Annotated in this window: 66 protein-coding genes (2 of these 66 running past the window's edge); 16 read left to right on the top strand and 50 right to left on the bottom strand. The window is 49.0% G+C overall.

Annotated elements, in window-relative coordinates; all coding sequences use genetic code 11:
* The 12 genes in view from ACWJJ4_RS08180 to fabD are tightly spaced (at most 51 nt apart) and all read right to left on the bottom strand, a layout consistent with a single transcriptional unit that may run on beyond the window.
* On the bottom strand, nt 1-4,084 hold the 5' portion of the coding sequence (locus ACWJJ4_RS08180; protein WP_454021569.1) for a beta-ketoacyl synthase N-terminal-like domain-containing protein. 2,132 nt of this gene lie to the left of the window's left edge; the window shows 4,084 of its 6,216 coding nt (coding positions 1-4,084); it begins with the start codon at nt 4,082-4,084; its stop codon lies off the left edge, out of view.
* Nucleotides 4,081-10,236, bottom strand: a complete 6,156-nt coding sequence (locus ACWJJ4_RS08175) for an SDR family NAD(P)-dependent oxidoreductase (protein WP_454021568.1) — start codon at nt 10,234-10,236, stop codon at nt 4,081-4,083. Before ACWJJ4_RS08175 ends, ACWJJ4_RS08180 begins: the two co-directional genes overlap by 4 nt.
* 22 nt (nt 10,237-10,258) lie before the next feature.
* Nucleotides 10,259-17,974 (bottom strand): SDR family NAD(P)-dependent oxidoreductase, encoded by a 7,716-nt coding sequence (locus ACWJJ4_RS08170; protein ID WP_454021567.1) that lies wholly within the window; start codon nt 17,972-17,974, stop codon nt 10,259-10,261.
* Between the two features lie 4 nt (nt 17,975-17,978).
* Nucleotides 17,979-33,590, bottom strand: coding sequence for an SDR family NAD(P)-dependent oxidoreductase (locus ACWJJ4_RS08165; RefSeq protein WP_454021566.1), 15,612 nt, complete (start codon nt 33,588-33,590; stop codon nt 17,979-17,981).
* Between the two features lie 51 nt (nt 33,591-33,641).
* The gene (locus ACWJJ4_RS08160; RefSeq protein ID WP_454021565.1) at nt 33,642-39,344 is read right to left on the bottom strand and encodes an SDR family NAD(P)-dependent oxidoreductase; all 5,703 of its coding nucleotides are present in this window, start codon (nt 39,342-39,344) and stop codon (nt 33,642-33,644) included.
* 39 nt (nt 39,345-39,383) lie between these two features.
* Nucleotides 39,384-45,680: a beta-ketoacyl synthase N-terminal-like domain-containing protein gene (locus ACWJJ4_RS08155; RefSeq protein ID WP_454021564.1), complete on the bottom strand. Its 6,297-nt coding sequence runs from the start codon at nt 45,678-45,680 to the stop codon at nt 39,384-39,386.
* A gap of 18 nt (nt 45,681-45,698) precedes the next feature.
* Nucleotides 45,699-58,277, bottom strand: a complete 12,579-nt coding sequence (locus tag ACWJJ4_RS08150) for an SDR family NAD(P)-dependent oxidoreductase (protein WP_454021563.1) — start codon at nt 58,275-58,277, stop codon at nt 45,699-45,701.
* A 39-nt stretch (nt 58,278-58,316) separates the two neighbouring features.
* On the bottom strand, nt 58,317-59,054 hold the full coding sequence (locus ACWJJ4_RS08145; RefSeq protein ID WP_003153268.1) for an SDR family oxidoreductase: 738 nt from the start codon (nt 59,052-59,054) through the stop codon (nt 58,317-58,319).
* Nucleotides 59,055-59,068: 14 nt separating this feature from the next.
* The gene (locus tag ACWJJ4_RS08140; RefSeq protein ID WP_077722568.1) at nt 59,069-60,433 is read right to left on the bottom strand and encodes a long-chain fatty acid--CoA ligase; all 1,365 of its coding nucleotides are present in this window, start codon (nt 60,431-60,433) and stop codon (nt 59,069-59,071) included.
* Nucleotides 60,430-60,702 carry an acyl carrier protein gene (locus ACWJJ4_RS08135; protein ID WP_003153264.1) on the bottom strand — a complete coding sequence of 91 codons (273 nt, stop codon included), beginning with the start codon at nt 60,700-60,702 and terminating at the stop codon, nt 60,430-60,432. The genes ACWJJ4_RS08140 and ACWJJ4_RS08135 overlap by 4 nt, the downstream gene beginning before the upstream one ends.
* Nucleotides 60,703-60,726: 24 nt before the next feature.
* Nucleotides 60,727-61,707: an LnmK family bifunctional acyltransferase/decarboxylase gene (locus tag ACWJJ4_RS08130; protein WP_014418317.1), complete on the bottom strand. Its 981-nt coding sequence runs from the start codon at nt 61,705-61,707 to the stop codon at nt 60,727-60,729.
* A gap of 39 nt (nt 61,708-61,746) precedes the next feature.
* Nucleotides 61,747-64,005 (bottom strand): ACP S-malonyltransferase, encoded by a 2,259-nt coding sequence (fabD, locus tag ACWJJ4_RS08125; RefSeq protein WP_454021562.1) that lies wholly within the window; start codon nt 64,003-64,005, stop codon nt 61,747-61,749.
* A 734-nt stretch (nt 64,006-64,739) separates the two neighbouring features.
* Here fabD and loaP point away from each other — a divergent pair.
* Complete coding sequence (gene loaP, locus ACWJJ4_RS08120) at nt 64,740-65,270, top strand: antiterminator LoaP (protein WP_003153257.1); 531 nt, start codon at nt 64,740-64,742, stop codon at nt 65,268-65,270.
* A 342-nt stretch (nt 65,271-65,612) separates the two neighbouring features.
* On the opposite strand, the gene ACWJJ4_RS08115 is transcribed toward loaP, so the two are convergent.
* On the bottom strand, nt 65,613-66,491 hold the full coding sequence (locus ACWJJ4_RS08115; protein ID WP_102422725.1) for a LysR family transcriptional regulator: 879 nt from the start codon (nt 66,489-66,491) through the stop codon (nt 65,613-65,615).
* Between the two features lie 138 nt (nt 66,492-66,629).
* Between ACWJJ4_RS08115 and ACWJJ4_RS08110 the strand changes: the two genes are divergently transcribed.
* From ACWJJ4_RS08110 to ACWJJ4_RS08100, 3 genes are all read left to right on the top strand, one after another.
* Complete coding sequence (locus ACWJJ4_RS08110) at nt 66,630-66,953, top strand: GlpM family protein (protein ID WP_015240166.1); 324 nt, start codon at nt 66,630-66,632, stop codon at nt 66,951-66,953.
* 138 nt (nt 66,954-67,091) lie between these two features.
* Nucleotides 67,092-68,108: an NADPH dehydrogenase NamA gene (namA, locus tag ACWJJ4_RS08105; protein WP_102422724.1), complete on the top strand. Its 1,017-nt coding sequence runs from the start codon at nt 67,092-67,094 to the stop codon at nt 68,106-68,108.
* A gap of 113 nt (nt 68,109-68,221) precedes the next feature.
* Entirely contained in the window at nt 68,222-68,995 is a 774-nt protein-coding gene (locus tag ACWJJ4_RS08100) for an alpha/beta fold hydrolase (RefSeq protein ID WP_102422723.1), read from the top strand.
* A gap of 49 nt (nt 68,996-69,044) precedes the next feature.
* Here the strand turns inward: ACWJJ4_RS08100 and rpmG are convergent, their stop codons facing one another.
* Nucleotides 69,045-69,194, bottom strand: a complete 150-nt coding sequence (rpmG, locus tag ACWJJ4_RS08095) for a 50S ribosomal protein L33 (protein ID WP_003153246.1) — start codon at nt 69,192-69,194, stop codon at nt 69,045-69,047.
* Nucleotides 69,195-69,272: 78 nt separating this feature from the next.
* The gene (rnz, locus tag ACWJJ4_RS08090; protein WP_146277145.1) at nt 69,273-70,199 is read right to left on the bottom strand and encodes a ribonuclease Z; all 927 of its coding nucleotides are present in this window, start codon (nt 70,197-70,199) and stop codon (nt 69,273-69,275) included.
* A gap of 208 nt (nt 70,200-70,407) precedes the next feature.
* On the opposite strand from rnz, the gene zwf reads away from it, so the two are divergent.
* The gene (gene zwf, locus ACWJJ4_RS08085) at nt 70,408-71,877 is read left to right on the top strand and encodes a glucose-6-phosphate dehydrogenase (RefSeq protein ID WP_454021561.1); all 1,470 of its coding nucleotides are present in this window, start codon (nt 70,408-70,410) and stop codon (nt 71,875-71,877) included.
* A 91-nt stretch (nt 71,878-71,968) separates the two neighbouring features.
* Here zwf and gndA read toward each other — a convergent pair whose 3' ends face one another.
* Both gndA and ACWJJ4_RS08075 read right to left on the bottom strand, forming a co-directional pair.
* The gene (gene gndA / locus ACWJJ4_RS08080) at nt 71,969-73,378 is read right to left on the bottom strand and encodes an NADP-dependent phosphogluconate dehydrogenase (protein ID WP_003153241.1); all 1,410 of its coding nucleotides are present in this window, start codon (nt 73,376-73,378) and stop codon (nt 71,969-71,971) included.
* Nucleotides 73,379-73,486: 108 nt separating this feature from the next.
* Nucleotides 73,487-74,731: a DNA polymerase IV gene (locus ACWJJ4_RS08075; protein ID WP_003153240.1), complete on the bottom strand. Its 1,245-nt coding sequence runs from the start codon at nt 74,729-74,731 to the stop codon at nt 73,487-73,489.
* A gap of 75 nt (nt 74,732-74,806) precedes the next feature.
* Here ACWJJ4_RS08075 and ACWJJ4_RS08070 point away from each other — a divergent pair, with 75 nt between their 5' ends.
* Both ACWJJ4_RS08070 and ACWJJ4_RS08065 read left to right on the top strand, forming a co-directional pair.
* On the top strand, nt 74,807-75,088 hold the full coding sequence (locus tag ACWJJ4_RS08070) for a hypothetical protein (RefSeq protein WP_003153239.1): 282 nt from the start codon (nt 74,807-74,809) through the stop codon (nt 75,086-75,088).
* A gap of 32 nt (nt 75,089-75,120) precedes the next feature.
* Nucleotides 75,121-75,957 carry a membrane protein insertase YidC gene (locus ACWJJ4_RS08065; protein ID WP_070082081.1) on the top strand — a complete coding sequence of 279 codons (837 nt, stop codon included), beginning with the start codon at nt 75,121-75,123 and terminating at the stop codon, nt 75,955-75,957.
* Between the two features lie 119 nt (nt 75,958-76,076).
* Here ACWJJ4_RS08065 and ACWJJ4_RS08060 read toward each other — a convergent pair whose 3' ends face one another.
* Genes ACWJJ4_RS08060 through mce form a run of 3 tightly spaced genes read right to left on the bottom strand, consistent with a single transcriptional unit; the run spans nt 76,077 to nt 79,147 of the window.
* Complete coding sequence (locus tag ACWJJ4_RS08060; protein ID WP_003153237.1) at nt 76,077-77,192, bottom strand: tripeptidase T; 1,116 nt, start codon at nt 77,190-77,192, stop codon at nt 76,077-76,079.
* A 16-nt stretch (nt 77,193-77,208) separates the two neighbouring features.
* Entirely contained in the window at nt 77,209-78,732 is a 1,524-nt protein-coding gene (locus tag ACWJJ4_RS08055; RefSeq protein WP_077722572.1) for an acyl-CoA carboxylase subunit beta, read from the bottom strand.
* Nucleotides 78,719-79,147: a methylmalonyl-CoA epimerase gene (mce, locus tag ACWJJ4_RS08050; RefSeq protein ID WP_069473494.1), complete on the bottom strand. Its 429-nt coding sequence runs from the start codon at nt 79,145-79,147 to the stop codon at nt 78,719-78,721. Before mce ends, ACWJJ4_RS08055 begins: the two co-directional genes overlap by 14 nt.
* 93 nt (nt 79,148-79,240) lie before the next feature.
* Here mce and prli42 point away from each other — a divergent pair, with 93 nt between their 5' ends.
* Entirely contained in the window at nt 79,241-79,336 is a 96-nt protein-coding gene (prli42, locus tag ACWJJ4_RS08045) for a stressosome-associated protein Prli42 (RefSeq protein ID WP_007408390.1), read from the top strand.
* 13 nt (nt 79,337-79,349) lie between these two features.
* Here prli42 and ACWJJ4_RS08040 read toward each other — a convergent pair whose 3' ends face one another.
* The 6 genes from ACWJJ4_RS08040 to brxB form a co-directional block, all read right to left on the bottom strand.
* On the bottom strand, nt 79,350-79,880 hold the full coding sequence (locus ACWJJ4_RS08040; protein ID WP_003153233.1) for a L,D-transpeptidase: 531 nt from the start codon (nt 79,878-79,880) through the stop codon (nt 79,350-79,352).
* Between the two features lie 70 nt (nt 79,881-79,950).
* Nucleotides 79,951-80,904, bottom strand: coding sequence for an aromatic acid exporter family protein (locus tag ACWJJ4_RS08035; RefSeq protein WP_454021560.1), 954 nt, complete (start codon nt 80,902-80,904; stop codon nt 79,951-79,953).
* 76 nt (nt 80,905-80,980) lie between these two features.
* A complete protein-coding gene (locus ACWJJ4_RS08030) occupies nt 80,981-81,703 on the bottom strand; it encodes an amino acid ABC transporter ATP-binding protein (RefSeq protein ID WP_003153229.1) in 723 nt (240 codons plus the stop codon).
* Complete coding sequence (locus ACWJJ4_RS08025; protein ID WP_454021559.1) at nt 81,696-82,355, bottom strand: amino acid ABC transporter permease; 660 nt, start codon at nt 82,353-82,355, stop codon at nt 81,696-81,698. Before ACWJJ4_RS08025 ends, ACWJJ4_RS08030 begins: the two co-directional genes overlap by 8 nt.
* A gap of 61 nt (nt 82,356-82,416) precedes the next feature.
* Nucleotides 82,417-83,184, bottom strand: a complete 768-nt coding sequence (locus tag ACWJJ4_RS08020) for a transporter substrate-binding domain-containing protein (RefSeq protein ID WP_003153224.1) — start codon at nt 83,182-83,184, stop codon at nt 82,417-82,419.
* 244 nt (nt 83,185-83,428) lie between these two features.
* Nucleotides 83,429-83,866: a bacilliredoxin BrxB gene (gene brxB, locus ACWJJ4_RS08015; protein ID WP_003153223.1), complete on the bottom strand. Its 438-nt coding sequence runs from the start codon at nt 83,864-83,866 to the stop codon at nt 83,429-83,431.
* 177 nt (nt 83,867-84,043) lie between these two features.
* Between brxB and ACWJJ4_RS08010 the strand changes: the two genes are divergently transcribed.
* Nucleotides 84,044-84,946: a YegS/Rv2252/BmrU family lipid kinase gene (locus tag ACWJJ4_RS08010; protein ID WP_339075768.1), complete on the top strand. Its 903-nt coding sequence runs from the start codon at nt 84,044-84,046 to the stop codon at nt 84,944-84,946.
* A 37-nt stretch (nt 84,947-84,983) separates the two neighbouring features.
* Here ACWJJ4_RS08010 and ACWJJ4_RS08005 read toward each other — a convergent pair whose 3' ends face one another.
* The 8 genes from ACWJJ4_RS08005 to ACWJJ4_RS07970 form a co-directional block, all read right to left on the bottom strand.
* Nucleotides 84,984-86,246 (bottom strand): dihydrolipoamide acetyltransferase family protein, encoded by a 1,263-nt coding sequence (locus tag ACWJJ4_RS08005; RefSeq protein ID WP_454021558.1) that lies wholly within the window; start codon nt 86,244-86,246, stop codon nt 84,984-84,986.
* A 21-nt stretch (nt 86,247-86,267) separates the two neighbouring features.
* On the bottom strand, nt 86,268-87,251 hold the full coding sequence (gene bfmBAB / locus ACWJJ4_RS08000; RefSeq protein WP_003153216.1) for a 3-methyl-2-oxobutanoate dehydrogenase subunit beta: 984 nt from the start codon (nt 87,249-87,251) through the stop codon (nt 86,268-86,270).
* 12 nt (nt 87,252-87,263) lie between these two features.
* Entirely contained in the window at nt 87,264-88,256 is a 993-nt protein-coding gene (locus tag ACWJJ4_RS07995; protein WP_454021557.1) for a thiamine pyrophosphate-dependent dehydrogenase E1 component subunit alpha, read from the bottom strand.
* Nucleotides 88,257-88,278: 22 nt separating this feature from the next.
* Entirely contained in the window at nt 88,279-89,700 is a 1,422-nt protein-coding gene (gene lpdA / locus ACWJJ4_RS07990; protein WP_070082090.1) for a dihydrolipoyl dehydrogenase, read from the bottom strand.
* Nucleotides 89,690-90,805, bottom strand: coding sequence for a butyrate kinase (gene buk, locus ACWJJ4_RS07985; protein WP_094247799.1), 1,116 nt, complete (start codon nt 90,803-90,805; stop codon nt 89,690-89,692). Before buk ends, lpdA begins: the two co-directional genes overlap by 11 nt.
* A gap of 17 nt (nt 90,806-90,822) precedes the next feature.
* The gene (bcd, locus tag ACWJJ4_RS07980; protein ID WP_003153209.1) at nt 90,823-91,917 is read right to left on the bottom strand and encodes a branched-chain amino acid dehydrogenase; all 1,095 of its coding nucleotides are present in this window, start codon (nt 91,915-91,917) and stop codon (nt 90,823-90,825) included.
* A gap of 13 nt (nt 91,918-91,930) precedes the next feature.
* Entirely contained in the window at nt 91,931-92,824 is an 894-nt protein-coding gene (yqiS, locus tag ACWJJ4_RS07975; RefSeq protein WP_025649863.1) for a phosphate butyryltransferase, read from the bottom strand.
* Between the two features lie 122 nt (nt 92,825-92,946).
* Complete coding sequence (locus tag ACWJJ4_RS07970; RefSeq protein WP_007612462.1) at nt 92,947-95,016, bottom strand: sigma-54 interaction domain-containing protein; 2,070 nt, start codon at nt 95,014-95,016, stop codon at nt 92,947-92,949.
* Nucleotides 95,017-95,169: 153 nt separating this feature from the next.
* Here ACWJJ4_RS07970 and ACWJJ4_RS07965 point away from each other — a divergent pair, with 153 nt between their 5' ends.
* Nucleotides 95,170-95,412 (top strand): DUF2627 domain-containing protein, encoded by a 243-nt coding sequence (locus ACWJJ4_RS07965; RefSeq protein ID WP_007408378.1) that lies wholly within the window; start codon nt 95,170-95,172, stop codon nt 95,410-95,412.
* A 27-nt stretch (nt 95,413-95,439) separates the two neighbouring features.
* Here the strand turns inward: ACWJJ4_RS07965 and prpB are convergent, their stop codons facing one another.
* The 10 genes from prpB to ytaF form a co-directional block, all read right to left on the bottom strand.
* Nucleotides 95,440-96,345 (bottom strand): methylisocitrate lyase, encoded by a 906-nt coding sequence (gene prpB, locus ACWJJ4_RS07960; RefSeq protein WP_060674589.1) that lies wholly within the window; start codon nt 96,343-96,345, stop codon nt 95,440-95,442.
* An 18-nt stretch (nt 96,346-96,363) separates the two neighbouring features.
* Nucleotides 96,364-97,791 carry a bifunctional 2-methylcitrate dehydratase/aconitate hydratase gene (locus ACWJJ4_RS07955; protein WP_454021556.1) on the bottom strand — a complete coding sequence of 476 codons (1,428 nt, stop codon included), beginning with the start codon at nt 97,789-97,791 and terminating at the stop codon, nt 96,364-96,366.
* A 25-nt stretch (nt 97,792-97,816) separates the two neighbouring features.
* Nucleotides 97,817-98,914 (bottom strand): citrate synthase, encoded by a 1,098-nt coding sequence (mmgD, locus tag ACWJJ4_RS07950; protein WP_003153198.1) that lies wholly within the window; start codon nt 98,912-98,914, stop codon nt 97,817-97,819.
* A gap of 23 nt (nt 98,915-98,937) precedes the next feature.
* Nucleotides 98,938-100,071 (bottom strand): acyl-CoA dehydrogenase, encoded by a 1,134-nt coding sequence (locus ACWJJ4_RS07945; RefSeq protein WP_060674592.1) that lies wholly within the window; start codon nt 100,069-100,071, stop codon nt 98,938-98,940.
* A 29-nt stretch (nt 100,072-100,100) separates the two neighbouring features.
* A complete protein-coding gene (locus tag ACWJJ4_RS07940; RefSeq protein WP_024085587.1) occupies nt 100,101-100,952 on the bottom strand; it encodes a 3-hydroxybutyryl-CoA dehydrogenase in 852 nt (283 codons plus the stop codon).
* A gap of 19 nt (nt 100,953-100,971) precedes the next feature.
* The gene (locus ACWJJ4_RS07935; RefSeq protein WP_070082092.1) at nt 100,972-102,153 is read right to left on the bottom strand and encodes an acetyl-CoA C-acetyltransferase; all 1,182 of its coding nucleotides are present in this window, start codon (nt 102,151-102,153) and stop codon (nt 100,972-100,974) included.
* A gap of 140 nt (nt 102,154-102,293) precedes the next feature.
* Complete coding sequence (locus ACWJJ4_RS07930; RefSeq protein WP_454021555.1) at nt 102,294-103,031, bottom strand: glycerophosphodiester phosphodiesterase; 738 nt, start codon at nt 103,029-103,031, stop codon at nt 102,294-102,296.
* Nucleotides 103,032-103,118: 87 nt separating this feature from the next.
* On the bottom strand, nt 103,119-103,745 hold the full coding sequence (locus tag ACWJJ4_RS07925) for an N-acetylmuramoyl-L-alanine amidase family protein (protein ID WP_007612483.1): 627 nt from the start codon (nt 103,743-103,745) through the stop codon (nt 103,119-103,121).
* Nucleotides 103,746-103,764: 19 nt separating this feature from the next.
* Complete coding sequence (locus ACWJJ4_RS07920) at nt 103,765-104,082, bottom strand: hypothetical protein (protein ID WP_454021554.1); 318 nt, start codon at nt 104,080-104,082, stop codon at nt 103,765-103,767.
* 308 nt (nt 104,083-104,390) lie between these two features.
* Entirely contained in the window at nt 104,391-105,014 is a 624-nt protein-coding gene (gene ytaF / locus ACWJJ4_RS07915; protein ID WP_070082095.1) for a sporulation membrane protein YtaF, read from the bottom strand.
* Nucleotides 105,015-105,160: 146 nt separating this feature from the next.
* Between ytaF and ACWJJ4_RS07910 the strand changes: the two genes are divergently transcribed.
* The 6 genes from ACWJJ4_RS07910 (at nt 105,161) to alr (ending at nt 109,467) form a co-directional block, all read left to right on the top strand.
* Nucleotides 105,161-105,793, top strand: coding sequence for a helix-turn-helix domain-containing protein (locus ACWJJ4_RS07910; RefSeq protein ID WP_014418348.1), 633 nt, complete (start codon nt 105,161-105,163; stop codon nt 105,791-105,793).
* Between the two features lie 290 nt (nt 105,794-106,083).
* Complete coding sequence (locus ACWJJ4_RS07905) at nt 106,084-106,221, top strand: hypothetical protein (protein ID WP_014470646.1); 138 nt, start codon at nt 106,084-106,086, stop codon at nt 106,219-106,221.
* 93 nt (nt 106,222-106,314) lie between these two features.
* Nucleotides 106,315-107,433 carry an NADH-dependent flavin oxidoreductase gene (locus ACWJJ4_RS07900; RefSeq protein ID WP_003153184.1) on the top strand — a complete coding sequence of 373 codons (1,119 nt, stop codon included), beginning with the start codon at nt 106,315-106,317 and terminating at the stop codon, nt 107,431-107,433.
* A 126-nt stretch (nt 107,434-107,559) separates the two neighbouring features.
* Nucleotides 107,560-107,772 carry a spore germination protein gene (locus ACWJJ4_RS07895; RefSeq protein WP_223883535.1) on the top strand — a complete coding sequence of 71 codons (213 nt, stop codon included), beginning with the start codon at nt 107,560-107,562 and terminating at the stop codon, nt 107,770-107,772.
* Between the two features lie 125 nt (nt 107,773-107,897).
* A complete protein-coding gene (locus ACWJJ4_RS07890) occupies nt 107,898-108,110 on the top strand; it encodes a spore germination protein (RefSeq protein ID WP_003153181.1) in 213 nt (70 codons plus the stop codon).
* Between the two features lie 175 nt (nt 108,111-108,285).
* Nucleotides 108,286-109,467, top strand: a complete 1,182-nt coding sequence (alr, locus tag ACWJJ4_RS07885) for an alanine racemase (protein ID WP_454021553.1) — start codon at nt 108,286-108,288, stop codon at nt 109,465-109,467.
* A 147-nt stretch (nt 109,468-109,614) separates the two neighbouring features.
* Here alr and spo0A read toward each other — a convergent pair whose 3' ends face one another.
* From spo0A to dxs, 6 genes are all read right to left on the bottom strand, one after another.
* Nucleotides 109,615-110,415: a sporulation transcription factor Spo0A gene (gene spo0A / locus ACWJJ4_RS07880; protein WP_015417798.1), complete on the bottom strand. Its 801-nt coding sequence runs from the start codon at nt 110,413-110,415 to the stop codon at nt 109,615-109,617.
* 280 nt (nt 110,416-110,695) lie between these two features.
* Entirely contained in the window at nt 110,696-111,976 is a 1,281-nt protein-coding gene (gene spoIVB, locus ACWJJ4_RS07875; protein WP_007408360.1) for a SpoIVB peptidase, read from the bottom strand.
* 163 nt (nt 111,977-112,139) lie between these two features.
* Nucleotides 112,140-113,870, bottom strand: a complete 1,731-nt coding sequence (gene recN, locus ACWJJ4_RS07870) for a DNA repair protein RecN (protein WP_454021552.1) — start codon at nt 113,868-113,870, stop codon at nt 112,140-112,142.
* Between the two features lie 31 nt (nt 113,871-113,901).
* Nucleotides 113,902-114,351, bottom strand: a complete 450-nt coding sequence (gene ahrC, locus ACWJJ4_RS07865; RefSeq protein WP_003153173.1) for a transcriptional regulator AhrC/ArgR — start codon at nt 114,349-114,351, stop codon at nt 113,902-113,904.
* Between the two features lie 94 nt (nt 114,352-114,445).
* On the bottom strand, nt 114,446-115,291 hold the full coding sequence (locus ACWJJ4_RS07860) for a TlyA family RNA methyltransferase (protein WP_454021551.1): 846 nt from the start codon (nt 115,289-115,291) through the stop codon (nt 114,446-114,448).
* Nucleotides 115,288-115,343: the end of a 1-deoxy-D-xylulose-5-phosphate synthase gene (dxs, locus tag ACWJJ4_RS07855; RefSeq protein WP_353575131.1), read on the bottom strand. Its footprint extends 1,846 nt past the window's final position; 56 of the gene's 1,902 nt are visible here — the last part of the coding sequence; the start codon falls outside the window, past its right edge — the gene reads right to left on this strand; the stop codon is at nt 115,288-115,290. Before dxs ends, ACWJJ4_RS07860 begins: the two co-directional genes overlap by 4 nt.

The following is a 115,343-nucleotide window of genomic DNA, read 5'->3' as shown; positions in this document are numbered from 1 at the left end:
CGTCCGCACTGCTTACGATACAGGCAAACCGGTGATGCAGATGCTTTCTGCCGAGCAGGAGCGTATAACTTATATTTCCCAGATCGCTGTCTTTGTTCTTGCTGAGTGAATCCAGCAGGCGTTCTGCCTGAATTTCCAGCTGACGCTCCGTCCGCGCAGATAAAGGAATGAGGCAGGCCGGTTTTGCCGGTGACCGGCGCACGGTTTGCGGCGCCTCTTCAATCACAAGATGGGCATTTGTTCCGCTGAATCCGAATGAACTGATGGCGGCTCTGCGCGGTGCATCCGAATTCCGTTCCCACGGTATCAGCTTTTCATTCACAAAAAACGGGCTGTCCGCAAATTGAATATGCTGATTGGCTTGATGAAAATGCAGGGAAGCCGGAATCTGCCGATGCTTCAGTGACAGCAGGATTTTAAACAGTCCGGCCATCCCCGCGGCCGCAGCGGCATGCCCGAGATTGGTTTTCACAGAGCCGATGGCGCAATATCCTTTTTTATCCGTATAACGGCGGAAAGCGCGCGTTAAGGCGCTGAATTCGATCGGGTCTCCCAGTGCAGTGCCCGTTCCGTGAGCTTCCACCATTTGAATGGTTTCCGGATTAATGTGAAAAGTATCATAGACATGCCGTTCCAATCTTTCTTGAGAAAGCGCGCTTGGAGCGGTTATTCCGTTTGTAGCGCCGTCCTGATTCATTGCAGAGCCTTTTATGACGCCGTACACATGATCTCCGTCACTGACGGCGTCGCTAAGACGTTTCAGCACCACGGCTCCCACGCCTTCACCCGGCACGAAGCCGTCCGCGCTTTGATCAAACGTATGGCAGCGCCCGGTCGGTGACAGCATATTCGCCTTATTTGACGACTGATAAAAAGCGGGAGTGGATTGAATGAAAACCCCGCCCGCCACCGCCATTTCGGTTTCTTTCGTCCAGAGTCCCTGACATGCCAAATGAATGGCTGTCAGCGAACTGGAACATGCTGTATCAACAGTGATCGCCGGCCCTTGTAAATTAAGGTGATAGGCGATCCTTGCCGGAGTGACGGAATTGTGATTGCCCCAAAAAGCCTGCGCGGGCCCCTGCTGTTTAAAAATAGCCTGGTAATCTCCGCCGCAGGAGCCGGCATACACGCCGCATTCCCGGCCTCTTACCGAGTCTCCCGCATATCCCGCATCTTCAAGCGCTTTCCATGATTCTTCCAAAAACAGCCTCTGCTGAGGGTCCATATAGGTCGCTTCACGTCCCGATATATGAAAGAAAACGGGATCAAAACATTCAATGTCCTCTATAAAACTGCCATACTGGCATTGGCTGTCAGAGACATCCCATCTGTCTGCTTTTTTAATCAGATCCCGTCCGGCGGCTAAGTTTTCCCAAAACTCATGGACATTCTCCGATTCAGCAAACCGCCCGCTCATCCCGATAATCGCGATCGGTTCTTTTTCAGGTAACACAGCTGCTGATTTTACTGTTTCGGCCGGATCCTTTTGTTCGGGGCGGTACGTCATTTGATACGGCTCAGAAACGCTGATGACGATTTTCCCGATATTTCCGCGGTCATCCAGACAGTGATACGCTTCTTTTATATCTTCAAAGGAAAAGATTTTTGAGATGACAGGCTGAATGACTCCCTCTTCCGCCAGCCGCTGCAGTTCCAATTGATAGTCCTTGACCTGATCCGGATTTTGAAGGGAGAGCTTCCGCAAATCCACGCTGTGAAACGATTGATTGTTATGAAGGACGGACAAGTCGACTGATTTAGCGGATTTCAGCGCAGTCATGGCAATTTCGATATATCTTCCGCCCGGCGCCAGGCAATTCATTCCTTTTTGCATGGCATCACCGGCCAGGGTATTAATGACAACATCCACCCCACGGCCGCCGGTCATTCGCATGATTTCCGTTTCAAAATCTTCTTCCAAATAGCAAATGGTATTGTGGATCCCGAGCGAATGCAGATACTCAATTTTTTTCTGTGATCCGGCCGTGGCATATATTTCCGCGCCGATATGCCGGGCCATTTGCACCGCGATCAGCCCCGTTCCTCCCGTCGCGGTCTGAATTAATATTTTTTCGCCTTTTTTAAGTCCGGCTTTCCGGAAGGCGTCTATCATTGTCACCGCCACGGTGGGAAGAGCGCATGCTTCTTCAAAGGTCAGCCGGGCCGGTTTATGATAGACTTGATGTTCTTTACATGTGATGAGATTCGCCTGAGATCCAAATTCCTCTCCCATGCCGACAATCACTTCATCACCCGGAATGACGGATGTTACATGCCTCCCTGTCTTGATCACGACGCCGCTTGCTTCAAATCCCGGAGTGAACGGATAAGGCGGCATCGTCGGATACAGCCCTCTGACACAAAGCAAGTCTCCGAAGTTTAAAGAAAAGGCGCGGACGGCTATTTGAACTTCGTCATCTTTTGTCTCGGGCACTTCACTGCGGGCAATCGTCAGATCTTCAATGCCGCCCGGACGGTCAATCACAACCCGGAATATTCCCGAGTCATCGGACTTTGCGAAAGAAGGCGGCATACGTTCTTGTTTCGGTTTCTGATAACCGTTTTCCTTTCTTTCCGTCTGCAAAGGTTTTTCATTAGGCCATTCTTCCTGAAGCGCCGGGCGGATTTTCGCTCTTTCGGTCTCCAGAGATGAGGCTATGATGGTTTCGTATTCTTCCGAGATATAACCGGTCAGCAGTTTCACATGATAGTAATCAAATAAAATCGTTGTCTGCAGTGTAAGATTCAATCGCTTATTAATCTCGTTAATCACATTGACGGCCAAAATGGAATCAATGCCGTATTCAGAGAAATTCAGTTCTTCCTGAATATCCTCTTCTTTCATTTTTAATACATCGGCAATACTTGTTTTGATGACAGAGCGGACATGGGAAGCGACCGATTCCCCATCATCCTTAACAGCTTGATGCTCCTCTGGCGCGCGGCTGCGGGAAACAGGCTGTGCGGGCTTTCGGAAAACTTCGGCCGGGGCGGCGTATGGCTTTCTGCCGTCTCTGATCCCTTGCATCCGGACGAGTCCGTCACTCTCAGCTGCGATAATCTGCTGGCCTAAATCATGAGCCGTTTCAGCAGGGAAACAAACCGCTCTGTATCCTTCCGAATGCAGCACACGCTCCCACGATTTTGGATATAGGCCGGGACTTCCCGGAATCCGAAGCTCAGCATCCTCATAGGACCACCAGCCGTCAAGCAGCCCGAAGGTTAAATGGGTAAAAACAGAACGATCGCTGATTTCGTTTATCAGAATCATTCCGTTGTATTTCAGGAGCGCTTTCAGACGGCGCAGTGTCAAACCGATATTTTTTGTGGCGTGAAGCACATTGGCGGCGATGACAATATCGTAAACACCCGTTTTGATATTTTGTGATTCGCAAGGCTCCTCCGCATTAAACAAGGCTGTTGTCAAATACGGCACATCAGGTCCGTATTCCTGTTCGGCATGCATTAAAAAAGCTTTAGAAACATCCGTATAACAATATTCCGCAATCTGTTTTGCAAATGGTTTCAGTTTTGTAAACAGCATGGCGCTCGTTCCGCCCGTCCCGGCCCCTACTTCTATCAGCCTGATACGGGCATCGGGATGTTCTGTAAGATAGGCTTTCAGGTAAGCGGCCGCGGAATCTGCTAACACTTCATTAAAATAATCCGCAACGGGATTATGCTTATAAACACCTTCAACGAGCCGCATTGATGAATCGGGAAATACGATATCCGTAGCCGGACGTTCTCCTTTTAAAATTGAAGGCATCGCTTTTATCGTCGCCTCGGCCAATTCAGCTTGCGCAAGCTCCCCCTTGGAAAGCAGGCGTTTATGGGCATTCCACTCATTCCAGACTGTGCGGCCGTCCGGGCGCTGATCCGCGAGAAGAGTGATCGTGTATCCGTCATACGCGATATATCCGTTTTCTTTTAATAGATTCAGGCTTTCTTCCAGCCATCTGCCGTATGTGCCGATCACGCCGGCGCTCCCCATGGATGCTGCAGGTGTGGTGACAGGCTCGCTGAAAAACCCGATTGACTGTAATTGGTAAAAGAGCAGTTTGCAAAGAAGGCTGTTCATATGCGCAACTCCATTTCTCGTTTTAAAGTCTCAAGCCGTTCATTCCGATCCGGATTTTGCCGCTTGACGCTTTCCATAAATGAAGGCTCCGGGCCGGATACAACCGATATTGCATCTTGATCCGTCAGTGCGGCTAAGCCGTGCGGAGCAGCTTTGATGAATGCCGCTTGGCTGAACGGTTCTGATAGTAAGACTTCCAGCGCCTCCATTGCTTCATCGGGTTCAATAGAACCGATCCCTGACGCCTCCATCCGTTTTCTGTAAGACGGGTCTGATACAACGCCCAGACTGCCCCAATATCCCCAATTCATGACTTTCACTTCACAATCAAGCAAGGAAGCGATATGGCGGGCAAAGGCGTCTTGAAATGTACATCCTGCCGCATAGTTGCTTTGCCCGGCATTTTTTGTGAAAGAATTAACGGATGAGAAAAACAGCACAAAATCAAGCGGTTCTCCCTTAAAAGCTTCGATCATTCGGACGCTCGTATTCACCTTAGCTGAAAAAGCGTTTCTGAAAGAAGCTTCATCCATATTCGCCATACTTTTGTCGGCAAGCGTTATCGCGGAATGAATGACTCCCGTTATATTGCCGTATTGCTCTCTTACGGAACGGACGGCCGCTTTAAGCGCTGCGGCATCTTGAGCATCAGCCTGTATATAATGCGGCGCGGGGCCTGATAGCGCCAGCCTGTCTATTTTGCTCTGAATCTCCTGATCCTTCGGCCGCCTGCCGATCCATATCATCCGTGCCTTGTAACGGGTGATCATGTATTTGCTCCATGCTTCTCCGATGCCGCCCGCTCCGCCGATGACAGCATAAACGCCGCCTTCTCTGTACGACATACGCGGAGCGGAACTTGTCAGCACCCGGACTGTTTTTTGCTTATGCCAAGCTCCGTTACGGTACACGGCAGCATTTCCGTCCGGATCTGGAGGAAGGCGCCAGATGTTTTTCATCTCAGACGAATCACTGCCTTCTTCTGCATCAATCAGCCTGATGTCCCAGTTCGGATATTCTTTTGCCAATGAGCCGATCAAACCGTGTACGCCTGCATGCTCAGGCTGCGGCAGATCACCCGGATACACGGACTGTGTCTGCCGGGTGACCGCTGTAAAGCTGATGTTTCGGTTTCCATACCCGAGTGACAGCAGCGCTTTGATGAAACGGAAACATTGAATCACCCCATTCTCCTGCTCATCAAGCATTTCCTGACTGACAGATGCGGGTGCGAAACGATCCGGCGCAATCCATAAGAAATGGCGGATATCTTGATACCCGGCTGTCAATTCACGTAATGTTTGCTCGCTTGAATGATCCGGCGTCTCCGCCAGATGGGCGCGGGGCCACATTTTTGCCGCGGCCTTTATGGTATTTCCCGGCTTTCCGATGATCAGCAATTGTTCCTGATCAACCGCTCGATTTTCTTCCAGGGAAAAGAAAGTTTTGTCCCAAACAGGGGCTAGCATCGCCGTCTGAACTTCCTGCCGTTTGCTTTCGGTTTGGTTTGTCTGCCGGACAGCCCGGCAGGAGAACCCTGTCAATCTCATACAAACAGCGCCGTTTTCATCACATAAATCAATATCCAGCGTCAGCGCTCCGTTATCTGACCGATCGCTCTGTTTGCGGACAAGCGCCCACATCGTTTTCTGAGTCGGCTGAAATATTTCTGCCTGCCGCAGGGAAAACGGCAGCATCGGAGTGTCTCCGGCAGTATCTGAACCGGCCCCCAGTGACGCCTGAAACGCGGCATCCAGAAGGCCAGGATGGATGACAAACTGATCGGCGGTACTGTCTGCCGTTTCCGGCAGCGACAGCCGAGCTGCAGCCCCCCTCTCTCCGATCATCAGCTGATCAATGCCTTGATGGCTCGGCCCGTATATCATACCCGCATGCCGGAAAGCCTGATAAACCTCATCAGACGTCATAACCGATTGGCTGCAGCCGGACAGCCAGCCCTCTAAATGAACAGATGGAACCGCTGCTATCTCTCCTGATACCGCGGTGCCTTTACTGTATAAAATCCGTTCTCCCCCAGGTTCTTCCGATAGACTGTAAATCGTAAATTCAATGTCTTCATTTTCCTTAAGAATAAGGCTGATATGGACTTCTACATCCGTCCCCTTATGAACAACGGGCCTCATCCATATGAGATCTTTCAAATACATTCCTTTACGTCCGTCCGGCACAGCGTATGCGGCACGCTCAACGGCCGCTCTGGCCATTTCGATCACGGCGGCTCCCGGGAGCACCTTCTGTCCATTGACTGTGTGATCAGTGAAAAAGAATTCCCGTCCGGTAAAAACAGAGGTGAATTTCAGCTCCCAAAGATCGGATGTGTTTTCATGAAGGAGCGGATGGATCACCGTTTTGCCGTCATCCCTTTTTGAAACCGCCTCGGCTTCATCTTGAATCCAGCATCTGACCTTTGCAAACGGATAGGCGGGAAGACTGATTCTCCGGGGTTTTTGTCCCGAATATAGCAAGTTCCAGTCCACATCGACTCCCTGCACCCACATTTTCAGCAAATGACCGTACTTTCTCTTTTTCAGCCATTTGACCATGGCTTCCTGCAGATCTTCATCAGATTCAAACACAGCCACTGTCTCATGGTTTCGCTTCGCCCGCCCCCTGTAAAGATGCGGTGCGTTTTCATTTCCCAAGTACGATCTGAGCTTGTCCTCCAGCTCCTTAAGGGAGCCCGCAATAAGAGCCAGCCGCTCATCCATCGCTTCCCGCCCCGCTTGTAAAGTGTACGCGACATCAAATAAGTCCGGCTTATCAATATGCTTCTTTTGAAGAAAAGCAAGAAGGCGCTCCGCATATTCTGTCAGACGCTCCCCATTTTTCGCAGACAGCAGAATGACAGCCGGCTCTTGGCTGCTGATTGCTTGTTTTACAGGAGCCTCATATTCTTCAATAATGATATGCGCGTTAGAACCGCCCGCACCAAAGCTGCTGATCCCCGCCCTGAGCGGCTGTTCTTCTCCGTCTGCTGAAATCCGTTTCCAATCTGTTAATTCACGGCAGACGGAAAACGGCCCTTCATCAAATTGGATATTCGGATTTAAAACATCAGCATGCAAGGATGGGGCGATTTGTCTGTGCTTCATCTGCAGCAGCACTTTTGTGACAGCGGCGATGCCTGCTGCCGATTCCCCATGTCCGATATTTGATTTGACAGACCCGATGAGACATGTTTCAGAAACATCACCGAATGCATCGGTTAAAGCCCGGATTTCAATCGGATCGCCTAATTTTGTCCCCGTCCCGTGCGCTTCCACATAGCTGATCCGGCCCGGAGATACCCCCGCTTCCTGTAAAGCTTGAGAAATGACTTCGCTTTGCGCCTTGGGGTTCGGTACGGTGTAACCGCTCGCTCTCCCGCCGTGATTAATGGCAGCTCCTTTAATGACGCCGTAAATCCGATCTCCGTCTTGTACGGCGTCTTCTAAACGTTTAAGAAGCAGCACCCCGACCCCTTCTGCCGGAATATAGCCGTCACCCCCGGCGCCGAAACTCCCGCAGTGTCCTTTAGATGAGATGAACTGCCCCTGGCTCAGCATGAAGTACTTGTTAGGATGAACGGTGAGATTCACTCCGCCGGCAAGCGCCGCGCGAATCCGATGATCCCGCAGATCCCGGCACGCCATGTACAATGAAGTCAGCGAACCCGAACACATCGTATCGACCGAAATGCTCGGCCCTTGAAAGTCACAAAAATAGGAGACACGGTTAGCAATGGATGAAATCCCGCCGGGGAGCCCGATATGCCGTCCTTTCACTCCCGCTTCAGCCGCGAATAGCGGGTATTCCTGATACATGACACCGGCATACACGCCTACCTGACGGCCCAGTTCAGGTGATGTCCTCGTATATCCCGCATCCTCCATGGCCATCCAAGCATGCATTAAAAACAGCCGCTCCTGGGGATCAAGGTGTTCCGCTTCCCGGGGGGAAATCTTAAAAAACTCAGGATCAAAATCGGCGATCCCGTCAATGAACCCGCCCCATTTGCTGTAGATCGCTCCCGGCGCCGTCCGGTCCTCGGAAAAGTAATGTTCCCATTTCCAGCGGTCTTTCGGAATTTCGGTAATACAATCCTTGCCTTGTTTGAGATTATCCCAAAACGCATCGATATCATCGGCCTGCGGATACTTGCCGGAAATCCCGACAACGGCAATATCCAGCGGTTTTCCTTTCGTTTCCTGACGGCTTTGATTCCCGGACGGGGCAAAAGACGCATTTTCAAGCCGATTTGGCTGAAGCACTTCTTTCACAGACGCATTTTTCAATTCCGCCAGCTGTTCCCCGGTATGACTGAGGATTGCGGCATCAAATGAGAGAAACCCGTCTTTTTTATGTTTGATTGTATTCACCACATAGACGGTATCAGACATGACAGGTCCGTAAAGCGTCAGCCTCTCAATCATGAGCGGGACGTGAATCCGCTTTTTCAGCTGCAATTCTTCTTCACCGAGCGACATATAACATGAATTCAATATAAGCGGGTCAAATGCAAAGTGATGCAGATCGCCTTTTTCTTTTTTTCCTGATAAGTCCAGCTGCAATAAAAAGGAACTCTCACTCATTTTGTATCCCGCCGTTACCGTTTTCAGCATCGGGCCTATCGTGAAGTCGGCAACCGAATCGTACAGACGGGAAATGACATCCGGCCCCACCTTTTGTGCATGCGACTTCATTTGTTCAACGTCATATGATTTTTTTATGGGTGCCTCTGTATATCTGTTTATTTCTCCTTCGGCACATGTCTTCCGGCTTTCTTTACCGGAGACAGTGCAGCTTGCGGTAAAGCGTTCGGCACTCTTTTCTGCCGCAAATGAAATGTCAATCTGCGCGGCCTCACCAGGCTCCAGCGTGACGGGCCCGCCCGTAAAGCGGATATCTTTCAGCTCGGCGGGACACGTGCCGGGACGAGACGCTCCGGAGGCTTCAAGCACCAGACACGGATACACTACACCCATCAGTGCCGGTTTGCCGAAAACCAGATGATCCTGAAGGAATGCTTCATGTTCATAGAAAGTAAATGTCTGACTGCCTGATTGTGTTTCAGAGACCGGTGCTGCATCCGCGACAAGACCGGAAGATTCATCTGTTCCTTTTGTTTTTATGTCTTCAAGCAGTTCGGATATGCTGCTGCACTCAAATAAAAGAGTCGGATTCAGACGCAGATCAAACGCCCCTTCGATGTCTTTAATAATGGCCAGAAGCTGTGACGATTCAAGACCTAATTCAAAAAACACGGTGTGCGCATCATTTCTTGTGACAGGACGGCCTACGTATGTCGAGAAAATGCGGTATAAGGTTTCTTCCATCTGCTGAACGCCTGGTATCAGCTGCCGGTCCGTCCGCACCTTTTTGGCTGTCAGGCCGAGCAGTGAAGCAATATGCACGCCGCTGGGGTTGTAAAAGTCAATATCCATTTTCACCATTTCAGAAGGCGTGCCGGACTTTTTCGAAATCACCGCGTAACAGCGCTCCGTAACGGTCTCAGCGGCAATAAACGAATCATAATAAATCGGTAAAAACAACTCGGCGCCTGCAGCTGTCTGCAATACGCCGGAGGCCATAGCGGCACCGTCCATCAGCGCGGGATGAAAGAGCGCGCCGGGGAGATTTTCCCGGCATGAATCAGACTGCCGAATATCAAGGAAACATTCCTCTTCATAAGCATAGATCTCTCCCTCCGGCTTCATCAGCCCGTCATGCGACAGTCCGCGGCTTCTCGCGTCTTCGTAAACCGTATGCAAGGAGACTGATGGAAGTGCGGCTTGTTGTTTTTTCTCCCCTGCGTCAAGACGCCTGTCTGATGAGAAGACTCCTTCATGCATCTCCGCGGATAAGAAAACCGTCCCGGAATCCGCCCCGCAAATCGAGGCAGTCCAGAACTCCTTTTCTTTACTGAATATGACACTCACATCAAGCCGCTCTGACCGCTTCACTGATAAAGGATGATAAATGGTCACCCGTTTCAGACAGATGGAACGGAATGAAAGATCAAGGCTTTGCTTTGCCAGCTGATACAGCATATCAATATAGGCCAGACCGGGCATGACAGATTCTCCGTGAACAAGATGGTTTTTCATAATGGGATGTTCTGCCGTCAGGCGCAGATTCACTGTTTTTTTCATGGTTAGTCCCCTTTTAAAAACGTCACGTTGTCACCTGCCAAAACGAGTCTGCAGGTGCAGTGCTTGTCTCTGCTTTTTTCTCATATTTCTTTAAAAGATCCGCAATGTCCGTTTTTTCATTACTTGTTTTTTCCGGTTCACTTTCCGTGCTGTTCCAGCCGCCCAAAAGCGGGTAGTGTTTTTTTCTGAATTCCGGCGGCTGGGGCGACCGGTGATGTTCCCGCTGCCTTGCACCTCTGTATTCTTCAACGAGGATATGAGCATTTGTCCCGCCGTCAGGAAATGAACTCTGAGCTGCGACGCGGGGTTTCTTCTCTGAATGCCAATCAACGGGTTCACGATTAAAATGAATACGCGACGCTTCAAAGTCATAATGTTCAAATGGCTCACGCGCTGATAAGAAAGGCGGAATCCGCTTATGATAGACGCTCAGCACACATCGGATGAAGCCCGCAAGACCTGAAGACAGAAGCAAATGCCCTACATTCGGTTTCACCGATCCGATCCGGCAGGGCAGAAGCGTTTTCCGGTTCAGCTGATAGACATCTGAGAGCGCCTTGATTTCCACCGAATCAACGATTGGGGAACCGCCTCCGTTCACTTCTATATATCCGATGTCTTCGGGCGACTTTTCCGCCATATTAAGCGCAGTTTGAATGACGTCTCTCTGCGCCCTTATATTCGGTGAACCGGGACCGAGCGTCCGGCCGTCATTGTTTACCGAGACGGCTTTTATGACGCCGTAAATACGGTCTCCGTCCCGCACCGCATCGCTCAATCGCTTGATAAAAACCGCCCCCGCTCCTTCTCCGAGCACTTCTCCCGCTGATTCACGGTCGAATATATGAAACACGCCGTTCTCATTTAAAATATGGCGCGCTCCGAATAACCGGTGCGCGGACGGAGATAAGAGCAGACTCACCGAACCGACTAAGGCCGCGTCAATCCTTCCGGCCAAAAGGGCGTCTTTTGCAAAGGACAGCCCGATCAGCCCTGAGGAACATGCTGTATCCACGACAAGGCTCGGCCCTGTGACATTAAAAAATCGTGAAATGTTGGCCGCCAAATAGTTTTGCCCCGCCCCCAAAATCGGATTAGGCGCCTGCAGGATATGTTCCATACCGGCTGAAGGCTGCGCCCTGCCGCCGATGTATACGCCGACTTTCCGGCCCGACAAATCCTTTTGTCCGTACCCGGCATCATAAACGGAATGAACCGCTTCTTCTAATATGATCCGCGCCTGCGGGTCCATAATTGCCGCGTCTTTTTCAGAGATGCCGAAAAAGCCCGCATCAAACATGTCGATATCATCAATCCACCCCGCATAATCCTTTGCATGTGCTGTTGCATGCCAGCGCGATGCGGGGACAGGCCGGATGGCGGTGTTCCCTTTCATCAGCAGCTCCCAAAAAGCATCCGTTCCGCCCGCCCCCGGAAAACGGCAGGACATGCCGACGACGGCAATATCGTCTTCGGTATCCGCTTTCGGCTTCATGGATGTTCTCTCTTCAGCGGCGGTTACATCAGGCTGGACGTCCATGTCTTGAACGAAACCATTTTCTTTTGTCATAAAATCGGTTTCATGATGCGCTGCGAAATAGTCAACCATTTCTGTAATCGTTTGATATTGAAGCATTAAGGACGGTGTTAACTTTATGCTGATCCGTTTTTGCAATGATTGAACCAATTCCGCAAAGAGTATTGAGTCAATCCCGTATTCATCAAACGGCATATCATCTTTTATCTGCTCATCCGTCATTTTCAGTTCTTCGCTGAAAACGGTGCGCACCCATTGACGAATCATATCCTTCACCTTTTGGTCACTGGCAGTGCTTTTTTTCATGGGAGCTTCAGTTTTCTTCACCTTCAGAAGATCACCAAAATCAGCCTCACTGTCTTCGGGAACACAAGGAATTCCGCAGCTTTGTCCGTTTAATATGATGTAATCTAAAAACTTCAGTCCGTCTTCGGCAGACAGCCTGGAAAGTCCTGATTTTTGATAAGCAGGTGTTTCCGGCAGGCCTTCAGCCATGCCGGTTTCTTTCCAGACGGGCCATTGAACGGCTTTAACAAACACGTTTCCTTTACCTGCCTGATGATTTGCAAAAGAGTCCATAAATGAATTAGCCATCGCGTAGTCACTTTGCCCCGCAGCAAGCGAAGGGATCAGACCCGAAACGGATGAGAACAAAATAAAAAACGACAGCGGCTCATTCTGAACGGCTTCATAGAGACCGCCAAGCCCTGTTACTTTCGGCGTGCAAACGCTTTCGATCTCAGTTTCGGTTTTGTTATAAAAAGCGGGGTGTTCTCCCATTGCACCCGCGCAATGAAAAACGCCGGTAATCGGTCCCAACGTGCCGCGGATGCTGTCCGTCATGTTCCGGAGCCCCTTTTGATCCGTAAGGGAAACGCTGTAATAACGGATCTCCGCGCCCCGCTCGGCTAACCTCTGCATCCGCTCGGCTTTTTCCGGGAGAATGCCGTCCTTTTTCATGTCTGCCCACTCCGAGGAATCGGGAAGCGGCTCCCGCCCCATGATGACCAGTTTTCTGCACCCGCGTGAAACGGCATGCTCCGCCGCAATTGCGCCGATCCCGCGCGATCCGCCCGTTATTAACAACACATCATCAGACGAATAGGAAAGCTCAGGCACCGCAGACACATTCGTACCCGGCTTCAGAAACGGCACATAACGGCGATTCAGCCTGTAGCAGCATTCACTGCCGCTTTTGGCCCGCGGCTGTAAAAATTCAGTTTCAATCTGTCTGCTTAATTCTTCTGTATGCTCAATCGCACAATCGCTATCTATCGTAAAAGAATGAATGTTGGCATACTCAGCGCCCAGCATCCGGTACAGCCCCGCCGTTTTCGCCCCCTGCATCAGAGGTTTACTTTCCTTGAAAGGCTGGAGGCGGTGTGTCACTTGGCTGAGCACAGCGCCGCTATGACGGAATGATTCCAGAACCTGCTGTAAAAAGGCAAGCTTTCCGTATTCTATATCTTCCCGCCGTTCATATTCCGCATCATATGCGGTTATGTCGACGACCCCGAGTATCTGTTTGTTTTGAAGAGACTCCCGCACTCTGCCGTAAAGGTTTCGCCCCGATGCGGCAACGTAATAATCGGCGCCGTCTTTTGCCTGATGGATGAAACAGATCGTTTCAATATGGTCGTTTCCTTTAAATAGAGCATCGGCCAATCGGCTCGTCTTATCAGTTGCAAGTATCATTACTGTTCCTGATAATGCTTCAGACTCCGCCGGATCTTGCTGCTTCCAGTCTTTTTGAAGAATGATCTTTTGGTTTTCCGCCGGTTCGTCTGTCTGTTTCCGGATATCCGCAGGCACAGGCACCCAATACCGCTCCTTCGCGAACGGATATACAGGAAGGCTGACCCGTTTCGGCTTCTCTCCTTCGTATAACTGGTTCCAGTCAACGGCGGCTCCTTTTGCCCACTCCGTGAGCAATCTGGAATATTGCTTGTCTTTCAAAAGTTCGGCCATTCCACTTGTTGAAATATCATCTTGAGCACGTCCGCGGAAACACCCTTCAATTTCCGTTTTCCGTTCAAGCACATCCTTCAGTTTCGCTTGCAGGCCGCAAACGGATGTAACGATCAATGCCAGCCGTTCAGGCATCGCTTCTCTGCCCGCTTGAAGCGTGTAGGCCAGGTCTTTAAGGTTGACTTCTTTTTCCCGTAAAAAGCGGTCATACCGTTTGACATATTCCAATAGCCGTTCTTCATTTTTTGCCGAAAGCAGAAACAGAACCGGCTCGTCTTCCCGTATATTCACCGATTTCTTTTCAGCCTGCGGCGGCAGATATTCTTCTATGACAAAATGGGCATTGCTCCCGCTGGCGCCAAAAGAACTTAAACCCGCTCTTCTCGGCTGGTCAGAATGTGACGGCCGTTCCCATTCTTCCAGCCGGTCCGCCACATAAAACGGCGTATCCGGAAATGGAATATGGGGATTCAGCGTGTCCGCGTGCAATGACGGAAAGATTTCTCCATGCTTCAGCTGCAAAAGCACCTTTGTTAATCCGGCGATTCCGGCGGCTCCTTCTAAATGGCCGATATTTGATTTGGCAGAGCCGATGGCGCAAAACCGCTTCTTGTTTGTCCATTTGCGGAAAGCGCGGCTCAGCCCTTCAATTTCAATCGGATCACCCAGAGACGTACCCGTTCCGTGAGCTTCAATATAACTCAATGTCTCCGGATCAATGCCGGCACTCTGAAAGGAATCTGTAATGACTTCCGCCTGTGATGCCGGATCAGGCACGGTCAAACCGGATGTTTTTCCGACATGGTTTAAAGCGGAGCCTTTTATGACGCCATATATCGGACAGCCCATCTTTTCCGCTTCTTGAACGGTTGTCAGTAACACCGCGCCGACGCCTTCTCCCGGCACATAGCCGTCACCGCCGTCGGCGAAGCTTTTGCAGACGCCTTCTGAAGACAGAAATCCGGCATTCGCCAAAAACGCATATTTATGCGGATGTGTGACCGCATTAACACCGCCGGCAATGGCGAATTCGCACTCCCCCCTTTTAATGCTTTCACATGCCAAATGTATGGATGTGAGCGAAGAAGAGCACATCGTATCAACAGCCATTGACGGCCCTGTAAAGTTCAGGCAGTGAGACACGATATTCGGAACGGAGGCAGGCGTCACGCCCATAGACAGCGGTGTGCCCCGCTGTGTGATTTCAGCGCCGAACAGCTCATAATGGCTCCAAAACACACCTGCGAATACCCCGACGCGTTTTCTTTTTTGTGAAGATGGCCCGCGCGCCGTTCTGTCCTGATAAAAACCGGCATCTTCACAAGCTTCCCAAGCCGTCTCTAAAAACAGCCGCGCCTGCGGATCCATCATTTCAGCCTGGCGGGGAGTCAGATTGAAAAACAGCGGATCAAAGCTGTCTATGCGATCTAAAAATCCTCCGTAACGGTAGAACTGATCTGCTTCATATGAGAAAGGATAACCTTCCCATCTGTCTTTCGGCATTGTTGTGATGCAGTCTTTACCTGAGCGCAGATTTTGGTAAAATTCATCGATGCTTCCCGCCTGCGGATATCTTCCCGCCAATCCGATTACCGCAATATCGTGCTCTTCTGTGTGTCTCTCTTGTTTTCGGCTTCTTCTCTTGACAGCTGCATGGGATAATGAAGAGCGGTTCTTGTCTGCCATCGGAACCAATCGGGCCATGCTTTCAGTTACAGCAGGCTCCTTCCCGTATAAAATAACGGATTGCAGCTTGCCGAGACGCAGCATATATTCTAGTGAAGCCATCCCTTCCCCGGCCGGAAGCGGGCTGGTGCCGGTTGCATCATTCATGATCTCTTTCATCAAACTGTCAACCTGCATGCCCCCATCTTCCCAAAGCGGCCAGTTGATCGTCATAGAAGCCCCGGTCCGTTCGCCTTTTTCCGCTTTGCAATCGCGATATTTCATATATTCATCCATAAAAGCGTTCGCTGCGGCATAATCTGTCTGGCCCGCATTTCCGGTCAACGCCGAGAATGAGGAAAATGCGGCGAAAAATTCAAGCGGTTCATGCCGTGAAGCTTCGTCCGCATGAATCAGGCCGCTGATTTTCGGCAGGAACACCCGCTTCAAGTCAGAACTGTCTTTATGGATGATAAATTGATCTTTTAAAACACCGGCGCAATGAAAAATGCCCGTCAGCCGGCCGAAAGTTTCTGTAATCTGAGCAAATGCCCGCTCTGTTTCGGCTTTGCTGCCGATGTCCGCTTGAACATAAAGAACTTCTGCTCCCAATGCTTTCAGTCTGCTGATCTTCTCAGACTGTTCCGGCGAACGGCCGATGAGTGCGAGCTTCACCTTTTCTTTTTCTGCAAGGTGACGGGCAAGCAGAAATCCAAGACCGCCGAGGCCTCCTGTAATGACATATACGCCGTTTTGTTTCCAAGGAGACTGTGTCTGTCCGTCCGGTTTCTCAATACGTTCGAACAATCTGATCTGCCGCATATCGTCTTTATACCGAATGTCTGTGCAGCCTGCATGAGAGCAGTCTGCTTCTGTTCTAATGATTGCGGCCGTCTCACTTGGCAATCTCTCATTCTTGTCACAGAAGGTGATCACCTGAGTGCGAAGAGCCGGATTTTCCAGATGGGCCGTTTTCAGCATAGCCCCGAGAGCGGAAGACAATGCCGCTCCATTCTCAACGGCGCATACAAGCTGAATCAATGTATGTTCTTTCGGATGGTCTGTCAGTTCCCGTTTGAGCATACGAAATATGCGCTCGGCATCTGCTTCAAACTGCTCATCTGCAACCTCATGCTCCCTTTTCAGTTCTATCACTTCCGCTTCCGGGCAATATGTGCCGAGTTCACCGGTGAGACGGGCTCCTGCATCGGCAGCGATAATGAGATGACGGGTGTGTTTTTGCCCGTTCTGCACCGCCGTTTCCAGCGGCTGATCTTTCCAGGCGGGTTCAAAAAACAGAACCTCATCAGCAGTGTCAGCGTCTGATGTATGCCGTTCTTCGGCCGAATCTTTCAGCACACAGCCCGCTTCATTGATAAGGTAATCCGCAAGGCGGCGGACAGATGAATATTCAAAAAGCAGTGTCGGATAAAACTGCTGCTGAAAAGTCTGCTCTAATATCTTTACAAGCTTCAGCAAATGCGCCGAGTCAAGCCCCATATCATAAAAGCCTTTCCGCACATCAATAGCCTGTGCCGGACGATTGATCAGCCCGGCGATTTCCGACTTTATGTAAGTCACCATGTTTTGTTCCGGCGTTTGCTGTTCAGACACGTCTTCTGCGGCCACAGGACTTTCGGGTTCTCCACGGCCGCTTCTGTTCTGCTGAGGCGGCTTCTCTTTGTCTATCAGATGGGTAATCATATTCGCTTGTCTGACCCTTTTTACTGTCAGTTTCTCACATTCGGCCAATACGTTCCCTGCCCTGTCGTAAATCGTGAAGTCGGCCGAATAAAAATCAGGTTCGCTATCTGATGCGCCGCTTTCAGTGCGGCTGTTTTTCGCAGAATAAGTGTAAATCGTTTTCGGAAACGGCTGATATATGCAAAAACGATTAATCATAAAAGGAATATAAGGTGTGTCATTCTGCTTTTGGGCCGACAATGCAAAGGAAGAGCCGGCAAGGGTGGACGCATCTAAAAAAGCCGGATGCGCCTTAAATTTCTCCCGGAATCCTTCAGCCAAATCACTCAGAGTGAGCTCCATTAATTCTTCTTTATCCTGAAGCTGATAAACGGCCCCTTCATTTTTCATAAACTCGCCATGCTCAATATGGCTTCTTCTTGCAATTCCGTAAATGTCATGCATGTCCCATTTTCGGCTTGCGTTTTTCATGAATGCTTCAATATTCAGTTCTTTTGCCCGGGGCGTGTCTTTTTGCAAATAAAGCTGACATTCCATATTCTCATCCCGTTTTCCGCCAAGCGGTGTGCCGTTTTTTGCTTTTTCGCTAGTGATCTCAACTTTCCAGCTGTCACGCGCCGGCGTAAAGGTGACATACAGGTGTTTATCAAACTCTTCAGATGTTACAACAGGCTGCTTAAAAATAATCTGTCTTAATTCTATAGGCCTTTCACCGAGATAACCGGCGGCGAGCCGATACAGCATATCTATTAAAGTCACGCCCGGGAGGACGCGGATTTGATGAACGCGATGATCCCGGACGATATAATTCGTATGGCTGATTTTCTGCAGGAACGTTTTGACTTGATCGGTGGCAACTGCCAATCTATCACACCTCGCTTATTTCAAACATTGCTTCTGTGCCCGCCTCATTTTCTTCCGCTTCGGACAACTGTGCTTTTTCAGGCCAATACCGCTGTTTTCGGTATACTGTCTGGCCGCCTTTCGGTTCCATGGTCGCTTTTCGTTCTTTCGGAATTCCTTCGTTGCTGACAATGATATGGGCGTTATTCCCGCCCAAACCGAACGCGCTGACCCCGGCCCTGAGTATCTCTTTTTTTCCGTCCCACCGCTTCAGCTCAAGCACAGGATAAAGCGGCGAATCATGAAATTGAAAGCGGGGGTTCGGTTTATGGCAATGCAAAGTCGGCGGCAGTTCTTCATTGGCAATCGCCAGCAAAACTTTGATGATTCCCGCCGCGCCCGCCGCACTCAGCAAGTGGCCGATATTGCTTTTGACGCTCCCTACACCGCAAAATTGCTTTTCATCGGAATAAGCAGACAAGACATTGGTTAATCCTTTTAATTCAATCGGGTCGCCGATCAAAGTACCGGTTCCGTGCATCTCTACGTATGTCATGGTGTCCGGCTCGATTTCCGCTGATTGAACCGCCTGCTCAATCAAGTCCTGCTGCGCTCGAGGATTCGGCGTCGTCACCCCCATTGTGCTGCCGTCATTATTTATCGCAGAGCCGTCAATAACGCCGTATATTTTATCTTCGTCTTCTATCGCTTTTTCGAGCGGCTTCAGCATCAGCACACCGCAGCCCTCTCCGATTCCTGTTCCGTCCGCATCGGCATCGAAAGATTTTGAACGGCCATTTGGCGATAAGATTCTCGCCGCGCTCATTGTGAGAAAAGGTTTTTCATCAAGCAAAATGTCAACCCCGCCCGCAAAGGCCGCCTCCGCTTCTCCATTTTGAATAGCCTGCACGGCCAAATGAATTGCCGTAAGCGAACTGGAGCAGGCCGTATCCACGACCAGGTTGGGCCCTGTAAAGTTATAAATGTGCGCCATATGTGCGGTAATAAAATTTTGCCCCGCGCCAATAATCGCGTCTTTTTGCAAATATTGAAATTTCTGATGAAACGCACCTGCCCTTGCACCGGCAAAAACGCCGATACGGCGGCCCCAGAGATCCTCTTTTTGATAACCGGCATCGGCCAAAGCTTCCGCGCTCACTTCGAGCCACTGCCTTTGCAGCGGGTCTATCATCGGTGCCAGCGTTTCTGAAATATTAAAATACTCCGGGTCAAAATGATCAATATCGTGAATAAAACCGCCCCATTTACTGATGCTTTTTCCTTCTTGATATTCACCCGGCTGATAGTGTTCTCCGGCGTTCCATCTGTCCGGCGGAACTTCAGTGACGGCATCCGTTCCGCTGCGGAGATTCTTCCAATATTCTTTTATATCCCCCGCTTTCGGAAAATGACAGGCCATGCCGATGATCGCAACCTTTCCCCGTTTCCCGGGCTTATCTGCCGTTTTTTTGCTCTGTTTCGGCGTCTTCTGCAAAGGGATCTTCTCCGCGGGAACCGCTGCATCTGCCGAAAAAGCTTCCGGACAATGTGCGGCTAAATAATCCGCGAGCTGTTCTATGGTAGGGTGTTCCAGAAGGACAGTCGGATCAATTGAAACGGACGGCAGTTTTTGATCGATCTTTGTCAGCACTTGCGCCAGAAAGATAGAATCCATTCCGTATTCCTGAAAAGGCACATCGATATCCATATGCGTTTCATCGATACTCAGCTCTTTTGCCAAAAGCGACTTCAGCCAAGATTGAATATCAGTCCGGTTATGGACCCGTTTTTTTGTTTCAGGAGGTTTGGAAGCTGTTCTCATTCCTTTATGGGCGGCTGGCTTGGCGTTTTCAAGCGCTTTGATGTCCCAATCATGTTTCACTTGTGCCGGCAGCACGACAGCTCCGGGTCTTTCTCTTAAAATGTAATCAAGCATCTTGAGACCTTCCGCGTCAGAGTGCCGCAGCAATCCCGTTTGCTGATACACCCCGCTTTTTGTATCCCTGCTCATGCCCGTCTCATCCCATGCCGGCCATTGTATGCTCATGATGCCGCTCTCATTGTTTTCTGCAAAATAGTCCATATAAGAATTTGCCATCGCATAATCGCTCTGACCCGCCGCAAGAATCGGGACGGCTGCCGAGACAGATGAAAACAGGACGAAAAATGCCGGCGCATCATCCTTTACACTCTCATACAGACTGTGAAGGCCGTCTGCTTTCGGTGCGAGCACCCGCGCGATACTGTCTTTGGATTTGCGGAGAAAAGCAGGGTTTTCACGGTCCGTAATTCCCGCGCAATGCAGAATGCCTCCGATAGGTCCGAGCGTTGTGGTTACCTCTTTTATAAGCCGTCCGACGGCCTGCTTATCCGTCAGATCAACTGCTGAGACGCACACTTTTACGCCTTGTGATTCCAGCTTTCGGATAAGCTGTATTTTTTCCGAAACGACAGGGTCTGTTTGCTCAAGATCCCACTCGGTTTTCGGCGGCAGCTCCTTTCTGCCTGTCAGAAGCAGTTTCTTCACACCGTATGCGGAAACGAAATGCTTGGCGCATAAAGCGCCGAGACCGCTTGTTCCTCCGGTTATCATCAGGACGGCGTCTTTTGGAAACACAGTCCGGTCTGTTTGCACGGCTTCTGGTTCAATCTGATCAGTCTGCCGAAGAACATAGCTGAAGCGCATGCCGTCCCTGTAGCAAACAGCAGATTCCGTTAAGTCTGATTCAATTTCTTGTTTAATAAAAGCGGCTGTCTGCTCCAGCGGCTCTTCAGGATCAATATCGGCGTGACAGGTGAGAATATGGCTGTATTCGTGCCGCAGCATGCGATAAAGCCCCGCTTTTTCAATACCGCGCATAGCGGCCGCATTATTTTTGAAGGATTCAAGCCCTTTTGTAAGATAAAGCATTTTTATGTTTTCTTGTCCGCGGCCGTATTCAATCAGCTGCTGCAGCGATGCCACCCAACTGATGTCCTGCCGCTTTTGTCGGGAGCCGCAGCCGGTGAAGTCAATAAACCCCGAATAGATGGCCGCATTCGGATCCTGTAAGAAAGAGATGAGCTGATTTTCCTGCACAATGTCAGCCTCATTCAGCTGTTTTTTCACCTCGGCGGCAAGGTCTTTTGTATCCTCGGAGACGATGAGCGCTATTTTGCTGAATGGCTCGGATGAAGACACTGCCTCGCAAGGCTCCCATGTTTTCTGCAATACTACTGTTTTTTGATTCGAAAGCGGCAGCTGCTCCCGTTTCGGCACCCAATAGCGGTCGGCTCTGAACGGATAGGAGGGCAGGCTGATGCGGCGCGGCTTACTGTCCGTATACAGCTGCTCCCAATCTGTGTCAAATCCGTTTACCCAGAGCCGCAGCACTTTCTTGTATTTCTTTTTCTCAATCCAGGCGCTGACGAGGTCAGCAGCGTCTTCATCGTCTGAGAACATGGAGATCGTGTTATTCTCGCGTTTTTTGCGCCCGCTGATGATATCTTCGCTGTTTTTTCCCATCAGAAACGCGTTCAGTTTTTCAGTCAGTTCCTCTGCGGAGCCTGCAATGATTCCCAGCCTCGTTTCCATTGCGTCCCGTCCGGTCTGCAGTGTGTATGCAACATCTGCAAGATCGATATGGCGGGATGATCCGTTTTGGATAAAATCCCGAAGGAGACGCGCTCTTTCTTTCAGCCGCTCTTCATTTTTAGCCGACAAAACAAAAAGAGATGACGCTTTCTCACGGGTTTCCGGCTGTTCCGTCTCACTTTTGCCCATGTATTCTTCAATAACGATATGCGCATTGACACCTCCGAAACCGAATGAGCTTACACCCGCCCGGCGGGGCAGGACCCGGCCGTTTTCATCACGCAGCGCTTCCCACTCCTTTGTTTCTGTCACAATGTAAAACGGGCTGTCCTTCAATTTGATATGGGGATTGATGTTCTCGCAATGCAGACTTTTGGCGAGCGTCCGATGTTTCAGCTGCATCAATACTTTGATAACGCCCGCAATACCTGCTGCGAGCTCCAAATGTCCGATATTTGTCTTCACTGAGCCTATCCCGCAATATCCGCCCGGAGCCCCGTCTGTTTGGAAAGCTTTTTTCAATGCATTGATTTCAATCGGATCTCCGAGCGCCGTACCTGTTCCGTGCGCTTCTATATAAGTGATCGTTGACGGGTGAATACCGGCTTTTTGATAAGCGCTTTTCAGCACATCCGTCTGAGCCTGCGGGTTCGGCGCGGTAAGTGACGCTGAGCGTCCGCCGTGATTTTCCGCTGTACCGCGGATGAGGCCGTAGATGTGATCCCTGTCATGCTCAGCCTCTGAAAGCTTTTTCAAGACAATCATGCCGGCACCCTCTCCTCTGACATAACCGTCAGCCTGATCAGAAAATGTTTTGCAGCGCCCGTCTTCACTGAGCATGCCTGCTTTTTGAAAACCGATATGCCCTTCTGGCGTGACGATCGTGTTGACGCCCCCTGCGACCGCCATATCACAATCTCCCGTTTCAATGGCTTTTACCGCGCGGTGAATGGCGACTAAAGAGCTTGAACAAGCGGTTTCTACCGGCTCGCTCGGCCCGTGGATATCAAGAAAATAACTCATCCGGTTCGGCCCGACGGACGGCACGATTCCGGTCATCGTATACCCCTCGACAGGAAGACCCGCCTTATTGATTAAGGTTTGATATCCGCTTCCCAATGTGCCGGTGAAAATGCCGGTTTTTGTTCCGGCAATCCGTTTTGCTGAGTACCCCGCGTCTTCAATGGCTTTCCACACATACATCATTAATAGGCGCTGCTGAGGATCCATCATTTCAGCTTCTTTCGGAGATATCCCGAAAAACAGCGGGTCAAACCCGGCGATTCCATCTATAAAACCGCCCCATTTAATTGACGTTTTATTTGCAGCCGCTGCCGGATCGCCGTAATATTCGCGCCAATCCCAGCGATCCCGGGGAATTTCTGTGATGCAATGCTCTCCTTTTGATAAACGTGTCCAGAATTCATCTATGTCTTTCGCTTGCGGAAAAATACCGCTGATTCCGATAATGGCTATCGGTTCGGTTTTTTCTTCTGATTTTCCTTTTACGGATACGGGCGTTTCCCGTTTGACATGAACGGCCGCCGGAGTTTCAGCTTTTCTTTTTCCGGCTTTTGGAACGGTTTTAAAACGCTCTCTTTCTAAGCCGCTGAATGCTTCTTTCCATTCAGATATCAAATGGCCGCTCAGTTTGCGCAATGTCGGAAATTCAAAGAAGATAGTCGGGCTGAGCTCAAGCTGATAAGACCGATTTAATAGATTTGTAAATTCAGTGAAGATGATCGAATCAAATCCGTATTCCGTCAGTTCGCTGTCAGCCTCAATATCTTTCATGCTTACCTTTAAAAGATCTGATACATGCCTCTTTAGTTTCTCTTGAACCCGATCTTTCAGATCTGTTGCATCTGTCTCTGCCGGAGCTTGTCCGGCGGCGCTTTGTTCTTCGCCCAGATCGAAAATATGGCTGCGAATCCGTTTCTCGTCGCCTTCTGCCACCATGACCTGGTGTGCTCCGGAGGCAAAAGCGGCATAAAGCGCCTGGATGCCTGATGCCGATCGCATGGCTTTCATTCCGGTCTGTTCATACATCAGCCGTTCTGTCTCTTTGTCCACACGCATACCGCCTTCTTCCCAAAGCGGCCAGTTGACGGACAGGGTCTGCCCGCTCCGCTTGTTGTCCCGCACGAGACGGTTTCGGCGGGCTGCATATACGTCCATAAATGCGTTGGCTGCCGCATAACCGGCCTGCCCCGGATTTCCCATGCCTCCCGCCAAGGAAGAAAACAGAATGAAAAAGTCCAGCCGCATATCTTTCGCTGCTTCATCAAGATTGATAAGCCCTTTCACTTTCGGCGCCATGACGGCCTTCCGTTCGTTTTCTGTCTGGTTCAGAATGTAGTTGTCGGCGATCACGCCGGCGCCGTGAATGATCCCGTCGAGTGTTCCGTGCTCCTCCTGTATGCCGCGGACGAGGGCGATAACCGCCGCCCTGTCTGTCACGTCAACCGGTTGATACAATACGCGGGCGCCCGTCGCTTCCAAGCGCCGTAAGCGGGCGGAGCGGTCTTCATCTAGCGCTTCCACCCTTCCCGTTAATACGAGGACGGCGTTTTTGACGCGGGAGGCTATTTCTTCAGCTAAAATCAGGCCGATGCCGCCCGCTCCCCCGGTAAGGAGGTAAACCCCTTCGTCTTTCCACGGAACGGCGCCGCTTTGAGGCGCAGGCAGGTGACGCCAGTTTCTGACGAGACGTTTGCCGGCTTCATAACGGATTTCCGCTTGTTCAGGGTGCGCCCGGTTTTCTTTCAGCTTGGCAAGAAGCGATGATGCTGGCTCGTCCGGATCGGCTTGGATGACTTGGCCGTACAGCTTCGGATGTTCAAGGTGAGCCGTTTTCAGAAAAGCGGCCAGCCCCGCCAATACATTGTCTTCCCCCCTGTCGGGGACAAGAAGCTGGATCAGCGTTTTTTTCTTCTGTTTTTCTTTGATAAGACGCTTGACGATCGCTGACAGCTCCGCCGCGCAGGCGTCATAACGGTCTTCAATCGGACCTTCGCCGTCAGCCGCACATACGGCGCCGCTTATCTCCTCAGCGTTCATTCCGCCATACACCGTCACGTATCTGAAAGACTCTTCTTGTCCGCCGCCTTCATCCGGCGGTGATTCCTGCCACTTTGGCTGAAGCAAGAGCGGTTTTCCCTCCGTTTCCTCTTCCAGAAAACGGGCGGTGAGCCCCGTCAATCGGACACATACCTCGCCGTTTTCATCACACAGCTCAATATGATAGGCGCCGTCCGCTGAGGAAAGCACCGCCCACATCGTCTCACGGCACGCAGAAAACACCTGCATATCCCGGAGGGCAAACGGCAGAAACGGCCGTCCGGACGCGGAACCGTCTGAGAGCACGAGACCGATAGAAGCCTGAAGGGCGGCGTCCAGCATGCTCGGATGCAGGATGAACGGCTCCTTTTCTTCGCGGGCGGACGGCGGAAGAGTGAGCTTCGCGAGCACTTCTCCGCTTCCGGCATAGACGGCGTCAAGCGCCTGATGAGACGGTCCGTAGGTGATGCCGAGACTGTCGAATGCTTCATAGCACTCAGCCTTTGACATGCGCCGGCCGCCGCAGCGCGTCTGAACCGCTTCCACATCGAGTACAGGAGCACGCTCCGTCTCTTCGAGCACGGCCTTTCCCTGGAAAAAGACAAGCGGCTCTTCCCCTTCGGCATACGCTTCAAAAGCGATGTCTCCGTTTTCTTCCGGCTGAAGCTTTACATGAAGCGTCACTCCCTCAGAAAGCACCGTCACCGGACGGAGCCAAACGATCTGTTTGAGCCGGACACCCGCTTTCCCGCCCGGCAAGTCTTCAGCGGCAAGCGTAACGGCGGCCCGGGCCATTTCTAAAGCAGCCGCGCCCGGAAGCACCGGTTTTCCATTGACGATGTGATCAGCAAAAAACGGTTCATGCCCTGAAAAAACAGAAGTAAAGCGCTGGGCGGTAAAGGTCGATGTATTCGCATGGAGCAGCGGGTGAAGCTTTTCACGTTCAGCTGAATTCCGGCTTTCAAGCTCTCCCTGAAGACGATCGGACGCCCAATACGTCTGCCTTGCAAACGGGTAGCCCGGCAGATTGCCGATTCGCGGCAAAGGTCCGCCATAAAGCAAGTCCCCTTCGATTTCATAACCTTGACAATAAAAATCTGCCAGCACGCATAACAGTTCCTGATATTTTCTTTGGTCAGAATATGAGGCGCTGCACTTGCCGAGCACTTCTATTATGTGCTCCTGAATATACTGTCGGCCTGCAAAGTGCTGCGGTACTTTTCCCGAAAACACATAAGGATGATGTTCATTAAGCTTTGCCTGCTTCCATACATACACTGCGTCATCAGCATCTTGAACCACGATGGCGGCGCGATGGTTAAAGTGATGCCGTCCTTTTAGCAACGTATAGCTGAGCTGGGCTAGATCATTTTCTTTCAGTCCGCCATTTTCCGCCCAAGTGATCATATCTTCGATTTTTTCCTGAAGGGCCTCCTTTGTTTTTGCAGACAAAGTCAGTAAATAAGCAGGGGCATCCCGATGAGGTGAAGCGCTGCGCTTATAGCTTTCCATAACGACATGGGCGTTTGTTCCGCTCATCCCGAATGCGCTGACTGCCCCCATTCGGTTTTTATCCGGCAGAGAAGGCCACGGTTTACCCGTTTTATTCACATAAAAAGGACTCTTCTCCCAGTTGATATAGCGGTTTTCCCCGCTGCAATGCAGACTGGCGGGAATCATTTCACGGGAGAATGCCTGTAAAAGACTGATCAAACTGACAATGCCTGACGCGGCAAACGTGTGGCCGATATTGGTTTTAATTGATGTGAGCGCGCAAAATGCTTCTTCGTTTGTATAGGCAGTAAATGCGTCATAAAGCGCGTTAATTTCCACCGGATCACCGAGTTTTGTCCCCGTGCCGTGTGTGACGATATATTCGATATCTTCAGGGTTGATACGGCCCCGGTCATAAACGGAAGTAAGCAGCCGGGTCTGCGCGACGCCGCTCGGAGCGGTAATTCCGTTTGTTTTCCCATCATAATTGATGCCGCTCGCCCGAATCACCCCGTAAATCGGATCACCATCTTCTTCCGCCTCTCTCAGCGGCTTCAGAACAACCGCCGCGGCAGCTTCCCCGGGAACCATGCCGTCAGCCCTTTTATCAAACGCGAAGCATTTCCCGTTTTCCGACAGCATTCCGGCTTTATCTATCGTTTCAAAAAAGTCCGGGGTATTCATGATATTCACCCCGGCCGCAACAGCTGTTGTGCACTCTTTATTCTGCAGGCTTAATACCGCCTGATGGACAGAAACGAGCCCCGAAGAACATGCTGTATTTATCGCCATCACAGGACCTGATAAATTCAAGTGATAAGCCAGCCGCGCCGCCAAAATACCGTTATGATGAGACGTGACATTGCCTTTGTCCTGTGTTAAAAGGTGATAATCTCCTTCTTCCGCACCCACAAACATACCGATCGTCTGCTGCCTGATGTGACTGGCGCCGTAGCCGGCGTCCTCAAGGGCCCTCCACGCTTCCTGTAGAAGAAGCCGCTGCTTCGGATCCATCGTTTCAGCTTCCCTCGGCGATATTTCAAAAAATAAAGGGTCGAATTCGTCCGCCCCCGGTACAGCGCCGAGTTTCCATTTTGAACTTGTGAAGCCTTTTTTTGCGACCGGTGCGACAACGTCCTTTTCCTGAAACAGAATGTCCCACAGCTCGTCCGCCGTGCGCGCCTGAGGAAAGCGGCCGCTCATGCCGATAATGGCAATGGAATCAGCTGCCTGACTGCCCTCGGTTCCGGCGTTCAGCTTATTTCTTCCCCTCTGCTTCTTTCGCTTTTCCGTTCCTGCCTTTTCAAAGATAGATTGATCTGCGGATTCAGGTTTCTTTTCTTCATAGACATGCTCTATGACGGACTTGTGTTCCGTCAGAAAATAGCGGACGACCTTCTCCAGTGTGGAATGTCCGAAAAACAGGGTCGGGGTCACTTCAATTCCGTAGTGAGCGGACAAAGAAGAAGCGAATTCCGCCAAACTGATAGAATCAAAGCCGAAATCAGCCAAATTGTCAGCGTCCGTCAGTCTGTTCTTGTCTATTTTCAAAAGCCCCGCCACCAGTTCCTTCACATCCCAGCTTACGCATTCTTCCAGTGTAAAGCCTTTCATTTCACTCCGCCTTCCTGAAAACGGGACGTTCCTGTGTACAGAACCCGAAATCGGCCGTTCGCCTTGATCTATCTGCAGGAAGCGTTTGGCCCTCGACGGAAAGCCGGCCAGGACGAGATACTGGCTGGACGGCTGGACCAATAATGTTTCAAAAGCTTCGAGTCCTTCCTCTGTGTATAAATAACGCTGTCCGCTTGATTTTAAATACATATCGGTGCTTTCCGCCGTGCCGACATGCATCCCCCCTTCTTTCCAAAGCGGCCAATTGATGGCAAGTGACTTGCCGCTTCTGAGTCCGAGGCTCACAAGTTTATCCCGGTGACGGACAAAAGCCATTTGGAAGCGGTTCCCCATGGCGTAGTCACAAGAACCGAAGTCTCCTAAAATCGCTGAAGAAGAAGAGAAACAACAGAAGAAGTCAAGCGGCTCCCGTGACAGAACCTGATCTAACACCGCGGTGCCGTCCGCTTTTGGCGATAAGACTTGCTGAAAGGTTTGCAGATCTTTCTCCAGAATGCTTTCAGTGCCTTGAAGACCTGCAGCGTGAATGACACCGTGAATCGGCCCGCATCCTTTCTCTTTCGCTTCTTGCAAACCTTTCTCCATCTGAGCCTGATCTGCGGCATCCGCCTGCACGTAAAACACCTTGGCGCCTGATTCTTCCAATCTCTTTATCTTGTTCAGCACCGGGCCGCCTGCCGCTGATCTCCCCGTCAAAATGAGCGTAACCGGTCCTTTTTCAGCAAAATATCCGGCGAATAACAAGCCTAATCCCCCGCATCCGCCGGTAATCAAGTACGTTTTTCCGCTTTTTATCACACGCTGCTCAACAGGGGCAATATCCGTCTGCTTCATTTCCATGACGTGACGGCTTTCCCCACTGTACATGACACTGCGGAACGACTCGCTGTGAAACTCTTCACATACGTTATGGATCAGCTTTTCAAACGGTTCTTTTTGTCCAAAATAAACCGCGGCCGTATCCGTCTCCGGCAAGATCAGTTTCAGCGACCGTTCCAGCCCGATCCATGACTCGGCGTAACTGATATCGGTATCGGTCCCGCACTGAGCGGAAAGAAGGATTCGCCTCGGTTTAGAACGCAAAGAAGCCGCTGCGCGGATCACATGATAGAGAATAGAATAGTCTTTCACGGCCTTTTCATCTTCAAGCGGCCATCCATATAAAACAGCATCCGCTTTGCCAGCAGCCGTTTCAATATGCCGAAACGTTTCTTGATATGCTTGTCCGTCAGTGATTTTAATTTGATAATGCGTGTTTGAAAGCTTTTGAGTTTCCTCACCCTGTGAAACAAAAAACACGCCGGCTCCCGGATAAAGGGATTGTAAAGACTGATAAGCATGCTTTCTGGCAGCTTCTCCCGTAAGAAAACAGATGACCGTTTTCAGCTCTTCATGAATGGATTTCATCAGAGGCTGCTGCGTCCACATTTCTTCAAATATCATCATCTCGGATTGTTCATCTTGCCCGTGATCCTGCTGAGACGGCTGTCTCATTCTCATCCCTTTGATTTCTGCGCAGACAATGCCGGTTTCGTCACAAAATTGAATGTCACAGCCGGTTTGATTCTTTTTATTCATATACATCCACATGCCGGATGAGCACGGACGCATGACGCGCAGTTCTTCAACCGCTTCAGGCACGATATGGACTGACGGCTCCGTTTTTGCCAGGACATGAAAAGCTGCGTCCAGAAATTCCGGCGGCAGATGATATCCCGGATTACGGCCGCTTTCATCTGTAAGAGCAAGCTTCGCCCAAACCGTATTTTCTCCCGTATAAAGCTTTTCAACGGTGCGGAACTCCTTACTGATCGTTACACCTGATGTGCTTGGTGTTTCATAATCGAATGACAACGGGCGGCAGTCTTTTTGTAAGGAGGCAATATCAAGCACGCGGGATGGCTGTATGTTCCCTTGCCCGATGATTCCATAATGATGCAGCTTCTCTTCGTCACTGTATATTTCATAATGGATGCCTTCCTCGTCTTCAGACAGAAGGGAGAGATTGACGCCCGCACCGTGATGTCCGCTGGTAATCGGGTCAGTCCATGCCGCTGTTCGGATCCATATCTCTTTTTCTTCAGAGCTGTCTGCCGCATGATGATAAGCCGCAAGCGCCATTTCTAAATAAACGGCTGCCGACAGAACCCGCTCCCCTCTCACATCGTGGAAAACGTGTTCCCGGCCTGTAAAAGATGTATGATAGCTTTGCTCCGCCAAGGTTGACGTATTTTCATGCAGGAAAGGATGCACATATTCAGTTGTTCCTGTTTTTTGTTCTTCCCGCTTCATCCAGTAGCTTTCTTTTGCAAATGGATAAGACGGCAGACTGATACGATGCGGCAGCGCGCCTTTATATAAAGATGCCCAATCGACGGGCGCCCCGTGGACCCAGGCATTCAAAAGACTGTCAAATTGACGTTTTTCCATCCAATCACCGACTGTGCCTTCCGTCTCTGTGACAGCACTATCACTCCGGCCCGTAAACACCCCGCTTACGGAACCGGCATTATTCAGAAAAGCAGTCAGCTTCTGTTCCAATTCAGAAACAGAGTCCGCTGTCATCGCCAGCCGTTCTTCCATCGGGACCCTGCCGACTTGAAGGGTAAATGCCGCGTCAAGCAGATTTGCATCTGTAATTGTTCCGTTTCCGGCGGCATTCGACAGCAACAGAGCCCGCTCGCGCAAGCGGTCTTTATCTTTTGCCGATAAAACAAAAAGCGCCGGACGGCCGAAGTCCGCCGAAGTCATTTCAGCCGGTTCATACTCTTCTATAAGCAGGTGGGCATTTGCCCCGCCCGCTCCGAAAGAAGATGTACCCGCGATTCTCGGATATTCCCGTGTTACTCCTTCAGATTCTATGACCGGCCGTCTCCATTCCGCCGTTTCCTGCTGCACGATAAAAGGAGAAGTTTCAAAATCAATTTCCGGGTTCAGCTGCTTTGAATGCAGCGACGGCACCAGATATCCGTGTTTCATCTGAAGAAGAATTTTGGTGACCGCAGCAATGCCCGCCGCACTTTCCAGGTGTCCGATATTGGATTTAACAGAACCGATGGAACAAAATTGCTTTGCATCCGTATAGCGGCGGAAAGCCTTGGTTAACCCCGCGATTTCAATCGGGTCTCCCAAGGAAGTGCCGGTGCCGTGGGCTTCCAGATAGCTGATTGCTCTCGGATCAATCCCTGCCCGCTCCATCGCGTCTGCGATCACTTCCCCTTGTGCATTCGGGTTCGGAACGGTGAACCCGTTCGTTTTGCCGCCGGCGTTCAGAGCGCTTCCTTTAATGACACCGTATATATGATCATGATCTTCAACAGCCTTCTTCAACGGCTTTAACACGATACAGCCGACGCCCTCTCCGTCAACAAACCCGTCAGCCTTATCACCGAACGCTTTGCACGCGTTTGACGGCGACAGCATTCTCATAGAAGAAAGTCCGATATAATGAACCGGATCTGTAATCAGGTTTACGCCGCCGGCAATCGCGCATTCAGATGCACCTGTTCTGATGCTTTCTGCGGCGAGATGAATGGCGGTTAAGGATGAGGAGCATGCGGTATCGACCGCGATGCTCGGACCGTGAAAATCAAACACATAGGATACGCGGTTCGGGATAAAGTGGTAGTGGGCCCCTGTCGGATAGTTGCCGTTCATGACACCTGCAAAGACACCAACCTTTTTACCGGCGCATAGTGAATCAGGGGTATATCCGGCATCCTCAAGGGCCGCATAAGCGGTTTCCAGAAACAGTCTCTCCTGCGGGTCCATGCGCTCCGCTTCTTTCGGGGAGATTTTAAAAAACAGCGGATCAAATTTATCAATATCTGTTAAAAAGCCGCCCCACTTTGTATACATCCGGCCTTCCTTACCTTTTGTCTCATCATAGTAGTCCCGCCAATCCCAGCGGTCTTTCGGAATTTCGGTGATTCCGTGTTCACCGGTCTTTAACCGTTCCCAGAACTCATTAACATTTTCAGCTCCGGGATACTTCCCGGCAAGACCGACAATTGCCACTTCAAGGTGTTTTGAGGGCGGTTCGGAAGCGGGCGGCGCTTTTTCAGAAAAAGATGCCGCTTGGCGCTTCGTCAATCCGGCGCTTTTTTTGCGGCTTTGCTTTTTCTGTAGAGTGTGCGGCACCTTTTCGGCTTCTTTATTTGTCTTGAAAATCCCAGCCATATCTTCCTGTCTTGAGCTGACGAGATATTCCGCTAATCCGCCGATTGTCGGATACTCGAAGAACAATGTGCTGCTGATATCAGGGACGTCTTCCCGCACGCGGTTGGTCAGCTGTACGATTAAGATGGAATCGATTCCGTATTCTTCAAGGGGCGTATGGGCTTGAACGTCCTCAATCGGCATCTTTAAGATGACGCTGACGATCTGTTTCAGATACTCTGTGCTTTTTTCAAGCAAAGAGCCGGATGATACCGCTTCAGTATGAGGGAGTTCTTCTGAAAATCGCGCATGCAGTTCGCGCTCCTTCGTTTCAGCCAAGTATGCGGCAAGCTCTTCTATCGTCCGGTATTCAAAAAACAGCGTGCTGCTGATATCAGGGACGAGATCCCGCAGCTCATTCGTCAGCTGAACGATCAGAATAGAGTCAATGCCGTATTCATCCAGAGGAGCCAGCGGGTTTATCTCTTCTGCCGGCATTTTTAATACTTTTGCCGCAGCCCTTATCAGAAAAGCCGCTGTCTTTTCCGAAAGCCCCTCTCCCGCTTGTTTGATGGGGAGCTGACGATCAGAGGATGTTCGCGGTACGTTTGATTGGCGCTTTTGCGCGGTGTAAGCTTCCCTGCTCTGCCTGATAACTCCGTTGCTTTTCGCTGTGATAATCTGCTGGGTGTGCAGACGTTCGTTTTCAGCCGGAAATTGAATGGAATGAAAGCCTTCAGCCATTAAAACGGATTTCCATGTTTCCGGATAAAGACCGGGGCACCCCGGAATCCGCAGCACCTCATCTTCGTACAGCCACCAGCCCTCTAATAAGCCGAATGTAACATGTGTAAACGGCGTATGCCCGCCCAGTTCATTAACGAGCAGCAAACCGTCTTTTTTCAATACGGCTTTTGCCGTCCGTAAGGTTTTCCGGATATTTTTGGTAGCATGCAGCACGTTTGCGGCGATGGCGATATCGTAGGTTTTCAGATGTAATCCCTGGCCCGCCGCAGGCTTCTCCACATTAAACAGCTGATACGTCAAATACGGATTGTCCGCGCCGTATTCCTTTTCGGCATGCATTAAAAAAGCTTTTGACAAGTCGGTATAACAGTATTCCTGAATATGGTTTTGATAGGGGCGGAGCTTTTTAAACAGTGTGCTGCTCGTTCCGCCGGTGCCCGCTCCGATCTCCAGCAGACGGATGTTTGCCTCAGGATTGTTTTTAATTACATTTTCCACATAAATACACGCTTCATTTGCCAGCACATCGTTGTAATAATCAGCGAGAATGTTATGCTTATAGATTCCTTCAACAAGCTCCATTGAAGAATCGGGAAACATCACGTCAGTGGCTTTTATTTTGCCTGTTAAAATGTCAGGCAAAGCTTGAATGACGGTATCCGCCAGCAGAGCCTGCGCTTTCATATCCGGATCTTTCAGCCATTCGTTTTTCTTCTTATGCCACTCTTCCCACACCGCGGCCGTTTCACCGCTTTTAAAATCGCTGTCTAAAAGACGTATGCTTTCTTCCAGCCAGCGCTCATATAAAGGCAGACAGGAAGCTGCCGGCGCTTCGCCGGTCAGACCCATTGAACGCAGCGTCACCCGCAGCACTTGCAGCAAAAGCCGATTCAATTCTTTCATTTGATTGCTTATTTCTGTTCTTAAGGATAACTGTGTACGGTCTTTTTGTTTGTCTCCCTTACCCAAAACCTTATCCTCCTAAGAAAATTAAATTTGCTCCGTCATTTTGACAGGCAATCAGATAGTCACAAATTCATGAGGGTTCATTCCCTCGATCGGAATCGGCTTGGTCAGCTTCATCAGCCCCATGCGGGAGATCGGCTGCGTCAGCAGAGTTTCCAGCGCCCGCATCCCTTCCGCCCGGCTGATCAGTCCGAGACCGATTGCACTCAGTCTGTCAAACTCTTCAGAAATGTGATTGTCAGCCCGCTCCCAATACCCCCAGTTCATCACTTTGACCGGGCATGACAGCCGCCCGGAAAGCTCATGGGCAAATGCGTCTTTAAATGCGCACCCCGCCGCATAATGACTTTGATTCGGATTCTTAATATATGAAATAACCGAAGAGAAAAAGAGAATAAAGTCCAAAGACTCTTTCGCAAATACTTCGGCAATGTTGACGGAAATATCCACTTTCGCCGCAAGGCCGGCGTGAAACTGTGATTCTTCCATATCTTTTACGCTTTCATTCGCAAATACCATCGCTGAATGAACGACGCCGCTGATGGTGCCGTATGTGTTTTTAATCTGTTCATAGGCGCGCTGAAGCGATGGAAGATCAGAAGCATCTGCGGCTATATATTCGGGAGCCGGGCCTGATGGCCGGTACCGGTCTATTTTTTGGCGTATCCGGCTGTCCAGCGGCCGCCTCCCGATCCAGACGACTCGGGCTTTATACGTCGTCACCATATAATCTGTCCAAACCTCGCCGATGCCTCCCGCACCGCCGATGATGACATATACGCCTCCATATCGGTAAGGAACACTTTCAGACGGCCCGCTTTGGACCGGAAGCAATTGAGGCCGGTGCCATTCCTGATGTCTGCGCACCCATGCTTTACCCGTACGGTCGCGGGGCAGGCTGAATATGTCTTCTGCGGGGAAATCCCCCCCGTCTTCAAGATCGACCAGACGGATGTGCCAGCTCGGATGTTCTTTTGCAAGAGACCCGACGAAACCGTGCACACTGGAATGAGCGGGACGCACCTCATCATATTGGGTGATAGGCTGTGCTTGGTGCGTAATCACCGTCATCCCGAGCTGCTCTTTTCCATACCCGAGACCGATAAGAGCTTTGGCCGCTCTGAAAATTTGCAGCACCCCGCTTTTTTGATCATGGATGTAAGAATCAGCCGGCTGAGGGGCAAACCAGATCATATGCTGAATCTCACCGAGACGGCGGAGCCGATCGGATATCACTTCAACGGAAGCACTTTGGCTGCTATCAAATCGCACAGCTTTAGGAAACAATCGTAAAACCGCGTCCGCCTGCCCGTCTGTACCGCCTATGATGACAGCTTTTGCTTCAGAAATGGGGAAGCCGGTTTGGTTGTCTATCGGTTCCGCGTCCCATACCTGCATCAGTTTGACGGCTCCGGTAAGGTTACCCGGCAGATCGTATTGCTTGTCATCCGTTTCAGCCGGCGCACTTTCGGCCATCCGGGCAGAAAATCCTTTTATTCTTACACACACATTGCCGCGTTCATCACATATATCAATGTCCATTCTTCGCACGGCCGGTGTTTCATGCGTCACAAACACGGCCGCCCACATGTTTGGACTGCACGGATGAAAAACGGTCAGTTCATGCAATTCAAAAGGCATTAACGGCTGCTCCGGATAACCCGCTTTATCTTCATTCATAACGCCGATGGCCGCCTGAAAAGCGGAATCTATCAGACTCGGATGGAGCACAAACTGTTCGGCCTCATCACAAACGGAAGCAGGGAGCACCAATCTAGCCAAGGCTTCTTTTTCCCCGCAATAAATGTGATCAATTCCTTGATGTGAAGGTCCGTATACAATTTCCGCCTTTGCAAATGCCGCATAGCAGTCTTCCTTTGACAGCACTTTTTTGCGGCAGCGCGCTTTCAGCTGTTCAATATGCAAAACCGGCGCCTCAGACAGCGGCTCAATCACAGCACTGCCTTCACAATAAATGTCTGAATCGTTGTCATTGCTGTACACTTGAAATGAAACATTGCCATTATCCTCCAAGGAAAGACCTGTCGTCATACGCAGCGGCTCTTTTTTATGAACGGCCTGGCGTATCCAGCTGATATACCGCAGCGAAATGCCGGTTTTAGCCGTGTATTCAGCGGCTAACGGCGCGGCAGCCAGTTCAGCCGCGGCTCTCGCCATTTCAAGATAAGCCGCCCCGGGGAGAACACGCTTGTTTCGGACGATATGATCGGCTAAGAAGAATTCATCTCCGTTCAGTATCGTGCTGAATTTTTGTTCTAACAAATCTGATGTATTGCGGTGAAGCAGCGGGTGAAGCCTGCTTTCTGTATTTACGGAAGTAACGGGATGATCGGGCTCCGGTATCCAATAGCGTTCCTTTGCAAACGGGTACGTCGGCAGACTCATCCTGCGCGGTTTCTCCTCCTGATACAGCCGCGTCCAGTCTATCTCAAATCCTTTTGACCACAGCTCCGCAAGTTTTTTGTAAGTGCCGCTGTCCGTCCATTTTCGGATCAGCTCCTCCGTATCCTGATCATCATTCAGGAAACCCCTGATTTCCGTTCCGCTATCAGACCGCCCTTGAAAGCAGCCGTCAATCTGCCGTTTTCGTTCTGTAAATTCGGTTAATTTCCTGATCAGGTCCGCTTGATCGTTCACTAAAAAAACAAGCCGTTCTTCCATTGCCAGCCGTCCCGTTTGCAGCGTATACGCCAGTGACCGCAGGGAAAAAGGTTCATCAGGCTGCTTCTCTAAGCCGGACTGACCGAAAAGACCGGAAAGAATATTCTTATGTTTCTCATCGTTTGTCAGACATTCTGCTAAAGTCCGGACGGAAGTATGCTGTATGAGATCAGTCATGTCTATTGCCAGCCCGTATTGATCCGTCAGCCGCTCAGAAAACTGTGTCAGCTGCATGACATCCAAGCCGAATTCCTTCCAATCCTGTTCACCATCTACCGAGCCGGCCTCTACATGCAGAACTTCGGCCAGAGCACCGCGCAGCGCATTTTCCAGCTGATTTTGCATTGTATCTGTTTTGTCATGAAGCGGCCCGCTTCCTTCAACCGCTTTATCTTTGAGAAACATCAGCAGGCGGGCAGCGTATTCCTTCAGCCGCTCCGGATTTTTCGCTGACAGAGGCACGATATACGGTCTCTCTTGATTCTCCGTAATGCCGGGGTTTTTGGGCCTGTACTCTTCTAAAATGAGATGAACGTTTGAACCCGTCGCCCCGAATGAACTGATGCCTGCGCGTCTCGGACAGGAATGTTCACTGCCGTTCTCTGTATACGCCGGCTTTTTCCATGACTCGGTTTTTTGCTGCACGTAAAATGGCGAGTCCTCTAAACGGAGATACGGATTAATCGTCTCTGAGTGCAAAGAAGGGACAAGCGTTTTGTGAAACAGCTGCAAAACCGTTTTATGAAGCCCGCTGATCCCGGCGGCTGATTCCGCATGTCCGATATTCGATTTAACGGAACCGATCGCACAAAATTGCCGATCCTCCGTAAACGTGCGGTAAGCTTTAACAAGACCTTGTATTTCAATCGGATCTCCTAAAGAAGTTCCGGTTCCATGCGCTTCCACATAAGAAATCGTCCGGGGATCGATCCCCGTCTTTTCAAGACATTCAGCTATCATATCCCCCTGCGCCACGGGGCTCGGCACGGTAATCCCGCTGACGGTTCCCACGTGATTGACGGCGCTGCCTTTTATCACCGCATAAATATGATCCTTATCTTCTTCGGCTTTGTGAAGCGGCTTCAGCAGCACGGCCCCGATGCCGTCAGCTGAGACATAGCCTGTGCCGCCTTCGCCGAACGTTCGGCACAGCCCGTCACTCGAATGCATATCCATCAAGCCGTATGTGATATATTTTGTCGGGTGCAATGATAAATTGACGCCTCCGGCAAGAGCTGCTTCACATTCACCCCGTCTCAGACTTTCCGCCGCCATATGGACGGCCGTCAGAGATGACGAACACACCGTGTCAACCGCCATGCTCGGCCCGTGAAAATTGCAGAAATATGAAACCCGGTTTGCGATCGGCGCATAGTTCAAGGGATAAGGAAAGACCAGCCCTTTGGCCGCAGCTTCAGCGCCGGCGAGAGAATAATCCATATGCATCACCCCGGCAAACACACCGACGTTCATTCTCTTATTCGGCCCTTTCGGCTGAACGATTGTTTCCGGGGTGTAGCCCGCATCCTCAATCGTTTCCCAGCATGTTTCTAAAAACAATCGTTCTTGCGGATCTTTAGCTTCTGCCTCCCGCGGAGAAATCCGGAAAAATTTCGCATCAAAACAATCCGGATCGTCTATAAAACCGCCCCATTTGGAAATCGGCTTGCCGGACGGCGATCGCAAATGCTCATATTTCCTCGTATCCCAGCGGGAACGAGGCACTTCCGTTACGCTGTTTTCTCCATTTTTTAAATTTGTCCAGAATTCACGAAGATTTTTGGCGCCGGGGTACCGTCCCGCCATCCCGACGATCGCAATATCTCCATTCTGCGTTCCGGCTGACGCCGATTTTTTCACGCGGATTTGGGTCGTCCTCTTTTTTTCCCGGTGCAAAGGTTCAGCATTTGGATGCCCGCTTTGAGCACGGCCGAAACCGGCTCCGTAATGTTCGCACAAATACCCCGCCAATTCCGCGATTGTCGTGTATTCAAATAACAGCGTCGGCAGAAGCTGCGTTCCGATTTTTCGTTCAATTTCCTTTACCATGTCCAACAGCCCCGGAGAATCCAGCCCCATTTCATAGTAGCCGATATCCGGGTCGATCTCTTTCACAGGTTTGTTCAATCGGGCGGCAAGCAATTCTTTTAAATAAAGGATGCACTGTTCAGTAAGGCCGGCGGAAGGCGCCGGTTCCGCTTGCGGAGCCGGGACGGCATTCCGCCCGTCAGGTTCTTTCTTTTGCCGTTTCTGATTGATCAGTTCCGGGCCCCTCACCCGTTTATTGGCGAAGTTTTTCAGTTCGCCGACTTTTCTGCCTTCCTCATTGAAAAACTCCATTGTCACGTAAACGAGATCTTTCTTACGGGTGACGGATTCTTTTTTTATCTTGGTGATACATGTCGTCTGCAGCAATTCGGCGCAATAAAACGATTCATAAAACAGCGGCAGAAATAATTGCCCCTCCTCCCTCGTCAAAGGAGCGAGATATACATTGGAGCCGATGCTGCTCGCATCTATCAATGCGGGATGAAACATCGCCTCTCCTGCATGTTCCAGCTGATCCTTTTGCACTGACAGATCAATATAAATCTCTTTTTCAGTCTGGTAGACGCTTCCGCAGCCTTTCATCATTCCTGAATGAACCAGTTCTTGATCCCTGCATTCCGCGTAAATGTCCTCAAGCGGTATTTCTGCCGCCGTTTGTTTTACGGCATCCATCCGGACGCTCTCTTGGAAGCCGGCGGGCTTGACGGAATGCATTTGCGCCGCGGCATATATCTTTGTCTCTGCTGCTTCGTCACCTTGTTTTTGCCCTTTCACCTCTACCTTCCATTGCCCTTCGCCGTTCTCTGTACAGTCAACAGAAAGCAGGATTGTTTCTCCCTGTTCAGGAGCTAAAGGGTGAAAAATCGATAAGTGCCTGAGTTCAAGGCCGGCATGAAAAAAACCGTTTTCTCTGAAAGTCTGATAGATCAGGTCAATATAAGCCAGACCCGGCAGCAGTTCCTTTCCATAGGCTTTATGATGTTTCAGAACGGGATGCTGATTGTTAATAAGAAGCTGCTCTTGCATATGAACTTCCTCCATATCGACGTTCAATTTTCAGCGCAATCAGAAAGTCTTCATTTGTTTCCAAAACGTATTCGGGCGGGACTCATGTGCGTTTTCATGCAGGCTTTCGGTTTTGTCCGGACGGATGGGCCGGCGTTTTAATTCCTGTCTCGGCAAAGGCTTTCTAACCGGGGTGTACGCCTCTTGCTCCCAGGCTTCCACTATGACATGGGCATTCGTCCCTCCGTCAGCGAAACTGCTGACGGCGGCAATCCGCGGTGAATCCGTCCATTCACGCAGAACGTGCGAAAAATAAAACGGCGAGGCGGACAGATCGTAATGCGTCATCGGCTCTTTGCCCGAAAGGAAAGGCACACGCATTCGGCGCGAGAGCATAAGCACTGTTTTAATGAATCCGGCAATCCCTTCAGCGCATAACGGGTGTCCGATATTCGGCTTCATCGACCCCAATTCGCAAGGCGCGCTGTTTTGCATACGGTACACCGCTTCAATCGCCCTCAGTTCCAAAAGGTCTGTTACTTCAGAGCCTGAACCGTTTGCTTCAATGTAGCTGATATCCTCCGCTTTTCTGCCGCTTTTGGCAAGCGCCTTGGCCATCACTTCTTTCTGCGCCTGTATATTCGGTGTGGCAGGCCCTGCGGTTCTGCCGTCATTGTTTACGGAAATGCCTTTAATGACCGCATGAATCCGGTCCCCGTCTTTTACAGCCTGGGCCGCTGTTTTTAAATACACCATTCCGACGCCTTCTCCCAATACGATGCCGCCGGTGCGGCGGTCAAAAATATGAAACGCAGGCTCTTCGCTTAACAGATTGCGAAGTTCGAACATCCGGTGGGTTTGACCGGATTCCAGCAGACTGACTCCCCCGACCACCGCTGAGTCGATTTCACCGCAAGAAAGCGCCTGTATCGCCATATTCATACCGACAAGCGCTGAAGAACAGGCCGTATCCAAAACAAGACTCGGCCCCTTCAAATCAAAAAACTGAGAAAGATTGGCCGCCAAGTAATTCGGGCCGGCGGCGACTATCGGATTTTTTGCATGCTTCAGACGGTTTTCGTCAGGCATACTGCCGCCGCGTCCTCCTAAATAGACACCGGCTGACCTGCCTTTCATTTCTTGTAAAGAGTAACCGCTGTCTCTGAACAGATGAAGCGCCTCTTCTAATATAAGAAAGGACTGGATATCCATTGCCTTGATGTCTTCTTCGGGAATAAGGAAAAACTCCGGGTCAAAATGCGTTACATTTTTTAAAAGGCCCGCATAATCCGCCTTCTCCGTTTTCCAGCGCTCTTTCGGCACCCTTTGAATGGCCGACGTTCCTTCAGACAGCAGCTTCCAATAAGCTTCAATTGATTCAGCTCCCGGAAAACGGCAGGACATTCCGACAACAGCGATGTCTTGCGCCGCTGCAGCGCCAGAAGGCTGAATGACAGCGGCTGCTGTTTGTTTGGGAACGTCCGGGATTACAGGCTGAACCGGTTTTGAAACGGCAGCTTTGATTTCCGGATATGCTGTTTCAAGCCATCCCGCCAGCGCAGCAACCGTAGGGTATTCATACAGCACCGCCGGGTCAAGGTCAGCTTTGATCCTCTTTCCGATCGCTCTGGACACTTGGGCAAGCATGATGGAATCGGCTCCGTAATCTTGAAACGGTGTATCAGATTCAAATCTTGACGGCTCCAGTCTTAATTCCCGGCAGCAAATGCCCGTCAGCCACTCCTCTACGCTTTCTGTCTCACCCTGTACATGCTGCTTTGTTTCGGTAAGGCCGGTTGAAAGCATCAGACGGTCGGGCTCCCATTTTTCCGGGTGAATGACGGCCGGCATAATAACAGATCCGCAATCGCCTGCCATAACGGCATCAAACAGACTCAGCCCTTCTCTGTCAGTGATGCTCTTTAAACCGCTTTTCAGATAGGCCCGGCTTTTTGATTCGCCCATACCTGTTTCTTTCCAGCTCGGCCATTGGATGCTCAGCACCGGAAAACCTTTTGCGGCCGCAAAATAATCCATATAGGCGTTAGCCATGGCATAATCGCTTTGTCCCGCTCCTAATTCGGGCATCACGCCGGACACTGAAGAAAACAGCGCAAAAAATCGGAGAGGCTCCTTGTGCAGCGCTTGATACAAAAGGTCCAGTCCGTCTGTTTTAGGTTCAAGCACTGGCATCATCTGTTCTCTCGTTTTGCGGATAAAGGCTGGATGATCGAGATCTACGGCTCCCGCTGCGTGTATCACGCCTCCTATCGGCCCCATCTTCTCTTTCACCCGGCTGACGGCCTGCTCATATTCAGGACCGGAAGATACAGTCAGCACTTCCGTCCGGACACCTTTTTGTTCGAGCTCTCTGATTCTTCTCACTTTATCGGAAAACGGGGAATTCCGTTTGATATGATCATCCCACTCCGCTTTCGGAGGCATTGTTTCTTTTCCGGTAAGCACGAGTTTCGTGACTCCGTAACGTTCGGCAAAATGCCGGGCGAATAAATATCCGAGTCCCCGGGTCCCTCCGGTGATCCAGAGCACATGGTCTTTCGGAAATGAAAATTCTTTTTCAGCTAAGCTGTTTGTTTCCTTTAACCGCGCGTGATAGCGCACACCGTTTCGGTAACACACTTCGATGTCTGCAGAATCGCGAAAAAACTCCTCTGCGATCTGGTTTGCCAGCTCGGAATCTTCAGCAGTCCGTTCTGCATCCATATGCCGCGAGCGGATATCCTTATACTCACTTTGGAGCATCCGGTACAATCCGGCCTTTTTTGCACCTGAGAGATTTATCGTTTCATTTGCAAAAGGTTCAAGCCCCTTTGTCACACAAAGCAGATGAAGCTTTCGGCCGCGGTTTCTGTTGTCAACGAGAGACTGCAGACGATGAATCCAGCCGTCATCATGCTTGATTTCCGTCCCGCACCCCGTCACATCAATCAGACCGCCAAATCGGGCCGCGTCCCCGGATATTTCCGGTGATGCAGCGTCAATGATTTCAGACTCGGGGAAATAACGGGACAGCTCAACGGCCAAATTTCCTGTCTGGTGATCAGCGGCTATTCCGATGACGCCCCGCACTTCCTTAGCCGGAACACGGCTGCTTTCTGCCCAGCTTTTCTGTAAAAAGCGGAATTCACGAAATGTTTCAGAATGTGTTTCAGCATCACGAACATTGTCCGGCGCTGCATCGTCCGGCCAATAACGATTCTTTATAAATGGATAACCGGGAAGGCTGACGCGATGCGGCAGGCTGCCGTTATAAAGCTCTGACCAATCAATCTTCAGCCCTTTTACCCAAAGTTCCAGAAGCTTCGCGAATTTTTTTCTTTTCATCCATTTACGGACGGCTTCCTGCATATCTTCATCCTTAAAAACGGCTAGAATATCTTTATACTGTTTGCTTTTTCCCCTGAAGCAGCCGTCTGTTCCGCCGTCAATAAAACGCTGCAGTTTTTCCGCTAACTGCTCTGTCGACGTCACGATAAACGCCGCGCGTTCTTCCATCGCTTCTCTTCCGGTTTGAAGGGTGTAAGCCGCGTCCCGGAGGCTGCGGTCTGTGACGTCATTTTTTCTGATCGCTTGAAGAAGCTGCTGCGCCCGCTGCTTCAGGCTGGCCTCCTGTTTGGCGGATAATAAAATGACTGCGGGATCTTCATCTGTGAATGGCTCAGAAATCTCCCTATCAGGTTCAATATATTCTTCTATCAATATGTGGGCATTTGCCCCGCCCGCGCCAAAAGAAGAGATTCCCGCGATTCTCGGAATCTCTTTCTGCGCTCCGTTTTCCTCAATGACCGGCCGTTTCCAGTCTGCCAATTCACGCTGCACCGCAAACGGCGTCCGGTCGAATGCAATATTCGGATTCAATTTTCGGCAATGTAATGAAGGGGCCAGCTTTCGTTTCTGAAACTGGAGCAGCAGTTTTGTTACACCGGCAATGCCTGCCGCGGCTTCCAAATGCCCGATATTGGATTTAACTGAGCTGATGGCGCAAAAGCCTTTATCTGACGTTTTCGTTTGAAATGCGCGGGTCAAACCGTCAATTTCGATCGGATCTCCGAGTTCAGTGCCCGTGCCGTGGGCTTCGATACAGCTGATCATCCGCGGATGTATTCCTGATTTTTCAAGCGCGCCGGAAATCACGTCAGCCTGGGCGCTCGGACTCGGCACTGTATACCCGTTTGTTCTGCCGCCGTGATTGATATGAGTGCCGCGAATCACCCCGTAAATATGGTCCTTATCAGCCATCGCTTTTGACAGCGGCTTTAACAGCACGGCCCCGACGCCTTCCCCGGGAACAAATCCGTCCCCGCCTTCACCGAAACTTTTGCACGTTCCGTCTTTTGAAAGCATTCGATAGGCGCTGAGCTCCGCATAAGCCGAAGGATGCGTATACACATTCACACCGCCGGCAATCGCCATGTCACATTCGCCGCGAAGGATGTTTTCACACGCTTCATGAATTGCAGTCAGCGAAGACGAGCACATCGTGTCGACCGGCATGCTCGGCCCTTTCAGATTAAGAAAATAGGAAACTCTGTTGGCCGCTGAACTGAACGACGTTTTCGGCTGCAGGGTGCCGCCGTTTTTCCAGTACATTCCGTACCCGTTTTTCGTAATGCCAGCAAAAACGCCGACCCGGCCGTTATACAGATTCTCAAGCTGTTCCTTCGTATAACCGGCATCCTCCAGCACCTGCCAGCACATTTCAATAAAGAGACGCTCCTGCGGGTCCATATTCAAAGCATCACGGGGTGAAATTTGAAAAAACAGCGGATCAAAGAAAGCGGCATCTTTCAGAAACCCGCCCCGCTTACTGTAACTTTTCCCTGCTTTCACGGCCGCTTCGGGATCAGGGTTGTAGTACTTGTCCTTTTCCCAGCGCTCTTCGGGAATTTCGGTCACACAGTCTTTTCCGGCCGCTAAGTTATCCCAGTACTCTTCAAGTGTTTCAGCTTGCGGATAACGTCCGCTGACGCCGATAATCGCAATCCCTTCTTTTGTCTGTTTCTCATTGGAAAAAGCAGGCCGTTTCTTTCGCTTGATAAACGACGGAAGCACCGGAAAATCTTCATTTGCCAAAACCTGTTCTGATATGCCTGAACGGTGCTCATCATCATTTGTCCATTTTCGGCATTCATTCGGATAATCCGTGACAAAGTGAGCTGCCAGGGAGCCCAGTGTCTTATATTCGTAAAAAACCGTTTTGGAAAGGTCACCGAAAAGCAGAGACAATTCGCGGTTTAATTTCGTCACAGTGACTGAGTTTATTCCGTAGGTTTCCAGCGGCTCTTCAGTATCTATGTTGGAAACAGCAATTTTTGCAGTCAGGCCAAAAAGCGTTTTGAGCTGAAGAAGCGTTTGTTCATACAAACGTTCACTGCGGTGTTCGGCATTGGTTTTTCCGGGAGCGCCCGTCTTGATGACAGGCTGCAGCTTCAACCCCGACAGGGAAGCCCATATTTTTCCTTCTTCGTCACATAAATCAATATAAAAGCTCCCCGCCTTCTCTTGTATCTCGGCCCATACCTTGTCAGGACAAGATTCATAAAACAAAAGCTCGTCCAATGAAACCGGGGCGAGCGTTTTATATTCTTTGCCGCCAAGCAGCGCGCATGCCTCTGTCACACTTTGCATCACACAGGGAGGGAGGCCGAATCGGGCGGATTCTTTTTGGTTTGTCAACGGAATTGATATGTCTGCCAGCATCCGTCCTGCTGAAGCGTAAATACGCTCAATTCCTTTCATGTGCTCACTGTATTGAACGGTATCGTTCTGAGTGATGGCTTCAATTTGCTGCTTATCCATCAGGGAACCGCTGTTTTCCTTCAAGCGGCTGATATCCAGCATGCCGGGCGCAGCATCAACTGGCTGAATCGTCCCTTGGCTGTACACATCATAATGACTGTAATCGGCAGAAAATGGATTATAAATCTCAAACCTTTTGGCTTCACCCTCATCGGGTATCAGCCTGATTTCGATATGGAACGGCTCAGCCTCAGTCAAAATGGGCTTTGACCACACGATATGCGTCAGCCGGACAGCCGCAGTCTCCTTTACTGTCAAAACAGCCGCAGCTCTCGCCATTTCCAAAAGAAGTTCTCCGGGCATAAGCTTTTTATGCTGTAAAGAAACATCAGCGAGAAAAAATTCCCGGCCGCTGAAAGCTGCCGAGAATCCCTGTCCCGTTTCATCGAAAATATGCTGCTGAGCAAGCGGATGAAGGGAATCCGCTTGGCGAAGTCCCATCCGCATATCATAATCGCGCAAAATGCCGATCGCATCCTGTTTTGTCATTTTTTTATTTTTGACGTCAGAAAAAACCCGGTGCAGAAACTCTTTCATATGGTTTCCTCCATTACGCTAATCCCTGTAAAAACCGATCGTTCTTTTTACAGCGGCTTCTATGCTTATTTCGTTTTTCTCCAATTCATCAAGCAGGCGCTCATAAGTCTCAAGCGGGGACGTATCAGTCTCGTAAGTCTCCCGGTGCCTTATATGCTGCGCACTGGGCGGTATCCAGCAATGTGTTTTCGCAAAAGGATAGACGGGCAGGCTGACTTTTTTCGGTCTTTCGTCCGGATATAATTTATTCCAGTCGACATGCAAGCCTTGCACCCATAATTTTGCAAGCATTGCATACTTTCCTGCTTCAATCCATTGATCTACGGCCCCGCTCATTTCTGCGTTGTCCGTCATCTCTGTAAACAGCTGTTTCATCGCTTTGTTCCGGCCTGTAAAGAAATTCTGCCCCGTCTCCTTGCCGCTGAGGAAATCATTCAGCGCGTTCGTAAGCTCTTCTTTTGTTTCAGCAATGACGGCAAGGCGCTCTTCCATTTCATCCCGGCCAAGCTGAAGCGTATAAGCGATATCCGCAAGAGCTCCGTCAGCTGAATGTGACTTTTCCAAATATCTGCGCAGCTGTTCCGCACGTTCCTTCAGCTGTTCCGCCGTCTTTGCCGAGAGAATGAATAAGGACGGCTGAAGTTCACCGGCCGTCCATTGTTTCTCTTCAACAGGAGAAACATATTCTTCGAGCACGACATGAGCATTGACACCGCCAAATCCGAACGAGCTGACACCCGCTCTCCGCGGCAGTTCATTTCCGCTATCATCAGTCGCCGCTTTCCACGGCTGAGTGTCGCGGACGAAATAAAACGGGCTTCCGTCTAGGCTGATATACGGATTAACGGTTTCACAATGCAGACTTTTAACGAGCGTTTTGTGCTGCATCTGCAAAATAATTTTTAAAAGCCCGGCCATGCCGGCGGCAAGCTCTGTGTGGCCGATATTCGTTTTGACGGAACCGAGGCCGCAATGAGGCTGCTCGGGTGCCGTTACTCCGGCTTTCTGATAAAGCGCTGCAAAAGCCGCTTTGAGTCCGTTGATTTCTATCGGATCTCCGAGCGCCGTTCCCGTGCCGTGGGCTTCAATATAACTCACTGTACGGGGGTCGATGTTCGCTTGCTGATACGCTTTTATCATAACTTCTGTCTGTGCTTTCGGATTCGGCGATGTAAGGGAAGCCGCCCTTCCGCCATGATTTTCCGCCGTTCCGCGGATAACGGCATAAATATGGTCGCCGTCACGTTCCGCATCGGATAATGTTTTCAAAACAATCATGCCGGCACCTTCAGCTCTGACATACCCGTCCGCTTGATCAGAAAATGTTTTGCAGCGCCCGTCTTCACTGAGCATTCCTGCTTTATTAAAGCTGATATGCATATCCGGCGACACAATAGCATTGACGCCTCCTGCAATCGCGATGCCGCAGTCTCCGGCCTGAATTGCCCTGACCGCACGGTGAACAGCGACCAATGAGCTTGAACAGGCGGTTTCAATCGGTTCGCTCGGCCCATGTATATTCAGAAAATAGCTCATGCGGTTCGGACCGATTGACGGAACCGTCCCGGCGGCGGAAGAACCCTCAATCTCTATATGGAACTTTGAAGCTTCCTGGGCGTAACCGCTGTTTGCCGTGCCTGCAAAAATGCCTGTATTTGTACCTGACAGGCTTTTGGCAGAGCAGCCGGCATCTTCAATCGCTTTCCATACATGCATCATTAAAAGTCTTTGCTGAGGATCCATCATTTCGGCTTCATGCGGAGAAATACCGAAAAATAATGGATCAAATTGAGCGGTTTCATCAATGAAGCCGCCCCACTTTACATTGCTCGCATTTTTATCTTTCTGCGGGTCTCCGTAATACTGTCTCCAGTCCCAGCGCCCCGGCGGTATTTCAGAAATGCAGTCTTTTTCTCCGGCTAAATTCTCCCAAAACATTTCCGGATTTTCAGCCATTGGAAATGCACAGCTGATTCCGATTATCGCCACGGGCTCTTCAGGTGCAGCTGCGGTTTTTGTTTTAGGAAGGCGGGACGGAATCGAGAATGGCTCCGTCTTCATTTTTTTACGCTCAACCGGTTTCTCCGTTTCTGTTTCTTCCTGTGAGCCGAATGTATCCGGATGTTCCGTCAGCAAGTATTGGGCAAAACTAAAGACTGTCGGGTATTCAAAAAACACGGCCGGTGTCAGTTCAAGTCCATACATTTTATTTAGTTCATTTGCAAACTGCGTGAATGAAACCGAATCAAAGCCATAATCTCTCATCTCTGATTCAGCATCTATTTCTTCTTCTTTCACCTTCAGAATGCCTGATATCATATGTTTGAGTTCCGCTTGTACTTTATTTGGCAGATGGACGCGGGTCTTCCTTGACACATGAATGCTACGTGACGGTTCCGACGCTTCAGACATCAGGTTTTTTCGAATCCGTTTCTTATCGCCTTCTGCCACCATGACCTGGTGTTCTCCGGAGGCAAAAGCGGCGTAAAGCGCCTGGATGCCTGAGGCCGATCGCATGGCTTTCATTCCGGTCTGTTCATACATCAGCCGTTCGGTCTCTTTGTCCACGCGCATACCGCCTTCTTCCCAAAGCGGCCAGTTGACGGACAGGGTCTGCCCGCTCCGCTTGTTGTCCCGCACGAGACGATTTCGGCGGGCTGCATAAACATCCATAAATGCGTTGGCTGCCGCATAACCGGCCTGTCCCGGATTTCCCATGCCTCCCGCCAAGGAAGAAAACAGAATGAAAAAGTCCAGCCGCACATCTTTCGCTGCTTCATCAAGATTGATAAGCCCTTTCACCTTCGGCGCCATGACGGTCTTCCGTTCGTTTTCTGTCTGGTTCAGAATGTAGTTGTCGGCGATCACGCCGGCGCCGTGAATGATCCCGTCGAGTGTTCCGTGCTCCTCCTGTATGCCGCGGACGAGGGCGATAACCGCCGCCCTGTCTGTCACGTCAACCGGTTGATACAATACGCGGGCACCCGACGCTTCCAAGCGCCGTAAGCGGGCGGAGCGCTCTTCATCTAGCGCTTCCGCCCTTCCCGTTAATATGAGGACGGCGTTTTTGACGCGGGAGGCTATTTCTTCAGCGAAAATCAGTCCGATGCCGCCCGCTCCCCCGGTGAGGAGGTAAACCCCTTCGTCTTTCCACGGAACGGCGCCGCTTTGAGAGGCCGGCAGGTGACGCCAGTTTCTGACGAAACGTTTGCCGGCTTCATAACGGATTTCCGCTTGTTCAGGATGCGCCCGGTTTTCTTTCAGCTTGGCAAGAAGCGCTGATGCTGACTCGTCCGGATCGGCTTGGATGACTTGGCCGTACAGCTTCGGATGTTCAAGGTGAGCCGTTTTCAGAAAAGCGGCCAGCCCCGCCAATACATTGTCTTCCCCCCTGTCGGGGACAAGAAGCTGGATCAGCGTTTTTTCCTTCTGTTTTTCTTTGATAAGACGCTTGACGATCGCTGACAGCTCCGCCGCGCAGGCGTCATAACGATCTTCAATCGGACCTTCGCCGTCAGCCGCACATACGGCGCCGCTGTCTTCAGCGTTCATTCCGCCATACAGCGTTACGTATCTGAAAGACTCTTCTTGTCCGCCGCCTTCATCCGGCGGTGATTCCTGCCACTTTGGCTGAAGCAAGAGCGGTTTTCCCTCCGTTTCCTCCTCCAGAAAACGGGCGGTGAGCCCCGTCAATCGGACACATACCTCGCCGTTTTCATCACACAGCTCAATATGATAGGCGCCGTCCGCTGAGGAAAGCATCGCCCACATCGTCTCCCGGCACGCAGAAAACACCTGCATATCTTGGAGGGCAAACGGCAGAAACGGCCGTCCGGACGCGGAACCGTCTGAGAGCACGAGACCGATAGAAGCCTGAAGGGCGGCGTCCAGCATGCTCGGATGCAGGATGAACGGCTCCTTTTCTTCGCGGACGGACGGCGGAAGAGTGAGCTTCGCGAGCACTTCTCCGCTTCCTGCATAGACGGCGTCAATCGCCTGATGAGACGGTCCGTAGGTGATGCCGAGACTGTCGAATGCTTCATAGCACTCAGCCTTTGACATGCGCCGGCCGCCGCAGCGCGCCTGAACCGCCTCCACATCGAGTACCGGAGCACGCTCCGTCTCTTCGAGCACGGCCTTTCCCTGGAAAAAGACAAGCGGCTCTTCCCCTTCGGCATACGCTTCAAAAGCGATGTCTCCGTTTTCTTCCGGCTGAAGCTTTACATGAAGCGTCACGCCTTCAGAAAGCGCCGTCACCGGGCGAAGCCAAACGATCTGTTTGAGCCGGACACCCGCTTTCCCGCCCGGCAAGTCCTCAGCGGCAAGCGTAACGGCGGCCCGGGCCATTTCTAAAGCAGCCGCGCCCGGAAGCACCGGTTTTCCATTGACGATGTGATCGGCAAAAAACGGTTCACGCCCTGAAAAAACAGAAGTAAAGCGCTGGGCGGTAAAGATCGATGTATTCGCGTGGAGCAGCGGGTGAAGTCTGGCTGCTTTCTCACTTTGCGCTGAGCCTGTTTTGTCAAGTGACACATCAGCTTTTGTGACCCAATATCGGTCTTTGGCAAAAGGGTAAGCCGGGAGACTGATGCGGCCCGGGTTGCGCTGATAAAGAGCTGACCAATCGACGTCAAGTCCTTTAACCCAAAGGTCAAGCAGCTTTCCGTATTTCCCTTTTTTCAGCCAGGCATTTATGGTAAGCGCCATATCTTCATCAGAAGTGAGCGAAGCCGCCAATGAATGATGTTTGGCTGTCCTGCCCCGCCAGATATGAGCATGTTCGATATTATGATCGTTTGAGAAACTCCTAAGCTTCATTTTCAGTTCTTCTATCGACTCGGCCGTAAATGCAAGCCGCTCAGCCATCGGTTCTCTTCCCGCCTGAAGCGTGTAAGCGATCTTGGCCAAATCCCCGTCAGAACGTTTTTTTCTTATGACATCATCCAGAAGCTGGCGGGCGCGCTCTTTCAATTGCTGCTCATTTCGTGCTGATAAAATAATAACAGCCGGTTTTTGCGGAGAAACAGACGCGTTTTCCATTGGTTTCAGGCTGTCAGACGGCACATATTCCTGAATGATGACATGCGCGTTTGAACCTCCTGCTCCAAATGAGGAAATACCGGCAATTCTCGGATATTCTTTCATTTCACCCGTGATATTTAAGACAGGTCGTTTCCATTCCGTTTCTTTTTGCTGTACGAAAAACGGAGTGTGCTCAAACTCAATATTCGGATTCAATTCCGCCGCATGCAATGAAGGGGCAATCCTCTTATGTTTCAATTGGAGAAGCAGTTTGGTGATTCCCGCAATCCCGGCAGCGCTTTCTAAATGTCCGATATTTGATTTAATTGAACCGATGGAACAAAACTGCCGGTCTTCTGTTGTCAGGCGAAAAGCTTTCGTTAACCCGTCGATTTCAATCGGATCACCGAGCGCAGTGCCCGTTCCGTGGGCTTCCAAGTAACTGACCGTTCTCGGGTGAATGTCTGTCCGTTTCAACGTCTCTGCGATCAGATCAAACTGCGCTTTCGGATTCGGCACCATATAAGCGTTTGTCCTGCCTGCTGCGTTCAGCATGCTTCCTTTGATAACGCCGTAAATATGATCGCCGTCTTTCTCCGCTTGAGCAAGCGGCTTTAACACAATCGCCCCTACTCCTTCACCGTCAACAAAACCGTCCGCCCTGTCTCCGAAAGATTTGCATTTATCACCGGGAGACAGCATTGAAAAAGCGGACAGCCGCTCATAGTGAGCCGGATCAACGATAAGATTGACTCCGCCGGCAATCGCTGTTTCACTCATTCCGCTTCGCAGGCTTTCTGCAGCGAGATGGACAGCTGTTAAAGAAGAAGAGCAGGCTGTATCCACTGCCATACTCGGCCCTTGAAAATTGAACAAAAACGATACTCTGTTTGCGATAGACCAGTCGCTGGGAACTGTCGGGTAATTGCTGTTCATCACACCGACAAAGACTCCGATTTTCCGGCTGTCACATAGCGTGGCCGGGGTGTACCCCGCATCTTCAATGCTTGAATAAGCAGTCTGCAGAAACAACCTTTCCTGCGGGTCCATCCTTTCAGCTTCCGCGGGAGATATACGGAAAAACAGCGGATCAAATTTATCAATGTCATCGAGGAAACCGCCCCATTTTGAATAAATGGACCCCCATTTTCCGCGTTCCTCGTTATAAAACGTTTTCCAGTCCCAGCGATCTTTCGGCACTTCAGTAATAGAATGCCTGCCGGCTTTTACATTTTCCCACAGCTCATCAACGTGATCGGCGCCCGGATACCGGCCTGACAGACCGATGACAGCGATATCCTGGATATAGGGATCTCCGTTTGTCCTGCTGCCTTCCTCGTTTTGAGGAATTACATTCAGGTTATCTGTGTGATCAGACAGTTGCTCCTCACGCACACCCATTGCTTTCATAAATGCTCCCCGCTGAGAAAGAAGCAGGTAATCCGCGATTTCTTCTATCGTCTGATATTCAAAAAAGAGGGTGCTGGTCATTTGGTCAAACACGTTACGAAAAGCATTTGTGAGCCTGACGACCAGAATAGAATCCAAACCGTATGCGGTTAAGGAAACCGACGGATCCATTCTCCCGCTCGGAATCTTCAGCGTTTTTCCTATTAATTCCGTCAGATATGTGATGCCCCGTTCTCTTACGTTTGGAATCGGCGCGGCGCTTTCTGCGGGAGCCTGCATCCGTCCGGCGTTTTCAGGATGAGCCCGTCCATTCCCGAATTGCCGCTCGAGCGCTTCTTTACGGGAAGACAGAAAGTAATCAGCAAGCTCATCAATGGTTTGATATTCAAAAAACAAAGTGCTGCTGACAGAACCGAAGACGTCTTTTAACGCGTTGGTCAGTCTGACGGCCAGTATGGAATCCAATCCGTATGCGGTTAAAGGTTCATGGGATAAAAGACGATGCGCCGGCACTTTAAGCGCTTCACCGATTACCTTCTTCATCAGTTCAACGCTTTTTTCTCTCAAGCTGAAATGCAATGTATCATCCGAAAGACCATCTGCGTCATACGGACGGCGCTCCGGTTTTTCTTCTGACGCCTGCGGGAGGGCAAGCCTGACCGTTCCGTCACTTTCAGCCGCTATAATCTGCTGTCCCAAGTCGTGTGCGGCTTCAGCCGGAAACAGAGGATGGACGAATCCTTCAAGTGAAAGCGCTTCCGCCCAGCCGGCCGGCTCAACCCCCGGACAGCCCGGAATCCGTAAATCATGATCCTCATACAGCCACCAGCCTTCAAGAAGGCCGAACGTCACATGGTTGAATATGGTGCGGCTGTTGATCTCATTTATAAACAGCTGGCCGTTTTTTTGCAGCATTGCTTTCGCATGGCGCAGCGTAGAGCGGATATTTTTTGTCGCATGAAGCACATTGGTCGCGATCACCGCGTCATACGTGCCGATGTCCGGCACTTCTGTTGATACCGGCTGCTCAGCGTTGAATATTTTATAAGTGATATAAGGATATTCCGGACCGAATACGTCTTCTGCATGTAAAAGAAATGCTTTAGAAATATCCGTGAAACAATATTCGGCAATATGCGCTTCATACGGTTTCAATTTTCTCATGACCGCGGCGCTCGTCCCGCCCGTTCCGGCTCCGATTTCTAAAATGCGGATTTTCGCCTGCGGGTCTTTTTCCAGACGCTCCCGCAAAATTGCAATCAATGTGTCAGCAAGCTTGTCATTGAAAAAATCAGAAATGATATTATTGCGGTAAATGCCTTCCACAAGACGGAAGGAGGAGTCAGGGAACATCACTTCCGTTGCCGGAAGCTTACCGGTTAAAATGTCTGGAAGCACACGCAATGTCTCTTCTGCCAATCTGACATGCGCCCTCATGTCTTTCTGGCGCAGCCAAGTCACTTTTTTCCGCTCCCATTCCTCCCACACCTCCCCTAGATCCGTTTTTTCCGGAGCAAGCGCTAATTCAGTCAGGAAGACAAAGCTCTCTTTCAGCCATCTGCTGTATTGTTCCGTTATGCCGGCAGCCGATTGAAATAACGGCAAAGTCTCATCAAGCCTTGCGCCCATCTCATAAAGGGTTGATACAAGTATTTTTTCAATGAGGGATTCCATCTCTCTCATGCAGCTCATGACATTTGATGCTTTTACCCGCTCAGCTTCGTCATTCTGCGTGATGTTAACCGCTAATTGTCCGAGTGCGGAAGGAATCTTTTCCGGATAAACCGTTACTTGTTCTTTCAGATCATCTTTCATAAAAACCGGATCTGTCGTTTTGATCAGCGCCAGCTGGTCATAAGGTCCCGAAAGCAGGGTTTCCAGCGTTTTCATCGCTTCGGGCGCCTCAATAGAAGCGATTCCGTCCCGCTCCATCCGTTTCCGGTATTGTTCTGAAGCGACAACGCCGACACTTCCCCAAAAGCCCCAATTGACAACCTTTACGGCATACGGCGCTTTTTGTGAGATCCGCTTAGCAAAAGCGTCTTTAAACGTGCACCCGGCGGCATAATTGCTCTGTCCCGGCGCTTTTTGAAACGACATCATCGAAGAGAAAAACAGCAAGAAATCCAGCGGTTCCCCTTCAGCTACCCGGGCAATCTGCAAGCTGACATCAGTTTTTGCAGAAAGTGAAGCGCGGAACTGCTCCTCTTCCATATTGGCAAAACTTCGGTCTGATAACACGATGGCGGAATGAATGATTCCGCGCACCTTTCCATGTTCCTTCACAATGGTGTCATACGCCCGCTTGAGAGAATCATAATCCGCAGCATCCGCGCTGAAATATTGCGGTGCGGGGCCTAAAGCCGCAAGTCTTTTCAGCTTTCTTTCAATCTGTGTATCTTTTTTCCGTCTCCCGATCCAGACAATTTTCGCCTGATAGGTCTGAATCATATATTCAGTCCATACTTCTCCTATTCCGCCTGCTCCGCCGATAATTACATAAACCCCGCCGTGCCGGTATAATGAAGGCTCATCTGCATGAGGCCGGCAGACGGCCAATTGCTGGCGGTGCCACTGACCTGCACGTAAAACCCACGGATTTCCCTCGGGGTCCGCCGGTAAAGAGAAGATATCGGGAAGATGCCGGTCTCCCCTTTGAGATTCCAAATCAAAAAGCCGGATGCTCCAATTGCTGTATTCTTTTGCGAGCGATCCCGCTAATCCGTGTATGCTTGCATGACTCGGGTTGACCTCATCATGTTCATGAATCGGCTGTGCTTGAAACGTGCAGATTGTCAATGATAGTTGTTCCGTGTCAAAATTCAGGAGCAGAAGCGATTTTACCAGCCGGAAAAGCTGCATGACCCCGTGCTCCTGTCCGTCGGCCGTATCCGCATCATAAACGGATGGAATCGGATGATCCGGCGCCGCCCATATCATGTGTTGAAAAGAGCCTTGCGCTTTCAGTGTTTCAGCCATTTGTTCCGCGCTGTCCAAAGAAGTGATGTCCGGAAAACGGACATCGGAATACATCTCTTTCAAAGCCTGCTGAAAATCCGGCCCGCCCCCGATGACGATTATTTTTTCTTCACGCATGAAAGACATGCCGGTTTCCGGAATGGTGACGGTGTTCCAAACCGGTGTCATAAGCAATTCCTTTTCACGGCTTTTCTTCGGCGTGAAGCCGGCTTTTTGGTTAAACCCGGCGCTTTCCTGCACCTCTTTTATGATAAAATCTTTCACTGCCGCCAGCAGCACGCCGCGCTCATCACAAATATGCAAATCAAATTGGTGAACGGAGGCCGCTTTTACCTCCGCATGCACAAATACGGTTTTCGCTAACGGTTTAAGCAGCTGTATTTCTCCGAAGGAAAACGGTACGATAAGCGCAGGCTCTTTTTGAAATTGCAGCACATGCGCCATTGCGGTTTGAACAGCGCCATCCATTAAGGACGGGTGCAGGATGTACTGTTTAAAATCGGCTTCCAAGTGTGACGGGAGCGTTAATTTGGCCAGTGCTTTCCTTTCTGTATAAGAAAATTCGCGGATGACCTGAAAACTGTCCTTTTGCACGATTCCCGCCTCAGAGAACGAGTGATAGATGTCTTTCGGCTCCGTTCTCTGCGAAAATAACGCCGGGAGCTGAAAGACCTGGGCCTCAAAAGGCGCTCCTTTTTCTTTACAAATCACTTCTCCTTGCGAAAAGAGAGTGCCGGCCGCTCCTTTTTCCTTAATGACATAGCTTATACGCTCTTTTTCCGCTTCAAACTCTATCATGACGGATCTTGGGTCTGTCCCTGTCACAATCGGTTCCATGTACCACACATTTTGGAGAGAGACGGCCGGGCGTTCTCCCCACAATGCCGCGCCGTATGCCGCCATTTCCAGATGACAGACTCCGGGGAGCACATATTTTTCGTTCACTAAATGATCTTTAAAGAAATATTCATCCTTGGAAAATATCTTTTGAAACGTCCCTTTCCGGGCGGATGAAACATTCTCATCTAGCAGAGGATGCAGCGCTTCACGCCTTTTGGTATTTTGGAGCTTTTTTGTATACCGCTTTTTTTGATCGGTCAGCCAGGACGTTTCCTTTAAAAACGGATACGTAGGAAGCGGAACTTTCTGATACGGCGTCTCCGGCTTTTTGCAACCTTGAAAGCCTTTCACCCACAGCGCGGCAAATTTTTCAGGATCTGAAACGGATTGGCCTGAAACGTCCGGCCGCCCGGGTGACGCTTTTCCGAAGTAAATATGCCTGCCGCCGCTGTGACCGCTCACAAATCCGTCCAATCGCTGTTTCAGCTCAGAAAGGGATGATGCGATTACCGCAAGCCGGAAGGAGAAAGGCTCTCTGCCTGACAATAGGGTGGCAGCGATATTTTCCAGGCTGTATCCGCCGGCAGAAGGCGAGTTTTCCAATCGGGCAAGAAAGGAGCTCAATTTCCCGGCATATTCTTTCAGCTGCTGTTCGGAATGTGCGCTTAGTACGACGGCATGCGGTTGTTGCTCAGTATTCCCGTCCGCTTGCCGTTTTGGCTGATAAGCACCTACGATCAGATGGGCATTAGAGCCTCCTGCGCCGAACGAACTGATTGCGGCGATTCTCGGTTTATCTCCTTCAGCCGGCCACGGACGGTTGTTTCGAACGACATAAAATGGCGAATCAGAAAAAGAAATCTTGCGGTTCAGTTCCTCGGCGTGCAGACTGGCGGGAAGCGTTTCATGTTTCATGCTTAAAAGCACCTTGATTAAACCGGCGATCCCTGCAGCCGCTTCCAAATGTCCGATATTGGATTTCACCGAGCCGATTCCGCAGTCATTTTTCTCATCGGCCTGTTTCTCAAATGCCATAGACAGACCGCGTATCTCAATCGGATCGCCGAGTGCCGTGCCGGTACCGTGAGCTTCAATGTAGCTGATATCCGCCGGACTTACCGCGGCTCTGTTTATAGCGGATAAAATCAGGTCCCGGTGCGCTTCCGGATTCGGCACCGTATACCCGGTCGTTTTGCCGCCGTGGTTAGTGGCGGACCCCTTAATGACACCGTAGATGTGGTCGTTGTCCGCAATCGCTTTTTTCAATGGTTTTAACAAAACGGCTCCCGCGCCTTCACCGGGCACGTAACCGTCTCCGCCTTCACCGAAACTGCGGCATTTTCCTTCAGAAGACAGAAAATGCGATTGGCTTAAAAACATGTATTTTTGCGGATGTAAGCTGAGGTTGACGCCTCCGGCCAGCGCCATTTCACAGTCGCCCGACATAATGGCCTGACAAGCCTGATGGACGGCGACAAGCGATGAAGAACACGCCGTATCAACAGCGATGCTCGGTCCATGGAGATCAAGGAAATAAGAAACCCGGTTCGGAATCCCCCAATATAAGGAGCCGGGGCCTTTATACTGATCTTTGAGGAAACCTTCTTCGTGTGCAATTAATGAATATTCATTCCAGGTCACTCCGGCGAATACACCGATTTGATCCGTCGGCCTCGCCGCCGGGTTCCCGTAACCGGCATCCTCCATCGCTTCCCAGCAGCACGTGACATACAGTTTTTGCTGAGGGTCCATTAAATCAGCTTCCCACGGGGAAACAGAAAAAAACAGCGGGTCAAATCGATCCGGACGATCAATAAAACCTCCCCATTTACTGTATGACGCGTATTCTGCCGTTTTCTCTTCCGAGTAATAAGAGCTGTCCCATCTGTCCTCAGGGATTTCGGAGACACAATCTTTATTTTCCATTAAATTGTCCCAAAAATCATGCTGGTTTTCCGCTTTCGGAAACATCCCGCTCATTCCGATAACCGCAATATCAGAACTCCTGTCCGTTCCCGGTTCGGGCACCTTTTCAGCCGCCTGTACAGGAAGCACTTCTTCCTGCCGGCTTCCCATATCAGGCTCCGTTTCTTTGAATTCAAGAACGCTTTCGGGATTTCGTTTCTGCGTACTTAAAAACTCACTCAATTTCTCAATGTTCGGATATTCAAACAGCAGCGTTTCAGAAAGGCCGGTAAATTCTTTATGCAATATGGTCATGATTTCTTCACTGATGAGAGACGTCACGCCAAGAGTAAAAAAAGCGGTTTTATCTTCTGCTTCGGTCACCTCGGCACCCAGCTTTTCCGCTATTACCGTTCTTAAAAATTCGTTAATACATTTCATGAGGATACCATCCCTTGTACAAAAGAATTTTTCTGTGCTTTAACAAGTTAATCCGCCGTCTATCGCCATTGTCTGTCCGGTCATAAAGGACGATTCAGGAGAAAGCAGGAAACGAACGAGTCCGGTCATATCGTCTGTTTCGCCTAAACGCCCCATCGGCGTCCTTCTGATAATCTGCGATTTTTGTTTTTCCGGCATATTTTTCGTCATATCGGTGTCCACAAAACCGGGCGCAAGTGAATTGACACGGATTCCTTTGGACCCGAGCTCCCTGGCCAGACTTCGCGTCAAGCCGTCAAGAGCCGCTTTGGATGCGCTGTAGACTGAAGTGCCTTTAAATCCTCTTGAACCGATAATGGAGCTTATGTTAACGATTGATCCGGAATTTTGTTTCAGCATGACCCGGGAAACGTTTCGGGTCAGCTTGATGACTGAACCGATATTCAGATTGAGGATGCGGTCAATGTCTTCATCATTGGTCAGGGGCAGCAGCTGATCAAGGTTCAAACCGGCGTTATTGACCAAGCCGTCTATTCTGGAAAACTTGCGGTATACTTGAAGAACAAACTGTTTCATGGCGGCATCATCCGCCGCATCCGCCGCTTCCCAATAAAAGCGGTCACGGTACTTTTCACTCTCTCTCAATGTGTTAATAAAATCAGATTCACTGCGGCTGAAAGCGGCTACTTTGTAATTCTCATCCAAAAGCGCCTGTACAATCGCTTTTCCGAGCCCCCGGCTACCTCCGCTGACGACCGCTACTTTTCCGTTATTCATATTTGCCTCCTGTTTTACACGTTTCTTATTTTTTTAAATCGGTCATTAGACAGTTTCCGATCTGTAACAGAGATGATCTGCGGTATCTGATATGGCTGCAGCTTCTGTCTGCAATGAGCTACGGCCCGCTTTCTGAAAGATTTGATATCTTCCTCTTTTTCAAGCACGGCCTCTGCCGCGACAATCTCGCCCGTAATCGGATTTTTTCGGCCCGTTATGAGAACATCCCGGACATTCGGTATCTCCAGAAAGACGCTTTCCACCTCTGCCGGAAACACTTTCTCTCCTCCCACATTAATGATTTCACTCTTTCTTCCGAGAATTCTTATATATTCGCCGTCTGTTTCCACCTGGTCACCGGTGTCGTACCAGCCGTCTTCATCGAAAGGTGAGGGTGCGTTTAAATAGCCGAGCATCGCCGACTCAGAACGGACCCAAAGCGTGCCTCCGGTAATTTTGGTCTCTGTTCCGGCACCGCCTACTTTCATCCAAGTGGATTGGCTGTCTTTTGATTTCGTTGAGAATATACCCAGTTCAGTTAATCCGTATGTTTGTTTCAGCCGTACATCCGGAAACAGCCGGTGAATGCCGCGCAGCGTTGATTGGGGCATCGGTTCTGTGCCGTAAGTGATCAGCTGGAGTGAAGACAGGTTATAGCCGGCATCCGCCTTGGACATCAGCAGCATGTTTAAAAAGGTCGGGGTGGCGGGGAGCACTTGGACAGCATGTTTGTCGACCGCCTGATAAACGGACTCCGGCGTTCTGCTGTCTGATGTGACGATCGTCCCCCCGTTAAACAGAATCGCAAACAGCGTATTAATGCCGCCTATATGATCCAATTTCAGAAAAATGAGCGTACGCAGCGGTTTTCTCTTCGCCGTTTTGTATTTTTCAAGCAGCCGGCCGGCGCTTAACACGGATGCTTTGCTTTTGCCGGAGGTTCCCGATGTGAAAATAATAATGCCTGACTCCCCTCTCTCGCGCAGGTCATCAAGCAGAGGGTGAGAGGCGCTTTCAGAACCTTCACGAAGCGTCCAGCTGTCATTTTCATTTATTTCAATGATTTGATTCACTTTCGCGTCTTCAAACATATCGAGATGCTTCTCCCTTGATTCATTGCTGAGAGGGACAACGATATTTCGGTTTAACAAAAGCGCCATCAGCAAAAAAATGGCGTTCGGGGAATAATCCCCGATAAGCGCCACACATTCTCCTTTACGTATTCCGTTTTGTTCAAGTTCTTTCTGAAAAAAGCTAATTCGTGTCAGCAAATCATCATACGTAAAAGTCTGCCCTTTAAAAATGAGAAACTCACTGTCCTGCGTTTCCCTAAGCTTATCAGTCACCCAGCTGATATCTCCCCTGCTTTCTGTTTTCATGATTGAGCACTGTCCATATATTTTTGATAAATATCACAAATGCTGCCGACGGTTGTAATGCTGGAAATCGTTTCTCCTTGGGAAAAAGGATCTACTCCGGTTTCCATCTCCATCTGTGCGACTAATTGAGCGATATCCAGTGATGAGAAGCCCAGATCCTCTATGACTCTCACATCATCTCCCGCTTCGACGGCCCGATATGACTGCTGTTCTTGAATATCCTGAATAATTTGAGCGATGATCTGCTTCATTTCCTTGGTTTGTTCCATTTGCTTTCAGCTCCATTCTTTATTTTATAAACTTCTGATGACCCGTTTATAATCCGGAATATGATCTTGTGAAGAGGTCGGCACCGCCAGCAGCTTATCCACCTTGGAAATGGCCAGCAATGTATGATTCCTTTTCATATAGACTTCAATCTGATAGCTGATTTTCGCCACTGAGATCATACCGAGGGACTCACCGTGAAAGTCGGGATCGCATTCTTCAATGTGTCCCGTCATATAAATATCAAGCTCTTCATCTGCAAAACAATTTCCGTAATAATACGTCTCTCTTTCAAGCAAAAATAAATGCCGCGCGATTGAAACCGGAAAACCCGGCTTCGACCGGCGCGTCATCCATTCAAATTCCGCCGCATCCATTATCTTGCTGAATTTCGCAAACACCATGGCATGCCCCGGCGCAGCATCCTGATCAACAGGAACCCGATATGAAACGGGGTCCGCTGTTTTGAGGTTGCCCGGCTTCATACCGAAAGCGTCCGTTCTGATTTTCTTTGAGCGCATCAGCGCGTAAGGCGGCTTGGCTAGCTTAGAAAGTTCCGCAATGCATTCAGCCTTCGGCGCTGAGACTTTGCGGGTCGAACCTTCTGTTTGCGTGACGTCGACGACAATTAAACTATTGGCTTTCATAGAAGGAAACCGTCCGCGGTCCCACTCGCTTTTATCAGAGCTGACCGCTCCTTTCGGCCCGAACAAATAATCAGATTCTAATATGGTTTCTCCAAACCGGGAGATATCGACTCCGACGGAAACCTCGTCCCATAATCGGTACTGATCAAGAGGCTTATCTGAAGGAACTTTGAGATGTGTCATAAAATAAGCCGGATACAAAATCAGCCCTTGGTGATCGGCCATCTGATCAGGCCGGAATCCCGTTCCGTCCGTTAAATGGTGACTGTGTGCGTTGCCGAATAACAGCAGCAGCGCGTACTCATTCAAATTCCCTAACCCGACATGGCTCATCGTTAATTCATGATTTTCAATCAGCATGGTAGTCCTCCGCAGAAAAAATGTAATGTCTGGTCATACTCAGCCTGTAATCGATACCAGCCTTTGCGCAAGAAGGCCGGCTGTTTCTTCCATGAGCTGTTTGCCGATCAAGTCGACATGCCTGTTCCTCCAATTTTCAAGCGGGGTTCCTTTCACCCATTGATTAAACGCCCCGAGTGCAGGGCCGCAATGAATTTGGTAATCTATTTTACTTTCGCTTTTTCCTTCCAGAGCGAGTCTCGTCGTATGGGAAAAATACCATTTAAATACCATCGCCATTTTGTGTTTCGGATTCTGTTCGGCTTTGGCGATCTGTTCAGGAGATTTATCACGTTTCAACTGCTCATACACTTCCTCAAAACTGCGCTGGAAATACTTATCTTCAATTAATGTTTTCGTTTTTTCATCTATTTCATCTAAAGAATTGTATTGTCTGTACAAGTCAAAGAGTTTATTGGCTCTTGCCGGGAAAAACAGGCCTTTTTTCAGCACCTGCACCCTTGCCCCCGCTTCAAACATATCTCCCGCGGGAGCGTATGACGTATCCTGCACGTTCGCTTCCTGAAGCAGATCTTTCACTGAATCACTTGTCCCGGCTTCGACCGTGCATTGATTAATAGAACCGGTTCCGATAAATTCGGCGCCGAGCAGAAACGCGGCAGCAGCCGCTTCCGGAGTGCCGATGCCGCCCGCTGCGCCGATTCTTACTTTTTTCGCATACCCGTGCTTCTCCATCATGCGGTCTCTGAGTCTGATCATGGCAGGCATTAATGTATACGGAATCCCTTGGTCGGTATGCCCTCCTGAATCCGCTTCAACGCAAATGTCATCAGCCATCGGAATTTCTTTTGCAAGCGCCGCTTCCCCGGCTGTCAGCCGATTGTCAGACACAAGTCTTTCCAGCACATGAGCCGGAGCCGGATTCAGAAAGGCCTCAGCGACTTCAGGCCGGGATACTTTCGCGATGATTCTGTTTTGAACTGACACCGACCCGTCATGATTCCTGCTTAATCCCTTTGCCCTGTATATCACGAGAGCCGGGGTTATGCCCATAAATGCCGATGCTTCAATAAGATGAATGCCGTTTTTCAAATATAAATCTATCATTCTGACTTCCTTGTCAGGTGACATCATATGATGAAGAAGATTCATTCCGAATGTTTCCCCTTGCCGCAGTGCAGACCGGATGGTTCCGATGGCCTGTCCGATCCGTTCGATACTCAATCCGCCCGTTCCGAAAAAGCCCAGCATTCCCGCTTTTGCCGCTTTAATGACCATCTGTTCCGAAGCAATTCCTCTGTACATGGAGCCCGTCATGTAAGCATATTGGATGTTATAATCTTTTTTAAAATCTTCGTTCCCTAATCTCGATCCCGCCGTTTTTTGTGAATCAGCTGCCGATGCTTTAACATCAGCAGTATCAGACTCTTCTTTCGGCATTGGTAATGGGACGGCATCTTTTTTAATCTGCCGCGTCAGTTTTGTCAGCACTTCCCCGGGCCCGACTTCTGCAATTTCATTATTTTCAAGCCCCATCAGACGGCGTATCGTGTCCGTCCACTTTACCTGATTGGTCATTTGCAAAGTCAGATTTGTTTTGATTTCATCATTCTTATAAGGTGCGGCATGAAGATTTGAAATCACCGGAAAACGAAGAGGCATAAACGCCGTTTCTTCTAAATAATCCGCGAACTCTTTTTCAGCATCTTTCATATAGCGGGAATGGAAGGCGCCGCTCACATTTAAAGGAAGATACATTCTCACGCCGGCTTTTTCAAAGACGGGGCCCGCTTTTTCAATGTCTTGTTTCGTTCCGGCGATCACAATTTGCGTAGGTGAATTGTGGTTAGCGATATCAATGCCGGTCAGATGATAATCGGATAGAACCTCTTTTACTTGTTCAGCCGTAAACCCCAAAACCGCCGCCATGCCTCCGGGAGCTGCCTTGCTCATGAGCTCCCCTCTTTTTTTCACAAGCTGCAAACCGGTCTTAAAATCAAAGCAGCCGGCCGCAAATAACGCATTATATTCTCCTAAACTGTGCCCTGCGGCGTAATCGGGCTCTCTGCCGGACTCTTTAATCTTCTTTAAATAACTGAGTGCACTTACCGTATATAACGCCGGCTGGGTAAATTGCGTTTTCCCCAGCTGATGATTCGGATCCTCCAGACACAATTCTTCTATAGAGTAGCCTAATATGTCATCAGCCTGACGTGTCAGATCTTGAAATTCATCAAACAGCCCGGCTCCCATTCCTTTAAATTGAGAACCCTGCCCCGGGAACACAAACGTAAGCATCTTATCCTCATCCTTTCCGCATCGTCAATTTGAATATCACATGTGGTTCTCAATGCAAAAACGTCTCGCTCATTTCATATATTGACTGGTGTAAACACCGCCATAAAAATAAAAACACAAACGCGTTTGCGATTCAGCACAGGTTTAAAAATCGCAAACGCATTGTGTTTTCCTTTTCTAACATAATTTATATAAAGACATCTTGCTTGTTTACTGAATGTTTCGCATGACAAGCTGCAGTGCCAATATGCCCGAAAACAGCCATGACGGCACACTTCTCCCTTATCATGTATATGTAGATATATACACTGAAATCATTTTTATAATCCCTATTTCCTCTTCAACGTGCCGAAACAGCGATTGAAATTTAATAGGTGCTTTACTTTAATTTAATAAATTTAACAAATAGTTGCTATTTAAAGAGAATAATATCAATTTATAGATAATAATGTCAAGGCTTTATTTCGTTATTTTCTGACATTTATTCCACAGTTTTATGTTCGGTGGACAGTCTGCATAATTGTTTCGGGATAAATGTCAGATAATTCCCTGAACCCTTTTCATGTCAAAGAAAATTCATCACCTCTCTGTCAATTGGGTCTATACTTATTTTTCATTTTCATATATTATGTAAAAAAAAGACGAATTAGAAAATTTTTTAATCACTTTAAATACTATCCATTAAATACTTTCTTTGTATAATAATTTCTTATTATTCTAAGGAGGATCCAGTCATGAAATGGTACGCACTTTTTGTAGAGTCGGGAAAAGAAGAAGCAGTTCAAAAATTTCTGCGTCTGCAGTTTGATGAGCAGGCTCTCTACTCAATCATACCCAAGAAAAAAGTCACAGAACGAAAAGCCGGAATCAAATACGAGGCACTCAAAAAGATGTTTCCGGGATATGTTCTGTTTAAAACAAAGATGACAGAGCGGACATTTCATAAAATCAAAGAACTCCCCATTTCATGCAGAATCGTGAATAACGGCGCATATTATTCCAAAGAGCGCAAAACCTATTTCACGACAATTAAGGATGAGGAAATCCTCCCTATTATCAGGCTGATCGGAGAAGGAGACACTGTAGATTATTCAAAAGTCTATATTGAAAATTCAAAAGTAACCGTTGCCTCAGGGCCTCTTAAAGGAATGGAAGGCATTATTAAAAAGATCGATAAAAGAAAAAGACGCGCCAAAATCTGCCTGTCTTTTATGGGACTGGACAAAATGGTCAACGTCGGAATTGAAGTGCTCTCCAAGCCCTAGCATTTCAAAAAAAGCATCAACAGCATGTGCCGTTGATGCCCTTTTTATATAAACAGACGAAAGCCCGACATCAAAATAACCCCGCTCACCACCGTCACGGTCAGACTTTTTGTTTTCAAGGCATAGTTAACCTGAAGCCGGGCTGCGCCTATGAGACAATCACATTTAGGGGAAGAATCCATTTTAATCAAGAGCGGTGAATTGACGGTTTAGCTTCATGACGAAAACCATGTGCTGACTTCGGGCGGTGCCGCACAGTTATTTTCATTCCTCGGATGAACCGGTGACATATTTTATGCTGGTCTATTATCCTGAACCGGCTTAAACGCATATCAGGCTTCTTCAGACAGAAGCCTGATGGACCGCAACCCATTCTTGTATGCATTGAATCAATTTCTGGACAGAAGGTGTCTGCGTCTCCCTTGCATGAGCTGTCAAAATGCCGAGCTGCCTGGAGACATACCGGTCGAACCGTTTGATGAGCACATCACAATCATTCACCAAAAGCTGCGGCAAGATGCTGATCCCCAGATTGTTCCGCACCATTGCAATAATCGCTTCATCCCCTCTGATTTGATAAGCGACCCGCGGTGTGATCTTTTCTTCCTTCAGCACTTTCAGCACATCAAAATGTGTCTCCGGATAAGGCACGATACATTTGACGGACTCCATGACATGTAACGGAACCGTTTCACATTGCGCCAATTCATGCTGCGGGCTCATCACCGCTACAATCGGGTCCTCGGCCAACGGGTAAAAATGCCACTTCTCGCTGTGGGATGTCCCGATCGCCGCATCAATCCGGTCATCTTTCAGCCATTGTTCCAGCTCAGTAGAATTTCCTTCAAACAAATGCACCTTAATAGAAGGATACAGCTCATTAAATTCCCTCAAAATTTTCGGCAGCCATTTTACCGCCACGCTCGTAACAGTGCCGAGCCGGACTTCCCCTCTTTCTAACCCATTAATATTATCAACGGTTTGAGACAGTTTTTCATAGTTTTTTTGAATTTCCTTCATAATATGTAACACTTTCAAGCCATTTGCGGTGGGCCTCACTCCATGCCGCTGTCTGATCAAAAGCGGAAAACCGTACTCTTCCTCTAATTTACTGATCATTTGGCTGATGTTCGGCTGTGTGTAATTCAATATGGCAGCGGCTTGGGTCAGGCTGCCGCTTTCTACCGTTTTAATAAAGGCTAAATGCTTCTTTAAATCCAACCGGCTTCATCTCCCAGATATCATTCTTTATTATCCAATGCATTAGTTATATTTAGTTTACTTATACATCAATCAAAAATAAAATGGCAATGTCTCCATCATTATACTTGATAACAAACAGAAGGTGAGCGTTTCAGCATGAGTTTTCTCATTCAATTTTTTATCGGCGGCACCGTTATGGTGGCCGCCGCGTATTTAAGCAAGTCGAAATACTTATTTTTATCAGGCGTTATCACCCTGCTGCCGATCATGACGTTATTGAATATTCACTTGCAGCTGAAAAATATGAGCCCCGACGATTTCAGAGCCGCTCAAAAAAACGGAATATTCGGTGCCTTCGGCGCAGTGATCTTCATCAGCAGTATTTTCATCCTGACAAACTGGTTCAAAGGAGGCCACGCAGTCATCGGTGCGTTTCTCATCTATATTTGCTATATGATCGGCTGTAAATGCCTGTTATGAAGATACGGCCACGCTGTGTATAAAAAAATGCCCGTCCAGAACAATAAGAACGATCTGTTCAGTTGTGAGCAGTTTATATGACTGAATGATCATGAGTTGTTATAATCAATGTCTAAAACATTCCGGGAGGCGAAATAAATGGCGAGAAAATTATTCACACCATGGAGCGTTAAAGATGTAACGATCAAAAACCGTATTGTTATGGCACCGATGTGCATGTATTCCTCACATGAGAAGGACGGAAAACTGCAGCCTTTTCATATGGCGCACTACATATCGCGTGCAATCGGACAGGTCGGCCTGATTATCGTGGAAGCGACAGCCGTTAATCCTCAGGGGCGCATTTCCGATCAGGATTTGGGCATTTGGAGCGATGATCATATCGAAGGTTTTGCCAAACTGACGGAACAAGTGAAAGCGCAAGGATCTAAAATCGGCATTCAGCTTGCGCACGCCGGACGTAAAGCTGAGCTTGAGGGAGACATTTACGCTCCGTCAGCCATTCCGTTCGATGAGCAGTCCAAAACACCGGCTGAAATGACGACAGAACAAATTAAAGAAACCATTCAGGAATTCAAACAGGCAGCGGCGCGCGCGAAAGAAGCCGGCTTTGACATTATTGAACTTCATGCCGCACACGGCTACTTAATGCACGAATTTTTGTCCCCTCTGTCCAATCACCGTACAGACGAATACGGAGGCTCACATGAAAATCGCTACCGCTTCTTAGGCGAGACCATTGAAGCCGTCAAGGAAGTCTGGGACGGCCCGTTATTTGTCCGTATTTCTGCATCGGATTATACAGACAAAGGGCTGGACATTGCGGATCATATCGGTTTTGCGAAGTGGATGAAAGAACAGGGAGTCGACCTCATTGATTGCAGCTCAGGCGCACTCGTTCAAGCTGATATTAACGTCTTCCCCGGCTACCAAGTGAGCTTCGCGGAGAAAATCCGTGAACAGGCCGAAATTGCAACAGGCGCCGTCGGTTTGATAACGACGGGAACAATGGCGGAAGAAATTCTGCAAAACAACCGCGCTGACCTTATTTTTGTCGCGAGAGAACTTCTGCGCGATCCGCACTTTGCAAGGAGTGCAGCGAAGCAGCTGAATACTGAAATACCGTCACCGGTCCAATACGACAGAGCATGGTGATGAAGAGACAGCCGGAGTTTTTCGATCCGGCTGTCTCTTTTTTTATTTTTCGAGAAACGATTGCCGAAGCTTCTCCGTCTTCCCTATAGAACCAATTAGAGGAGATGACTCCAATGAAAGCAGCATGGATGGAAAGGACATATCTGATTGACGGGTGTCCGTTTTATACGAAACACCGTAAAGGCGCCGGCGAAGTGACGATCGTCTTTGAAGCCGGCTACGGCACTTCTTCTGAAACATGGACATCATTACTCGCTGACATAGATGAAGAATTTGGGGTTTTCACATATGACAGAGCCGGAATCGGCAAAAGCGGACGAAGCCGAAACAAGAGGACGGCGGACCATATGGTACAGGAATTAAACGCTCTTCTTCTGAAGGCCGGCGTCAAGCCTCCTTACCTTGTCGTCTCGCATTCATACGGCACGATTATCAGCAGACTTTGGGCGAGCCGGAACCGTCGGGATATTCTCGGGATGGTGCTGCTTGATCCGGTTTCTGAGGATCAGGAGACGAAAGTGTTTCCGCTTCTTCCTGAAGAAATGAAGGCCGCCTATTTGAAACAGTTCAAATTGGAAGGATCACACGCGGAATTTTTAACGAGCCTTAGGCAGATCAAGCATCAGCAGATTCATTTCGGCGATATGCCGCTGTTGATTTTATCATCGGGAGAGCGGGATGAGCGCTTAAAGCACGCTCATGAACAATGGGTGAAACTGCACAGAAGCATGCTTGATGTCTCTTATCAAAGCGGATGGATTCAGGCCAAAAACAGTTCTCATGCCATTCACCACGATGAACCGCACATCGTCCACCTTGCCATTTATGATGTTTGGTGCGCGGTGCGCCAGCAAATGAATGCTCCTGCCTATCAGGCGGTAAACTGATAAAACAAAAGCCATTGTGCAACGGCACAATGGCTTTTGTTATCGTGATCTATTTTGTCTCACGATGCAAAGTATACTTTTTCAACCGGGGTGAATACTTTTTCATTTCTAACCGGTCCGGATTCGTCCGTTTGTTCTTCGTCGTGATATAATTTCTGTCCCCTGTCTCTGTACAGGCCAATGTAACATTCACACGCATCATTTTCACCCCTTATATAAATCGTAATTATTACGTTTTATTATATCTCATCAGAAAAAAATGTCAAGCGTCTATTTTTTAAGACCGCTCCACAGTGACCTCCATGAAGTCAAATGCGATCTTACTGTTCTCAAATACCGCTTTCGCCTCATGTTCGAGACGCTCTATCGGCGATTCACCCTGATACCTTGCGCTGATATGAGTTAAGATCAGCTGTTTGGCGCCTGCTTTTTTTGCCGTTTGCGCAGCCTGTTCTGTCGTCGCGTGATAATAATTATGTGCGAGCTTTGCATCTTCCTTGGCAAACGTCGCTTCATGAACAAGCACATCCGCATTGCGCGCAAGCTCCGTTACCCGCTCTGATGCCCTCGTATCCCCGGAAAAAGCGACGATTCTCCCTTTTTTCGGGGATTCCAGAAAATCCTGCCCGTTAATGATTCTGCCATCGTCAAGTGTGACCGTTTCGCCTTTTTTGAGTTTCTGATAGACGGGTCCGGGCGGGATATTCATTTCTTTCAATCTGCCGGCCTGCAATGCGCCGGGAATATCTTTTTCCTGAACCCGGTAGCCGAACGCTTCCACACCGTGAATGACGGATGCTGCGGTAACAATGAATTGCTCATCTTCAAAAACCGTCCCCTCTTCGATTTCATGTACGGTAAGAGGATACGTCAGATGAGTCGCCGTCACGTTCAGGCTTGTTTCGATAAAGGCTTTAATGCCTTTTGGCCCGTAAATCGTCAGCTCTTCTTCACCGCCCTGAAATGAACGGCTCCCCAACAGACCCGGAAGACCGTAAACATGGTCGCCGTGAAGGTGGGTGATGAAAATCTTTTCAATTTTCCTCGGTTTGATTGTTGTATGTAATATCTGATGCTGAGTGGCTTCTCCGCAATCAAACAGCCATACGGAACGCCTTTCTTCAAGAAGCTTCAGCGCGACGGACATTACGTTTCTCGTCTTTGCCGGCATGCCGGCCCCCGTCCCTAAAAATAATAATTCCACAATGCTTCCTCCTAGATCTTTGTACTACTAAGGATACAGGATCAGACTGAAAATGTGAATTCACCCGGGCCTTCTCCGGCCTGATTAATTTTTTTCCGCAAACCGCAAAAAACAGGCTGAAATGTTTGCTTTCAACGAATTTTAGATTTAAAATGAAGGAAATATGCGGGGTTTTAAACCATGCTTCAGATAAAGTGAGGTACTCTAAGTGAAAACAAACGACAAACCAAAAGCAGTAATTGTAATATTTGGTGCCACAGGGGATTTGGCAAAACGAAAACTTTACCCATCCATTCACCGTTTATATAAAAATGGTCAAATTGGTGAAGAGTTTGCAGTTGTAGGTGTTGGAAGAAGACCTTGGTCAAACGAGGACCTCCGGGAAACGGTTAAAACGTCTGTTTCTTCTGCCGGGCAAAAAGACATAGACGATTTCACATCTCATTTTTATTACCATCCGTTTGATGTAACGAATCCGGGTTCCTATCAGGAGCTGAATGTCCTGCTTGATCAGCTTGAACATACATATGAAATCCCGAACAACAGAATGTTTTACTTGGCGATGGCTCCTGAGTTTTTCGGCACGATCGCAAAATCACTTAAAAACGAAGGTGTCACAGCGACAAATGGCTGGTCCCGTCTCGTCATTGAAAAACCGTTCGGCCATGATCTGCCGAGTGCGAAAGAGCTTAACAAAGAAATACGCGAAGCTTTCACGGAAGATCAAATTTACCGGATCGACCATTACTTAGGCAAACAAATGGTTCAAAATATCGAAGTTATCCGGTTTGCGAATGCGCTGTTTGAGCCGCTGTGGAATAACCGCTACATCTCAAACATCCAGATTACGTCAAGTGAGGATCTCGGCGTTGAAGACCGCGCGAGATATTATGAAAAATCAGGCGCACTCCGTGATATGGTTCAAAACCATATTTTACAAATGGTCGCTCTCTTGGCGATGGAACCGCCGATTAAACTGAACACGGAAGAAATCCGCAGCGAAAAAGTGAAGGTGCTGAGAGCTCTCCGCCCTGTTGCTCCAAACGAAGTGAGTGACTTCTTCGTCCGCGGACAATACCAAGCGGGAACGATTGACGGAAACGCTGTACCGAGCTATACAGATGAACAAAATGTAGCACCGGATTCCAATACGGAAACATTCGTGTCCGGAAAGCTGTTAATCGATAACTTCCGCTGGGCCGGCGTTCCGTTTTATATCCGCACAGGGAAACGGATGAAAGAAAAATCAACGAAAATCGTCGTTCAATTTAAAGACATTCCGATGAACCTTTATTACGGCAATGAAACGAATGTAAATCCGAACCTGCTTGTCATCCATATTCAGCCGGATGAAGGCATCACACTATATCTGAACGCTAAAAAATTAGGCGGAGCCGCTCATGCTCAGCCGATTAAGCTGGATTACTGCAGCAACTGCAGTGATGAAATGAACACACCGGAAGCCTATGAAAAATTAATCCATGACTGTCTGCTCGGTGATGCGACAAACTTTGCCCATTGGGACGAAGTGGCGCTTTCCTGGAATTTCGTCGATGCGATTTCCGAAACGTGGGCAGCCGACAAAACCCTTTCTCCGAATTATGAAGCAGGGTCAATGGGACCGAAAGCTTCGGACGAACTTCTCGAAAAAGACGGCCTCCACTGGTGGAATATATAAGAAAAAATTAAAAAACCGCGGCGCCGTTCATGACGGCCCGCGGTTTTTAATATCAGGAAAAGCCCCCGCAATCAATGCGGGGGCTTCTTCATTACTTCATCCATTCAGTATGGAAAATGCCTTCTTTATCTGTGCGTTCATACGTATGCGCGCCGAAGTAATCACGCTGCGCTTGAATCAAGTTTGCAGGAAGCACTGCCGTACGGTAGCTGTCGTAATACGCAAGTGCGCTTGAGAACGAAGGTACCGGCACGCCTTGGGCTACGGCAAGTGAAATCACTTGGCGAAGGGCGCCTTGGTAGCTTTCTGCAATGTTTTTGAAGTAGCTGTCTAACAGCAGGTTATCAAGCTCCGGTTCACGGTCATATGCGTCTTTGATCTTTTGCAGGAACGCCGCGCGGATGATACAGCCGCCGCGGAAGATCATCGCGATTTCACCGTATTTCAGATCCCAGTTATATTCTTCAGACGCGGCTTTCATTTGGGCGAAGCCTTGTGCGTAAGAACAGATTTTACTCATGAAGAGCGCTTTTCTGACCGCTTCAATCAGCTCTTCTTTATTTTCAGTGACCGGCTTAACGTCTGGTCCGGACAGAAGGCCGCTTGCTTTCACACGCTCTTCTTTCATTGCGGAAATGAAACGCGCAAAAACAGATTCAGTGATAATCGGAAGCGGCACGCCTAAGTCAAGAGCGCTTTGGCTTGTCCATTTACCCGTTCCTTTTTGGCCAGCTTTATCAAGGATGACGTCAACAAGCGGTTTGCCCGTTTCTTCATCTTTTTTAGTGAAAATATCAGCCGTGATTTCGATCAGATAGCTGTCAAGCTCTCCTTTGTTCCACTCAGCGAATACTTCGTGAAGCTCTTCGGCAGACAATCCGAGCACCTGTTTCAGAATGAAATATGACTCAGAGATCAGCTGCATGTCACCGTATTCGATACCGTTGTGCACCATTTTTACATAGTGCCCCGCTCCGTCCGGGCCGATGTATGTCGTACAAGCTTCTCCGTCCACTTTAGCAGAAATAGCTTCTAAAATCGGTTTTACGAGTTCGTGCGCTTCCTTTTGGCCGCCCGGCATAATAGAAGGCCCTTTCAGCGCTCCCTCTTCACCGCCTGATACACCCGTTCCGATAAAGTGAATGCCGCTTTCGGCAAGCTCTTTGTTCCGGCGCTGTGTATCTTTATAGTATGTATTTCCGCCGTCAATCAAAATATCGTCTTTTTCCAGATGAGGAAGAAGAGATTGAATCGTCGCATCCGTTGCAGTTCCCGCTTTAACCATTAATAAAATTTTACGGGGTGTTTCAAGAGACTGGACAAACTCCTCAATGCTGTATGTGCCGACAACATTTTTGCCTTTTGCCTCTTCTAAAAACTCTTCCGTTTTGCTGCTTGATCTGTTGTATACAGACACAGAAAATCCCCGGCTTTCGATGTTAAGAGCCAGATTTTTACCCATTACCGCAAGACCGATAACTCCGATTTGTTGTTTTGACATATTCTAACGTCCCTTCTTCAAACGTTTAACCATTTTAAAATTTAAATTAAAATAAAATGATATTTATACTAAAGAAATTATCATACATAACCCCTTTTTTCAAGTTATTCACCTTTTCTTTTCATCCTGAAAAAAGTCTCTGTTAAAGCTCGTTCCCCTTGTTTTGCTTTCTTCTTTTTTTATAACGGCGCCTTTTCTGATCAGGTTTTGGCCGTACTTTTCATTCAGCTCGTTCATCATCTGAAAAATCGGCTCATCCTTTGCGTCCTCCTTGAATGAAAACAGATCAAGCTGTTTATACGCCTGCTGTTTTTCAACCAGTTCCGTCCCGGTGATGCCGAGAAGCCTTACCGGATTTTGGTTCCAGTGCTTGTCAAACAGTTCCATCGCCGCTTCCATGATGTCTTTTTTCTGATCAGCCGGATTGCTGAGGGTCATGCTTCTTGTGACCGTTTTCCAATCCGCATACCGAATCATGATGAACAGCCGGCAGGCCATGACCTCCTTACGCTGGAGCCGTTCGCTCACAGACAGCGCGAGCCGGTCAAACACGCCCGTTAATTCATCCCAGTCAGCCGAATCATGCGACAGGGTGGATGAGTTGCCGACGCTTTTAAATTCATAAATCCGCTCGGGATTGACTTCTGCAGGATGAATGCCGTTGGCTTTATCCTTCAGCCTCGGGCCGTTTATGCCGAGAAGCGTTTTCAGCGCATGTTCATCTCCTTTTGCCAAATCACCGATCGTTTTGATGCCGAGCGTTTTTATTTTTTCCGCAGTTTTCGTTCCTATACCGTGCATCTCTTCTATCGGAAGAGGCCATAAGACGTCCGGCAGCTCTCTTTTTCTTAAAATGGTGATGCCGAGCGGTTTTTTCATGTCAGACGCCATTTTAGCGAGAAATTTATTCGGGGCGATGCCGATGCTTGACGGAAGCAAAAGCTCTTTTTGCAATCTCGCCTGAATGTCTGCGGCTGTCTCATACGCCCTGTGTCTGTGCGGTGTGTCCGTAATATCCATGTATCCTTCATCAATAGAAACAGGCTCGACTAAATCCGTATACTCTCTCAGAATGCTGAACATTTCTTTTGACGAACTCCGGTAGCGGTCAAAATTCGGAGGCACGACGATGAGTTCCGGACAGAGGCGTTTTGCCCGCCACACCGGCATGGTGGTCTTTACGCCCCGCGCTCTCGCTTCGTAGCTGCAGGTGACGATGATTCCTTTCCGTTCCTTCACGTTTCCGGCAACGGCGATGGGTTTTCCTCTTAAAGACGGATCATACGCCATTTCTACAGAGGCATAAAAACTGTTCATATCGATATGAAATATAATTCTCCCTTTTCCGGCCACTCCCGGCGCCTCCTTTCCTTACATAGACAACCTTATATATATGTAGTAAAATAAGAGCTGAATGGATGTGATAAAATGATTCTTGAGTCAATGAATGACTTTTTATTTTTAGTCGATTTTTTCACAATTATTCTTCCCGCTCTGACCGCGATCGGCATCGCTTTTCTTTTGCGTGAGCGCCGCGCAGGCGAGCATTGGAGAACGAAACGAATAGATGAACATCAAGCAGTCGTTCAGCTGAACCGAACAGACTTTCTTATTATTATATATCATCGCATTACAACTTGGATACGTAAAGTCATCCGCATGAATTCACCGGCGAATGATGATGAAGATGTCAGCTTCCTCCTTTTATAACGGCAAGTGAAGATAAAAAGGAGGAGACATAATTGTCTAAAACATATCAAAAATGGATTGCATTCGGATTGTTTTTTATCGTACTGTGCACAGGCCGCTCGGCTTTTGCCGCGACATCTCAGACTCAGACGGGAGGCCTCGGGAATATCGGTTTTTTCCACGATTACCTGATCGAGCCGTTTTCGGCACTTTTAAAAGGGGTGGCGGGCCTGTTCCACGGTGAGTACGGACTGTCGATTATTCTGGTGACGATTATCGTCCGGATCGTTGTATTGCCTTTGTTTGTGAACCAATTTAAGAAACAGCGGGCGTTCCAGGAAAAAATGGCTGTGATCAAACCGCAGGTCGACAGCATCCAGGCTAAAATAAAACAAACGAAAGATGCGGAAAAACAAAAAGAACTGCAAATGGAAATGATGAAGCTTTACCGTGAGCACAATCTGAATCCGATGGCAATGGGATGTCTTCCGATGCTGGTGCAATTCCCGATTTTGATCGGTTTTTATTACGCCATCCGCTCAACGCCGGAAATTGCTTCACACTCATTTCTGTGGTTCAGCTTAGGGCATTCTGATATTCTTGTATCACTGTGCGCGGGGGCCATGTATTTCTTACAGGCTTATATTTCCCAAAAATTAAACGAGAAATATTCACCGGCTGCTCAAAATCCGGCCGCGATGCAGTCAGCAAAAATCATGGTCTTTATTTTCCCTGTCATGATGACCGTTTTTTCGCTTAACGTACCGGCTGCGCTGCCGCTTTACTGGTTTACAAGCGGACTGTTTTTGACAGTGCAGAACGTACTTTTACAGCAGACGCATCATAAAAAGAAACAGGCTGCGGCTCAGGCGGAGCCCGCCAAATCATAATACTGAAACCCTGCCGGAACCTATCCGGCAGGGTTTTTTTCTTGTATCTGCAAAGCTTTAAGCCAATTATCTTATCATGAAGAATGAAAAAAGCACCCAATCAACCGGGTGCTTCGTTTTTAGTTGGCCGCTGTTTCGATAATGGCAACGACCATTTCCGCCGTTTTGACGAGCTCTTCAATCGGCATTTTTTCATTTTTCGTATGGATTTGTTCATAGCCTACTGACAGGTTGACTGTCGGAATGCCGTGGCCGGCAATGACGTTTGCATCACTTCCGCCGCCGCTTGTCTGAAGTTCGCTCGGACGGCCGATTTTTGCCGCCGCTTTTTTCGCGACTTCCACAACCTGATCACCGTCCTGATATTTGAAACCCGGATACATGACCGCGATGTCCACTTCCGCGCGGCCTCCCATCTCAGCTGCAGCAGATTCGAAAGCTTCTTTCATTTTCTGCACTTGCGCCTCCATTTTTTCAGGCACTAATGAACGCGCTTCAGCCAGAATATCAACCTGGTCGCAGACGATATTGGTTTGCGTGCCGCCTTCGAAACGGCCGATATTAGCCGTTGTTTCTTTATCAATACGGCCGAGCGGCATTTTAGAGATTGCTTTTGATGCGATGGTAATCGCGGAGATGCCTTTTTCCGGTTCCACTCCCGCATGAGCCGTTTTCCCGAAAATGGTTGCTCTCACTTTCGCTTGTGTCGGCGCGGCTACAATAATGTTGCCGACTTTTCCGTCTGAATCAAGCGCAAAACCGTATTTCGCGGTAATGTCTGAACGATCCATTGCTTTTGCCCCGACTAATCCCGATTCTTCTCCGGCCGTGATAATGAATTCAATGGTGCCGTGCTCGATGTTTTGTTCTTTCAGCACTTTAATGGCTTCAAACATTGCGGCAAGACCCGTCTTATCATCAGCGCCGAGAATCGTCGTGCCGTCGGATTTTACATAGCCGTCTTCCACAATCGGCTTAACGCCTTTGCCCGGAACAACCGTGTCCATGTGGGATGTGAAATAAATCGTATCCGCATCTTTTGTGCCCTTTAACGTACAGATTAAGTTGCCGGCTCCATGCCCGGTCACTTCTTTTGTATCATCTTCTTTTACGCTCAATCCTAAATCAGTGAATTTTTGTTTGAGCACCTTGCTGATTTCCGCTTCATGTTTTGTCTCTGAATCAATTTGAACGAGTTCAAGAAATTCTTCAAGCAGACGTTTTTCGTTTACCATTTTCAGTTCCCTCCGTTTAAAGCGGTATATTACCGTGCTTTTTTTTCGGTCTTTCCTCTTCCTTATGCGCAAGCATGTCAAATGCCTGAATCAATTTTTTCCTCGAGTCTTCCGGCCGGATGATATCATCCACCATTCCGCAGGCCGCCGCTTTATACGGACCGGCGTTTTCCTTTTCGTATATGGCTTTTTTTTCGCGCTTCGTTTTCTCCGGGTCGCCAGAAGCCTGTATGTCTCTGCTGTATAAAATCGACGCCGCGCCTTCCGCTCCCATCACGGCGATTTCCGCATTGGGCCAGGCGAATACAAGATCTGCCCCGAGCCCTTTTGAATTCATGGCGACATAGGCGCCTCCGTAAGCTTTTCTGATGATGAGCGTCACTTTCGGCACCGCCGCTTCGGCAAAAGCATACAGCAATTTTGCTCCGTGACGGATGATTCCCGCATGTTCCTGCTGAAGGCCCGGAAGAAATCCCGGAACATCAGCGATCGTCAATAGCGGAATATGAAACGCGTCGCAAAAACGGATGAATCTCGACGCTTTGTCAGCGGCATCAATCGTGAGGCTCCCCGCCAAGTGTTTCGGCTGGTTTGCGACAACACCGACTGTACGCCGTCCGAGTTTCAGAAAACCGACAGCAATGTTTTTGGCAAAATACGGCTGAATGTCAAAAAACGTTCCGTCATCCGCCAGCTCTTTTATTACCTGTAACACATCGTAAGGTTTCGAACTGTCCGCGGGAACGAGGGTGTTTAATAACGGTCTGGCGTCTTCCTTTTTAACGGGTAGTGCCGTCTGTCCGCCGTGCGGGAGATAAGAAAGCAGGGTTTTCACAGCCGAAAGTGCCTCTTTTTCCGTCCGTGCGGAATAGTGGGCAATTCCGCTTATCACATTATGTATTCCCGCACCGCCTAAACTTTCCGCGTCAATCTGTTCACCCGTCACCTGTTCAATGACTTTCGGGCCTGTAATAAACATGTGCGACGTATGTTCCGCCATAATCACAAAATCCGTCAAAGCGGGTGAATAAACAGCACCGCCGGCACAGGGCCCAAGGATGACAGAAATTTGCGGAATCACTCCCGAGTAAAGGACGTTGCGCCTAAAGATATGACCGTATCCATTTAATGATACCACACCCTCTTGAATTCTCGCACCACCTGAGTCGTTCAGCCCGATGATCGGGGTTTTGTTTTTCGCCGCCAGATCCATTACCGCCGCGATTTTTTCCGCATGTGTCTCGCCGAGCGTCCCGCCGAGTACGGTAAAGTCATGGGCAAACAAATACACGGGCCGTCCGTCAATTGTGCCGTATCCGGTAACAACGCCGTCTCCCGGAGCATTCTGGCACCCGGGCGTGCGGCTTTTGGCAAACGGCTGCAGCTCTGAAAAACTGTCTTCGTCCAATAGATAGTCAATTCTTTCTCTTGCCGTCAGCTTGCCTTTTTTGTGCTGTTTTTCATTTTTTTCCGCTCCGCCGCCGTTTGTTAAAAAGGAACGTCTTTCGTTTAAGTGTCTGATATGATCACTCATGCTCATCTTGAGTTTCTCCTTTTTCAATTGTTTCACAAAGCTCAATCAGGACCCCGTTCGCCTCTTTTGGAGAGAGAAATGCGATCTTCTTCCCGCCCGCTCCGTTTTGCGGTTCATGATGGATCAAAGTCATGCGGCATGATTCAAGCTCCTTGATCGTTTCCTTCATATCGGCGCAGCGGAATGCCAAATGATGCAGCCCTTCGCCTCTTTTCTGTAAAAAAGAGCTGACGGGAGACGCGTCCGACAGCGGCTCAATCAGCTCAAGCTTTGTGCCTCCCGCTTCTAAAAAAGCAACTCTCACATTTTGGCCGTTTACCAGCTCGTCTCCCATATACGTAAGCCCGAGCATCCGTTCGTAAAATCCTCTCGCGGCTTCAATAGAGCTGACGGCAATGCCGACATGATCAAGTTTTTTCATAGCGCGGCCACCTGCTTTCCGCCATAGGATATGGCTTGTTCATACAAGCAAAACACGTTAAAATGGTAGACAGTAATCTTAAGGAGTGAAACAATGTCTCAAAAATTTATGAAAAGCGCCGTCATCGTCATTTTGGGCGTATTTATACTTTCAACCCTCCTCTCAGGCATTATGATGTATTTGCGGTAAAAAAGCAGGCGCCTCATTGCAAGGGGGTTTCCTGCTTTTTTATGAGGGCTTTCCGCTCTATTGCAATGTCCTCGAATGAGCGGTTTTCTTTTGTAATCAATACTTTCGTTCCGGGAGGGATAATCCGGAAAATACGGATGACATCCCGGTTTTTCATACGGATGCAGCCGTTTGATACAAACCCCCCGATCAGCTCTTCTCTGTTTGTTCCGTGAATGCCGTATATTCTGCCGTCGGTGCCTTTCGCATCAAAACCGATCCAGCGGACGCCGAGCGGGTTTTCCGGCGCGCCTCCCTCTACATTTTTCTTCCGGTAATACGGATTGACGGCTTTGACCGTTACCGTAAATTCTCCTTCAGGCGTCAAATCATCCGTTTTTCCCGTCGCTACCTGATAAATGCCTTCTATTCGGTTATCCTTCACAACAGCAAGCGCGTTTGTGGCTTTATTGACGATAATATAAGGGTCACCCGGCAAAGGGTTCGCGCCAAGCGGCCAAAGCGGAGACAGCAGCAGAGCGGCTGACAATAAAAAAAATCGCATGGGCTCCCCTCCTTTTTTCATTAGAATGACCAATGAAAGGAGGACTCATGCGATTGATCCATATGTTTTTTTACAGCTTGATGCCTTTGAAATAACTTTTAATCACGAGATATTGTTCCATCTCACCGAGGAGGTGGAACAAAGCCGCCCGCGCTTCAAACTCCTCGCGCGTTGCCGGGAGCGGCATTTCTTCAAATTCCGTTCTCATTTCTGCAAGTCTTTTTAAAAATTTATGAGCGGTATTGCCGGGATGAATGGCTTCCCTTAATTCATGGATGAAATGGGCGATTATTTTTCCCTGCTCCACCGTTATTGAAATAGAGGTAATCTTCGGCAGCAGCCGTTCAATGATTTCAAATTGTTTCTGTCTCATCTTAAAATAATGATAGTAGAGATTTTCATGGCGCAAAATATGATTCTGCACGTCCCGATAGGCGAGGTTTTTCGCCTCTTGAATCATCTGATGCGTCTCCGGTATTTCCTTCCCCGTCCAATCTTGCTCACCAGTTAACAAATACCGTTCGATTTCGGCGAAGATGACGGAAAAGTTGTCCTCGATTTTTTTCCTGTACGCCGCGAGTTTTCTGTCGAGGCTCGGCATATACAGATTCATTAACAGCGCGACGCCGATACCTACGGTGATCAGCTGGAACTCATTCCAGATAAACGCCATCGTAATGCCGCCGGACATATATAAATGAAGAATGATTACTGAACTGGTGACGATCCCTTCATTTATTTTTAAAACGACTGTAGTCGGAATGAACAGAACCAGCAATATTCCGATCGCAAACGGGTAATAGCCGATCAGTCCGAAAAAGACATATGAAAAGACGATCGCCAATAAACAGGCGGAAAATCGGGCCCACGAGGCCTGAAGCGACCGCTTTTGCGTAATCTGGATGCACAATATGGTGATGATTCCTGCGGATGCGAAGTTTTGCAGATGCAACAGCTGGGCTAAATAAATGGCCAGCGCCGTTCCAAGTGCGGTCTTTATTGTCCGGTAACCGATTTTAAACATTGCTTGCTCCATTCTGTTTGTTTCTTTCTCAAAAAAAAGAAGAAGAGCATTCTTCTTCTTTTCTTACAGTTATATTTTATAATATTTTTTCTAAAAAGTCCTGTGCTCTTTTTGACTTCGGAGAAAGAAAAAATTCTTCCGGCTGACCGTCTTCCACGATCGTCCCTTCATCCATAAATAATACGCGGTCTGCGACTTCTTTGGCAAATCCCATTTCGTGCGTTACGATCACCATTGTCATGCCCGTCTGCGCGAGCTCTTTCATCACCTCAAGAACTTCTTTGACCATTTCCGGGTCAAGAGCCGAGGTCGGTTCATCAAACAGCATGATGTCAGGATTCATGGCAAGCGCCCGCGCGATGGCGACCCGCTGCTTCTGTCCGCCTGACAAACGGTTCGGATAGTCGTTCCGTTTGTCAAGCAGTCCGACTTTTTCAAGGAGAGCGCACGCCTTTTCCTCCGCCTCCTTTTTAGACTCTTTCTTCACGCTGACCGGCGCGTATGTGATATTTTCAAGCACCGTTTTATGAGGAAACAAATGAAAATGCTGAAATACCATGCCGATATTTTCCCGCACTTTCAGTTTATTCGTTTTAGCTGCGGTGATTTCGTTTTCTTTAATGGCAATCGTTCCGCCGCTCGGGGTTTCCAGCAGATTTAAGCAGCGCAGAAACGTTGATTTGCCGGAACCGGAAGGGCCGATGACAGCGACGACTTCCCCTTCTTCGATCTGTGTTGAAATGTTTTTCAGTACTTCATGTTTCCCGAATGATTTTGACAGGTTGTCGACCTTAATCATTGGCTTTCAGCTTCCTTTCTATGCCTTTTCCGATGAATGCTAAGATCAAAACGAGCACGTAATAGATTAAGCCCGCCACAATAAGAGGTTCTAAATAGTTGTATGTTGCGGCGCCGGACTGGTAGGCCCGTCTCATAATGTCTCCGAGACCGATTACCGTGACGATCGCCGATTCTTTCGTCAAGGTGATTAATTCGTTAATAATAGCCGGAGAAATGTTTTTAAACGCCTGCGGCAGCAACAGATCTTTCATCATTTTTCCGTACGGCACGCCGAGAGCGACGGCAGCCTCTTTTTGTCCTTTGTCAATTGCGTTGATTCCCGCTCTGATAATTTCAGAGACGTAAGCGGCTGAATTGAGCGATAATGCGGTGACCGCCGCCCAAAATTGATCGATCTGAAAGCCGAGAAGCTGCGGCATACCGAAATAGATGATCATCAGCTGCAGCACGAGCGGCGTGCCGCGGAATATCGAAGTATAAAAATCCGCAATCCATTTCAGCGGACTGATCATGCTGATTTTAAATAAGCTGAGCACGATTCCTAATACAAGACCGATGACCGCTGAAACGAGCACAATTTTTAATGTGACCGCAAGGCCTTCCAATATAAAAGGAATTTGGGGGATTGTCGCTGAGAAATCCAAATTCATACGTGTGATCTCCTTTGTCTTTATTCAAGATAAAAAGCTCAACGAAAAGTTGAGCTTTCTTTTATTTCTCGTTGGTGAACCATTTTTTCTTCAGTTTTTCGATTTCTCCGTTTTTCTCCATTTCTTTCAGCGCTTTGTTAAACTTCGCTGTCAGATCACTGTCTTTGCGGAACGCAATCGCGGAGCCCGATTCGTCTGATTTCGCATCTGCTGACGCAAAGCCCTGCAGATCGTTATTTGAACTGAAATAGCCTTGTGCTACGATGTCTTCGATAATCGCGGCATCAAAACGCCCGGATTTGATCTCTTCCGTTAAGTCTGAGATCCGGTTGCGGTCTTCGAGCTGAAAACCGTATTTCGAAGCGAGCTTCTTGCCTTTTTCCTCTTGAATGGAGCCGAGCTGAACACCGACGGTTTTGCCTTTCAGATCATTCAGGGATTTAATGCTGCTTCCCTTTTTCGTAACGATCATATTGTTAGCAGTATAATAAATATCAGAAAAATCAACTTGCTTTTTCCGTTCCGGCGTAGGTGTCATTCCAGATAAAATCATATCTACCTGCTTGGACTTTAAGGCTGTAATCAGGCTGTTGAAGTCCATGTCCTGCACCTCAACGTCATAGCCGGTCTTTTTGCCCAGAGCTTTTGCCAGATCAACGTCAAACCCGGTGATCTGATCGCCGTCTTTATATTCAAATGGTTTATAGTCAGCCGATGTACCCATAATCAGCTTGTTCTTTCCGCCCTCTGAGCCTGAATTGCCTGATCCGCAGGCGGACAGCGCAAAGGTGATACATGCGGCAGCTAATACCAACAGCCATTTCTTCATGATTCATTTCCCCCATATCTACTGATCTCTTAAATTTGAATATTTATTCGTTAACTTGTATTTTAAACACTTTTTAATTGTGATGCAATACTATTTTTGAAAAATGTATTTTCCTTTCTGTGTTTATTATAGTCATTGTTTTTCCGATTAGTGACAGCTGAACGCCGGTGTATAAATATTTATATTTATACAGATTCCATATAAAAAACCCCGGAAGCGCTCGGCTCCGGGGTTTTTCTTTCACTTATACTTCTTCACAATATTCTTCAAATGCTTCCTGCAGTTTTGTGACGACGGCCATCGGCTCATGGCCTTCAATTTCATGGCGTTCCACCATTTTCATGATTTTCCCGTCTTTTAAAATGGCAAATGACGGAGAGGACGGCGGATAGCCTTCAAAGTATTCTCTCGCTTTGGCTGTCGCTTCTTTATCCTGTCCGGCAAATACCGTCACAAGCTGATCCGGGCGTTTATCGTAATGTACGGAATGGTACGCGGCAGGCCGTGCAATACCGCCTGCGCATCCGCACACAGAGTTGACCATAACGAGTGTCGTTCCTTTTTTCGAAAGCGCTTCGTCCACTTCCTCAGCGGTTTTCAGCTCTGTATACCCGGCGGCCGTGATTTCCTGGCGGGCTTGACGCACGACATCATTCATAAATAAATTAAAATCCATATTCAACTGGGACCTCTCCTTTTTGATCATCTCTTCTTATGATAGCAAGGAACCTCCCTATCGGCAAATGACACCGCTCATATCCAATTGTTTTTGTCCCTTTTATGTACCCGATGTAAGTTTATGACCTTTTAAAAACGGGAAACTTGTTAAAGAGATTGTCTGAAATAAAGGAGCAGTCGTATGAGCCAACGGAAAGCAGTATTAATTTATAACGGAAACGCCGGTCAAAAACAGATTGATAAAACGCTCGGCACGGTCGTCCCCATTTTGGCCCAGTCAGCTGACGAACTTTTGATTAAACCGACCAAACATCAGGATGATGCCCGTCAGTATTGTGAAAATCTCGACAGTTCAGTTGACCATTTATATATTTTAGGCGGAGACGGCACTGTGCATCAATGCATCAACAGCATCAGCAAACTTGATCACAGGCCCGCTGTCGGCATTTTGCCGGGAGGAACGTGCAACGATTTCTCACGGGCGCTCGGCATCCCGCAAAACCTTCAAAAGGCCGCTGAAGCGCTCGCGGCCGGACATAAACGGATGATTGACGTCTGTAAAACGGATGACGGCTATTTTCTGAACTTCTGGGGCATCGGATTGATCACCGAAGCATCAAGCCATATCAATGAAACTGAAAAAGCATGGCTCGGTAAAATCAGCTACTTCACGAGCGCCTTGCGAACGATGACAAGCGCGAACCCGTTTCCTGTCAAATTGACGATTGACGGCGAGGTGAAAGAAGACGAAGCCGTAATGGTGCTTGTCATGAACGGGCATTATATCGGGACAAACAGAGTTCCCCTGCCTGATGCCAGCCTCCGGGACGGCTTAGCCGATGTGTTAATCTGCCGCAACACAAGCCTTGCCGCGTTGCGGGAGCTGATGACGATGGAGCAGGGTTCATTTGATGATTTCAAAGGGGAGCTGTCCTATATTCAGGCCTCCAGGATTGAAATCGAAACCGGACGTGAAATGGACGCGGATACAGATGGCGAGGTATACGGAACAACGCCTTGTACGATCGAAGTGAAAAAACATCATCTCACTATGCTTGTTCCCGAGGATTCACAACGAAAATAAAAAAGCTCCTTTTGCCGCCCGGGCAAAAGGAGTTTTTTTAATAGACGGAAGTATGTTCGTCAATGTTTTCTAAGATTTCTTTGACGCGTCCGAGGAAACGGCCGCATACGAGCCCGTCAAGCACTCTGTGATCTAAAGACAGGCAAAGATTAACCATATCACGCACTGCGATCATCCCGTTATTCATGACAACCGGACGTTTGACGATTGATTCTACCTGAAGAATGGCCGCCTGCGGATGGTTGATAATGCCCATAGATTGAACTGAGCCGAAAGATCCCGTGTTATTGACGGTAAATGTGCCGCCCTGCATATCTTCCGCGGTAAGTTTTCCGTTTCTCACTTTTTTCGCAAGGTCCGTTATTTCTCTGGCTATGCCTTTAATCGTTTTTTCATCAGCATGCTTAATAACCGGAACAAACAGCGAATCTTCCGTGGCAACGGCAATGGAGATGTTGATGTCTTTCTTTTGGACGATTTTGTCTCCCGCCCACATGCTGTTCATCTGCGGGAACTCTTTGAGAGCCTGCGCCGCCGCTTTTACAAAGAAAGCGAAAAATGTTAAATTGAAGCCTTCTTTCTGTTTAAATGAGTCTTTTATCCTGTTTCTGTACTCCGTCATGTTCGTGACGTCGACTTCCATCATCGTCCAGGCGTGCGGAATTTCTGTTTTGCTTTTATGCATATTGGCGGCGATGGCTTTTCTGACGCCTGTAACCGGAATTTCAATATCACCGGCTGACAGAGCTGGTGCCGGCGCTTGTTTTTGCTGTTGTTTCGGCGCTTGTTGCGTTGTTTGAACGGCAGCCGGCGCCGGTGCTTCCGACTTCTGCTGCATTCCCGAATCAATGATCTTTTGAATGTCTTTTCGCGTAATTCTTCCGCCTGCGCCCGTTCCTTCAACTTCTTCAAGCTGAATGCCGTGTTCTCCTGCTAATCTGAGCACGGCCGGTGAATAACGCGCTTTATTTGACTGATTTTTACCTTGACGGTTTGCATCGGTGTCTGAAGGGGTATTCTGCTCTTCTTCCCGCTTCGGCGCCTCTTCGGTTTCCGTTTCTTCCGTTTCAATTTTGCAGATGATCTCGCCGACTGTAAGAGTCTGGCCTTCTTCTCCTACAAGTTCTGTAATCGTACCGGTAAAAGAAGACGGCACCTCCGCATTCACTTTATCCGTCATGACCTCCGCAATGGGGTCATATTTATTCACTTGATCACCGGGGGATACCAGCCACTTACTGATCGTCCCTTCCGTCACGCTCTCTCCGAGCTGAGGCATAGCCATTTGTTCAATCGCCATGTCAAAAACCTCCTTACGTCTTTAAAACTCCGCTAATTCTCTCATCGCGGCTTCCGCTTTGTCAGGATTCATCATGAAGTATTTTTCCATTGTCGGCGCATAAGGCATTGCCGGAACATCAGGACCTGCAAGCCGCTTGATCGGCGCGTCTAAATCAAATAAGCAGTTTTCAGAAATAATGGCGGCGACCTCGCTCATAATACCGCCTTCTTTCGTATCTTCTGTGATCAGCAATACTTTTCCCGTTTTAGACGCAGCTTCAATGATGGCTTCTTTATCTAACGGATAAACCGTACGCAAATCTAATACGTGCGCGGAAATTCCGTCTTTTTCAAGACGCTCGGCAGCCTGCAGAGCGAAATGAACGCATAATCCATACGTAATGACAGTAATGTCGCTGCCTTCGCGTTTTACATCCGCCTTTCCGATCGGAAGGACGTAATCATCCGCAGGGACTTCGCCTTTAATCAGACGGTACGCCCTCTTATGTTCGAAAAACAGCACCGGATCTTCGTCACGGACTGCGGCTTTCAACAGCCCTTTTGCGTCATAAGGAGTTGAAGGCATGACAATTTTAAGACCCGGCTGGTTGGCAAAAATGGCCTCCACAGATTGGGAATGATACAACGCGCCGTGCACGCCGCCGCCGTAAGGCGCTCTGATGACCATTGGACAGCTCCAATCATTGTTTGAACGGTAGCGTATTTTGGCCGCTTCTGAAATGATTTGGTTGACCGCAGGCAGAATGAAATCGGCAAACTGCATCTCGGCAATCGGGCGCATGCCGTACATCGCGGCGCCGATCCCGACTCCGGCAATCGCTGATTCCGCAAGCGGCGTATCCATCACCCGCTCTTCTCCGAACTGTTCATAGAGACCCGCCGTGGCTTTAAACACGCCGCCTTTTCTCCCGACATCTTCCCCGAGAACAAAAACGCGCGGATCTCTTTCCATTTCTTCTTTCATTGCTGCATTAATACTGTCAATATAAGACATTACAGACATAAGTATTCCTCCCTACTTCGCATAAACGTGATCAAGCGTTGATTCAGGAGATGCGTATGGCGCTTTCTCCGCTTCGTCTGTCGCTTCGTTTACGATAGCCATGATGTCATCCAGCATGGTCTTTTCTTCTTCTTCATCTAGAAGCCCGGCTTCTTGCAAGTATGCTTTGTATAAAAGAAGCGGATCCTGTTTCTTTGCTTCTTCTACTTCTTCGCGTTCTCTGTAGCTGCTGTCGTCGTCATCACTGGAATGCGGTGTCAACCGGTAGGAAACCGTTTCTATTAATGTAGGACCTTCGCCTTTAGATGCCCGTTCGCGCGCTTCTTTCACGGCCCGGTAAACTTCCAGCAGGTCATTTCCGTCAACTGTGACTCCCGGCATGCCGTAGCCTGCCGCCCGGTCGGAAATATTTTCGCACGCCACCTGTTTGTCATACGGAACAGAAATAGCATACTTATTGTTTTCACACATGAAAATGACCGGCAATTTATACACGGCGGCAAAGTTTGCCCCTTCGTGAAAATCCCCCTGGTTGGAAGATCCTTCTCCAAAGGTAACGAAAGAGACGATATCCTTTTTATCCATGCGTCCCGCAAGCGCGATTCCGACTGCGTGAGGCAGCTGCGTTGTCACAGGGGATGAGCCCGTTACGATTCTGTTTTCCTTTTGCCCGAAGTGGCCCGGCATCTGCCTTCCGCCTGAGTTCGGGTCAGCCGCTTTCGCAAAACCGGACATCATCAAGTCCTTTGCAGTCATACCGAATGCAAGCACAACTCCCATATCTCTGTAGTAAGGAAGCACATAGTCGGTATCACGGTTTAAAGCATAGGCCGCGCCTACTTGAGCCGCTTCCTGTCCTTGACATGAAACAACGAACGGAATTTTGCCCGAGCGGTTTAAGAGCCACATTCTTTCGTCGATTTTTCTGGCTAACAGCATGGTTCTATACATTTCAACGGCTTCTTCGTCAGAGAGCCCTAATGCTTGATGGCGGTTTGTAGTCATTCAAACCCCTCCTTCTTTCCTTTTAAAAATGAATCGCGTTTCCGTCTGCGGCTAACGCAGCTTCTCCAATCGCTTCTGAAAGCGACGGATGCGGATGTATGGACTGGCCGATTTCCCAAGGAGTCGCGTCGAGCACCTTGGCAAGCCCCGCTTCAGAGATCATATCGGTGACGTGCGGGCCGATCATATGAATACCGAGAATATCATCTGTATTCCGATCGGCGACGATTTTAACAAAGCCATCGCTTTCTCCGTATACAAGAGCCTTTCCGATTGCCATGAACGGAAACTTCCCGATCTTCAGTTCATGTCCTTTTCGGGTTGCTTCCTCTTCTGTCAGACCGACACTCGCCGCTTCCGGATTTGAATAAATGCATTTCGGCACAAGAGCGGCATCAAGCGGAGCCGGATTAAGACCCGCCATATGCTCAACAGCAATGATGCCTTCACGGGAGGCCACATGCGCAAGCTGAAGACCGCCGACAACATCACCGATCGCATAAATGTGCGATTCCTTCGTCTGCCCGGCTTCGTTCACGATGATAGAACCGTTTTCCGCTTCAATATCCGTGTTTTCAAGGCCGATCCCTTCAATGTTCGGCTGGCGGCCGATGGAAACAAGCATTTGTTCCGCGTGATACGTTTCTTTTTTTCCATTCTTTTCAGCGGCAATTGAAACGCCGTCCGCTTTTTCCAATGTATCCGGAAGCACTTTCGCACCCGTTACGATCTTAATTCCTTTTTTCGTTAACAGTTTTTCCATCTCGCTTGAAATATCACGGTCTTCAGTCGGCAAAATGCGGTCCGCATATTCAATCACAGTGATATTGACGCCGAAATCGTTCAGCATGGATGCCCATTCAATTCCGATGACACCGCCGCCGACGATCATCATGGATTGGGGCAGACGTTCAAGCTCAAGCGCTTCATCTGATGTCAGAATATATGTACCGTCTGCTTCTAAACCCGGCAGCATTTTCGGCCTTGAACCGGTTGCGATAATCAATTGTTTCGGTATCAGCATGTCGTTTTCTTCACCATTTGCGTATTCGACAGAAACCGTACCGGGAAGAGGTGAGAAGATGGAAGGGCCGAGCATACGTCCGTACCCGTTGAATACATCAATCTTCCCCTTTTTCATCAAGTGGGCGACACCGCCGGCCAGACGGTCAACGATTCCCTGCTTTCGTTTTTGCACGCTGTCAAAGCGGAGGGAGACACCTTCCGTTTCAATGCCGAATGCTGCCGCTTCCTTTGCGGTTCGGTACACTTCCGCGCTTCTTAACAGCGCTTTACTCGGGATACATCCTTTATGCAGGCATGTTCCGCCGAGCTTTTCTTTTTCTACAACGGCCGTTTTTAAGCCGAGCTGGGCCGCTCTGATGGCGGCTACATAACCGCCCGTCCCGCCGCCCAGAATGACCACATCATATTCAGTCGCCATTTGTTTTCACTCCTTCGCCGATCTGATATTGCTTTGACTGCTCCTCACCGGCTAAAACCCGAAGCGCGCCTTGCGCGAGAGATTGCAGTTCATTTTCTCCCGGGTACACCAGTACATCCGAAATCCAATCTATGTACGATCTGATGGCGGATACGAAACTTTTCCCGTACGCCAATCCGCCCGTCAGGACGATAATGTCTACTTTTCCTTTTAATACGGCGCTTGCCGCCCCGATTTCTTTTGCTACTTGATAAGCCATGGCGTCATAAATGAGCCTCGCATGCTCATCTCCGGCCTGAATGCGTTTTTCCACCTTCACCGCGTCCGTTGTCCCCAGGTAGCCGGAGAGTCCGCCCGTGCCGACAAGTTTTTTCATCATATCGGCTTTTGAATACTTGCCGGAAAAACACATCTCCACCAAATCACCCGCAGGAACGGTTCCCGCGCGCTCCGGGCTGAAGGGCCCTTCTCCGTGAAGCCCGTTGTTGACATCCGTCACCCGTCCGCAATCATGGACACCGACTGTGATGCCGCCGCCCATATGAGTGACGATCATCTTCATCTGTTCATACCGTTTGCCGAGGGACGCCGCCGCCTGACGGGCAACAGCTTTTTGGTTCAAAGCATGAAAAATGCTTTTCCGCTTGATTTCAGGCATCCCTGATACTTTAGCGAGCGGAGTCATCTCATCCACCACGACCGGATCGACGATATACGCGGGGATATTTAGTCCGTCAGCTATTTCCCTGGCAATAATTCCGCCCAGATTAGAAGCATGCTGGCCGTTGTAGCCGTTTTTCAAATCAGTGATCATGGCGTCATTCACTTCATATGTGCCGCCCTCAATCGGTCTGAGCAGGCCGCCCCTGGCACAAACGGCATCAAACTTTGAAATGTTGATGCCCTGTTCGTGCAAAGACTCAAGAATGCTTATTTTTCGAAATTCGTACTGGTCGATAATGCCGTTAAATGTTTTCAGCTCTTCTTCGGGATGCCGCAGCGTCTTTTCAAAGATACAGCGTTCATTGTGAAAGACACCGATTTTCGTTGATGTTGAGCCTGGATTCAGAATGAGAATGCGTTTTTCCTTTTCGAACATTTTCATACCTCCAGATCAAATTCCTATCGTCTGCTTAATATACTTTGGCCGTTTTGCAGAAACTGGCTTCTTGAACGGCGCATGCGTTCAATTCGTTCCTCAGCCAGACGGTCGGCCGCTAAGTATGTCGGAATGCCGTCACGCGCGGAAATATCGAGCACCCGCTCAATGTTTGCATAGATGCCTTCAACTTTTTTCAAAGCCCGCTCAGCATTGTAGCCGTAAAGCTCATCGGCCACATTGATGACGCCGCCTGCATTGATGACATAATCCGGAGCGTACACGATTCCCATTTCATGAATGGTATCGCCGTGACGTGTTTCTTTCAGCTGGTTATTGGCCGCTCCCGCAATGACTTTCGCCTTCAGCTGTTTAATCGTGTCATCGTTAATGACGGCGCCGAGAGCACATGGGGCATAAATATCGCACGCCTGTGAGTAAATGTCGCCGGGATCAACTGCGCGGGCGCCGAAGTCCTCAACGGCACGTTTAACAGATTCTTTATTGATATCCGTTACGATTAAAGAAGCGCCTTCTTCGTGAAGGTGGCGGCATAGATTGTAAGCCACATTTCCCACGCCTTGCACGGCAATTGTTTTACCTTCCAGTGAATCAGTGCCAAACGCCGCTTTCGCTGCGGCTTTCATCCCTTTGTAGACGCCGTACGCCGTAACCGGGGACGGATTTCCTGATGAACCGAATGCCGGAGAAATTCCGGTTACATAGTCTGTTTCATCATGAATAATGTCCATATCTTCAACGGTGGTGCCGACGTCTTCCGCCGTAATATACCTTCCGTTTAAGCCTTGGATGTAGCGGCCGAACGCGCGGAACATTTCTTCATTTTTATCTTTGCGCGGGTCTCCGATAATAACGGTTTTCCCGCCGCCTAAGTTTAAACCGGCAGCCGCATTTTTATAAGTCATGCCTTTTGCGAGTCTCAGTGCATCTTCAATCGCCGCTTCTTCACTGTCATATGTCCACATTCTTGTTCCGCCGAGTGCAGGGCCGAGCGTCGTATCATGAATCGCGATGATCGCTTTTAATCCGGATTGTTCATCTTGGCAGAATACCAATTGTTCGTAATCGTAAGTCTCCATATATTTGAAAATTTCCATAGGTTCGTTCCTCCTACTGTTCTTGTGATGCGCAAATCGCAAGCGCAATTGAATACAGTTTATTTTCTGCGGTATCCGCTCTGCTCGTTAATGCGATCGGCGCTTTTGCACCGGCGATGACGGCAGCAACATTTGCTTTCGCAAAATAAATCATTGACTTATAAAGCATATTTCCGGCCTCGATTGAAGGAACCAAGAGAATATCCGCCTGGCCCGCTACGCTTCCGGAAATCCCTTTTTGCAGCGCAGCCGCTTGGGATACGGCATTATCCAAAGCAAGCGGTCCGTCCGCAATGCAGCCGGTAATCTGTCCTCTATTGCACATCTGGACGATCGCAGCCGCGTTCAGCGTCGCCTCCATTTTCGGATTAACCGTTTCAATAGCGGCAAGGACTGCGGCTTTCGGCATAGGGTTCCCTACAGAATGTGCGACATGAACCGCATTTTGCAGAATATGCCCGAGCTCTTCAAGAGACGGGGCAATGTTCAGCGCTGAATCAGTCACATACATCAGCCGGTCATAGTCCGGCACCTCAAAAACGGCTACATGTGATAACACCCTTTTTGAACGAAGCCCTTCCTGGCGGTTTAAAACCGATTTCAGAAGAGTTGAGCTCGGGAGATTCCCTTTCATTAAAACGTCCGCCTCTTGTTCACGCACTGCGCGCACTGCTTTTGCCGCAGATTCTTCTGGTGAATCGGCGTGGATGATGTCAGCATTGAACTTCGGCTCATTTGCCAGAAGCTCTTTCAGCTTTCCGCTGTCACCTGTCAGTAAAAATCGTGCCGACAAGTGTTCTGCCGCCATTTTGACGGCCTGGATCACTTCTTTATCTGCTGCGTGGGCCACTGCAATGGTTTTTGCGTTTTTTGCCGCGGCTTTTTCAACTAGGTCTTTCAGCTTCATTTTGTACCACCTTTCTTGTGCGAATCCGCTTTTAACAATGCAAGTTCCGTGCCAAATATGCGAAAGGGTTTATTCCGGCTTTTTTCAAGAACACATGCAGCTGTTTGCGCTTTCTCTGCAACTTATTGCATGCCGTCATTTGCAAGGCCGTACTTGTCCATTTTGTAGTACAGATTCCGAATGCTGACACCAAGCGCTTTCGCCGTTTTGGTTCGGTTGAATTTATGCTTTTCAAGCGTTTTTTGAATGACGTGCGCTTCAAATTTTTCAACAGCCTGAGACAGCTTTTCCCCTTCTACATCCGGAAAATCACTTTGGGTGCCGTTTTTTTCATTCAGCTCTGATTCGAAAACAGGCAGATGCTGCTGTTCGATCCGTTCCATGTGCGGCTCTAAAAATATCATTGCCCGTCCGAGAACATTTTCAAGCTCCCGTACGTTTCCCGGCCAGCTGTAGGCTGATAAAGCTCGCAGCGCGTTCGGCGTGAGCCCCTTTACATTGCGGCCGTAATCCTGATTGATTTTTTCAATGAGCCGAATGCTCAGCGCTTCAATATCTTCTTTGCGCTGCCGAAGCGGCGGGATTGAGATCGGATAGCGGTTAATCCGGTAATACAGGTCTTCACGGAACGCGCCTTCCGCCATGGCCTTTTCGATGTTGACGTTTGTCGCTGCGATAATTCTGACATTGACAGAAATCGCTTTAGCGCCGCCGACTCTGATAATTTCTTTTTCCTGCAGAACTCTGAGCAGCTTTGCCTGGGTGCTTTGGGTCAGCTCTCCGATTTCATCTAAGAAAATGCTGCCGTTATTCGCTTCCTCAAAAAGTCCTTTTTTGCCCCCGCGCCTCGCGCCCGTAAACGCGCCTTCCTCATAGCCGAAAAGCTCGGATTCAAGCAGGGATTCAGACAGGGCAGCACAATTGACCCGGATGAATTTATTGTATTTTCGGTCGCTTTCATTATGGATGGCGTGGGCGAAAAGTTCTTTTCCTGTGCCGGATTCTCCCCGCAGCAGAATCGTCGCCGGCGTTTTCGCCCCGAGCTTCGCCTGTTCAAGGGCGACCAGCATTTGTTCACTCGTGCCGATAATGTCGTCAAACGTGTATTTCGCTTCAAGCGTGCGGATGATCTGGCGCGCCCGATTCAGCTCAGCAGTCAGCGTTTTAATTTCTGACACGTCGTGGATGACGCCGACGCTGCCTTTTAAAATACCATCCACAATAACGGGGGCAACATTTACGATGACATCCTTTTTATTGGGGCCGACCTTCATCCTCACACCCCGAACGGGCCGCCTTGTCCCCAATACTTTCAGGTGCATGCTTTCCCCTTCTGAGATATCGGTGGAAGCGGGTTTTCCGATGACTTCGCTTTCTGACAGCCCGGTCATTTTTGTATACGCTTTGTTGATTAACATTCCGATGCCGTTTTCATCAACGACGGAAATGGCCTCGTCTGACGATTGAATAATCGCTTCAAGCATGGTGCGGATTTGTTTTAAGTTCGTGACCTCTTCCGCCAGTTCAACTGCGTCGGTGATGTCTTTAAACACGCATAACGCGCCGAGAAGTTTTCCGCCTTCATCAATGATCGGCAGTCTTGTCGTGACAATCTGCAGGTGCTTGCCGAGAAGCTGCTTCTGGTTATATTCCGGCTCTCTCGTTTCCAGAATCCGCGGCAGCTTTGTGTTCGGCACTACATCTTTAATTTGGCGGCCGATGACATCCTCCCGTTTTCGGCCGACCATTTTTTCTGCCATCTGATTAAATAAAATGATCGTTTCGTTGACGTCTATAAAAATCATGCCGTCGTGCGTTGAATTAAAAATCCGGTCATGCTTATACGTCTGCGACTTCAGCATTTGGATAAGCTGCTGTTTTTCCTCCATCAGCTGAAACACCATGTACGCCAATTTTCCCGGCATGACGATGGTTTGTTCTTTTTTCTCATGGAGCAGCTCATCCATGACCGCTTTATCGCCTGTTGTATGGATGATAATATCTATATCTTCAGTTATGTAGGGTTTCCAATCTGATGAGGTTGCAATTCCATATCTCCGGGCTTCTTGCAGCCCTTGCGCCTCCGGATCTTGATCAACCACCGCAATAATCCGGATCAGTTTTGTTTTCATCAAAATCTGTAGGAGCGCCGTGCCTCCTTTACCAGCACCTATAATCAGCACCTTCTGCATCCCGATACCCCTTTATATGAAAAAATTTGCACACCTGTATTTCCCGTTGCAATAATTTGCACAACCCCTATGTTACCACGTTTTGATCTCTTGACAAAATATTTTTTCGATTGGACAATAAAGGAAATCATATCGTAAAGGGGTTTTCTGAATATGAGCCGGCTTGTTGCGCTTTTAATTCTGGTCCTCCCCGGCGCTGTCGCGGCGCTCGGCATTAAGCTGATGAGAGATGCATTATTCGGGCATGCGTTTTCCCCGTTTCCGTCCCTTTTTCTTCAGGGGGCGGCCGGATTGGCGTTTTTTTTGTTCGGCCTTTATGTTCTGGCCGGGTTTATTTTGTACAGAGATCGGAAACGCAATCAAGTCAGCCCGCGGTTCAGGAAAAAAAAGCTGTAAAAAAAGCCCTTGCAAAAAAGGGCTTTTTCAGTCGTCCGGCAGTATCGTTTTGGCAATGGATTGATCCAGTTCTTCATAGTCATCGTAAGCGATCGTTTCATATAATTCTTTTCTCGTCTGCATATCCGAAAGCCCCTCTTTTTGAGAGCCTTCTTCTTTCAGAAGGCGGAAAATACGCTCAAAAGCCTTGGCAGCCGTTCTGAGTGACGTGACCGGGTAAATGACCATCTGACAGCCCATATCGGAAAATTCATCAGCACTGTAATACGGCGTTTGTCCGAATTCAGTCATATTTGCGAGAATCGGCACACTGATTTGTTTGGAAAACGCTCTGAATTCACTTTCGGATTGGAGCGCTTCCGGAAAAACAGCGTCAGCACCCGCTTTTATATAAGCGTACGCCCTTTTTAGTGCCCCCTCCAGCCCTTCCTGCTGTCTGGCGTCTGTTCTCGCAACAACAAGAAGAGTCGGCGCGGCCCGCTTGACCGCTTGGATTTTTTGCGCCATTTCTTCAATCGGCACGAGCTGCTTCCCATTCAGATGTCCGCATTTTTTCGGCAGGCGCTGATCCTCCATTTGGACGGCGGCCGCGCGCGCTTCATACATTTCTTTCGCCGTCCGGGCGGCATTCAGCACGCCTCCGAAACCCGTGTCAATATCGACGAGGACGGGCAAATCAGACGAGCGGACCAGATCTTTAACCCGTTCAGCCATTTCCGCCGACGTGATAATGCCTAAATCGGGCAGCCCTCTGCTCGCCGTGTAAGCCGCGCCTGATAAATAAAGAGCCGAAAAACCCGTTTTCTTGGCGATAAGAGCGGCCATCGCATCGTGAGCGCCGGGAATCTGCAATAGATCCGGCGCTGCCATCAGCGTACGGAACCGCTCTGCAAGCTCCTCTTGAGACGACTGCTTGCTGACGATCCACGTCATGTTTGTCACCCTCCTATTTTATATGAGAAATAAGTCCATAAATTCACTAACGCTGAGCTTCTGCATTCGGCCGCTATCTTTACAGGCCTCTTCGATTTTCCGCTGCTGCTTCAATGAAAAATGAGTGCTGATGTTTGCTGAAAACTTGGCAAGAATCTTCGGAACGGCTTCTTTTCTGCGGAATCGGTGCCCGAGCGGGTATTCACATTCAATCCGTCCCGTAGCCGTGCCGTCTGTAAAATGCACCTGTACGGCATTTGAGATGGATCGCTTATTCTGGTCTAAGTAATCTATTGAGTACGATTTGTGTTCCGTCACCTCCATTTTGCTCCGCAATGTATCAATTCGCGGGTCAGACGCCGTTTCCTCTTCATAATGATCCGCCGTGATATCTCCGAAAAGCAGCCCGATTGCCGTAATATACTGGAGGCAGTGATCCCGGTCAGCCGGATTGTGAAGCGGCCCTTTTTTATCGATAATCCGGATTGCCGACTCATGGGTCATAATCGTGATCCTGTCAATGTCTTCGATGCGGTCTTTCACCTCCGGATGAAGCCGGACCGCGCATTCCGCCGCTGTCTGGGCGTGGAATTCAGCCGGGTAGGATACTTTAAACAGAACATTCTCCATCACATAGGACCCAAGCGGGCGGGCAAGCTTCATTTCCTGCCGGTTAAATAATACGTCTTGAAATCCCCACCCAGATGCGGTCAGAGCCGTCGGGTACCCCATTTCACCTTTTTGCGCCATAAGGGCCAAGTATACGCCTCTGCTCGTCGCGTCGCCGGCCGCCCATGATTTGCGTGATCCGGTGTTCGGCGCATGACGATACGTTCTGAGGCTTGAATTATCAATCCAAGCGTGAGATACGGCGTTATTGATTTCCTCTCTTGAGCCGCCCAGCATTTGTGCGCAAACAGCCGCAGTCGCCACTTTCACAAACAGCACATGGTCAAGCCCGACTCTGTTTAAACTGTTTTCCAAAGCGAGAATTCCTTGAATTTCGTGCGCTTTGATCATTGCGCAAAGCACATCGCGCACGGTAAGCGGTTCTTTCCCTTCTGAAATCCGCACTCTGGATATATAATCCGCACAAGCCAATATGCCTCCGAGATTGTCAGACGGATGCCCCCATTCGGCCGCAAGCCACGTATCATTATAATCGAGCCACCTGTTGATACAGCCGATATTAAAGGCAGCCGTGACCGGGTCTAAAACAAAAGGCGTGCCCGGGACTCTGCTGCCGTTGGGCACGGAGGTTCCCGGGACAATCGGGCCGAGCAGCTTTGTACATTCAGGATAGCTGAGCGCCAAAATTCCGCAGCCTATCGTATCAAGAAGCACATGTCCTGCCGTAGTGAAAGCTTCTGAACTGTCAATCTCCTGATGGAGCACGTAGTCAGAAATCTCTTCGATTACAGCGTCCATTCGGCGGGGTTCTGTCATGTTTTCATCTTCCTTTCTCATCTGTTTACAGGCGCGCTCCGGTATAGCGGACACGCGGGCGGAAAAGCCGGTTTCGGCTGTGCTGTTCAATGACATGAGCGCACAGTCCGACCGTCCGTGCGCTGAAGAATATAGGCGTATACAGCGGGATCGGGATGCCGAGCATGTAATAGACCGGCGCTGCGTAGTAATCTAAGTTCGGATAAAGGCCTTTTTTCTCCCGCATGACGGTTTCTCCGGCTTCACACATATGATAAAGACGGAAATCACCTGAAAGATCAGACAGTTTTTTCAATGCTTCTTTCATCATGAGCGCCCTCGGGTCCATTTTTTTCATGTAGACACGGTGGCCGAAGCCCATGATTTTTTCTTTGTTTGCGAGTTTTTGAGTTAATAATTGTGTAAACCCGTCTGTATCCTTCGCTTCCTCAAGCATGTACATAACCGCTTCGTTCGCTCCGCCGTGAAGGTTTCCCTTAAGCGAGGCGACGGCTCCGGTCAGCGCGCCGTAAATATCCGATTGCGTCGAAGCAATGACACGGGCCGTAAACGTTGAGTTCGGCAATTCATGCTCACTGTATAAAAGAAGCGACCGGTCGAATATTTCTTCTTCCAAGGAGGACGGCGTTTTTCCGGTAATCATATATAAAAAGTTTGCGCTGTACGATAAGGTTCCGACAGGCGCTAAAGGCTCCAGTCCGTTGATGACTCGATAGCTGTTGACGGTCAGATTCGGCATTTTGCCTATCAGCCCGCGGACACGGTGCCGATTTACAGAAGAGGTGCGGTTATCAATATCCTTATCAAAGCCTCCAAGCGCGGACAAACCTGTCCTCAGTCCGTCCATCGGGTGAGTACGTTCGGGCAGCAGACGGCATATACGCAAGATTTCCTCGGGAAGGTGTCCGCCGCGCCGAACGTCTTCTTCAAGCGCCTTCTTCTCTTTCGCATCAGGAAGTCTGTCTTCCAATAAGAGATGAACAATGTCCATATAGCCGGCCGTTTTAGAAAGCTCAATCAGATCGTGGCCTTTGATTAAAATACTGCCCTGCTGTGTATCCAGGAAAGAAATCCCCGTTTCCACCGCAATGACGCCATCTAAACCGGGAGAATAAGATTCCATGGTTTCGCTCCTTTGCGCACTTTTTATTGAAGAAGATACTTAGAAATAATCAGCCTTTGAATCTCATTGGTTCCTTCATAGATTTGCGTGACTTTCGCATCCCGAAATAAACGCTCCGCGGGATACTCTTTCATATAGCCGTAGCCGCCGTGAATCTGCACAGCCTCCACCGCCGCTTTCATCGCCGCATCGGACGCGAATTGCTTCGCCATAGATGCTTCTTTTCCGCACGGAAGCCCTCGCTGATACAGATCAGCAGCATGATAGACCAATAATTTGGCAGCTTCCGCATTCGTTGCCATGTCAGATAATTTAAATGAAACGGCCTGATTCGAAGCGATGGGTCTGCCGAACTGGCTGCGGGTTTTGGCGTACTCCACCGAGCAGCCGAGCGCCGCTTCGATAATCCCGAGCGCCTGAGCCGCTATGCCGATCCGTCCGACGTCAAGGTTTTTCATGGCGATTGAAAAACCCTCGCCCTCTTCGCCGAGCCGGTTTTCAATCGGAATTTCCGCTTGGTCAAACTGCAATTCGACAGTATTGGAACCTAACAATCCGAGCTTTTTTTCTTTTTTTCCGACAGAAAAACCGGGTGTGTTTTTTTCAACGATAAACGCTGAAATTCCCTTTCTCCCTTTACCCGGATCGGTTATGGCGAATGTCAGATACAGATCTGCCGCTCCGCCGTTTGTAATAAAGATTTTTGAACCGTTCAGAATATATGAACCGCCTCGTCGCACGGCTGTTGTTTTCAGACTTCCCGCATCAGATCCGGATTGAGGCTCAGTAAGCGCAAAAGCCCCAATATATTCGCCCGCTGCCAGCTTCGGAATATACGTTTGTTTTTGGGCTTCTGTCCCGAAATGCAAAATCGGGATTGTGCCTACCGATGTGTGGACGGACAAAATGACGCCGACGGCCGCGCTGACTTTTGATATTTCATGAATCGCTAAAATGTAAGATGTTGTATCAGCACCCGCCCCGCCGTAAGCTTCCGGGACGGGAATGCCCATCAATCCCGCTTCGCCCATTTTTTTAATCAGCCGCTCCGGAAATTCATCTGTTGATTCCATGAGCTCAACCACCGGCGCGATTTCCTTGCGGGCAAAATCACGCACCATTTTCCTCATCATGATGTGCTCTTCTGTAAAATGCATGGCTGCCGTCTCCCCTCATGATCTTTACATCATCTGCCGTACTCATAAAAACCGCGCCCGCTTTTTTTGCCGAGCCAGCCGGCGCTGACATATTTTCTGAGCAGAGGGCATGGGCGGTATTTCGGATCTCCGAGCCCCGCGTAGAGAACCTCCATAATGGAAAGGCACGTATCCAGCCCGATGAAATCAGCTAACGTTAAAGGGCCCATCGGATGACGCATGCCGAGCTTCATCACCTCATCAATCGCTTCCTTTGAAGCTGCTCCTTCGTAAAGGCAATAAACGGCTTCGTTAATCATCGGCATTAATATGCGATTAGATATAAAGCCCGGGAAGTCATTGACTTCGACAGGGGTTTTATTCATCCGGACGGCAAGCTTCTTTACTGTTTCCGCCGTTTCTTCCGATGTGGCGAGTCCTCTGATGACTTCGACAAGCTCCATGACAGGAACCGGATTCATAAAATGCATGCCGATTACTTTTTCAGGCCTTTTTGTGGCCGCGGCAAGCTCCGTAATAGGAAGAGAAGACGTATTGCTTGCCAATACGGCATGAGGGGGACAGATTTTATCAAGTGTGTCAAACAATTCCGCTTTTGCTTTTTTGTTTTCGGCAATGGCTTCAATGATAAAATCAGCATCTCCCGCTTCTGTAAGCTCTGCCGGGGAAATACGGCTGAAAACGGCATCTGTCTCCTGCTGTGACTTCCGTCCTTTTGCCTGCTCTTTCTCCAGGTTTGTCTTTATGCGGTGAAGACCTTTTGTTACCGTTTCCGGCTCCCAATCGTATAACTTGACGGCAAACCCGGCTTCTGCGGCCGTCTGAGCGATGCCTGCCCCCATCTGACCGGCACCTGCGACCATGATTGTTTTCATCTTCATCCGGCGCTCCCTCCTTTGATCAGTACACCTCCAGCAGGACGGCATCTCCTTGAGCCGCTCCGCTGCATATAGCCGCTATGCCTAAACCTCCTCCGCGACGCTTTAATTCGTATATTAAACTCATGATGATTCTCGCTCCGCTTGCGCCGATCGGGTGGCCGAACGCGATTGCCCCTCCGTTTACATTCACTTTCTCCCGGCTGAACCCGGCTATTTTTTCACTCACGAGCACGACGGACGCAAATGCTTCATTTACTTCAAACAAATCAATATCGTCAACGGACAGTCCGGTTTTTTTCAAGAGCCGGCTGATGGCCTCTCCCGGCGCGCTTGCCAGCTCGGACGCTTCCAGTCCGACTGACGCAAAGCCAAGTATTGCTGCGAGCGGCCTGACATGCTGCTTTGCTGCTTTTTCCTCTGACATCAGCACAAATGCTCCGGCCCCGTCATTTACACCGGGAGCATTTCCTGCTGTAACCGTTCCGTCGGCTGTAAAAATTGGCTTGAGCGCTGCGAGCTGCTCAAGGCTTGTATCAGGACGCAGCCCCTCATCCGCTTCAACGATATGCTGTTTGCCCTTTTTGCCGATCCAGGTGACGGGGACAATTTCTTCACGCAATTTGCCCGCCTCAGCCGCCTCAGCCGCGCGTTTCTGGCTCAAAAGAGCGTAATGATCCTGTTCATCCCGGGAAATGCCGTACTTTTTGGCCGCAGTGCTTCCGTGGACAGCCATATGTACCTGGTCGAACGCACAGGTCAGACCGTCATGAACCATTAAATCCTGAAAAACCCCGTCCCCCATCCTCACACCCCAGCGGCCGGCCGGAATGGCGTACGGAATGTTGCTCATGCTTTCCATTCCGCCTGCAATCAGCACGTCCGCATCTTTCGCCCGGATCATTTGATCACAGATGGTAACAGCCCTGAGCCCTGATGCACAGACCTTATTAATGGTTTCAGCCGGAACGGACCACGGAAGCCCGGCATATCTTGCAGCCTGCCGTGCCGGAATCTGCCCGGCACCCGCCTGGACGACCATCCCCATCACCGCTCCTTCCGCTTCGCTTTCACTGATAGCGGCGCGCTTCATTGCTTCTTTTATGGCAATGCCGCCAAGCTCGGCTGCCTTTACCTCTTTTAATGCGCCGCCGAATTTTCCGAACGGCGTTCTTGCCGCACTGACGATAACCGTTTTTCCCACAATTTTGCCTCACTTTCAATAAGATAAAAGATAACGCTTACACAAAACGCCCTGTTACAATATATGAACCGGCTGACCGAGTTATGATTGCACCGCCTTTTTCCCGCCCATAAAAAAAGAAGACTGTCTGAACAGTCTTCTCAGCTGCGGCATTCTTCTTTTATAGAAACAGCCAGCTTTGGATAATCGGTAAAAATTGCGTCTGCTCCCGCTTTCATCAGCCGCTTCATATCCTCAGGACGATTGACAGTGAACGGACGGAGCGCCGCTTGGTGTTTTGCAAAATGTGTGATCACTTCAGCGCTGACCGCAGGCGTACCGAGCTTCGGATGATAACCCGAAGCGGGGATGGCGGCAAGATACCGTTCAGGCCGGTACAGCACATCCATTGTCAGCACCGCCCGTTCAATTTCAGGCGCCAGGGCGTGGCAAACCGCGAGACTCTCATGATTAAATGAAGAAAAAATAACGCGCTTTTCCAGTCCGTAATATCTGACTTTTTTAATCACTTCTTCTTCCATTCCTTCGTAACGGAATACACTGTTTTTCAGCTCAATGTTTATCAGAAAATCAGCACGTTCCGCAAAACGCAGCACATCTGACAAAAGCGGAACTCTGACACCTTTAAAAGCATCTTTCCATTTTCCGGCGGCATCGGCGGTTCTGATTTTGTCATACGCCGTATCTTTCACAAATCCTTTCAAAGACGTCGTGCGGTCGAGGGTTTCATCGTGAATGACCACGATCCGGCCGTCTTTTGTCATCTGTACATCAAGTTCGATTCCGTCAGCCCCGTCCTCAATCGCTTTTTTGAATGCGGGCATCGTATTTTCAGGGCAGTCGCCCGACGCCCCCCGGTGGGCAAAAATATTCGTCATATGTGTCACCTCAGATGTTTGTCATCGATTTTCTCTATTATAATCGTTATGCACATCAGGAGGGCGCTATTTACACATATTTTATCATTACCGGCCGCTGTAATAGGTTTCGATTCCGTTTACAACGGCGTCCGCGGCGTGCTCTTGTCCGTTATCGCTTTTCAGCTTGTCCGCATCTTGAGGATTTGTGATAAAACCTAATTCAGCCAGCACACTCGGCATCTTTGAATATGTAATAACATAAAAAGGAGCTTCTTTTACGCCTCTGTCCCTCATCCCTAAAGACGTGACAAGCTGCTGCTGAATGTCGGAAGCAAGCCTTTCGCTGTCTGCGCCTTCATATGTCGAATTAAAATACGTTTCCGTGCCCGATGCCGTTGAGACGGCTGAATTCGTATGGAGGCTGACGAATAAATCGGATTGGCTGGCGCTCGCTTTCGCCACCCGCTCGTCCAAACGTAAAAAAGTATCGTCAGTCCTTGAAGCTACAGGTTTTGCGCCTTCTGTCTCCAATTTGGCGATCACCTTGTTTGACACCGCTAAATTGATGTTTTTCTCAAGCAGTCCATTTCCGCCGGCCCCGCTGTCTTCTCCGCCATGTCCGGCATCGATATAAATGGTTTTCCCTTGCAAAGGTTCGGCTGCATAAGCGGACGGCGCAAGCAGAAGCAGAGCGGCACCGAAGGCAGCAGCGCTTTTTGTCAGTAAACCCACGTTTTTTTCCTCCCCGTTTTCACATATCTGTTTCTTTTTTCAGTTTCTCAAGCCGTAATTGTCCGTTGCTCTCTTTTTTATAGGTGATTTGCACCGCCGTATGTTCAGGCAGAGACTGACATTCAAACAGCTTAGCGAAAGGCACCTTCACCTCTTGCCTTTCTCCGTCAATTTCGACCGCGATCGCATCGTTTCCGGCCGCTTTTATAAATGTTCCTTCCTGTGTAAATGACGGCGCCGCATCAGCCTCCGCGGTATACTCGCAGCCTGATAACAGCCATGCGGTGAAGATCAGAAGTATGACAGACTTCACACAGATCACCTCACGTTTTCTCATTCGGCTTTATCTTTGAACAGATTGGCCGATTTGTAAAGGGAGCCTCCATTCCTCCAGCGCTTTTCCATATTTGGAATGAAGGCTATCTGACCTGCTGTTTACCTGAACTTAGAAAGAAAACAAGCTGATCAGTCTATGAAAAAGGTTCTGTCTGAAGGCCGAATATGCAGAATTTAACGGAAACGGACGACTTTCTGTTCATTTTGAAAAAATATCAGATCGGCAAAAAAAGAGAGCCGCGTCATGCGCTCTCCCGAACAGAAACATTCATATTTATTTTGAGCTTTTCATAAAATGAACGGGACAACTTAAAAGAGCAGCGTATTGGCGGCAATGATGAGAATAATCACTCCGCTCAGCACCGTGCTGAACTGTCCGACGTGAAAAGAACCGATGCGCAATGACGCGGCTTTTTTTCCAAGCGAGCAGCCGATCCATATGGTCAGAAAGCTTCCGATCGCCGCAGTGATGGAAATGGCAGCGGGAGAAAGCCCGATCAACCCCGCGCTTAATCCGTTGGTCAGCGCATTTGCGGATACGGCCACCCCGAGAACCATGGATTCCAATATACCGATTTCTCCCGAACCGTCGGCATCCGCTGCCTCCGGATTTTGCAGCAGACCGGCAAAACGGCCTTTTTTTCCTGACGCGCCAACACGCGCTGTTTTTCTCGGCACAGCCAGCAGAATGATGCGGATACCGATGACAGATAAAATAAACGCCGCCAGCAATACAGGAAGAAAGCCCGGTAAAACGGCTGAAATCCATTTTCCGAAATAAATTCCGATATAACTGAATACAAAACAGATAAAAGCGATCATCATATTTGACGCATGCGATATTTTGATTTTTCTGATGCCGTATGACATCCCCACTCCTAAATTATCAATGCTTGAGGAAACTGCCAAACCTAAAATCAATAACCAAGCCATGTTCGTTTCTCTCCATTCTTTGATGTCTTTTCAACATGTTGTGCCGTTGAATCTACACTATCCTATTCAGCAGCACAGAAAAGGTACCTTTTCTGCAAAAATTATTGATTGACGATCATCATTCCGGCGGAAACGAGGTGACACCCTTGACAGAAAATAAAAATAAGACACTGGGACCCCTTTTAAAATCACTGCTTGATAAGCACTCGCTCTCCATGAGAAAGCTCGGCGCCTTAACAAACATTGATACGGCCACCATCTCCCGGATTATCAACGGCAAACAGAAGGCCAATTTAAAGCATCTTCAGGAATTTTCAAAACACCTCCGCACCCCGCTGGAGGAATTGCTTGAGGCGTCAGGCATAGACATCGGTCATGAAAAAGAAGCTGCGCCGCAAGACCCGATGCACGCGATTCAGGATATGCTGAATATGGCCGAGATGTTTGATCAGCCTTTTTCCCGGGAGCAAATTGAGCGCGAACTGACCAGATATGAACAATACGCCAAAACCCAGCAGGGCCATCGCCTGATTTGCGATGAGTTTCAAAAGAAAATGGACAATGAAGAAAGCGTCGGCCCTTTTATTGATCATTTGAAAAACATGCATCATCAGTATATGGATGAATCAACACCGGCTGAAGACCGCGCGATTCTCGGGAGCGCGCTGCTGTATTATATTTTAGCGACCGACGTCATTCCGGATTACATGTTTCCGATCGGCTACCTGGATGACGCCATCGCCGTGCAAATCGCTTTGAACCGGCTGAAAAAAAAGTAAAGGCGCTTAAAAAAGCGCCCTTTTTGTGTTGAAAAATATGAAACACCGCATTACGGTTTTGTCAAAACAGAGACAGCTGTCATATGATACATCAACCTAACAAAAAGGAGGGTGTCTTCTATGGACAGCAACACAGTAGTGGCAGTGTGCGCTCTGTTAAGTGTTGTGATTCAGATCGGAACGATATTCGCCGCAGGAAAGTGGAAAAAAGAATAAACAAATTGACGGTTTTTTCGCACAAGCGTATGCTTATAAATAACCTTGTAAAAGATAAGAAAGAAGATATGCATATGAAAAAAATCATTCTCCTCTTCGCCGCCGCTGTCATATTCAGCTCGATCGGCCATCAAATTTCAGGAGGATATAAAGATCCTGAAAAGGAACGGAGAAAACCGTTTCATTCGTTTAAATGGTTCAGCCGGTCATAACCTCCGGAAGAAGAACAAGCAAAATAATTGCACACAATGAAAACATAAGCTAGAATACGGACGAGTTAAACTCCTAAGGAAGAAGGCGAAATGATGAAGCAAACTTATCAACCGCTGTTTGAACCTTTTACGTTCGAAAGCGGCGTCACCATACCAAACCGTATTTCAGTCGCACCGATGACACATTATTCATCAAATGATGACGGAACGATTTCCGACCGTGAATTAAGCTACATTACTCCCCGTTCAAAAGAAATGGGCATGGTCATTACGGCATGTGCAAACGTAACGCCGGACGGCAAAGCGTTTCCAGGCCAGCCCGGCATCTATGATGATTCTCACATTCCCGGCTTGAAAAAACTCGCTCAGGCGATCCAGTCTCAAGGAGCGAAAGCCGTTGTGCAGATTCACCACGGAGGATTGGAATGCCCTCCTGAACTCGTGCCAAACAACGACGTCGTCAGTCCGAGCGGCTCAGAAGAAGACGGCAGACAAACGTCCCGGGCTCTCACCGAACAAGAAATTGAGCACATCGTGAAAGCATTCGGCGAAGCGACACGCAGAGCGATTGAAGCCGGCTTTGACGGTGTTGAAATTCACGGGGCAAACGGGTACCTGATTCACCAATTTTATTCACCGAAAACAAACCGGCGCACAGACCGCTGGGGCGGAAGCGATGAAAAGCGCCTCGCGTTCCCGCTTGCAGTCGTTGACGCTGTCAAACAGGCGATTGATACACACGCTGAAAATCCATTCGTTCTCGGCTACCGCCTGTCACCGGAAGAGCCGGAAACACCGGGGCTTACAATGAAAGAAACATTCATGCTCGCCGACGCGCTTGCGGAAGAGAACTTGGATTATCTGCATATTTCACTGATGGATGTCAATTCCAAAGCCCGCCGCGGCGCGGATACTTCACGGACCCGGATGGATTTATTAAACGAACGCGTCGGCCATAAAGTGCCGCTGATGGCCGTCGGTTCCATCTATACCGCGGACGAAGCGCTTGCCGTATTAGAAAGCGGAATTCCGCTGGTGGCTCTGGGACGTGTCATTTTGATTAACCCCGAATGGGCGGTGCTGGTCAAAGAAGGCCGCGAACAGGAAATCGAAAAAGCCATTCAAGCATCTGAAATTGAGAAATACCGACTTCCTGAACCGTTATGGGAAATGATTCAGAATACAGGCGGCTGGGTGCCGTTTGAAAAGTAGACTAAAAAAACTGCCGGATGTCCGGCAGTTTTTTTGATTCACAAGTTTTTACCGCTTTGTTTACTCCTATTTCCAACACACAGCGTACATATAGTAAATAGATTAATAGAAAGGAGACCGTATATGATGGCTGGTTTCCCTATTACGATTAACAGTCTTTCCGGAAACGGGGTTGTCAATGTCGGCGGTGCGTTTTCGATAAGTCATTTAACCGTATCAAAAACCGTCTACGGCTCAGGAGGGGGAAATACAGGTATGGTCCTGCAAATGAATCAATCCAGCACATCTCAATCTTCAAACTCTCAATACTCTGATCAAAATGTAACGAAAACATTATGACATCCGTATTTCCCTCCCTTTCCGGCTGGCAGCAGCCGGATTCTTTTTGCCGTTTTGTTTAATCTTATTCCATATCACAGCGTACATATAGTTAGTAGACTGTGAGAGAAAGGAGAAAAAATAGAATGAGCGGTTGCCCGATTACGATAAACAACGTATCAGGAAACGGAGTTGTCAATGTTGGCGGCGCCATATCCATCAGTCCGCTGACTGCATCAAAAACCGTTTTCGGTGCCGGAGGGGGAAATATCGGCATTGTCATTCAAAACAATGCTGTAAGCCAGTCCAAAATGTTTGAACATCAATTTTCAGATCAGAATATTGTAAAGTCAATTTAAGGGCTGCCAAGCAGCCCTAACTGCATAAATAAAGCAGGCACACTGATTTCCCGAAAACTTGATTTTAAACATCAGCGATCACCTTTCCATGTTTTGAATGATTTCAGTTAAAGATGAATAGAATGCAGATTGAAAGCATGAGTACTGAATCTCATTAAGGAAAGAAGGAATCGTGATGAAAAAACTTTGCCGGGAAGTTTGGATTGAAGTTGACCTTGATGCGATAAAAAAGAATGTACGGGCGATCCGCCGCCATATTCCGAATACGTCTAAAATTATGGCCGTCGTAAAAGCGAACGCTTATGGCCACGGGTCTGTGGAAGTAGCGCGGCAGGCACTGGAAAGCGGGGCGAGCGAGCTTGCTGTCGCAAGCGTCGAAGAGGGAATTGTGTTACGGAGAGCGGGAATTACGGCGCCTATTCTCGTGCTCGGCTTCACAGCTCTCAGCTGTGTGAAAAAATCTGCCGTTTGGAACATCACATTATCAGCATTCCAGGTCAGCTGGATCAAAAAAGCGAATCGGATATTGGAAAAAGAAGCAGATTCGAAACGGCTTTCCATTCATATCAATGTGGATACCGGAATGGGCCGGCTGGGTGTGCGCACGGAAGAAGATCTTTTAGCAGTGGTGAAAGCGCTCAAGTCGAGTACATACCTGTCATGGGATGGCATCTTTACACATTTTTCAACAGCGGATGAACCGGACACTGAGCTGACGATGCTGCAGCACGAAAAGTTTATCAGCTTCCTCCGCTTTTTAAAAAATCAAGACATTACGCTGCCTACCGTGCATATGTGCAATACAGCCGCCGCTATCGCATTCCCGGAATTCAGCGCCGACATGATCCGTTTAGGCATTGGGTTATATGGTTTATATCCGTCCGCCTCGATAAAGGAGCTGAGCCTCGTGGATCTCACGCCCGCACTAAGTTTAAAGGCGCGTATCGCTTATGTGAAAGCCATGGTGACAGATCCCCGGACCGTCAGTTATGGTGCCACATATATCGCCGAACCGGGTGAAATCATCGCGACGATTCCGATCGGCTATGCTGACGGTTACTCCCGCGCCCTGTCCAACCGCGGGTTTATTCTGCACCGCGGCAGACGGGTGCAGGTAGCGGGGAGAGTGACAATGGATATGATAATGGTCAGTTTAGGTGAGAATGAGGGCAAACAAGGAGAAGAAGTCGTCATCTACGGCAAACAAAAAGAAGCCGAGATTTCCGTTGATGAAATTGCCGAAATGCTCGGTACGATCAGCTACGAAGTCCTGTCTGTGTTAAGCCGCCGCATCCCCCGCTTTTATTTCAGAGAGGGCAAAATCATTAAAATATCAGCTCCGGTATTATACGTATAGACGCCATAGTTCCCGCATTTATGTATAGAACAAGTACCAGCGTGAGTGGTTCCCATTGTTTTCGTCAGCAAAATCTCAAAACGCCTTCTCTTCCGCGTTCATGCACGGAATAGAAGGCGCAAAAAGACATTTAGCCAAAGGCTTGCGTTACGAAGCTTTATGCTCCAATCTCAGCTTGTCAGCAACCATCGCGATGAACTCTGAGTTGGTTGGTTTTGCTTTTGTCATGCTTACGGTATACCCGAACAGTGAAGAAATGGAATCAATATTTCCTCTGCTCCACGCGACTTCAATGGCGTGGCGGATGGCCCGTTCTACACGGCTTGCGGTCGTGTTGAATTTTTTGGCGATGTCGGGATAAAGGACTTTTGTGATGCTGCCGAGGAGTTCAATATCGTTATACACCATGGAAATGGCTTCACGCAAATAAAGATAGCCTTTGATATGGGCAGGCACACCGATCTCATGGATAATGCTTGTAATGCTGGCATCGAGATTTTTCCGTTTCGGCTCCGGCTGGTTGCGGATAATGCTGCTTTGCGCGGACGGCGCACGGTGTGTGACACTGCTGACATTTCCGCTTACCTGGCGGATATGGCCGACAAGGTTTTCCATATCAAACGGCTTCAGGATGAAATAGGACGCGCCTAAATCGACGGCTTTTTTCGTAACGTCTTCCTGACCGAATGCCGTCAGCATGATGACGTTCGGCTGCTTCTCGAGCTCTGATTCCCGCAGACGCTCCAAAACAGCAAGTCCGTCCAGATGCGGCATGATAATGTCTAAAACGAGCACATCGGGATTCTTATCTTTAAACAAAGAAAGACATTCCTGTCCGTTATAAGCAACGCCGATCACTTCCATATCATCCTGTCCCTCTATATATTCACTCAACAGGCTTACAAGCTCTCGATTATCATCAGCAACACAAACTTTAATTTTCTCCACGTTTCTTCCTCCCCCAATGTATTAACAGGACGCAACCCATTTGACTGCTATATGTTACATTCGACAAAACCACTACTTCCCCTTTTAAAAAATCCATATTTACCAATAATAGTGGTATATCTTTGTTTTTCTAGCATTTTCTAGGTTTTTCGACTAAAAATTAAGTTTGACAAATCAGGAAACGTGAATTTGTCGAAAAATCTTCATGTCTTATTTTACATGAATCCCGGAAAGAAGTGAAGAACGCATCACATAAAAAAACTGCCGGATCATCCGGCAGTCAGCTTGCTTTGTCTTTCCCGTAAACATCAACACCCGCTTCAGACAGCATCCATTCGATATGAACGCCGTAGCCGCTTGTCGGATCATTGACAAATACGTGGGTTACGGCTCCGACGACCTTTCCGTTCTGGATGATCGGGCTTCCGCTCATCCCCTGAACGATTCCGCCGGTTCTTTTCAGCAGTTTCGGATCTGTCACTTTCAACACCATTCCCTTTGTCGCCGGGAATTTTTGCGGCGTGGTGCTGACGATTTCAATATCAAATTTCTCTACTTTATCGTTTTCGATAACCGTCAGCATTTGCGCAGGTCCTTTTTTTACTTCATTTGACAAAGCAATCGGAAGCGCTTTGTCGGAAATGTTGTTTTTAATCGGCTGATGCAGTGTCCCAAAAATGCCGAACGGGCTGTTGCGGTTAATATCGCCGATCGTTTTCCGTTCTGACGAAAACCTTGCCAGTTTTTCGCCGGGATTGCCGCCTTTTCCTTTTTCAATCGATGTTACAGTAGAACGGACGATTTCTCCGTCTTCTACAACAATCGGTTTTTTTGTATCCATATCAGAGATGACGTGGCCCAATGCGCCGTATTTTTTTGTTTTCGGTTCAAAAAATGTCATGGTGCCGATGCCGGCTGCCGAATCGCGGATATAAAGGCCGATTCGATATTTCCCCTCAGCTTCGTCCTTTGTCGGAATCAGCTTTGTTTTGATTTTTTGCTTATCGCGTTTCACCAATAAATCCAAAGATTCACCGGTTTTGCCCGCTTTTTGAATAAACGGGGCGATGTCGCTCATTTTTTCAATTTTATGTCCGTTCATTTTAATAATGATGTCGCCAGATTCAATACCCGCTTGTTCTCCCGGAGACTTTTTCCCATCCTTTGTCATCACCTGGTGAAAACCGACGACCAAAACACCGACTGAATGCAGTTTTACACCGATGGACTGTCCGCCCGGAATGACCTTCAATTCAGGAAGGACACGCACTTTCGTTTTTTTAATGGGAAACCCGGCAAGATCATATACTACTTCTGACCGGCCTTGTGTTTGCCCTGTTATGTTTGCATGACCGTGCTCTTCTTTCAGCGTAAAGGCTTCTGATAATTCGCCCTTTTCAGCGCTTATTGATGCATTGACCGGAACGGCCTGTGTCTGGTTTTCAAAGACGCTCATTTCTGACGGTATCAGTAAATATTCTTTAAACGGCTTAAAAAAGCCTACACTTAGTAAAGAAACAAGGAGAATTACACCTATTGCTTTCCTCATGTTATCGTGCATTCATTCCTTCACTCTCCTCGCTCCTATCCCACACCACTTTCTTTTTCTGCTACATCTATACTTTTGCCTTCCTGCGCTTGATTTATAACCGGCATACGAAGAAAAACATTGGATACACTGTTAGAGAAATGGAACAAAAAAATAAGCTGCCTGTATCAGCAGCTTATCCTGTCGTTTTTACCTGTCCGGCCTGTTTTAAAAGCTCTTGTGCATGCCGTTTTGTCAGATCGGTCACTTCAACACCCGCAATCATGCGGCCGATTTCCGCTACCTTATCCTGCTTGGAAAGCGGCGTGACATGCGTTGTCGTCCGTCCGTCTTTGAATTCTTTTGCGATCAGAAGGTGCGTATCCGCCATGGCGGCAACCTGCGGCAGGTGTGTAATGCAGAGCACCTGTGAACCGGTCGATACTTTATGGATTTTTTCCGCGATGGCTTGGGCAACCCGCCCGCTTACACCGGTGTCCACTTCGTCAAAGATGATGGAGGTGACATCCTGCTGGGAAGAAAAAATACTCTTCATCGCCAGCATCACCCTTGAAAGCTCGCCTCCGGAAGCGACCTTTGACAGCGGTTTTAAAGGCTCACCGGTGTTTGTTGAAATTAAAAACTTCACAAGGTCAATCCCCTTTTGGGTAAGCTGCACGGGCTGCCCGTTGACAACCGGTGCTTCACTGGCTGACGGATCGGTTTTCACGAGAAATTCCGTATCAAACGTTGATTTGCCCATATACAGACTTTGTAATTCCTGATGAATCGCTTCCGCCAGTTTCTTGGCCCATGCTTTTCTGATTTTTGATAAATTGGCGGCTTCTACGGCTACATCTTTGCCGACCGACTCCAATTCCTTCTTCAGCGCTTCAAGGTGGCTGTCGCGGTTCTCGATTTGATCGATTTCCTCTTCTATTTTAGAGCCGTATTCCAAAATGTCTTCTACCGTCGCTCCGTATTTGCGCTTCAGCTGTTTGATCTCATTTAAACGGGTTTCAATAAAATTCAGCCGTTCCGGGTCATATTCCAGATCATCTAACAGATTGCGCATCTGAAAGGTTGCATCCTCCAACAGATAATAGGAACTTGACACACTTTCAGACAGCTTTTGCAGCGGTTCATTGATATCCGAAATATCTTCAAGCTGAGCAGAGGCCATTCCGACCCAGTCAAGCCCCCCCTGCTCGCTGCGGAGCGCATTATAGGCGTTTTGCAATGATTCATAAATTTTTTCAAAGTTGGATATCTGCTTCCGCTCTTCCTGAAGAAGTTCGTCTTCATTCAATTCAAGCTTCGCCGACTCGATTTCTTCAAGCTGAAATTGAATCAGGTCTAACCGATGCGCCATTTCCTGCTCGCTTTCTGACAGCTTCTTCACTTTTTTGAGCAGCTTCATATAACGCTCATAGCCTTCATGGTAAGCCTGAAGCGCGGATTCGGCCTCAACGCCCGCAAATTTATCCAAAAGCTCCAAGTGTTTGTCGTCCTCCATTAACAGCTGGTTATCATGCTGTCCGTGAATATCTAATAAAAGTCTGCCGATTTCCCTTAAAGCCGCAATCGTCACTAATTTTCCGTTGACACGGCAGACGCTTTTTCCTCCGGCATTGATGTCCCTTCTCATGACAATCATGTCGTCAGATGCGTCTATTCCCTGCTCACGGCATACTTCAAAAACGGGATGACCGCTGTCCAATAGAAACAGTCCTTCAAGCTCGGCCTTTGTTTCACCGTAACGGACAAATTCAGACGAGCCGCGGCCGCCGACTAATAGGGAAACGGCGTCTATAATAATTGACTTGCCGGCCCCTGTTTCTCCCGTCAGGACGGTGAGCCCCCGTTCAAACGAAATCGTCAGTTCCTCTATAATGGCAAAGTTTTTTATTGATAGTTCAGCTAACAAACAGCATTCCACCTTTTATCTGATAATTACGCTACAGCAGCTCCAAAAGACGGCTTTGTACGCCTTCCGTATCTTCAGGCGTCCTGCAGATGATTAAGATCGTGTCATCTCCGCAGATCGTGCCCATGATTTCTTCCCATTCGAGATTATCCATCAGAGCGCCGATTGCCTGAGCATTCCCCGGCATCGTTTTTAATACGATCATATGGCTTGCTGAGTCAATTTTTACGAACGCATCCATTAATGAACGCTTCAGTTTTGACAGCGGATTGAACCGCTGATCCGCCGGCAGGCTGTATTTGTAGGAGCCGTTGTTCGTCGGCACCTTTACGAGATGCAGCTCTTTAATGTCTCTGGAGACAGTCGCCTGGGTTACCTTATATCCTTCTTCTCTCAGCATGTCAACTAAGTCATCCTGCGTTTCAATCTCATGGCTTGTAATAAGCTCTCTGATTTTTATATGCCTTTGGCCTTTTGTCATGTAAGCACCTCTGTTTTCAAGCTGTTTGTCATTATGTTAACCGCTTCTTGATAAAAAGTACATGATGGCAGAAAAAAGGAATAATAGCCCCCTATTATTCCGGTACATCTGTCTTTTTGGCTTTTAATGTCTCATGTGCTTCGCGGACGGTACGGAGAATGTCTTCTTCCGGCAGTTCAGCGCCGTTTCCGTTTTCTCCGCCCCATTCCAAATGAAGCAGAAACTCAATATTGCCGTCTCCCCCCGTAATCGGTGAGAAGGACAGTCCTTTCACTGTATATCCTTCAGAAGCGGCAAATTGATTCATGCGGCGGAGAACGTCAGCATGAACGCCGGGATCTCTGACAATGCCTTTTTTTCCGACGGATTCCCGTCCGGCTTCAAATTGCGGCTTCACCAGTGCGATACAATCGCTCCCCGGTACAAGCAGCGTTTTTAAAACCGGCAGAATGAGGCGGAGTGAGATGAAAGAAACATCGATTGTCGCAAATTCCGGCAAACCCTCTGTGAAATCGGAAGGCTCGGAATAGCGGAAATTCGTCCGTTCCATGACGACGACCCTCTCGTCCTGTCTGAGCTTCCAAGCAAGCTGATTATAGCCGACATCCACTGCGTAGGACCGCTCGGCTCCGTTTTGGAGGGCGCAATCCGTGAATCCCCCTGTAGACGAGCCGATGTCAATCATCGTTTTGCCTTTTACCGAGACAGGAAACACTTCCAAGGCTTTTTCAAGCTTTAATCCGCCTCTGCTGACATATTTAAGAGGGTTTCCTTTTACCGTTAACGGAAGATCCCGGGCGATTTTTTCACCCGGTTTGTCCAATCGGTTTTCATTTGAGTATACGATGCCCGCCATAATGGCGCGTTTCGCTTTTTCCCGCGTTTCCGCAAGGCCTTTTTCTACAAGAAGTACATCTAATCGTTCTTTTTTTGCTGTCATGATCCAATTCCTTTATGTGTCTTCGGCGGCATCAGCAGTTTTATCCGGTTCA

The sequence above is a fragment of the Bacillus sp. JK62 genome (assembly GCF_053663455.1).
The sequence above is the reverse complement of the archived record's forward strand: the minus strand, read 5'-3'. Positions and strand labels throughout refer to the sequence as shown.

Excerpts from the sequence above, each read along its gene's own strand:
- ACWJJ4_RS07930 (WP_454021555.1), bottom strand. The coding sequence starts at position 103,031 with ATGACGAATATTTTTGCCCACCGGGGGGCGTCGGGCGACTGCCCTGAA.
- lpdA (WP_070082090.1), bottom strand. The coding sequence starts at position 89,700 with ATGGCGACTGAATATGATGTGGTCATTCTGGGCGGCGGGACGGGCGGT.
- ACWJJ4_RS08110 (WP_015240166.1), top strand. The coding sequence starts at position 66,630 with ATGAGTTTTCTCATTCAATTTTTTATCGGCGGCACCGTTATGGTGGCC.
- yqiS (WP_025649863.1), bottom strand. The coding sequence starts at position 92,824 with ATGAAGCTGAAAGACCTAGTTGAAAAAGCCGCGGCAAAAAACGCAAAA.
- bfmBAB (WP_003153216.1), bottom strand. The coding sequence starts at position 87,251 with ATGTCTGTAATGTCTTATATTGACAGTATTAATGCAGCAATGAAAGAA.
- ACWJJ4_RS08160 (WP_454021565.1), bottom strand. The coding sequence starts at position 39,344 with ATGCAAGAGCAGCTTCTTATTAACAATCAGCATCCCGTTCTGAAACAT.
- buk (WP_094247799.1), bottom strand. The coding sequence starts at position 90,805 with ATGAAAATGTTCGAAAAGGAAAAACGCATTCTCATTCTGAATCCAGGC.
- ACWJJ4_RS08135 (WP_003153264.1), bottom strand. The coding sequence starts at position 60,702 with ATGGAACAAACCAAGGAAATGAAGCAGATCATCGCTCAAATTATTCAG.
- ACWJJ4_RS07900 (WP_003153184.1), top strand. The coding sequence starts at position 106,315 with ATGAAGCAAACTTATCAACCGCTGTTTGAACCTTTTACGTTCGAAAGC.
- ACWJJ4_RS07895 (WP_223883535.1), top strand. The coding sequence starts at position 107,560 with ATGGCTGGTTTCCCTATTACGATTAACAGTCTTTCCGGAAACGGGGTT.
- ACWJJ4_RS08060 (WP_003153237.1), bottom strand. The coding sequence starts at position 77,192 with ATGGTAAACGAAAAACGTCTGCTTGAAGAATTTCTTGAACTCGTTCAA.
- ACWJJ4_RS08145 (WP_003153268.1), bottom strand. The coding sequence starts at position 59,054 with ATGAATAACGGAAAAGTAGCGGTCGTCAGCGGAGGTAGCCGGGGGCTC.
- ACWJJ4_RS07860 (WP_454021551.1), bottom strand. The coding sequence starts at position 115,291 with ATGACAGCAAAAAAAGAACGATTAGATGTACTTCTTGTAGAAAAAGGC.
- alr (WP_454021553.1), top strand. The coding sequence starts at position 108,286 with ATGAAAAAACTTTGCCGGGAAGTTTGGATTGAAGTTGACCTTGATGCG.
- ACWJJ4_RS08140 (WP_077722568.1), bottom strand. The coding sequence starts at position 60,433 with ATGAAAACAGAAAGCAGGGGAGATATCAGCTGGGTGACTGATAAGCTT.
- ACWJJ4_RS08130 (WP_014418317.1), bottom strand. The coding sequence starts at position 61,707 with ATGCTGATTGAAAATCATGAATTAACGATGAGCCATGTCGGGTTAGGG.
- ACWJJ4_RS08150 (WP_454021563.1), bottom strand. The coding sequence starts at position 58,277 with ATGAAATGTATTAACGAATTTTTAAGAACGGTAATAGCGGAAAAGCTG.
- ACWJJ4_RS08055 (WP_077722572.1), bottom strand. The coding sequence starts at position 78,732 with ATGAGCATGAGTGATCATATCAGACACTTAAACGAAAGACGTTCCTTT.
- spoIVB (WP_007408360.1), bottom strand. The coding sequence starts at position 111,976 with ATGCACGATAACATGAGGAAAGCAATAGGTGTAATTCTCCTTGTTTCT.
- bcd (WP_003153209.1), bottom strand. The coding sequence starts at position 91,917 with ATGGAAATTTTCAAATATATGGAGACTTACGATTACGAACAATTGGTA.
- ytaF (WP_070082095.1), bottom strand. The coding sequence starts at position 105,014 with ATGGCTTGGTTATTGATTTTAGGTTTGGCAGTTTCCTCAAGCATTGAT.
- ACWJJ4_RS08155 (WP_454021564.1), bottom strand. The coding sequence starts at position 45,680 with ATGAAAGAGTTTCTGCACCGGGTTTTTTCTGACGTCAAAAATAAAAAA.
- ACWJJ4_RS07965 (WP_007408378.1), top strand. The coding sequence starts at position 95,170 with ATGAGCCGGCTTGTTGCGCTTTTAATTCTGGTCCTCCCCGGCGCTGTC.
- ACWJJ4_RS08070 (WP_003153239.1), top strand. The coding sequence starts at position 74,807 with ATGATTCTTGAGTCAATGAATGACTTTTTATTTTTAGTCGATTTTTTC.
- ACWJJ4_RS08030 (WP_003153229.1), bottom strand. The coding sequence starts at position 81,703 with ATGATTAAGGTCGACAACCTGTCAAAATCATTCGGGAAACATGAAGTA.
- ACWJJ4_RS08010 (WP_339075768.1), top strand. The coding sequence starts at position 84,044 with ATGAGCCAACGGAAAGCAGTATTAATTTATAACGGAAACGCCGGTCAA.
- gndA (WP_003153241.1), bottom strand. The coding sequence starts at position 73,378 with ATGTCAAAACAACAAATCGGAGTTATCGGTCTTGCGGTAATGGGTAAA.
- ACWJJ4_RS08020 (WP_003153224.1), bottom strand. The coding sequence starts at position 83,184 with ATGAAGAAATGGCTGTTGGTATTAGCTGCCGCATGTATCACCTTTGCG.
- ACWJJ4_RS07905 (WP_014470646.1), top strand. The coding sequence starts at position 106,084 with ATGAAAAAAATCATTCTCCTCTTCGCCGCCGCTGTCATATTCAGCTCG.
- mce (WP_069473494.1), bottom strand. The coding sequence starts at position 79,147 with ATGAAAAAACTTGATCATGTCGGCATTGCCGTCAGCTCTATTGAAGCC.
- ACWJJ4_RS07920 (WP_454021554.1), bottom strand. The coding sequence starts at position 104,082 with ATGAGAAAACGTGAGGTGATCTGTGTGAAGTCTGTCATACTTCTGATC.
- prli42 (WP_007408390.1), top strand. The coding sequence starts at position 79,241 with ATGTCTCAAAAATTTATGAAAAGCGCCGTCATCGTCATTTTGGGCGTA.
- ACWJJ4_RS08175 (WP_454021568.1), bottom strand. The coding sequence starts at position 10,236 with ATGAAAAAAACAGTGAATCTGCGCCTGACGGCAGAACATCCCATTATG.
- ACWJJ4_RS08035 (WP_454021560.1), bottom strand. The coding sequence starts at position 80,904 with ATGTTTAAAATCGGTTACCGGACAATAAAGACCGCACTTGGAACGGCG.
- fabD (WP_454021562.1), bottom strand. The coding sequence starts at position 64,005 with ATGCTTACGTTTGTGTTCCCGGGGCAGGGTTCTCAATTTAAAGGAATG.
- ACWJJ4_RS08040 (WP_003153233.1), bottom strand. The coding sequence starts at position 79,880 with ATGCGATTTTTTTTATTGTCAGCCGCTCTGCTGCTGTCTCCGCTTTGG.
- rpmG (WP_003153246.1), bottom strand. The coding sequence starts at position 69,194 with ATGCGTGTGAATGTTACATTGGCCTGTACAGAGACAGGGGACAGAAAT.
- ACWJJ4_RS08005 (WP_454021558.1), bottom strand. The coding sequence starts at position 86,246 with ATGGCGATTGAACAAATGGCTATGCCTCAGCTCGGAGAGAGCGTGACG.
- ACWJJ4_RS07945 (WP_060674592.1), bottom strand. The coding sequence starts at position 100,071 with ATGCATTTTACAGAAGAGCACATCATGATGAGGAAAATGGTGCGTGAT.
- loaP (WP_003153257.1), top strand. The coding sequence starts at position 64,740 with ATGAAATGGTACGCACTTTTTGTAGAGTCGGGAAAAGAAGAAGCAGTT.
- namA (WP_102422724.1), top strand. The coding sequence starts at position 67,092 with ATGGCGAGAAAATTATTCACACCATGGAGCGTTAAAGATGTAACGATC.
- prpB (WP_060674589.1), bottom strand. The coding sequence starts at position 96,345 with ATGACGTGGATCGTCAGCAAGCAGTCGTCTCAAGAGGAGCTTGCAGAG.
- mmgD (WP_003153198.1), bottom strand. The coding sequence starts at position 98,914 with ATGGAATCTTATTCTCCCGGTTTAGATGGCGTCATTGCGGTGGAAACG.
- ACWJJ4_RS07995 (WP_454021557.1), bottom strand. The coding sequence starts at position 88,256 with ATGACTACAAACCGCCATCAAGCATTAGGGCTCTCTGACGAAGAAGCC.
- ACWJJ4_RS07940 (WP_024085587.1), bottom strand. The coding sequence starts at position 100,952 with ATGAAGATGAAAACAATCATGGTCGCAGGTGCCGGTCAGATGGGGGCA.
- ahrC (WP_003153173.1), bottom strand. The coding sequence starts at position 114,351 with ATGACAAAAGGCCAAAGGCATATAAAAATCAGAGAGCTTATTACAAGC.
- ACWJJ4_RS07890 (WP_003153181.1), top strand. The coding sequence starts at position 107,898 with ATGAGCGGTTGCCCGATTACGATAAACAACGTATCAGGAAACGGAGTT.
- ACWJJ4_RS08100 (WP_102422723.1), top strand. The coding sequence starts at position 68,222 with ATGAAAGCAGCATGGATGGAAAGGACATATCTGATTGACGGGTGTCCG.
- ACWJJ4_RS07970 (WP_007612462.1), bottom strand. The coding sequence starts at position 95,016 with ATGCAGAAGGTGCTGATTATAGGTGCTGGTAAAGGAGGCACGGCGCTC.
- ACWJJ4_RS08025 (WP_454021559.1), bottom strand. The coding sequence starts at position 82,355 with ATGAATTTGGATTTCTCAGCGACAATCCCCCAAATTCCTTTTATATTG.
- ACWJJ4_RS07955 (WP_454021556.1), bottom strand. The coding sequence starts at position 97,791 with ATGACAGAACCCCGCCGAATGGACGCTGTAATCGAAGAGATTTCTGAC.